At 69.0% G+C, this 113,504-nt stretch carries 109 protein-coding genes (2 of these 109 running past the window's edge); 50 read left to right on the top strand and 59 right to left on the bottom strand.

The annotated features are described in order from the left end of the window. The 3 genes from AB4Z55_RS18860 to AB4Z55_RS18850 form a co-directional block, all read left to right on the top strand. On the top strand, positions 1-487 hold the 3' portion of the coding sequence (locus AB4Z55_RS18860; RefSeq protein ID WP_004021658.1) for a CbtA family protein. 344 nt of this gene lie to the left of the window's left edge; 487 of the gene's 831 nt are visible here — the last part of the coding sequence; its start codon lies beyond the left edge, outside the window; the stop codon is at positions 485-487. 19 nt (positions 488-506) lie between these two features. Beyond that, entirely contained in the window at positions 507-1,001 is a 495-nt protein-coding gene (locus AB4Z55_RS18855) for a histidine phosphatase family protein (protein WP_369520287.1), read from the top strand. 113 nt (positions 1,002-1,114) lie between these two features. After that, on the top strand, positions 1,115-2,341 hold the full coding sequence (locus AB4Z55_RS18850) for an acyl-CoA dehydrogenase family protein (protein ID WP_369520286.1): 1,227 nt from the start codon (positions 1,115-1,117) through the stop codon (positions 2,339-2,341). A gap of 20 nt (positions 2,342-2,361) precedes the next feature. On the opposite strand, the gene AB4Z55_RS18845 is transcribed toward AB4Z55_RS18850, so the two are convergent. From AB4Z55_RS18845 to AB4Z55_RS18815, 7 genes are all read right to left on the bottom strand, one after another. Further along, a complete protein-coding gene (locus tag AB4Z55_RS18845; RefSeq protein ID WP_369520285.1) occupies positions 2,362-3,699 on the bottom strand; it encodes a diacylglycerol kinase family protein in 1,338 nt (445 codons plus the stop codon). Further along, entirely contained in the window at positions 3,696-5,150 is a 1,455-nt protein-coding gene (locus tag AB4Z55_RS18840; RefSeq protein WP_369520284.1) for a hypothetical protein, read from the bottom strand. The genes AB4Z55_RS18845 and AB4Z55_RS18840 overlap by 4 nt, the downstream gene beginning before the upstream one ends. Positions 5,151-5,179: 29 nt before the next feature. Then, a complete protein-coding gene (locus tag AB4Z55_RS18835) occupies positions 5,180-5,608 on the bottom strand; it encodes a hypothetical protein (RefSeq protein WP_248645136.1) in 429 nt (142 codons plus the stop codon). Positions 5,609-5,767: 159 nt separating this feature from the next. Next, the gene (locus AB4Z55_RS18830) at positions 5,768-8,533 is read right to left on the bottom strand and encodes a molybdopterin-dependent oxidoreductase (RefSeq protein ID WP_369520283.1); all 2,766 of its coding nucleotides are present in this window, start codon (positions 8,531-8,533) and stop codon (positions 5,768-5,770) included. Further along, positions 8,530-9,375 (bottom strand): FAD binding domain-containing protein, encoded by an 846-nt coding sequence (locus AB4Z55_RS18825; protein ID WP_248645138.1) that lies wholly within the window; start codon positions 9,373-9,375, stop codon positions 8,530-8,532. The genes AB4Z55_RS18830 and AB4Z55_RS18825 overlap by 4 nt, the downstream gene beginning before the upstream one ends. Positions 9,376-9,557: 182 nt before the next feature. Beyond that, positions 9,558-11,054 (bottom strand): MFS transporter, encoded by a 1,497-nt coding sequence (locus AB4Z55_RS18820; RefSeq protein WP_064571585.1) that lies wholly within the window; start codon positions 11,052-11,054, stop codon positions 9,558-9,560. A 123-nt stretch (positions 11,055-11,177) separates the two neighbouring features. Beyond that, positions 11,178-11,954, bottom strand: a complete 777-nt coding sequence (locus AB4Z55_RS18815; RefSeq protein ID WP_101819260.1) for an SGNH/GDSL hydrolase family protein — start codon at positions 11,952-11,954, stop codon at positions 11,178-11,180. Positions 11,955-12,475: 521 nt separating this feature from the next. On the opposite strand from AB4Z55_RS18815, the gene AB4Z55_RS18810 reads away from it, so the two are divergent. Next, on the top strand, positions 12,476-15,865 hold the full coding sequence (locus AB4Z55_RS18810; RefSeq protein ID WP_248645139.1) for a pyruvate carboxylase: 3,390 nt from the start codon (positions 12,476-12,478) through the stop codon (positions 15,863-15,865). A gap of 34 nt (positions 15,866-15,899) precedes the next feature. Here the strand turns inward: AB4Z55_RS18810 and uraH are convergent, their stop codons facing one another. Together uraH and uraD are read right to left on the bottom strand one after the other, a co-directional pair. Next, positions 15,900-16,226 carry a hydroxyisourate hydrolase gene (gene uraH, locus AB4Z55_RS18805; RefSeq protein ID WP_101819061.1) on the bottom strand — a complete coding sequence of 109 codons (327 nt, stop codon included), beginning with the start codon at positions 16,224-16,226 and terminating at the stop codon, positions 15,900-15,902. Next, entirely contained in the window at positions 16,223-16,726 is a 504-nt protein-coding gene (uraD, locus tag AB4Z55_RS18800; RefSeq protein ID WP_369520282.1) for a 2-oxo-4-hydroxy-4-carboxy-5-ureidoimidazoline decarboxylase, read from the bottom strand. The genes uraH and uraD overlap by 4 nt, the downstream gene beginning before the upstream one ends. 51 nt (positions 16,727-16,777) lie before the next feature. On the opposite strand from uraD, the gene AB4Z55_RS18795 reads away from it, so the two are divergent. Together AB4Z55_RS18795 and AB4Z55_RS18790 are read left to right on the top strand one after the other, a co-directional pair. After that, positions 16,778-17,362, top strand: coding sequence for an NTP transferase domain-containing protein (locus AB4Z55_RS18795; protein WP_004021642.1), 585 nt, complete (start codon positions 16,778-16,780; stop codon positions 17,360-17,362). Positions 17,363-17,492: 130 nt separating this feature from the next. After that, positions 17,493-18,254 (top strand): hypothetical protein, encoded by a 762-nt coding sequence (locus tag AB4Z55_RS18790; RefSeq protein ID WP_369520281.1) that lies wholly within the window; start codon positions 17,493-17,495, stop codon positions 18,252-18,254. An 11-nt stretch (positions 18,255-18,265) separates the two neighbouring features. Here the strand turns inward: AB4Z55_RS18790 and AB4Z55_RS18785 are convergent, their stop codons facing one another. The 3 genes from AB4Z55_RS18785 to AB4Z55_RS18775 are packed head-to-tail and all read right to left on the bottom strand — an operon-like array spanning position 18,266 to position 21,869. Continuing rightward, positions 18,266-20,371 (bottom strand): xanthine dehydrogenase family protein molybdopterin-binding subunit, encoded by a 2,106-nt coding sequence (locus tag AB4Z55_RS18785; protein WP_369520280.1) that lies wholly within the window; start codon positions 20,369-20,371, stop codon positions 18,266-18,268. Further along, on the bottom strand, positions 20,368-21,351 hold the full coding sequence (locus AB4Z55_RS18780) for a xanthine dehydrogenase family protein subunit M (RefSeq protein ID WP_369520279.1): 984 nt from the start codon (positions 21,349-21,351) through the stop codon (positions 20,368-20,370). Before AB4Z55_RS18780 ends, AB4Z55_RS18785 begins: the two co-directional genes overlap by 4 nt. Next, a complete protein-coding gene (locus AB4Z55_RS18775) occupies positions 21,348-21,869 on the bottom strand; it encodes a 2Fe-2S iron-sulfur cluster-binding protein (protein WP_369520278.1) in 522 nt (173 codons plus the stop codon). The genes AB4Z55_RS18780 and AB4Z55_RS18775 overlap by 4 nt, the downstream gene beginning before the upstream one ends. Before the next feature lie 75 nt (positions 21,870-21,944). On the opposite strand from AB4Z55_RS18775, the gene AB4Z55_RS18770 reads away from it, so the two are divergent. Together AB4Z55_RS18770 and AB4Z55_RS18765 are read left to right on the top strand one after the other, a co-directional pair. Further along, positions 21,945-23,255, top strand: a complete 1,311-nt coding sequence (locus tag AB4Z55_RS18770) for an NAD(P)/FAD-dependent oxidoreductase (protein WP_033203577.1) — start codon at positions 21,945-21,947, stop codon at positions 23,253-23,255. A 104-nt stretch (positions 23,256-23,359) separates the two neighbouring features. Further along, on the top strand, positions 23,360-24,487 hold the full coding sequence (locus tag AB4Z55_RS18765; RefSeq protein WP_248645143.1) for a nitronate monooxygenase: 1,128 nt from the start codon (positions 23,360-23,362) through the stop codon (positions 24,485-24,487). A gap of 19 nt (positions 24,488-24,506) precedes the next feature. Here AB4Z55_RS18765 and AB4Z55_RS18760 read toward each other — a convergent pair whose 3' ends face one another. From AB4Z55_RS18760 to AB4Z55_RS18740, 5 genes are read right to left on the bottom strand one after another with little or no spacing between them, the layout of a single operon-like run. Continuing rightward, positions 24,507-24,836, bottom strand: a complete 330-nt coding sequence (locus AB4Z55_RS18760) for a rhodanese-like domain-containing protein (protein ID WP_248645144.1) — start codon at positions 24,834-24,836, stop codon at positions 24,507-24,509. Between the two features lie 46 nt (positions 24,837-24,882). Then, positions 24,883-25,299 carry a MarR family winged helix-turn-helix transcriptional regulator gene (locus tag AB4Z55_RS18755; protein ID WP_354560211.1) on the bottom strand — a complete coding sequence of 139 codons (417 nt, stop codon included), beginning with the start codon at positions 25,297-25,299 and terminating at the stop codon, positions 24,883-24,885. Between the two features lie 48 nt (positions 25,300-25,347). Beyond that, complete coding sequence (locus AB4Z55_RS18750) at positions 25,348-26,742, bottom strand: flavin monoamine oxidase family protein (RefSeq protein ID WP_369520277.1); 1,395 nt, start codon at positions 26,740-26,742, stop codon at positions 25,348-25,350. 36 nt (positions 26,743-26,778) lie between these two features. Further along, entirely contained in the window at positions 26,779-28,233 is a 1,455-nt protein-coding gene (locus AB4Z55_RS18745) for an aldehyde dehydrogenase family protein (protein WP_369520276.1), read from the bottom strand. A 35-nt stretch (positions 28,234-28,268) separates the two neighbouring features. Further along, complete coding sequence (locus AB4Z55_RS18740; RefSeq protein ID WP_369520275.1) at positions 28,269-29,705, bottom strand: APC family permease; 1,437 nt, start codon at positions 29,703-29,705, stop codon at positions 28,269-28,271. A 142-nt stretch (positions 29,706-29,847) separates the two neighbouring features. On the opposite strand from AB4Z55_RS18740, the gene AB4Z55_RS18735 reads away from it, so the two are divergent. After that, positions 29,848-30,432 (top strand): TetR/AcrR family transcriptional regulator, encoded by a 585-nt coding sequence (locus AB4Z55_RS18735; protein ID WP_239400405.1) that lies wholly within the window; start codon positions 29,848-29,850, stop codon positions 30,430-30,432. 3 nt (positions 30,433-30,435) lie between these two features. Here the strand turns inward: AB4Z55_RS18735 and AB4Z55_RS18730 are convergent, their stop codons facing one another. Then, positions 30,436-31,917, bottom strand: a complete 1,482-nt coding sequence (locus AB4Z55_RS18730; RefSeq protein ID WP_239400793.1) for a PAS domain S-box protein — start codon at positions 31,915-31,917, stop codon at positions 30,436-30,438. 174 nt (positions 31,918-32,091) lie between these two features. Here AB4Z55_RS18730 and AB4Z55_RS18725 point away from each other — a divergent pair, with 174 nt between their 5' ends. The 6 genes from AB4Z55_RS18725 (at position 32,092) to AB4Z55_RS18700 (ending at position 37,267) form a co-directional block, all read left to right on the top strand. After that, a complete protein-coding gene (locus AB4Z55_RS18725) occupies positions 32,092-33,267 on the top strand; it encodes an acyl-CoA dehydrogenase family protein (RefSeq protein WP_369520274.1) in 1,176 nt (391 codons plus the stop codon). Positions 33,268-33,314: 47 nt separating this feature from the next. Beyond that, positions 33,315-33,677: a hypothetical protein gene (locus tag AB4Z55_RS18720; protein WP_004572199.1), complete on the top strand. Its 363-nt coding sequence runs from the start codon at positions 33,315-33,317 to the stop codon at positions 33,675-33,677. Between the two features lie 64 nt (positions 33,678-33,741). Next, positions 33,742-35,019: a Rieske 2Fe-2S domain-containing protein gene (locus AB4Z55_RS18715; protein ID WP_004572200.1), complete on the top strand. Its 1,278-nt coding sequence runs from the start codon at positions 33,742-33,744 to the stop codon at positions 35,017-35,019. Beyond that, positions 35,012-35,509, top strand: coding sequence for an aromatic-ring-hydroxylating dioxygenase subunit beta (locus AB4Z55_RS18710; RefSeq protein ID WP_004572201.1), 498 nt, complete (start codon positions 35,012-35,014; stop codon positions 35,507-35,509). The genes AB4Z55_RS18715 and AB4Z55_RS18710 overlap by 8 nt, the downstream gene beginning before the upstream one ends. 14 nt (positions 35,510-35,523) lie before the next feature. Next, positions 35,524-36,276 (top strand): SDR family NAD(P)-dependent oxidoreductase, encoded by a 753-nt coding sequence (locus tag AB4Z55_RS18705; protein WP_239400397.1) that lies wholly within the window; start codon positions 35,524-35,526, stop codon positions 36,274-36,276. A 40-nt stretch (positions 36,277-36,316) separates the two neighbouring features. After that, entirely contained in the window at positions 36,317-37,267 is a 951-nt protein-coding gene (locus AB4Z55_RS18700) for a 2Fe-2S iron-sulfur cluster-binding protein (RefSeq protein ID WP_369520273.1), read from the top strand. Between the two features lie 9 nt (positions 37,268-37,276). On the opposite strand, the gene AB4Z55_RS18695 is transcribed toward AB4Z55_RS18700, so the two are convergent. From AB4Z55_RS18695 to AB4Z55_RS18685, 3 genes are read right to left on the bottom strand one after another with little or no spacing between them, the layout of a single operon-like run. Next, the gene (locus AB4Z55_RS18695; protein WP_101819047.1) at positions 37,277-37,912 is read right to left on the bottom strand and encodes a response regulator transcription factor; all 636 of its coding nucleotides are present in this window, start codon (positions 37,910-37,912) and stop codon (positions 37,277-37,279) included. After that, positions 37,909-38,187 (bottom strand): hypothetical protein, encoded by a 279-nt coding sequence (locus AB4Z55_RS18690; protein ID WP_004572205.1) that lies wholly within the window; start codon positions 38,185-38,187, stop codon positions 37,909-37,911. The genes AB4Z55_RS18695 and AB4Z55_RS18690 overlap by 4 nt, the downstream gene beginning before the upstream one ends. 27 nt (positions 38,188-38,214) lie before the next feature. Then, complete coding sequence (locus AB4Z55_RS18685) at positions 38,215-39,510, bottom strand: amidase (protein WP_369520272.1); 1,296 nt, start codon at positions 39,508-39,510, stop codon at positions 38,215-38,217. 155 nt (positions 39,511-39,665) lie between these two features. Between AB4Z55_RS18685 and AB4Z55_RS18680 the strand changes: the two genes are divergently transcribed. From AB4Z55_RS18680 to AB4Z55_RS18670, 3 genes are read left to right on the top strand one after another with little or no spacing between them, the layout of a single operon-like run. Then, complete coding sequence (locus tag AB4Z55_RS18680) at positions 39,666-41,114, top strand: MFS transporter (RefSeq protein ID WP_369520271.1); 1,449 nt, start codon at positions 39,666-39,668, stop codon at positions 41,112-41,114. A 31-nt stretch (positions 41,115-41,145) separates the two neighbouring features. After that, positions 41,146-42,318, top strand: a complete 1,173-nt coding sequence (locus AB4Z55_RS18675) for a flavin reductase family protein (RefSeq protein ID WP_369520270.1) — start codon at positions 41,146-41,148, stop codon at positions 42,316-42,318. Beyond that, a complete protein-coding gene (locus AB4Z55_RS18670; RefSeq protein ID WP_248645154.1) occupies positions 42,315-42,878 on the top strand; it encodes a nuclear transport factor 2 family protein in 564 nt (187 codons plus the stop codon). Before AB4Z55_RS18675 ends, AB4Z55_RS18670 begins: the two co-directional genes overlap by 4 nt. Here AB4Z55_RS18670 and AB4Z55_RS18665 read toward each other — a convergent pair. Further along, positions 42,814-43,416, bottom strand: a complete 603-nt coding sequence (locus tag AB4Z55_RS18665) for an NAD(P)/FAD-dependent oxidoreductase (RefSeq protein ID WP_369520269.1) — start codon at positions 43,414-43,416, stop codon at positions 42,814-42,816. The genes AB4Z55_RS18670 and AB4Z55_RS18665 overlap by 65 nt on opposite strands. 141 nt (positions 43,417-43,557) lie before the next feature. Between AB4Z55_RS18665 and AB4Z55_RS18660 the strand changes: the two genes are divergently transcribed. Next, the gene (locus AB4Z55_RS18660; RefSeq protein ID WP_369520268.1) at positions 43,558-44,577 is read left to right on the top strand and encodes an IS481 family transposase; all 1,020 of its coding nucleotides are present in this window, start codon (positions 43,558-43,560) and stop codon (positions 44,575-44,577) included. On the opposite strand, the gene AB4Z55_RS18655 is transcribed toward AB4Z55_RS18660, so the two are convergent. The 11 genes from AB4Z55_RS18655 to AB4Z55_RS18605 all read right to left on the bottom strand — a co-directional run bounded on the left by AB4Z55_RS18655 (position 44,533) and on the right by AB4Z55_RS18605 (position 55,224). Continuing rightward, a complete protein-coding gene (locus AB4Z55_RS18655; RefSeq protein ID WP_369520267.1) occupies positions 44,533-45,348 on the bottom strand; it encodes an NAD(P)/FAD-dependent oxidoreductase in 816 nt (271 codons plus the stop codon). The two genes, AB4Z55_RS18660 and AB4Z55_RS18655, sit on opposite strands and share 45 nt — an antisense overlap. Positions 45,349-45,589: 241 nt before the next feature. Continuing rightward, a complete protein-coding gene (locus AB4Z55_RS18650) occupies positions 45,590-47,269 on the bottom strand; it encodes a DUF222 domain-containing protein (RefSeq protein ID WP_369520266.1) in 1,680 nt (559 codons plus the stop codon). 118 nt (positions 47,270-47,387) lie between these two features. Continuing rightward, on the bottom strand, positions 47,388-47,711 hold the full coding sequence (locus AB4Z55_RS18645) for a DUF3349 domain-containing protein (RefSeq protein ID WP_248645157.1): 324 nt from the start codon (positions 47,709-47,711) through the stop codon (positions 47,388-47,390). A 7-nt stretch (positions 47,712-47,718) separates the two neighbouring features. After that, the gene (locus AB4Z55_RS18640; RefSeq protein ID WP_101819038.1) at positions 47,719-48,000 is read right to left on the bottom strand and encodes a hypothetical protein; all 282 of its coding nucleotides are present in this window, start codon (positions 47,998-48,000) and stop codon (positions 47,719-47,721) included. 36 nt (positions 48,001-48,036) lie between these two features. Next, on the bottom strand, positions 48,037-49,248 hold the full coding sequence (locus tag AB4Z55_RS18635; protein WP_180819291.1) for an inorganic phosphate transporter: 1,212 nt from the start codon (positions 49,246-49,248) through the stop codon (positions 48,037-48,039). Positions 49,249-49,399: 151 nt separating this feature from the next. Next, positions 49,400-49,762: a hypothetical protein gene (locus AB4Z55_RS18630; protein ID WP_101819037.1), complete on the bottom strand. Its 363-nt coding sequence runs from the start codon at positions 49,760-49,762 to the stop codon at positions 49,400-49,402. Between the two features lie 22 nt (positions 49,763-49,784). Next, on the bottom strand, positions 49,785-51,587 hold the full coding sequence (locus AB4Z55_RS18625; RefSeq protein WP_239400379.1) for an acetyl/propionyl/methylcrotonyl-CoA carboxylase subunit alpha: 1,803 nt from the start codon (positions 51,585-51,587) through the stop codon (positions 49,785-49,787). Positions 51,588-51,795: 208 nt separating this feature from the next. After that, the gene (locus AB4Z55_RS18620; RefSeq protein WP_369520265.1) at positions 51,796-53,400 is read right to left on the bottom strand and encodes a condensation domain-containing protein; all 1,605 of its coding nucleotides are present in this window, start codon (positions 53,398-53,400) and stop codon (positions 51,796-51,798) included. Beyond that, a complete protein-coding gene (locus AB4Z55_RS18615; protein ID WP_369520264.1) occupies positions 53,397-53,834 on the bottom strand; it encodes a SufE family protein in 438 nt (145 codons plus the stop codon). Before AB4Z55_RS18615 ends, AB4Z55_RS18620 begins: the two co-directional genes overlap by 4 nt. Before the next feature lie 13 nt (positions 53,835-53,847). After that, positions 53,848-54,744: a sulfurtransferase gene (locus AB4Z55_RS18610; RefSeq protein ID WP_239400375.1), complete on the bottom strand. Its 897-nt coding sequence runs from the start codon at positions 54,742-54,744 to the stop codon at positions 53,848-53,850. 138 nt (positions 54,745-54,882) lie between these two features. Continuing rightward, positions 54,883-55,224: a hypothetical protein gene (locus AB4Z55_RS18605; protein ID WP_369520263.1), complete on the bottom strand. Its 342-nt coding sequence runs from the start codon at positions 55,222-55,224 to the stop codon at positions 54,883-54,885. Positions 55,225-55,368: 144 nt separating this feature from the next. Between AB4Z55_RS18605 and AB4Z55_RS18600 the strand changes: the two genes are divergently transcribed. Then, positions 55,369-55,899, top strand: coding sequence for a metalloprotease (locus AB4Z55_RS18600; protein WP_369520262.1), 531 nt, complete (start codon positions 55,369-55,371; stop codon positions 55,897-55,899). A 78-nt stretch (positions 55,900-55,977) separates the two neighbouring features. Here the strand turns inward: AB4Z55_RS18600 and AB4Z55_RS18595 are convergent, their stop codons facing one another. The 3 genes from AB4Z55_RS18595 to AB4Z55_RS18585 are packed head-to-tail and all read right to left on the bottom strand — an operon-like array spanning position 55,978 to position 58,527. Beyond that, the gene (locus AB4Z55_RS18595; protein WP_004572224.1) at positions 55,978-56,646 is read right to left on the bottom strand and encodes a nucleoside triphosphate pyrophosphatase; all 669 of its coding nucleotides are present in this window, start codon (positions 56,644-56,646) and stop codon (positions 55,978-55,980) included. A 1-nt stretch (position 56,647) separates the two neighbouring features. Next, positions 56,648-56,866 (bottom strand): acyl-CoA carboxylase subunit epsilon, encoded by a 219-nt coding sequence (locus AB4Z55_RS18590; protein WP_004572225.1) that lies wholly within the window; start codon positions 56,864-56,866, stop codon positions 56,648-56,650. A 32-nt stretch (positions 56,867-56,898) separates the two neighbouring features. Beyond that, positions 56,899-58,527: an acyl-CoA carboxylase subunit beta gene (locus AB4Z55_RS18585; RefSeq protein ID WP_004572226.1), complete on the bottom strand. Its 1,629-nt coding sequence runs from the start codon at positions 58,525-58,527 to the stop codon at positions 56,899-56,901. A 158-nt stretch (positions 58,528-58,685) separates the two neighbouring features. Here AB4Z55_RS18585 and AB4Z55_RS18580 point away from each other — a divergent pair, with 158 nt between their 5' ends. Then, positions 58,686-59,477: a biotin--[acetyl-CoA-carboxylase] ligase gene (locus tag AB4Z55_RS18580; RefSeq protein ID WP_354560256.1), complete on the top strand. Its 792-nt coding sequence runs from the start codon at positions 58,686-58,688 to the stop codon at positions 59,475-59,477. 38 nt (positions 59,478-59,515) lie between these two features. Here AB4Z55_RS18580 and AB4Z55_RS18575 read toward each other — a convergent pair whose 3' ends face one another. Then, the gene (locus AB4Z55_RS18575; protein ID WP_354560258.1) at positions 59,516-60,124 is read right to left on the bottom strand and encodes a hypothetical protein; all 609 of its coding nucleotides are present in this window, start codon (positions 60,122-60,124) and stop codon (positions 59,516-59,518) included. A 195-nt stretch (positions 60,125-60,319) separates the two neighbouring features. Between AB4Z55_RS18575 and AB4Z55_RS18570 the strand changes: the two genes are divergently transcribed. The 3 genes from AB4Z55_RS18570 to AB4Z55_RS18560 are packed head-to-tail and all read left to right on the top strand — an operon-like array spanning position 60,320 to position 63,003. Further along, positions 60,320-60,925, top strand: a complete 606-nt coding sequence (locus AB4Z55_RS18570; RefSeq protein WP_239400367.1) for a PH domain-containing protein — start codon at positions 60,320-60,322, stop codon at positions 60,923-60,925. After that, positions 60,922-61,599, top strand: coding sequence for a response regulator transcription factor (locus AB4Z55_RS18565; protein WP_369520261.1), 678 nt, complete (start codon positions 60,922-60,924; stop codon positions 61,597-61,599). Before AB4Z55_RS18570 ends, AB4Z55_RS18565 begins: the two co-directional genes overlap by 4 nt. 6 nt (positions 61,600-61,605) lie before the next feature. Continuing rightward, on the top strand, positions 61,606-63,003 hold the full coding sequence (locus AB4Z55_RS18560) for a sensor histidine kinase (protein ID WP_369520260.1): 1,398 nt from the start codon (positions 61,606-61,608) through the stop codon (positions 63,001-63,003). Here AB4Z55_RS18560 and AB4Z55_RS18555 read toward each other — a convergent pair. Further along, positions 62,975-63,535 carry a GtrA family protein gene (locus tag AB4Z55_RS18555; protein WP_033205461.1) on the bottom strand — a complete coding sequence of 187 codons (561 nt, stop codon included), beginning with the start codon at positions 63,533-63,535 and terminating at the stop codon, positions 62,975-62,977. The genes AB4Z55_RS18560 and AB4Z55_RS18555 overlap by 29 nt on opposite strands. 79 nt (positions 63,536-63,614) lie before the next feature. Here AB4Z55_RS18555 and AB4Z55_RS18550 point away from each other — a divergent pair, with 79 nt between their 5' ends. Together AB4Z55_RS18550 and purE are read left to right on the top strand one after the other, a co-directional pair. Next, a complete protein-coding gene (locus AB4Z55_RS18550) occupies positions 63,615-64,916 on the top strand; it encodes a 5-(carboxyamino)imidazole ribonucleotide synthase (RefSeq protein WP_369520259.1) in 1,302 nt (433 codons plus the stop codon). Further along, positions 64,913-65,425, top strand: a complete 513-nt coding sequence (gene purE / locus AB4Z55_RS18545) for a 5-(carboxyamino)imidazole ribonucleotide mutase (protein ID WP_004572234.1) — start codon at positions 64,913-64,915, stop codon at positions 65,423-65,425. The genes AB4Z55_RS18550 and purE overlap by 4 nt, the downstream gene beginning before the upstream one ends. 14 nt (positions 65,426-65,439) lie before the next feature. Here the strand turns inward: purE and AB4Z55_RS18540 are convergent, their stop codons facing one another. The 4 genes from AB4Z55_RS18540 to AB4Z55_RS18525 are packed head-to-tail and all read right to left on the bottom strand — an operon-like array spanning position 65,440 to position 69,495. Next, positions 65,440-66,282, bottom strand: a complete 843-nt coding sequence (locus AB4Z55_RS18540; RefSeq protein ID WP_369520258.1) for a dienelactone hydrolase family protein — start codon at positions 66,280-66,282, stop codon at positions 65,440-65,442. A 4-nt stretch (positions 66,283-66,286) separates the two neighbouring features. After that, positions 66,287-66,661, bottom strand: coding sequence for a nitroreductase family deazaflavin-dependent oxidoreductase (locus AB4Z55_RS18535; RefSeq protein ID WP_101819028.1), 375 nt, complete (start codon positions 66,659-66,661; stop codon positions 66,287-66,289). A 39-nt stretch (positions 66,662-66,700) separates the two neighbouring features. Continuing rightward, entirely contained in the window at positions 66,701-67,420 is a 720-nt protein-coding gene (locus AB4Z55_RS18530; RefSeq protein WP_239400357.1) for a TIGR03089 family protein, read from the bottom strand. After that, on the bottom strand, positions 67,408-69,495 hold the full coding sequence (locus AB4Z55_RS18525) for an LCP family protein (protein ID WP_369520257.1): 2,088 nt from the start codon (positions 69,493-69,495) through the stop codon (positions 67,408-67,410). The genes AB4Z55_RS18530 and AB4Z55_RS18525 overlap by 13 nt, the downstream gene beginning before the upstream one ends. A 228-nt stretch (positions 69,496-69,723) precedes the next feature. On the opposite strand from AB4Z55_RS18525, the gene rfbD reads away from it, so the two are divergent. The 3 genes from rfbD to AB4Z55_RS18510 all read left to right on the top strand — a co-directional run bounded on the left by rfbD (position 69,724) and on the right by AB4Z55_RS18510 (position 72,772). Beyond that, positions 69,724-70,674: a dTDP-4-dehydrorhamnose reductase gene (gene rfbD, locus AB4Z55_RS18520; protein ID WP_033205456.1), complete on the top strand. Its 951-nt coding sequence runs from the start codon at positions 69,724-69,726 to the stop codon at positions 70,672-70,674. Positions 70,675-70,679: 5 nt separating this feature from the next. Beyond that, positions 70,680-71,558: a glycosyltransferase family 2 protein gene (locus AB4Z55_RS18515; protein ID WP_172622050.1), complete on the top strand. Its 879-nt coding sequence runs from the start codon at positions 70,680-70,682 to the stop codon at positions 71,556-71,558. An 80-nt stretch (positions 71,559-71,638) separates the two neighbouring features. Continuing rightward, a complete protein-coding gene (locus AB4Z55_RS18510) occupies positions 71,639-72,772 on the top strand; it encodes a sugar phosphate nucleotidyltransferase (RefSeq protein WP_004020311.1) in 1,134 nt (377 codons plus the stop codon). Between the two features lie 18 nt (positions 72,773-72,790). Here the strand turns inward: AB4Z55_RS18510 and AB4Z55_RS18505 are convergent, their stop codons facing one another. Continuing rightward, the gene (locus AB4Z55_RS18505) at positions 72,791-73,438 is read right to left on the bottom strand and encodes an O-methyltransferase (RefSeq protein ID WP_004020312.1); all 648 of its coding nucleotides are present in this window, start codon (positions 73,436-73,438) and stop codon (positions 72,791-72,793) included. Between the two features lie 290 nt (positions 73,439-73,728). Between AB4Z55_RS18505 and sigE the strand changes: the two genes are divergently transcribed. The 4 genes from sigE (at position 73,729) to tatB (ending at position 77,156) form a co-directional block, all read left to right on the top strand. Further along, positions 73,729-74,340, top strand: a complete 612-nt coding sequence (gene sigE / locus AB4Z55_RS18500; protein WP_004020313.1) for an RNA polymerase sigma factor SigE — start codon at positions 73,729-73,731, stop codon at positions 74,338-74,340. Between the two features lie 251 nt (positions 74,341-74,591). Next, positions 74,592-75,116, top strand: a complete 525-nt coding sequence (locus AB4Z55_RS18495) for a hypothetical protein (protein ID WP_051987056.1) — start codon at positions 74,592-74,594, stop codon at positions 75,114-75,116. After that, positions 75,113-76,645 (top strand): trypsin-like peptidase domain-containing protein, encoded by a 1,533-nt coding sequence (locus AB4Z55_RS18490; protein ID WP_369520256.1) that lies wholly within the window; start codon positions 75,113-75,115, stop codon positions 76,643-76,645. Before AB4Z55_RS18495 ends, AB4Z55_RS18490 begins: the two co-directional genes overlap by 4 nt. Before the next feature lie 31 nt (positions 76,646-76,676). Then, a complete protein-coding gene (gene tatB / locus AB4Z55_RS18485) occupies positions 76,677-77,156 on the top strand; it encodes a Sec-independent protein translocase protein TatB (RefSeq protein ID WP_239403691.1) in 480 nt (159 codons plus the stop codon). Between the two features lie 9 nt (positions 77,157-77,165). Here tatB and AB4Z55_RS18480 read toward each other — a convergent pair whose 3' ends face one another. The 4 genes from AB4Z55_RS18480 to AB4Z55_RS18465 all read right to left on the bottom strand — a co-directional run bounded on the left by AB4Z55_RS18480 (position 77,166) and on the right by AB4Z55_RS18465 (position 81,620). Next, positions 77,166-78,311 (bottom strand): Mrp/NBP35 family ATP-binding protein, encoded by a 1,146-nt coding sequence (locus tag AB4Z55_RS18480; protein WP_004020317.1) that lies wholly within the window; start codon positions 78,309-78,311, stop codon positions 77,166-77,168. A gap of 58 nt (positions 78,312-78,369) precedes the next feature. Next, entirely contained in the window at positions 78,370-79,494 is a 1,125-nt protein-coding gene (locus AB4Z55_RS18475) for a lytic transglycosylase domain-containing protein (RefSeq protein WP_369520255.1), read from the bottom strand. A 303-nt stretch (positions 79,495-79,797) separates the two neighbouring features. Next, on the bottom strand, positions 79,798-80,322 hold the full coding sequence (locus AB4Z55_RS18470) for a DUF1003 domain-containing protein (RefSeq protein ID WP_004020319.1): 525 nt from the start codon (positions 80,320-80,322) through the stop codon (positions 79,798-79,800). Continuing rightward, positions 80,319-81,620, bottom strand: a complete 1,302-nt coding sequence (locus AB4Z55_RS18465) for a CBS domain-containing protein (RefSeq protein WP_101819021.1) — start codon at positions 81,618-81,620, stop codon at positions 80,319-80,321. Before AB4Z55_RS18465 ends, AB4Z55_RS18470 begins: the two co-directional genes overlap by 4 nt. 124 nt (positions 81,621-81,744) lie before the next feature. Here AB4Z55_RS18465 and AB4Z55_RS18460 point away from each other — a divergent pair, with 124 nt between their 5' ends. The 5 genes from AB4Z55_RS18460 (at position 81,745) to AB4Z55_RS18440 (ending at position 87,084) form a co-directional block, all read left to right on the top strand. Further along, the gene (locus AB4Z55_RS18460) at positions 81,745-82,233 is read left to right on the top strand and encodes a general stress protein (protein WP_064571539.1); all 489 of its coding nucleotides are present in this window, start codon (positions 81,745-81,747) and stop codon (positions 82,231-82,233) included. Between the two features lie 204 nt (positions 82,234-82,437). Then, positions 82,438-83,850, top strand: a complete 1,413-nt coding sequence (locus AB4Z55_RS18455; protein ID WP_369520254.1) for an extracellular solute-binding protein — start codon at positions 82,438-82,440, stop codon at positions 83,848-83,850. Then, positions 83,847-85,070, top strand: coding sequence for a carbohydrate ABC transporter permease (locus AB4Z55_RS18450; RefSeq protein ID WP_369520253.1), 1,224 nt, complete (start codon positions 83,847-83,849; stop codon positions 85,068-85,070). The genes AB4Z55_RS18455 and AB4Z55_RS18450 overlap by 4 nt, the downstream gene beginning before the upstream one ends. Positions 85,071-85,074: 4 nt before the next feature. After that, positions 85,075-85,905 carry a carbohydrate ABC transporter permease gene (locus AB4Z55_RS18445; protein ID WP_004020325.1) on the top strand — a complete coding sequence of 277 codons (831 nt, stop codon included), beginning with the start codon at positions 85,075-85,077 and terminating at the stop codon, positions 85,903-85,905. 3 nt (positions 85,906-85,908) lie between these two features. Then, on the top strand, positions 85,909-87,084 hold the full coding sequence (locus tag AB4Z55_RS18440) for an ABC transporter ATP-binding protein (RefSeq protein ID WP_004020327.1): 1,176 nt from the start codon (positions 85,909-85,911) through the stop codon (positions 87,082-87,084). Between the two features lie 22 nt (positions 87,085-87,106). On the opposite strand, the gene AB4Z55_RS18435 is transcribed toward AB4Z55_RS18440, so the two are convergent. After that, positions 87,107-87,964: a hypothetical protein gene (locus AB4Z55_RS18435; RefSeq protein ID WP_064571538.1), complete on the bottom strand. Its 858-nt coding sequence runs from the start codon at positions 87,962-87,964 to the stop codon at positions 87,107-87,109. Next, positions 87,954-88,643 (bottom strand): metallophosphoesterase, encoded by a 690-nt coding sequence (locus AB4Z55_RS18430; RefSeq protein ID WP_004020329.1) that lies wholly within the window; start codon positions 88,641-88,643, stop codon positions 87,954-87,956. Before AB4Z55_RS18430 ends, AB4Z55_RS18435 begins: the two co-directional genes overlap by 11 nt. Positions 88,644-88,701: 58 nt before the next feature. On the opposite strand from AB4Z55_RS18430, the gene AB4Z55_RS18425 reads away from it, so the two are divergent. The 3 genes from AB4Z55_RS18425 (at position 88,702) to AB4Z55_RS18415 (ending at position 90,393) form a co-directional block, all read left to right on the top strand. Next, complete coding sequence (locus tag AB4Z55_RS18425) at positions 88,702-89,295, top strand: suppressor of fused domain protein (protein WP_004020330.1); 594 nt, start codon at positions 88,702-88,704, stop codon at positions 89,293-89,295. Between the two features lie 181 nt (positions 89,296-89,476). After that, entirely contained in the window at positions 89,477-90,193 is a 717-nt protein-coding gene (locus AB4Z55_RS18420; protein WP_248645172.1) for a HemK2/MTQ2 family protein methyltransferase, read from the top strand. Next, positions 90,190-90,393, top strand: coding sequence for a CDGSH iron-sulfur domain-containing protein (locus AB4Z55_RS18415; RefSeq protein ID WP_004020332.1), 204 nt, complete (start codon positions 90,190-90,192; stop codon positions 90,391-90,393). Before AB4Z55_RS18420 ends, AB4Z55_RS18415 begins: the two co-directional genes overlap by 4 nt. A 59-nt stretch (positions 90,394-90,452) precedes the next feature. On the opposite strand, the gene AB4Z55_RS18410 is transcribed toward AB4Z55_RS18415, so the two are convergent. The 3 genes from AB4Z55_RS18410 to AB4Z55_RS18400 all read right to left on the bottom strand — a co-directional run bounded on the left by AB4Z55_RS18410 (position 90,453) and on the right by AB4Z55_RS18400 (position 93,425). Continuing rightward, complete coding sequence (locus tag AB4Z55_RS18410) at positions 90,453-91,475, bottom strand: iron-containing redox enzyme family protein (protein ID WP_369521032.1); 1,023 nt, start codon at positions 91,473-91,475, stop codon at positions 90,453-90,455. Positions 91,476-91,630: 155 nt separating this feature from the next. Continuing rightward, entirely contained in the window at positions 91,631-92,272 is a 642-nt protein-coding gene (locus AB4Z55_RS18405; protein ID WP_248645173.1) for an endonuclease, read from the bottom strand. 67 nt (positions 92,273-92,339) lie between these two features. Further along, on the bottom strand, positions 92,340-93,425 hold the full coding sequence (locus AB4Z55_RS18400; RefSeq protein ID WP_248645174.1) for a magnesium and cobalt transport protein CorA: 1,086 nt from the start codon (positions 93,423-93,425) through the stop codon (positions 92,340-92,342). 64 nt (positions 93,426-93,489) lie between these two features. Here AB4Z55_RS18400 and AB4Z55_RS18395 point away from each other — a divergent pair, with 64 nt between their 5' ends. After that, on the top strand, positions 93,490-94,467 hold the full coding sequence (locus AB4Z55_RS18395; RefSeq protein WP_369520252.1) for a glycine/betaine ABC transporter substrate-binding protein: 978 nt from the start codon (positions 93,490-93,492) through the stop codon (positions 94,465-94,467). Between the two features lie 114 nt (positions 94,468-94,581). Here the strand turns inward: AB4Z55_RS18395 and AB4Z55_RS18390 are convergent, their stop codons facing one another. Further along, positions 94,582-95,412 (bottom strand): SDR family oxidoreductase, encoded by an 831-nt coding sequence (locus tag AB4Z55_RS18390; RefSeq protein ID WP_101819014.1) that lies wholly within the window; start codon positions 95,410-95,412, stop codon positions 94,582-94,584. A gap of 29 nt (positions 95,413-95,441) precedes the next feature. Next, positions 95,442-97,004 (bottom strand): NAD(P)/FAD-dependent oxidoreductase, encoded by a 1,563-nt coding sequence (locus AB4Z55_RS18385; RefSeq protein WP_354560283.1) that lies wholly within the window; start codon positions 97,002-97,004, stop codon positions 95,442-95,444. A 172-nt stretch (positions 97,005-97,176) separates the two neighbouring features. Between AB4Z55_RS18385 and AB4Z55_RS18380 the strand changes: the two genes are divergently transcribed. Further along, the gene (locus tag AB4Z55_RS18380) at positions 97,177-97,761 is read left to right on the top strand and encodes a TetR/AcrR family transcriptional regulator (protein ID WP_231896026.1); all 585 of its coding nucleotides are present in this window, start codon (positions 97,177-97,179) and stop codon (positions 97,759-97,761) included. A 4-nt stretch (positions 97,762-97,765) separates the two neighbouring features. Here AB4Z55_RS18380 and AB4Z55_RS18375 read toward each other — a convergent pair whose 3' ends face one another. From AB4Z55_RS18375 to AB4Z55_RS18365, 3 genes are read right to left on the bottom strand one after another with little or no spacing between them, the layout of a single operon-like run. After that, a complete protein-coding gene (locus AB4Z55_RS18375) occupies positions 97,766-99,175 on the bottom strand; it encodes a condensation domain-containing protein (RefSeq protein WP_369520251.1) in 1,410 nt (469 codons plus the stop codon). Between the two features lie 6 nt (positions 99,176-99,181). Next, entirely contained in the window at positions 99,182-100,678 is a 1,497-nt protein-coding gene (locus AB4Z55_RS18370) for a condensation domain-containing protein (RefSeq protein WP_354560286.1), read from the bottom strand. A gap of 16 nt (positions 100,679-100,694) precedes the next feature. Next, complete coding sequence (locus tag AB4Z55_RS18365) at positions 100,695-102,143, bottom strand: condensation domain-containing protein (protein ID WP_354560288.1); 1,449 nt, start codon at positions 102,141-102,143, stop codon at positions 100,695-100,697. A 567-nt stretch (positions 102,144-102,710) separates the two neighbouring features. Here AB4Z55_RS18365 and AB4Z55_RS18360 point away from each other — a divergent pair. The 3 genes from AB4Z55_RS18360 to AB4Z55_RS18350 are packed head-to-tail and all read left to right on the top strand — an operon-like array spanning position 102,711 to position 105,460. Continuing rightward, positions 102,711-103,712 (top strand): daunorubicin resistance protein DrrA family ABC transporter ATP-binding protein, encoded by a 1,002-nt coding sequence (locus AB4Z55_RS18360; protein WP_004021151.1) that lies wholly within the window; start codon positions 102,711-102,713, stop codon positions 103,710-103,712. Further along, on the top strand, positions 103,709-104,536 hold the full coding sequence (locus AB4Z55_RS18355) for an ABC transporter permease (RefSeq protein WP_004021150.1): 828 nt from the start codon (positions 103,709-103,711) through the stop codon (positions 104,534-104,536). Before AB4Z55_RS18360 ends, AB4Z55_RS18355 begins: the two co-directional genes overlap by 4 nt. A 45-nt stretch (positions 104,537-104,581) precedes the next feature. Next, positions 104,582-105,460 carry a glycosyltransferase family 2 protein gene (locus tag AB4Z55_RS18350; RefSeq protein ID WP_354560290.1) on the top strand — a complete coding sequence of 293 codons (879 nt, stop codon included), beginning with the start codon at positions 104,582-104,584 and terminating at the stop codon, positions 105,458-105,460. A gap of 25 nt (positions 105,461-105,485) precedes the next feature. On the opposite strand, the gene AB4Z55_RS18345 is transcribed toward AB4Z55_RS18350, so the two are convergent. Then, positions 105,486-106,805 carry a glycosyltransferase gene (locus AB4Z55_RS18345; RefSeq protein WP_354560343.1) on the bottom strand — a complete coding sequence of 440 codons (1,320 nt, stop codon included), beginning with the start codon at positions 106,803-106,805 and terminating at the stop codon, positions 105,486-105,488. A gap of 113 nt (positions 106,806-106,918) precedes the next feature. Between AB4Z55_RS18345 and AB4Z55_RS18340 the strand changes: the two genes are divergently transcribed. The 4 genes from AB4Z55_RS18340 to AB4Z55_RS18325 are packed head-to-tail and all read left to right on the top strand — an operon-like array spanning position 106,919 to position 112,480. Next, positions 106,919-108,304, top strand: a complete 1,386-nt coding sequence (locus AB4Z55_RS18340; protein WP_354560291.1) for a glycosyltransferase — start codon at positions 106,919-106,921, stop codon at positions 108,302-108,304. Next, positions 108,301-109,779 carry a hypothetical protein gene (locus AB4Z55_RS18335; protein ID WP_354560293.1) on the top strand — a complete coding sequence of 493 codons (1,479 nt, stop codon included), beginning with the start codon at positions 108,301-108,303 and terminating at the stop codon, positions 109,777-109,779. The genes AB4Z55_RS18340 and AB4Z55_RS18335 overlap by 4 nt, the downstream gene beginning before the upstream one ends. A gap of 32 nt (positions 109,780-109,811) precedes the next feature. Continuing rightward, on the top strand, positions 109,812-111,185 hold the full coding sequence (locus tag AB4Z55_RS18330) for a hypothetical protein (RefSeq protein ID WP_354560294.1): 1,374 nt from the start codon (positions 109,812-109,814) through the stop codon (positions 111,183-111,185). Beyond that, a complete protein-coding gene (locus AB4Z55_RS18325; protein WP_354560295.1) occupies positions 111,182-112,480 on the top strand; it encodes a nucleotide disphospho-sugar-binding domain-containing protein in 1,299 nt (432 codons plus the stop codon). The genes AB4Z55_RS18330 and AB4Z55_RS18325 overlap by 4 nt, the downstream gene beginning before the upstream one ends. A gap of 61 nt (positions 112,481-112,541) precedes the next feature. On the opposite strand, the gene AB4Z55_RS18320 is transcribed toward AB4Z55_RS18325, so the two are convergent. After that, on the bottom strand, positions 112,542-113,504 hold the end of the coding sequence (locus tag AB4Z55_RS18320; protein ID WP_101819003.1) for a multifunctional oxoglutarate decarboxylase/oxoglutarate dehydrogenase thiamine pyrophosphate-binding subunit/dihydrolipoyllysine-residue succinyltransferase subunit. It continues 2,928 nt past the right edge of the window; the window shows 963 of its 3,891 coding nt (coding positions 2,929-3,891); the start codon falls outside the window, past its right edge; the stop codon is at positions 112,542-112,544.

The following is a 113,504-nucleotide window of genomic DNA, read 5'->3' as shown; positions in this document are numbered from 1 at the left end:
CGCGGGTGTGCTCGGCGCGATCGGTTTCGTCGCCGTGTTCGCCGTTCCGTTCTTCGCCTACCCGGCGAATCCGCCCGCCGTCGGCGACGACGACACCATCGGCGAGAGGACCGGAGCCTTCCTCACCATCAGTGTGGCGTCGGTGATCCTGGCCATCGCGGCCGTGGTCCTGGCGTTGTGGCTGCGTCCGCGGATCGGCGGATTCGTCTCGGCCGTCGCCGCTGTCGCCGCCTATCTGGCCGGCGTAGCGATCGTGCTCGCGTTCCTGCCGTCCTTCGCCGAGGTCCCCGAGCCGGTTCGCAACGACGCCGGTCAGATCGTGTTCCCGGGCTTCCCCGGTGACGTGATCGGGGACTTCCGGGTCTACGCCATCGCCAACCAGGTGATCCTGTGGACGGTTCTCACCGTGGTGTTCGCCCTGCTGCTGGGGGCGATGGCGCGCTCGCGTACCGCCGACCGCGCCCCGGCGGTCGCCGCCCAGCACTGAGGCGGCGATCGTTTCGCGCATGCAGATCATCACCGCCGGTCGCACCGGCCCCAATCGGTCGGTGCGATTCGGCGGTGATCCGGTTCTGGACGAGCGGGGCCGTCGGGACGTGCTCCGCCTGGCCGCGGCGTCCACGCCCCCGGTCCACTGTTGCGGTCCGGAGATCGCGTCCCGGGAGACCGCCGAACTCCTGGGTGCCTCCGACGCCCTCGTCGACGACGCCCTGCGGACGCTGGACGTCGGAGCGTGGGCAGGCCGCACTCCGGAGGAGATCGATCCCGTCGAGCTCGGCGCGTGGTTCGCCGATCCCGGTGCCCGGCCACACGGGGGCGAGAGCCTCGTGGATTTCGTCGGCCGCGTCCATCTCTGGCGCGACGGCCGCTCCGGGCTCGCCGACCGTTGGGTGGTGGTGGCGATGCCGGTGGCCCAGGCCCTGCTGTGCCCGGGCGTGGAGCAGTTCTTCGCCCACGAGGTCCGCCCCGCGACCGCGTACACCTGCGCAGATACGCAATAGGAACAGATTCGCGACGGCGTACCTAGACATCGGCAGTGACTCCTGACACAGTTGGGGACGACGAAACTGAAACATGTTCGCCCCCGGGCGGACACCGGTCTGGGAGTGTGACGATGTTCGAGTGGTCCGATGAAGATCTGATGGTTCGGGACGCCTTGCGGGCGTTCATCGACAAGGAGATCCGGCCCCATCTCGACGAACTCGAGTCCGGCGTCCTGCCGCCGTACGACATCACCCGCAAGCTGTTGTCGAGCTTCGGTGTCGATGCCATGGCCAAGGATGCGCTCGAGAAAGAACTCGAGGCAGAAGCCAAGGGGGAGAAGAAGAAGTCCTCCGGCGACGGCGGCGGCATGGGTGGCTCGATGTTCATGATGGTCAACATCGAGCTCGCGGGTGTGTGTCTGGGCCTCGTCGCGTCGCTGGGTGTGAGCATGGGGTTGACCGCCTCGACCATCCGCGGCAAGGGCACGCTGGCGCAGAAGAAGCGGTGGCTGCCCGAGCTGGTGACCATGGAGAAGGTCGGCGCCTGGGCGATCACCGAACCCGACTCCGGGTCGGATGCGCTCGGCGGCATGAAGACCACGGTTCGTCGTGACGGTGACGACTACATCCTCAACGGGCAGAAGACCTTCATCACGAACGGCCCCTACGCCGACACCATCGTCGTGTTCGCCAAGCTCGACGACGGCAGCGGAACGCCGATGCGCGACCGCAAGGTGCTGTCGTTCGTGCTGGACAAGGGTATGCCGGGGCTCACCCAGGGTAAGCCGTTCAAGAAGATGGGCATGATGAGTTCGCCGACCGGTGAGCTCTTCTTCGACAGCGTCCGCGTCGGCAAGGACCGTCTCCTCGGTGAGACCGAGGACACCGGCGCCGATTCGCGTGGATCCGAGGGCGCCAAGGCCGGTTTCACCGCGGAGCGCGTCGGGATCGCCGCCCTGTCGCTGGGGATCATCAACGAGGCGCAACGCCTGTCGCTCGACTATGCGAAGAACCGGAAGCTGTGGGGCCAGGAGATCGCCCAGTTCCAGCTCATCCAGCTCAAGCTGGCCGAGATGGAGATCGCGCGGATCAACGTGCAGAACATGCTTTTCAGCGCCATCGAACGGGGTAAGGCCGGCAAGCCGCTCAGCCTGTCCGAGGCGTCGGCGATGAAGCTGTACTCGTCCAAGGCGGCGACCGACGTCGCCATGGAGGCGGTGCAGCTGTTCGGCGGCAACGGTTACATGGCCGAGTACCGCGTGGAACAGCTTGCGCGCGATGCCAAGTCGCTCATGATCTACGCGGGGAGCAACGAGATCCAGGTGACCCACGTCGCCAAGGGACTGCTGCGCGGCTGAGGTACGCGCTCCAGCTGTGGTCAGGCGGCGCGGTGGGGACGCCACGCCAGATACCACAGCTGGAGCCAGTCCAGTTGCGGTGGCGCGATCCGGGTCTCGGGGCGGTGCCGCGGGACCCGGACGCGCAGCGCACCGGGCGTGATCGTGCATCGCACCGGCGTCGTGAGCTGGAGCGATTCGCCGTCGACCCCGACGGGGATGACCTCGGCGTCGGCGTCGACGGTCACCTCGGTGGCGGTCCGCTGGACGAGCCCCTGATCGTGCGTACGCCGCAGGAGTCCGACGGCCTGCCGGGTGTCGGACACCGAGACGGTGACGACGCCCAGGCGCCCCTCGTCGATGCGGGTGCGACGACCGAGCCCGGCCACGTCGTTGGTGGCGTACGGGCCGTTGCTGACCAGGATCGCCTGGGGGTCGGCGATCGACTCGTTGCCGATGACAGCGCGCAGACCAGACGTCGAGCCTCTGCCCAGCAGGTCGGGGAGCATGCGTAACACCGTGCGCGTCTTGTCATCCCGGTATTGCGGGCTCTGGACGACTTCGGCGTAGATCCCGAACGACGCGTTGTTGACGAAGGGGCGGCCGTTGATGTGACCGAGGTCGACACGGAACTCGACGCCGTCCCGTAGAGCGTCGAGACACCGGGCGGGATTCTGACGGTCGAGTCCGAGATCGAGCGCGAAATGGTTTCGGGTGCCGGCGCTGACGACCAGGAAGGGGACGCCGGATTCGGCGGCCACGCCCGCGACGAGCGCCTGGGTGCCGTCACCGCCCGCGACCCCGAGCAGGTCGGCTCCGCGGGCCACGGCGTCTCGCGCCAGCTGCACCACGTCGATCTCCACCGGCCCGTCGAGCAACGCGACTTCGGCGCCCAGGGACTCGGCCTGACGCTGCAGGTCGAACCGGACGACCTTCCCGCCACCGGAACGTGGATTCATGATGATGAACGGACGGTGGACATCCGGGGCCGCGTGCTCGGGCATCAGCGAGTCGATGCGGGACGGTCGGAGCGCGCGGCGGCCGCACCCCACCGCTGCGGCTGCCAGCAGCGCGGCGACGATCACGACCCACAGCTGTCGCTCGCGGATGAGGAACACCACGAGCAGCGGGACGGGGGCGACGGCGAGAACGGCCGCGACCACCCGTAGGACGCCCCGGCTGATCAGGAACCAGTACAGCGCGACGACGATGACCACGACGCAGCCGACGCAGATGATCAGCAGACCGAGAAGGCCGAGGATTCCCGCGGCGGCCACCGGGAGCAGGATCGCGGCCACGGCCAGGGCCATGGCCGCGCGCGCCCACCACCTGCGAGTGGTGGGCGGCGCGACCTCGGCGGCGACCGACGCCTGGCTCATACGGTCTCGACGACCGGCGCCGCCTCGCCCGGCGGCGTCTCCTCATCCGGCGTCTCCTCATCCGGCGTCGCCACACCCTCGGCCCAGGTCTTCGCCGGCCTGATGACGAGTTCGAGGATCAGCAGGGCGAGGAGGCCGAAGACGGCGATGAGCAGCACCACCAGCCCGGTCGGATAACTCCAGAACACGAGGAGCAGCGCTGCGATACCGATGATCGCGCTGCGCAACGCGATCCGTGCACGGAACAGGCTCTCTTCGAACGCGTTCGGCGGTCGTGACCGCCGCATCCGTTGCACCGAGTCGAGGCCTTGGCCGAACCCGCGTCGCACCGCCGCGGCCGACGCCGACCCGCCCAGCAGGTAGGCACCGACGGCGACCACGAGGCCGAGGACCGCCACGGCACGCAGGGCCAGACGCAACGGGTCGAGCACGGTGTCGATGGCGGCGGATGCGGCGTCGGGGGAGAGGATGTCGGGAGGCATCGCATCGAGGTAGAGCGCTCGCCCGATCAGCAGGCCGATGGCCAGGACGAGCATCGCGAGGACCAGCGAGAGCCCCGCGAGTGACAGAGCCCGCATGCGCCGGCCGCGGGGTGCGACCGCGACCGCGGCGAACGCGAGCGCGATCGTCAGCCACGGCAGGACGTCGGCGGCGGTGTCGAGCGCCGAGACGGCGCGTTGGGCCCGAACGAGTTCGGGCGAGCGGAAGAGGACGAACTGCTTGTCGACAGCGGGTATCTTCTCGGCGAAAGTGAATCCGCGGTCGAGCAGGCGTGCCTTGACGTTGTCGATCACGGTGCCCAGCGAGATGCTCACCGTGCCGGAGTCGTCCACGGTCACCGACGACGGCCCGACATCGCCCGTCACCACCGCGACCAGGGCCGTGTGTGCGGCCCGATTCGCCTGCAACCACAGCGTTTCGAACTGATCGCTGGCGACGAATGACGACACGGTCTGCTGGACGAATCCGCGTGCCTGGCCGGCCAGCACCGGTGCGAGGCCCTCGACCGCACGATCGACGCGCGGTGCGTTCTCGGTGGCCGGAACCGCGTCGGTCAGGGTGGTCAGCGCGGCCGCGGTGAGCGCCTCGACGTCGATGCGACTGAAGATCTCGTCGGTGATCGTGTTCGAGATCTCCGCTTGGACAGCGGGGTCCGAGGCGAGCGGCGCGACGGTGCTGACGTAGCGATCGGTGTCGAGGATCTCGCCGCGGACGAACCGCGAGGTCACCGAGGTGATGGCGAGCACCGCGACGAGCACGCACAGGAGCGCGACCGCGAACCAGCGCCACCGGTGCCGCTGTATCGACGTCGCGGCACCGGACGGAGGCCCGCTCCCGGTCTCCTGGCGTAACTGTGCGACTTCGGCTCTGAGTCGTTCGAGTTCGGCGCGTTCGGCATCGGTGATGCCGACGCTGCGCTCGACGTCGTGCCCGTTGGTGTCCGTGGTCATCTCGACCCCGCCTGGTCGCCCGGGCCCCCCTACCGGTATTCGGCCTTCGGGTGCCAGGTGGACACGGCCCAGATGACCACGATGTCGAGGGCGATGATCAGGATGGACCACCAGGGGTAGTAGGGCAACCACAGGAAGTTGGCGATGATGGACAGGCCGGCCATCACGATCGCGGTGAACCGGGCCCATGTCGCGCCGGTGACGAGTGCGACGCCGACGCCTGCCATGACGACCCCGAGGGCGATGTGAATCCAACCCCACGTGGTGAAGTCGAGCTTGTAGACGTACTCGACGCCGCGGACGAAGACCTCGTCCTCGGCGACCGCAGCGATGCCCTGGAAGAGCTGGATGACACCGAGGACGATGAGGATGATCGCGGCGCCGATGGAAGTCCCCGCGGCAATGCCCTGCTTGACGGATGGACCGTGGTTCTCGTTGGTGGGTGCGGTGTGAGTCATGGCGACGCCCTTCTCTGGACAACTGTGACAAGCAGGAGTTTCCGCCCGAAGTTCCGCCGCCGCAAGCGATAGGCGAGAGTGGGCGCAGATTTGTGACCACCGCGCCGCGGCCCGATGTGGTTGTCGCGCAGAGTGTTACGCGGTGCTAACGAATCGAGTTCACTCCGACCGGGTGAGCCGCCAGATCCGGTCTCGCGACATCGGCGTCTCACAAGGCCTGACGCCCAGCGCCCGTCGGATCGCGTTGGCGAGTGCCGGCGCAACCGGGTTGTACGGTGACTCGCTCATCGACTTGGCGCCGAACGGACCCAGTTCGTCGCTGGTGTCGGCGAAATAGACCTCCGTGACGGGGACGTCGGCCATCTGCGGCACGCGGTAGACCCGGAAGACGTTCGTCAGTGGCCGCCCGTGGTCGTCGATCATGATCTCTTCGTACAGGGCGGTCCCGATTCCCTGTGCGACACCGCCTTCGACCTGTCCCCGGCACTGCTCGGGGTTCATCACGGTGCCGGCGTCGGCCGCATGGACCGATTGCAGGATGCGCACGGTGCCGGTCTCGGTGTCGACCGCGACGCGGAACGCCTGCAGGTTGAACGCGATGGATCTCATCTCACCGCGTTCGGCGCCCCCGGCGACGGCGCGCGGGCCGCCCGGGTGGTCTACCCGGTTCGACGGATCGACGGCACCGATGAGGTCGGCGAACCCGACGACCCGGCCGTCGACGAGTGCGCCGTCGGCGACGAGTCCGATCGCTGTGGGTTCGGAGCCGGTGAGGCGCGCGGCAGCGTCGACGAGGGCGTCGCGCAGCGCGAGACAGGCCGAGTACACGGCCTTTCCGGCGACCGTCGTGCCGGCCGAGGCGAAGGCCCCGGTGTCGTGGGTGACGGCATCGGTGTCGCCGTGCCACAGCGAGACGCGATCCAGCCCGGTCGACAGGGCGGTGGCGACGATCTGGGCGTGCACCGTGGTGGTGCCGTTGCCGAACTCGGCGGTCCCGACCCCCACGTGGTAGGTGCCCGCGGCTTCGACCGCGACGGTGACGTCGGCGAAGTGCCCGCGCGGGGCCATGGTGGCGATCGCGGCGATGGCCATGCCCTCACCCACGCGCCATCGTTCGCCCGGCGGTGCCTCGACCCCGTTGCCGCTGCGCATCGCCCGCTCGGCGAGGTCGAGACACTGGTCCAGTCCGTAGCTGCCGTAGACCAGGTCGACCTCGGGCTCGGCGCGTGCGATGAGGAGTGGGTCGCCGTCGGCGACGGCGTTGCGACGCCGGAACTCGAACGGGTCGATGCCGAGTTCGATCGCGAGTTCGTCCATCGCGCTCTCCACGGCGAAGACCACCTGGCCGAGGCCGTAACCGCGGAACGCGCCCGACGGCGGGTTGTTGGTGTAGACGACCTCGGCGTCGAGCCGCTTGACCGGGCAGTTGTACACCGACACCGATTCGGCGCAGGCGTGGAACATCACGCCGATCGCGTGGTTGCCGTAGGCGCCGGTGTCCGACAACAGGTTCACCCGCAGGCCCGTCAGCCGGCCGTCCTCGTCGGCGCCGACGTCGACGGTGACCCGCATCGGATGCCGGTAGGTGGTTCGGGTCAGCTCGTCGGTGCGCGTCATCTCGTAGGCGCAGGGTTTGCCCGTGCGGAGTACGGCGAGGGCGACGAGGTCCTCGGTCAGCATCTCCTGTTTGCCGCCGAACCCGCCGCCCACGCGGGCGCTGAAGACCCGGATGCGCTCGGGTGGCAGGTCGACGAGGAGCGCGAGCTCGTTGCGGACGAGGAACGGGACCTGCGTACTGGTCCGGATGACGAGGCGTCCGTGCTCGTCGAGCCACCCGATCGAGCCGTGTGTCTCGAGCTGGGCGTGCGAAACCCGTCCGCTGGACCAGGTTCCGTGCACGGTTGCCGACGACGCGGCGAGGGCGTCGTCGATGTCGCCGCCGAAACCCTCGTGGAAGGTGGCGACGACGTTGCGGTCGGCCTCGGCGACCCGGTCGGCGGGCGTGCGATCGGGGTGGAGCAGCGGCGCCCCGGGAGTTCGGGCCTCCTCCGGGTCGAACACCGCCGGGAGCACCTCGTAGGTGACGTCGATGAGCGCCAGCGCCTGGTCGGCGACGGCCGGGGACGACGCCACCACCGCCGCGACCCGTTGGCCGACGAACCGCACGACCGGGTCGAAGACGAGTGTGTCATCCGGGTCCTCGAGGCGATTCTCGTGCCGACCCGTGGAAAACCTGGCGGTCGAGACGTTCTCGTGGGTGAGGATCAGTTCGACGCCCGGGAGCGCGGCCGCGTCGGTGGTGTCGATGGCGGTGATCCGTGCGTGTGCGTGCGGCGACCCGAGCACGTGGATGTGCAACGTCCCGGGCGTCGGGACGTCGAAGGTGTACGGCTCGGTGCCGGTCACCACCCGTCGAGCCGCGATCGGGTTGACCGAACTGCCGACGAGGGGGCGTGGTCCGGTGGCCGGAGGCGCCGCGGTCGGGGCGTCGACGGGCGCGACGGCCGCGGTGATCGCATCCCGGATGGAGCGATAACCGGTGCAGCGGCACAGGTTTCCCTTCATCCGGCGCGGCAGGTCGGGAAGATGGTCGGCGGTGACGGTGGAGGCCGTCACGATCATCCCGGCGGTGCAGAACCCGCACTGGAACCCGAAGTTGTCGACGAACGACTGCTGGACGGGGTGCAGGTCGTCCGGGGTACCGAGGCCGGAGACCGTCGTGACCGACTTCCCGGCGGCGCGATGAGCGGGAAAGATGCAGGAGTGCACGGGTTCTCCGTCGACGAGCACCGAGCACGCCCCGCAGTCCCCCGCGTCGCAACCCTTCTTGACCTCGTAATGGGCGTGCTCGCGCAACAACATTCGCAGGCATTGTCCCGCGGCGGGTTCGGCGTCGAGTTGCTCGCCGTTGACCTCGAACCTCATCCGTCGGCTCCGAATCCCTCGTCGGTCACCGGCGTCCGCCGGGCCAGTTCCGCTCGGATCTCCTCGCCCAGGACGGCCGAGACCCCGCGGCGCCAGTCGGCCGAGCCCAGCGGATCGGTGTAATAGCCGCTGGCCGCGACGATGTCGTCGTGGAGCGCGTCGCGGGTCGGCACCACGGGGTAGCGCAGGACCGTCGGCCATTGGGTGGCTGCGGTGATCCCGAAGGTGGCGGCGCCGTCGTCGTCGACCCGGCCGGTCACCACGGCCCCCGAGCGGCCGAGTTCGGCGAGAGCGATCTTGCGCACCGCGGTCCGCGCACGCAACGCATGACCAGGGAAATCGATGGCGCGCAGTACTTCTCCCGGTCCGAGCAGATTGATCCCGTTCCCGATGACCAGCTCGGCGACGGGCAGGTCGCGGTCGGTGCCGTCGGGTGTCCACACGTGCGCGGTCGCATCGAGTCCGACCGCGAGGGAGACCATCGACGCCGCGGCGAATGACCGGCAGATGTTGCCGCCGACCGTGGCCATGTTCCAGATCTTGAACGACGCCAGCAGTGCGTTCGCGCACTGCGCGAACATGGGTTGGGCCTCGAAGCCGGGGCGCGGCGGGATCGCGGCGAGCTCGGCAATCGTGCAGGTGGCCGCGATCCGGAGGCCGCCTCCGGGCAGGTTTTCGACAGGTGCCCAATCCATCTCGCTCAGGTCGACCAGTCCGGTGGTCGCCGGCTGTGGCTCGGAGAACACCCACGTGCCACCGGCGACGATCTGTTCACCGGGACCGGGGAACGCCTCGTCGCGGACGCGCGCGAACCGGTAGTGGGAGACGGCGGTGAGGTCCATCAGCGTGCCTTGTCGAGGAGGCGGGGTGCAGCGGTGAGTGGCTCCCACCGTACGAGGCCGATGCGCCCGCCGGAGCGGATCGCAGAGATCGACGTCGAAAGAAGCACGGCGTCACGCTACGTGCATCCGGTGCGGTCCGCATCTCGTGGCCGGCGGGCCGGTTCCGAGTCCTCGTCGTCGCGTCAGACCGGGGTTTCGGTGCTGCGTCCGTGCGCAGGAATCGCGAAGGCGACCACCGCGGCGATCACGCTCATCACGAGGGCGATGCCGGAGGCCCACAGATACCCCTCGGCGGTCGGGACCCCGATCGAGGTCCCGTCGGCGACGGGAACCGAGATCATCGACCAGGTGAGCAGCATGCCGACCGCCGCGGCGGCGGTCGAGGTCCCGACGATCCGCATGAGTGCGTTGACACCATTGGACTCACCGGTCTGCTCCACACTGACCGATTGCATGATCAGGGCCGGCATCGCGGAGTAGGCGATGCCGAGGCCCGCGCCGATGCAGCAGGCGATCACGAGCATGTGAATCCACGTCAGATCCCATGGGCCGGCGATCCCGACGATGAAGATCACATAGCCGATGCCGATGATGACCGCGCCCAGGGCGAGCGAGATCCGCGCGCCGAAGACGGCGTTGATGCGGCCGCTGATGTGCGAGAACACGAACATGACCAGTCCGCTGGGCGCGAGGATCAGACTCGCGTGGACCATGTCGTACCCGAAGCCGTCCGGGCTGTTCGTCGGGGCCATCAGCAGCTGGATCGGGATGAGTTGCATGGCGTAGAAGGCGAACCCGGTGGCGATCGAGGCCAGATTCGTCAGCAGCAGGGGGCGCTTGGCCAGGATGCGGAGATCGATCAGCGGACTGGCGCGACGGAGCTCGACGAAAACCCACACGCTCGTGGACACCACGAAGCCGGCGAACAGGCCGAGCGTGAGTGGGTGGGACCAGCCCCACTCGGCGCCCTTCGACAGCGGCAGCAGCAAGCAGACGAGCAGCACGGTCAGGCCGAGTGCGCCGAGGGCGTCGAACCGGCCACCGGAGGGCTTGGCGGTCGAGCGCACCGTGAGGGCCACACCGACACCGGCCAGGGTGGCGGCGCCCGCACACGACCAGAACAGGGCGTGCCAGCTCACGTGTTGGGCGATGAGGGCGGCGACCGGTAGGCCGAGTGCACCGCCGATACCGAGCGAGGCGCTCATGGTTCCCACCGACGAGCCGAGGTGGCGGGGCGGGACGATGTCGCGCATCACGCTGATCCCGAGCGCGACGATGCCGAAGCCGAGACCCTGCAGCCCGCGGCCGATGATGAACAGCGGGAGGGATGTCGCGACGGCACACGCGACGGATCCGACGGCGACGAACCCGAGACTGACCAGGATGGCGAGGCGTTTGCCGTACATGTCGCCGATCCGCCCGCCGATCGGTGTCGCGACCGCCCCGAGCAGCAGGGTGATGGTGATCGCCCACGTGGTGTCGGAGGCGTCGGCGTGCAACAGCGCGGGGAGTTGGGGGATCAGCGGGACGATGATGGTCTGCATCAGCGCCACGACGATCCCGGCGAGGCAGAGCACCGCGACCGCCAGTCGGGGGTGGGGTTTCTCGGCGGCGTGATCGGGGGGCGGGAGATCCGGGGTACTGTCCGTCGTTCCGTCGGCGTCGGTGCGGCTGGTCACGCCGTCATCCCGCTGGTTCCGATCATCGATTGTTCACACCTCCGAACGATCAGGATATCGCGCGGGTCACCGACGCAAACGTTCGCGTCCGCCGGAGCGGGCCGGACCGGCCAGGCGAGCGGACTACCCGAGCTCGGCGGCGCCGACGGGGTGCGGCCATCGCGGGGTGAGTCCGTCCCCCGACGAGACGCCGCGGATACGGCGCATCACCCATGGCCCGAGGAAGGTCCGCGCCCATTCCGCATTCTGGCGTCGTTGCTCCCGCCGGGTCGCGACCGCGGCGGCGGCGAGGGTCGCCGGCGTGAGATCGTGGTCGACCCCGAGCAGGTCGAGGACCCGGCCGGACATGTGTGCGTGTCCGAGCGGCGACATGTGCAGGCGGTCGTTGTCCCACATGCGGTAGTCGTCATACCCCGGCATCCGCCAGAAATCGCAGATCAGTGCGCCGTGATGCTCGGCCACGGCGCGGACGAGTTCGTTGTAGATCGCGACGCGCCCGCGAAGCATCCGGAAGACCGGAGCCCATCCGGTGTCGTAGGCGGTGAAGACGACGACGGTGGCGCCGGTCGCGGCGAGGTCGCCGAGTGCTCGGTCGTAGCGCGCGATCATCGCGTCGACGTCGAGGGACGGACGCATGAGGTCGTTTCCGCCGGCGTAGATGGTGACGAGGTCGGGGTCGAGTTCGATGGCCGGGCCCACCTGTTCGGCGATCACCTGGTCGAGCAGCCGGCCGCGGATGGCGAGGTTGGCGTACGTGAACTCCCCGCCGTCTGCTGATGCGGCGAGCCGTTCGGCGACGCGGTCGGCCCATCCCCGCACACCGTTGGGTCGGGTCGGATCCGGATCGCCGACGCCTTCGGTGAACGAATCGCCCAATGCGACGTAACGGGTGAAGCCCACGAGCGCGCCTTCCTGTCGAGTGGTCGGAACGACGCTAATCCCGACCGCCGGTCGCGGCCAAAGCATGCTCGGGACGGAACGATCGATCGGCATTCCGACGGAGCGCTCGATCGGCATTCCCGAATTACCGCGGCACCGGATCTCTCATTGCCGAACGGCACTGGAGAGTATTTCTCAACACTGTCGCAATGAGTGCCACGTACATTGCGCGGCAATTGTTTTCGCCCCCGGTGACGGGGTCGCCGCGCCCCTGCGTCGGAACGTTTCGGACGATCCGGAATGCGGTGGCGCGCGCCCTTTCCGAAGGCGTCGAAGGCAGTGTGAGGGGGTGGCCGGTAGGCCGGTCTCGGTGAGTAGGATCACGACGTGAACTGCCCGTGGAAAACGGGTCGGCGTCGTCGGGGGCACCTGCGTCGAACCGTGTCCGTCGGGGGGTTTGTTCGCGCGATCTCCACCGCGATTGTGCGAGTCGCTGAGCACGCGCCGGACCGGCGCAGGCGTGAGAGAAAGAGAACACCACGATGTTCGACAAGGTTCTGGTCGCCAACCGCGGCGAGATCGCCATCCGCGCATTCCGCGCCGCCTACGAACTGGGGGCGCGCACAGTCGCGATCTTCCCGTACGAGGATCGCAACTCCGTGCACCGGTTGAAGGCCGACGAGTCCTATCAGATCGGGGTGCCGGGACATCCGGTGCGGGCCTACCTGTCGGTCGACGAGGTCGTCAGCGCAGCGGTTCGCTGTGGTGCCGACGCGATCTACCCCGGTTACGGATTCCTGTCGGAGAACCAGGGTCTGGCCGCGGCGTGCGCGGAGGCGGGCATCACCTTCGTGGGCCCGAGTGCCGACATCCTGGAGATGACCGGCAACAAGGCGACCGCGGTGGCCGCGGCGAAGGCGGCGGGCATCCCCGTTCTCGCGAGCTCGGAGCCGTCGTCGGATCTCGACGAACTGCTCGACGCGGCGCAGGACATGCAGTTCCCGGTGTTCGTGAAGGCGGTCGCGGGTGGCGGCGGGCGCGGGATGCGCCGCGTCGACGAGCGTGCCGATCTCGCCGAGGCCATCGCTGCCGCGTCGCGCGAGGCCGAGGCCGCCTTCGGCGATGCGACGGTGTTCCTCGAGCAGGCGGTGGTCAACCCGCGCCACATCGAGGTCCAGATCCTCGCCGACACCCACGGCAACGTCATCCATCTCTACGAGCGCGACTGCAGCCTCCAGCGCCGGCACCAGAAGGTGATCGAGCTGGCTCCCGCCCCGAATCTCTCCGACGAGTTGCGCGAGAAGATCTGCGCCGATGCCGTCGCCTTCGCGCGCCACATCGGTTACTCCTGTGCGGGCACCGTCGAGTTCCTCCTCGACGAGCAGGGTCGCCACGTGTTCATCGAGATGAACCCGCGCATCCAGGTCGAACACACCGTCACCGAGGAGATCACCGACGTCGACCTCGTGAGTTCGCAGCTGCGGATCGCCGCGGGCGAGTCGCTCGCGGACCTCGGCCTGAGTCAGGACGTGATCCGCATCCGCGGAGCCGCCCTGCAGTGCCGCATCACCACCGAGGACCCGGCGAACGGGTTCCGGCCCGACGTCGGGCGCATCACCGCGTACCGCAGCCCGGGCGGCGCGGGGGTGCGGCTGGACGGCGGCGCCACCCTGGGTGCCGAGGTCAGTGGTCACTTCGACTCGATGCTGGTCAAACTCACCTGTCGCGGTAGGGATTTCCCGACCGCGATGCGTCGGGCGCGGCGCGCGGTCGCCGAGTTCCGCATCCGCGGCGTCGCGACGAACATCCCGTTCCTGCAGGCGGTCCTCGACGACCCGGACTTCCGCGCGGGACGCGTCACCACCTCGTTCATCGACGAGCGTCCCGAGCTGCTGACGTCGCGCTCGTCGGCCGACCGCGGTACCAAGATCCTCTCGTACCTGGCCGACGTCACGGTGAACAAGCCGCACGGCGAGCGGCCCACCACGGTGTACCCGCGCGACAAGCTGCCCACCGTCGAGCGCTCGGTGCTGGCCTCGCCCGCGAACGGCTCGCGGCAGCGACTGCTGGAACTCGGCCCCGAGGGCTTCGCGCGCGACCTGCGGGAGAACCCGCGCCTGGGCATCACCGACACGACGTTCCGCGACGCACACCAATCGCTGCTCGCGACGCGCGTGCGCACCAACGGGCTGCTCAACGTCGCACCGTACGTGGCGGCACTGACCCCCGAACTGCTCTCGGTCGAATGCTGGGGCGGTGCGACCTACGATGTGGCACTTCGCTTCCTGAAGGAAGATCCGTGGGATCGCCTGGCGCAGTTGCGGGAAGCCATCCCCAACATCTGCCTGCAGATGCTGCTCCGCGGGGCCAACACCGTCGGATACACCCCATACCCCACCAAGGTGACGACCGCGTTCGTCTCCGAGGCGACCGACGTCGGCATCGACATCTTCCGCATCTTCGACGCGCTCAACAACATCGACGCCATGCGACCCGCGATCGATGCGGTCCGCGAGACCGGTACGGCGGTCGCCGAAGTCGCGATGAGCTACACCGGCGACCTGTCCGACCCGGCCGAGGACCTGTACACGCTCGACTACTACCTGCGCCTGGCCGAGCAGATCGTGGCGGCGGGCGCCCACGTCCTGGCGATCAAGGACATGGCTGGTCTGCTCCGTGCTCCCGCCGCGACCACCCTGGTGACCGCGCTGCGACGCGAGTTCGACCTGCCGATCCACGTGCACACCCACGACACCCCCGGTGGGCAGCTCGCGACCTACATGGCCGCGTGGCAGGCGGGTGCCGACGCCGTCGACGGTGCGAGTGCCGCGCTGGCCGGGACCACGAGCCAGCCGCCGCTGTCGGCGATCGTCGCCGCGACCGCCCACACCGAGCGGGACAGCGGTCTCGACCTCGCGCGGGTGTGCGATCTCGAGCCGTACTGGGAGGCACTGCGAAAGGTGTACTCGCCGTTCGAGTCCGGCCTCCCGGCGCCGACCGGCCGCGTCTACTCGCACGAGATCCCCGGCGGGCAGCTGTCGAACCTGCGCCAGCAGGCCATCTCACTCGGCCTGGGCAACCGCTTCGAGGCGGTCGAGCAGGCCTATGCCGCAGCCGATTCGATGCTGGGCCGGCTGGTCAAGGTGACCCCGTCGTCGAAGGTCGTCGGCGATCTCGCGCTCGCCCTGGTCGGTCGCGGTATCACCGCATCGGACTTCGCGGCCGACCCGGCGTCGTACGACATCCCGGATTCGGTCATCGGCTTCCTGCGCGGCGAACTGGGTGATCCGCCCGGTGGCTGGCCCGAGCCGCTGCGCACCCTGGCGCTGCAGGGCCGGGCGCCGGCGCCCGAGGTCACCGAACTCTCCGCGGACGACGAGGCCATCCTCGACAAGCCGGGACGCGACCGTCAGGTCCGGCTCAACCACCTGCTGTTCCCCGGCCCCGCACGCGAATTCGAGGAGCACTACGAGGCATACGGCAACACCTCGACGCTGTCGGCCAACCAGTTCTTCTACGGCCTGCGTTACGGCGAGGAACACCGCGTCGAACTCGAACCCGGCGTCGAACTGCTCATCGGACTCGAAGCGATCAGTGAGCCGGACGAGCAGGGCATGCGGACCGTGATGTGCGTCCTGAACGGGCAGTTGCGCCCGATCGCGGTGCGCGATCACGCCATCGACTCGGCGGTCGCGTCGGCGGAGAAGGCGGACCGGTCCGATCCGCACCACGTGGGTGCACCGTTCGCCGGTGTGGTGTCGCTGTCGGTGGACGTCGGCGACGAGGTGGCGGTCGGTGCGACGATCGGCACCATCGAGGCGATGAAGATGGAGGCGGCGATCACCGCACCGGTCGCGGGCAAGGTCGCCCGCCTGGCGATCGGGCAGGTCACCCAGGTCGCGCCGGGGGATCTGCTGATCGAGATCCGCTGAGGCTGCGGCGGCGGGGCGGGTGCCCCGCCGCCGGTCAGCTTCCCCGATAGGTCGAATAGGCGAAGGGGCTCAACAGGATCGGCACGTGATGGTGGCGCCCGGGGTCGTCGATCTCGAAACAGACGTCGATCTCGGGATAGAAACCCTTGATGTCGTTGTCGGCGAACCAGTTACCGGTGTCGAAGACGAGGTGGTAGATCCCCGGGACGAGGGGTTCGGTGTTCACCGTCGTGATGCGACCGTCCGAATCGGTCGTACCCGTGGACAATTGGGTTCCCGACGCGTCCTGGAGCGACACCTCGATGCCGACCGCTGGTGCCCCGGACACCGCGTCGAGGACATGTGTGGACAGACCGGTCATCTCGGGATCCCTTCGTCGGCGGTGCGCTCGGTCGACAGCATACGGAGCAGGCGAGCGCGATTGATCTTCGCCAACTCCTCGCGCAGGACACGCCGTTCGGTGGCGGCGTCGTTGGTCATCCGATGGTGGAGGAGGGCGAGGAGCTCGTCGGCGGGACGACCGTTCGCGAAGACCAGGTACACGTGCCCGAACCGCTCCTCGTAGGCCGCGTTGCCCTTCCTCAGGTCGGCGAGCACCGACGCCGCCGAACTCGCGACGCCGGCCTGCTCTCGCGCCGACGAGGCGTTGTCCGGCCGGTCCCCGATCCGGGGGTGCCCCGCGAGCGCCTCGTCGACGTCGTCCTCGGAGAGCTCCGCCAACGTGCGGTCGGCGGAGTCGAGCAGTGCGGGTACATCGTGAAACGGCCGCGCGCGCATCATGCGCTCGATCCAGGCCGTCGAGGCGCAGCACGACCGCAACGCCGCCCGGACCTCGGCATCGTCCATCTCGTCGAGAATCATGCTGTCCAGCCTAGGAGGCGCGCGCGTGGCCGTCGCGTGGAAGATGGAGCGATGACCGACGCCGCCGCGCCCCGACGAGCTCAGCGATCGCCGGGTCGGGTGCTCGGTGTGGTGCTCGCCGCCGGCGCGGGCACCCGGTACGGGATGCCGAAGATCCTGGCGGACGACGGTCGGTGGCTCGGACACGCGGTCGCGACGCTGCGCGACGGCGGATGCGCGGAGGTGGCGGTCGCCATGGGAGCGGCGGTCGTCGAACCGCCCCCGGGCGCCGGTGCGCTGGTCGTCGAGGACTGGGCCGACGGTGTCGGCGCCTCGGTGGCAGCGGCCCTGCGGTGGGCGATGGCACGACCGGATGCGGCGGGACTGGTGGTGCACGTGGTCGACACCCCGGACAGCGGCCCGGAGATCACCGCCCGGCTGCTCCATGCGGTCGGGGCTGATCGAGCCGCGTTGGCGCGAGCGGTCTTCGAGGGCCGGCCGGGACACCCGGTGTACATCGGTGCCGACCATTTCGGGCCCGCGTTGCGCGACATCGGTGGTGACGTCGGGGCGCAGGTCTACCTCCGCTCCCGGGCGGTCACACCCGTCGAATGTGGGGATCTGTCGACTGGCGAGGACATCGACGAGAGACGCTGACCTGCGGTGAGCGTGCCCATTTCGAGACCTTCTCGTCGCCGTTCCGGTGCACGGGGATCCCGCGTGGGACAAGCGTCCATGTCTAGGGTGCAGACATAGCCGGGTAACGGACCGCACTCTCTCGAAGCGGGTGATCGCCGTGGCGCACGATCGTCGTCGACGCCTCACCGCGATCATCGCCGCGCTGGTCCTGGGAACGGGGCTCGCGGCGTGCGCGGCCGGTCCCGACGTCGCCGACCCGGCGCCCCGGCTCGTCGAGGACGCGCATCTGCCGCCCGGTGTCGACACCACTTTCCGCTGGGCCGCCACCGGCGTCCTCGACCCGCAATCAGCCGAAGGCACCTTCGTCCGAGCCTTCACCGAGTCCTTCGAACTCGCGAATGCCGGCCGGTCCGTGCGGTGGGGTTATCCCGGGTTCGTCGAGGCCGCCCCGTCGAACATCGATCAGATGGTCACGGCCTATCCCACCGATCCGTCGACGGGGCGCGAGGTCGGCACCGCCTTCTACAGCGCGCTGCGCCGGGTCGATGACAACGGATGGGTGCGAATCGTGCTGTGCCGCCACGGATACAGATCCGTGCAGCACGCCGGTGGGTGGACCGTCGGCTTCGACACCCCGCGGCCGGTCGAGATCGACATCCGGCGGGTCGGGGACGATCCCGCGGCCGCGACACGCGGTGGTGAACGGACCCCGGGCGCCGATGTGTTCGGCGGGTGGTTCACCTCCCGCCACGACTTCGCGGCGCTGTATCCGACCCCGACAGCGGATCAGAAGTCCTGCGCGGCACTGACTCCGGCGGGGATGCCGCACTGGCTGCCGACGGCCGCCACCGAACCGTGGCCGTCGCTGTCGCCGTCGCCGGGATGGTCGAGCTACCCGGGCGCAGCCTGATCCCGCACGGTCTACTGGTCCGGCAGCCCGTCGAGCAGGTCGTCGCAGTGCACCGGGAGATCGCGGACCCGCACCCCGGTGGCGTTGTGGATCGCGTTGACCACGGCCGCGGCGCTGCCCACGATGCCGATCTCGCCCGCACCGCGTGAACCCATCGGGGTGGCGTGCTCGTCGCGGTCGTCGAGACAGATCGCGTCGACGTCGGCGATGTCGGCGTGCACCGGGATGTGGTACTCGGCGAGGTCCTGGGTGACCACGTGCCCGAAGCGGTGATCGCGAACGCTCTCCTCGTGCAACGCCATCGAGATGCCGAAGGTCATCCCGCCGATGAGCTGCGAGCGGACGGTGCGGGGATTGATGGCACGCCCGATGGAGAACACCCCGAGCATGCGCGGGATCCGGATCTCGCCGGTGTCCACGTCGACGCGGACCTCGACGAAGTGCGCTCCGAACGAGGCCACCGTGAACTTCTCGAGATCGGGGTTGTCGGCTGCCTCCGCGCTGAGATCGGCGCCCTCGGGCGGATCGTCGCCGAATCGCGCGCGGAACTGATGCGCGGCGGTGACGATCGCCGATCCCCAGGACGAGGTGCCCGACGAGCCGCCGGCGACGGTCGCGCTCGGGAGAGCGCTGTCGCCGATCTCGATGTCGACGACGTCGGTGGGCACCCCGAGCGCGTCGGCGGCGATGAGCAGCAGCGTCGTCCACGCGCCGGTGCCGATGTCGGTGGCGGCGATCCGCACCGAGTAGCGGCCGGACCGGTGGGTTATCGACGCCTCGTTCCCCGGCTGCACCATGTGGGGATAGGTCGACGATGCGACGCCCAGACCGATGAGGTGCCGGCCGTCGCGTCGGGACCCGGGTTCGGTGGAACGCCGGTCCCAGCCGAATCGGTCGGCGCCCTCGCGGAGACAGTCCAGGAGCCGCCTCGACGACCACGGGTTGCCCGTCTCGGGGTCCTCGGGCGGTTCGTTGCGCACGCGCAGCTCGATGGGGTCGATCCCGATCGCGTGTGCGAGTTCGTCCATCGCCACCTCGCCGGCGAACATCCCCGGCGCCTCGCCGGGCGCGCGCATCCAGAAGGGGACCGGAACGTCGAGCGGGACGACGTGGTGGTCGGTCCGGCGGTTCGCGACGGCATACATCGACCGCGAGGTGACCGCGGCCTGCTCGGCGAATTCCTTGACGTGCGCGCTGTGCGTGTGTGCTTCGTGAACCAGGGCGGTGAGGTGGCCGTCGCGGTCGGCGGCGAGTCGCAGCCGCGATCGTGTGGGCGCGCGGTGTCCGACATACGCGAACATGTGCTGCCGGGTCACGGCGAATTTCACCGGTCGCCCGGGCAGGCCCATCGCCGCGAATGCGGCCAGCACGTCGTGAGAATGCGGGGACCCCTTGGAGCCGAATCCGCCGCCCACGTGCGGCGCGACGACTCTCAGCTGATCGGGTTCGAGTCCGAGCACCGGAGCCAGCGCGGACACCACGCCCTGCGTCGACTGGGTCGAGTCGTACAGCGTCAGCGTCGATTCGGCGGGCTGCCACGTCGCCACGACGGTGTGGGGCTCCATCGGGTTGTTGTGCTCTTCCGGCGTCGAGTACCACTCGTCGATCGTGACGACGCCGGACTCGCCACGTCCCCCGGTCGCCTCGTCGAGAACACGATCCGGGTCCCCGTCCAGCGAGGTCGGCTCGAACCCGCCGTTGACCTGCTCGGGCCGGTAGCTGTCGGGGTGGTCCACGCGGAACTCGGTGTCGTGATCGTCGTCGTCGTAGGTCACGATCACGGCCGCCGCGGCCTCCCGGGCAGTCTCGGGGCTCTCCGCGACGACGGCGCCGATGAGCTGGCCGCGGTAGGCGATCTCCGGTGACTGCAGGATCGTCAGGTCGCCGTTCGAGGTGTCTGCCAGCCGGGGTGCGTTCTCATGGGTGAGGACCAGGAGGACGCCGGACGTCGACTCGGCTGCGGCGGTGTCGAATCCGGTCACGCGGCCACGCGCGACGGCGGCGGTGATCGGCCACAGGTACACCGCGTCGGTGAGATGTTCGTACGCGTACGGCGCTGTGCCGCGGACCTTGTCGGCGCCGTCGATCCGGGCGTGTGAGGTGCCGATGGCGGTCATCGGGTGCTCAGTTCCCGCAGGGTGGCGACCAGGGTGCGTCGTGCGAGCGGCACCTTGAATTCGTTTCCGTCCAGACCGCGCGCGTCGCCGAGTTCGGCATCGGCTGCCGCGGCGAAGAGTTCGGTCGACGGACGCTGTCCGCGCACCACGGATTCGGCGCGTTCGGCGCGCCAGGGCTTGTGGGCGACACCGCCGAGTGCGATGCGTGCCTCACCGATCACGTCACCGTCCATGCGCAGCTCGGCGGCGACGGACACGAGCGCGAAGGCGTAGGAGGCGCGGTCACGGACCTTGCGATAGGTCGACGCCGAGTCGGGCGGCGGTGGCGGCACGTCGATGGCCACGATGACGTCGTGCGGTTCGAGGACCGTGTCCCGCTCCGGATGCTCCCCCGGAAGCCGGTACAGATCGAGGATGTCCACGACGCGCTCGCCGTCGGGACCCTGCACCACCACGCGGGCGTCGAGTGCGGTCAGGGCGACGGCCATGTCCGACGGGTGGGTGGCCACGCAGGCGTCGGACGCGCCCAGGATGGCGTGGTACCGGGTGTAGCCGCCGATGGCCGAGCAACCCGAGCCCGGCGTCCGCTTGTTGCACGGCGTCGTGACGTCCTGGAAGTACACGCACCGCGTGCGTTGCAGCAGGTTGCCCGCGTTGGTCGCGAGGTTGCGCAACTGTGGTGACGCCCCCGAGAGGAGCGCGCGCGCCAACACCGGGTAGCGGCGTCGGACCAGGGGGTGGGCGGCGGTGTCGGCGTTGCGCGCGGTGCCGCCCAGACGCAGCGAACCGTCCGGCCGTTCGGTGATGCCGTCGAGCGGGAGGCGCGAGATGTCGAGCAGGGCAGGCGGATCGGCGACACCGAGCTTCATGTGGTCGACGAGGTTGGTGCCGCCGGCGATCAGCTTCGCACCGTCGTGGTCGCGCAGGAATTCGACAGCGCCGGCCACATCGGTCGCACGGTCGTAGGTGAACGGGATCATCGATCGGCCACCTGTCGGATCGCGGCGAGAATGTTGGGGTAGGCCGCGCAGCGGCAGAGGTTGCCGCTCATCCGTTCCCGGATCTCGTCGTCGGCCAGGCCGTTCGCGTCATCGGTGGCCGCGGGGTCGAGGTCCTCGGTGACGTGGCTCGGGTGGCCCTGTTTCGCCTCGTCGAGCATGCCGACCGCCGAGCACAGCTGGCCGGGGGTGCAGTAGCCGCACTGGAAGGCGTCCTCGTCGATGAACGCCTCCTGCATCTCGTGCAGGTCGTCGCCGTCACCGAGCCCCTCGGCGGTCACGATCTCGGTGCCCTCATAGGCCACCGCGAACGACAGGCAGCTGACGATCCGGCGACCGTCGACCAGCACGGTGCACGAGCCGCACTGCCCGTGGTCGCATCCCTTCTTGGGGGAGAAGATGCCCAGGCGGTCGCGGAGGCCGTCGAGCAGGGTCGTGCGCGTGTCCACGACGACGTCGCAGAGGGCACCGTTCACGGACAGCGAGATTCTGGCTTCCACATCGCGGGGCATACCCGACGTCCCGGGCGGTAAACACCCGCCGCAGGCGCGGGAATGTCTGGAACAATCGGCCCGGTGGCCACCCCAAGACCCAGAGTTGTCGTCATCGGCGCCGGATTCGCGGGCATGCACTGTGTCCGCCGGCTCAAGAACGAGCCGGTCGACGTCACCGTCGTCGACCGCGGAACCAGTCACTTGTTCCAACCGCTGCTGTATCAGTGCGCCACCGGGCTGCTGTCGGAAGGCGCGATCTCCAGCCCGGTCCGTCATCTGACACGCAGGCACAAGAACCTCGACGTGGTGCTCGGCGAGGCATCGGACATCGACGTCGACGCCCGCGAGCTGACGGTCGATCGCATCGACGGATCGTCCTTTCGCCTGTCGTACGACCATCTGGTGGTCGCGGCCGGGATGCGCACCGCCTACCGCGGCAACGAGGACTTCGCCGCCCATGCACCGGGAATGAAGACCCTCGACGACGCGCTGTCCATCCGGCGCAAGATCATGGCCGCGTTCGAGATGGCCGAGACGGTCACCGACCCGGAGGAGCAGCGATCCTGGCTCACCTTCGCGGTGGCCGGCGGCGGGCCGACCGGAGTCGAGCTCGCGGGGCAGATCCGGGAGGTCGCGACGCTCGCGCTCGAGCGCGAGTTCGATGCGATCGATCCGGCGCAGGCGCGGGTGCTGCTCCTGCACGGCGGTGATCGGGTGTTGCCGTCGTTCTCCACCAAGCTGTCGGCCAGGGCGCAGCGCACACTCGACGAACTCGGGGTCGAGACCCACCTCGGCGTACACGTGACCGGTGTGGGGGAGGACCACGTCGAGACGACCCGCAAGGCCGACGGCGACAAGCAGACGTACCCCGCGCGGACGACGCTGTGGACGACCGGTGTCGAGGCCGTCCCGTTCGCGACCACGCTCGCCCGGGCGCTGGGGGCCGACCAGGACCGCGGCGGCCGGATACCGGTGGAAGCCGACCTGTCGGTCCCGGGTCACCCCGACGTCTTCGTGTGCGGTGACATGAGCGCTTACCGCGACCTCCCGGGGGTCGCCGAGGTGGCCATGCAGGGCGGCCGGCACGTCGGCGCGGTGATCGCCGAAACCGTTGCGGGACAAACGGACCGGTCCCCGTTCAAGTACCGCGACCTCGGCACGGCGGCCTACATCGCGCGCCGGCACGCGATCGTGCAGTCGGGACCCCTGCAACTGTCGGGCTTCCTGGGCTGGGTCGCGTGGGGTGTCATCCACATCGCGTTCCTGGCGGGTGTGCGCAATCGGATGGGCACCGTGATGACCTGGGGCGCAACGCTGCTCACCGACAGTCGGCGAGAGCGCGCGATCACCTACGGCGACCCGGAGACGGCGCGGCAGCCGTACGGGCAGTGACGGGATCGATTCGGCCCGGGTTCCCGTCGAACGCTTGTCCGTGACCCCCTGGCCTGGTATTCAGAGTAGAACACGTTCTAATTCTGACCGGCGAGGAGTCCTGCATGCACACCCCGATCTGTGATGAGCTCGGTATCGAGTTCCCGATCTTCGCGTTCACCCACTGCCGCGACGTGGTGGTCGCGGTGAGCAAGGCGGGCGGATTCGGGGTGCTCGGCGCGGTCGGGTTCACCCCGGAGGAGCTCGAGATCGAGCTGAACTGGATCGACGAGCACATCGGCGACCGTCCCTACGGCGTCGACATCGTCATCCCGAACAAGTACGAGGGCATGGACTCGAACATGTCGGGTGACGAGCTCACCAAGATGCTGCAGTCGATGGTCCCGGCGGAGACCCTCGACTTCGGACGCAAGCTCCTGCGTGACCACGGTGTGCCGCTCAACGAGGACAGCGACAACTCCCTGCAGCTCCTGGGCTGGACCGAGGCGACGGCCACCCCGCAGGTCGAGATCGCGCTGCAGCATCCCAAGGTCACCCTGATCGCGAACGCGCTCGGGACGCCGCCCGCCGACATGATCGAGAAGATCCAGGCCGCGGGCCGCAAGGTGGCCGCGCTCTGCGGATCGCCGAAGCAGGCGCGCAAGCACGCCGACGCAGGCGTCGACATCATCATCGCCCAGGGTGGCGAAGGCGGCGGTCACTGCGGCGAGGTGGGTTCCATCGTGCTCTGGCCGCAGGTGGTCAAAGAGGTTGCGCCGGTGCCGGTTCTGGCTGCCGGGGGCATCGGCAGCGGTGAGCAGATCGCGGCGGCCCTCGCGCTCGGTGCGCAGGGCGCGTGGAGCGGTTCGCAGTGGCTGATGGTCGAAGAGGCGGAGAACACCCCGGTCCAGCAGCAGACCTACATCGACGCCTCCAGTCGCGACACGGTGCGTAGCCGGTCGTTCACCGGCAAGCCGTGCCGCATGCTCCGCAACGACTGGACCGAGGCCTGGGAGGACCCGAAGAACCCCGAACCGCTCGGAATGCCGTTGCAGTACATGGTCTCCGGCATGGCGGTCGCGGCGACGCACAAGCACCCCGACGAGAGCATCGACGTCGCCTTCAACCCCGTCGGGCAGGTCGTCGGGCAATTCCGCAAGGTCGAGAAGACCTCCGCGGTGATCGAACGATGGGTCACCGAGTACATCGACGCGACGAGCAGTCTGGAGTCGTTCGCCAACGCGAACGCCTGAGCCGTCGACGGTGGCGATCTCACTCGGTGAGGTCGCCACCGGCCGCTCGCCAGCCGATGAGGCCGCCACTCATGTTGACGGCCTCGAAGCCGTTCTCCACGAGCAGGTTTGCCGCACCGGCGGATCGGATCCCGCCGGTGCAGAAGGCAATGAGCAGGGTGTCCTCGGGCAGTTCGAGGCACCGCGTCGGCAGCACCTCCAGCGGCATGTGCACCGCATCCGGGATGTGGACGCGGTTCCATTCGAACTCGCGGCGGACATCGACGACGACGGCGCCCTCGGCGACCAGGCGCAGTGCCTCGGCGGCGGACACGGTCGGGGGTCGACGGAGGTAATGGCGGACCTTCACAACCTTCAGTCTAACTGAAGGTGGCCCCGTACGGCACCGCGGCGGATCAGGACTCCGAGATGGTGCGTCTCATCACGTCGCGCAGTGCCTGGGCGAGTTCGGGATCACGCGAGGTGAACTCGGCGTCGAGCCGGGTGACCGCCTCGGTGGCGCGGGTGAGCGCCTCCTCGCCCGCCGGGGTGATCCGCAACGTCGACGCGGCCCCGGCGTGGGCGGTGGCGTCGTCGACGAGGCCGGCGTCGACGAAGCCCGAGACCGCGGCGTGTGCGCTCTGCACCGTGATGCGCGACCGGCGGGCCAGTTCGCTGAAGGAGATGTCCGGTGTGCCGCGGATGTGGCCGAGCAGACCGAACTTCCGCGTCGTCAGTCCGAGGGGCTTGAGCGCGGAGCCGAGCTCGGCCTCCCACACCCGGCTGAGGGTGAGCAGGGTGACGACCGGGCTGAACGGCGGCGGCTCCGACATGGGGGCAGGCTAACAGCCACCCGGACGGCGGCTCCGGCGTTCGCACGCTCACCGCAGTTTGGCCATCACCCTGCGTGCGGTGGTGATCCCGGATTCGATGGCGCCGTCGACCACCACGCCGTTCCAGCCCTTCGCGAAGTCGGCCCCCGCGAAGTGCAGGCGGGTGGTGGAGTCGTGGAACAGGCTCCAGCCGTTGAAGAACTGACCTGACTTGAGTGTCGCCCAGGTCTGACCGGACCAGGGGTCGGCCACCCAGTCGTGACCCCCGCAGTCGAGCACCGTCAGATCGGTGCGCCACACATCGACGGCCTTCTGTGCCGAGGCGACGTCGTCGAGGTCGATGGCGGTGTGGTCGGAGCCGAAGCCGACGAGGATGGTGGCGTCCTCGGCCTCGAGGAAGTACTCGCTGCGCAGCAGGGAGATCGGGTGCTGTCCGGGCGCTCCGGCGATCACGGAGTGGTGGCCGGCGACCTTGATCCAGATCTTGAACCCCACCGAGTTGGTCCCATCGGCGATGAGTGCGGTCTGCTCGGCCGACAGCGCGGGGCTGAAGTCGATGGTGCGCAGCGCGCCGATGGGTGCGGTGACGATCACCGCGTCGGCCGCGACGACCTCACCGGTCGCCAGTGTCACCCGGGCGCCGTGGGAATCGTGGGCCACCGAGCGAACCGGTGTGCCCAGGGTGATCTCGCCGCGCAGGTCGCCGGCAATCGCCTCGTAGAGGCCCCGCATCCCGTTGGTGAGCTTGAACCGCAGGGTCTGCTCGTCCATGAGAGAGCTGCGGTGATCACTCAGCGAGGCCCAGTGTTTGGCCATCAGCGGGGACGCCGTGGCCGTCGGGCCCTGATAACCGGCCGACCAGTACGAGTCGGCGAGATCGATCTCCTCGCGGGTGAAATCACCGTTGTGCAGGCAGTCGAGGACGCTGCCCTTGTCGGCGGCCAGGAAGCGTTCCCGCAGTTCGGGATCCGTGTCGGGGTCGCGGAGGATGGCGAGCGGGTCGTGCGGATACGGGAAGAACTCGCGCGAGCCGTCGACGATGGTCTCCTGCAGCCGGGAAAGCTTGGTGTCGAGGTCGTGTTCGGTGCCGGAGTGCACGACGCCGTCGCTCACCCAGTACGCCGACTCGATGTCGGGGCTGGGGTAGATGGTCTGCGCGTAGCGGGTGATCACGGTCCAGACGAACGGTTGCATCCAGTGCACCCACGTCGCGCCCATCTCCAGGGCATGGCCGCCCAGGCGTTCGTCGGTCCAGGCACGGCCGCCGATGCGTTCGCGTGCCTCGACGACGCGGACCTCGATGCCGGCGGCCTCGAGCTCGCGGGCCGCGGTGAGTCCGGCGAAGCCGGCGCCGATGACGAGGACAGATGGACGTGGGGATCGCCCGGAACCTGCTGCGTGCGGCGCGGATTCGTCGGCGCCGGGTAGGGGATGAGAGGACATGGCTGCTCCTGAGAACGGTGTGGGGAGGATGGGATGTCAGAGCACGACGGTGACGGTCTTGGACTCGGTGTAGGCGAGGATGCCCTCGTACCCGAGCTCGCGACCGATACCGCTCGCCTTGACCCCACCCCACGGGAGTTGCGGTGCCAGCGGTGACCATCCGTTGATGCCGATGGCCCCCGCATCGATGCGCGCGGCGGCGGTGTGGGCGCGGGTGAGGTCCGTGGTCCAGAGGGTCGCCGACAGTCCGTACTGGTTGTCGTTGGCCAATGCCAGCGCCTCGTCGTCGGTGTCGAACGGGATGACCAGGCCGACGGGTCCGAAGATCTCCTCGCGGGCGACGGTCATGTCGTTGTGCCCGGCCAGGACGGTGGGTGTCACGTAGAACCCGGCGGAGTCCGGCGCCGCACCGCCGCTGACGACCTCGGCGCCCTCGTCGACGCCGGTCTCCAGCAGGGCGAGGACGCGGTCCCGCTGACGGGCGTTGACCAGCGGGCCCATCGTCGTCGACGGGTCGAACGGGTCGCCGAGAACCTGGGCCTGTGCGGCGCCGGTGAGTCCGTCGAGGATCGCGTCGTAGACCTTGCGGTGCGCGATCACCCGGGTGCCCGCCGCACAGACCTCGCCCTGGTTGAAGAACATGCCCATCGCGCACCCCTGGATGGCGGCGTCGAGGTCGGCGTCGTCGAAGACGATCTGCGGTGCCTTGCCGCCCAATTCGAGTGCGGTGCGCCGGAACGTGTCCGCGGAGTCGCGCAGGATGGTCCGACCGGTCTCGGTGGAGCCGGTGAAGGAGATCTTCTTGACCCCGGGGTGGCGGGACAGGGCGGCGCCGGCCACGCGGCCGAGGCCGGTGACCACGTTGACCGTTCCGGCCGGGAAACCGGCCTCGTCGACGAGTTCGGCAAGGCGGAGCACCGACAGCGAGGCGTCCTCGGCGGGCTTGATGACCACCGTGTTGCCGGCTGCCAGGGCGGGAGCCAGCTTCCACCCGAGGATCATCAACGGCGCGTTCCAGGGGATGATGGCCCCGACCACGCCGATCGGTTCGCGCCGGGTGTACGCGTGCGTGGGAACCGGTCCACCCAGGTAGCCGTCGTTCGCGATGAGTTCACCGTTGATCTTGTCCGCCCATCCCGCGTAGTAGCGCAGGGTCGCGATCAGGTTAGGGATCATCAGCGCCGAACTCATGCCGAGCGGACGCCCCATGTCGAGCGACTCGAGCGCGGCGAGTTGTTCGATGTCGCGCTCGACGAGATCGGCGAGCCGGTTCAGCAGCAGGCCCTTGCGCGACGGTGCGAGGGCGCCCCACTCGCCGCGGAAGGCCGAATGCGCGGCCCTGACCGCGGCGTCGACGTCGGCGTCATCGGCCGATGCGAGCTCGGCAAGTGGTTGTGCCGTCGACGGATTGAGGGTCGTGACGGTGGCGTCTGCGCTGCGCCAGGTGCCACCGATGTAGAGGCCGGTGTGCAGGTTCGAGATGTCGATCATGAGAACACGCTTTCTGGGTTGGCTGGGTTGGCTGGTCAGGATGCGGACGTGGCCGGGGTGTCTCGGCGCGCCGGGTGACGCCAGCGGCCGATGCATGCGCCCACGATGAACACGGCGGCGATGACGAGCAGGAACACGATGGCGAGGACCTGTGATCCGCTGATGAGGGTGGTGAAGTTGGCGACCACGAGCGCGGTGATGCCGAGCAACCCGACGGTTCCCAAGGCCGGCGCGATCCTGGTGTGCCACAGGCGGTTGTCGGCGGTGTCCCGCCGGAACCAGACGATGATCGCGACGCTGGTGAGCACCATCAGCACCAGGATGCTGACGATCGCGACACCGGCCATCCAGGTGAACAACTGCAGCACGGGATCGGCGCCGGCCACCGCGAAAGCGCCGACCAGGATGAACGCGGTCGCCGTCTGCACCACCGAGCCGATGTGCGGCGAGCCGTGGCGATTATGCACATCCATGAGCCGACGCGGTGCGTACCCGGTCCGCGACAGCGCGAAGGTGTACCGCGCGATGGCGTTGTGGAAGGCGAGCAGTGCGGCGAACAGGCTCGTCACCAGCATCACCATCATGACGTCGGCGGCGACGCTCCCGAGGAAGGTGGTGGTGGCGATGAAGGTCAGGTTCGCCGGATCGGACTGCGCGGCGGCCTGTACCTGATCCGAGCCGAAGGCGAGCACCACCGCCCAGCTCGCCGCGGCGTAGAGGACACCGATGGTGCCCACGGCGACGTAGGTCGCGATCGGCACGGTCCGCCTCGGATTGCGGGCCTCCTCGCCGTAGATGGCCGTCGCCTCGAAGCCGACGAACGAACCGATGGCGAACATCAGCGCGATACCGGGCGAACCCGAGAGGAAGGCCGACGGCGTGAAGGACACGACGTCGACGCCGTGCGCGCCGCCCTGCGCCAGCACCGCGACCGTCAACGCGACGATCAACGCGATCTCGGCCACGAGGAGGACGCCGAGCACCTTGGCGCCGAGGTCGATGCTGCGATAACCGAGGACGGCCACCATGGCCATGAGCACGAACGCCCACAACCACCACCGCACGTCGGGACCACCGAATCGGATCACGACGTCGCGCATGGTGGATGCCGCCAGGCCGTAGATCGCCGCCTGGATGGTCGTGTAGGCGAGTAGCGCCAGCGCGGCCGAGCCGACGCCGGCGCTGCGGCCGAGCCCCTTGGTGACGTAGGCGTAGAAGGCGCCGGTGTCGGTCACCGAACTGCTCATCGCCGCGTAGCCGACGCTGAACACCAGCAGGACGGCCGCGGCGATGAGGTAGGCCATCGGCGCTCCCGCGCCGTTGCCGATGGCGATCATCACGGGCAGCGAACCCGCCACCGCGGTGAGCGGCGCGGCCGCCGCGATGACCAGGAAGACGATGCCGGCAACACCGATCGAACCCCGGAGGGCCGATCGTGCGGGAGCCGACGTCGGATGGGTGGTGTCGACCATGTCGAGCTCTCCTGTCGGTTATGGTTCAACGAACGTAGAACCAAGAACTGTGATGGAGGCTACATCCGGGGTGCGCCCGCCGGAAGCCGAACGAGGGTCGGTAAAACCTTTACCCGGGGCCGAACCGAGCCAGGGAGATGTGATGCCACGACTGGTCGACCACGATGAGCGCCGCCGGGCCATCGTCGCCGCGGCCTGGCGGCTGCTCGCCACGCGGGGAGTCGACGGGATCAGCATGCGGGATCTCGCCACGGAGGCCGGGTACACGAACGGGGCGCTCAGTCACTACTTTGCGGGTAAGGACGAGATCCTGCGCACCGCATACGAATACGTCATCGAGGCGACGAACGCCCGGATCGCGTCGGCGACCCGACGCCGCAGTGGCAGAGCGGCGCTGCGGGCCCTGTGTCGAGAACTGATGCCGATGACCGACGAGGCCACCCTCGAGGCTCGTATCGCCATGTCGCTGTGGCAGCGAGCGATGACCGACTCCGTGATGGCGGAGGTCAACAACGCGGCGGTCGCGGAGTGGAAGGCGCAGATGACGCATCTGTGGAACGAAGCGGTGGATGCGGGTGAGCTACCGGCCCGCGACATCGGCGTCGGGGTCGAACTGCTGATGACGACCATCTTCGGACTCCAGGTGACGGCCGTGCTGGACCCGGTGACCACGGCGCCCGCCGACCAGATCCGTCTGATGGACGCGATCCTCGACGGCTCGTCCTGACTCCTATCCGGACGAGCCGGTGGCGAGCGGCAGGGTCACGCGGACCGTGGTACCCGACGGTTCGTTGGGCAGGTAGCTGATGGTGCCGCCATGGCGTTCCACGATGTGCTCGGAGATGATCAGCCCGATGCCCGAGCCGTCCTGTTTGGCCGAGAAGGCGCCGGACGCAAGCCGATCGGTGGGTGCGCCCGTCATGCCGCGGCCCTGGTCCCGGATCCACACCGACGCCAGTCCGTCGGCCTCGCCGGTCTGGATCGACAGCTCCTTGACCTCGGTCGTCGGCCGGACGATCTCGTCGAGTGCGTTCACGCAGAGATTGATGATGACCTGACCGATGAGCACGTTCTCGCCCTGGATCGGCAGGTCGCGGTCGGGGATCTCGGCGTAGACGCGCACCCCCTGCTCGGCTGCGCGCAGTCGCACGAAGTACAGGCTCTCCTCGACGGTCTCGTTGAGGTCCATGAGCGTCGTCGTGCTCTCGATGCGTCGGACGTAGCGGCGGACCGACGCCACGATGTCGGCCGCGCGGTGGAGTTGCTTCTCGATCTGGTCGATCCCGTAGGCGAGGCTGCGGGCATCGACCGTCTCGGCGGAGACACGGGCCTTCAGTCCGCTGAGGTAATTGGTCGACGCCGCGAGCGGTTGGCCGAGTTCGTGGGCCAGGATCATCGCCATGTCGCCCATCGCGTGATAGCGGCTCAGGTACTGGAGATTGGCTTCCTGGTAGGCGTTGCGTCGTTCCCATTCGACCCGGTCGGTCACGTCGCGGACGGTCAGGACCCGCGACCGGATGCCGTCGTGGGCGACGATCTCGAGTTCACCTGCCAGCCACACGGTGCTGCCGTCGTCTTTGATGATCTCCTGCTGGATCTCCACCGAACCCGCACCGTCCGCCAGTCGTTCGACGACGGGATCACTGGTGAGTCGGGGTTCGCACCGCCCCAGGTCTTCCAGGTGGACGCCCGACAGTTCCGCGGGGGTGCGGCCGAACAGCTTCGCGGCCAGCGGTGAGATGTCGTCGATGCAGTTGTCGTCGTCGAGGACGACGATGCCGGCCGACGTATGGGTCATGATGCGCTGCAACGACTCCGACACCCAGGTGAGTTCCTCCTGCAACTCGACCTCCTCGGAGATGTTGCGGAACTCGACCATCACGACCGGCCCGTCCTCGCAGCGCACGAGGGTCGCGCGGGCGTCGGTGAGGAACTCGGTGCCGTCCTTCGCGCGATACTTCCACTGTTTGCGGCTCGACCCGTGGACCACCGCCGACTGCAGCCAGGCCACACCGACCTCCCGGCGGTACTGCCGTTCCTGGGCGCTCATGTGGTGCGCCTTGAGGGGCTTCAGCTCCTCGAGGGTGAATCCGAAGATGCGGCAGGCGGCCGGGTTCGCCCACAGGATGTTCTTCGAACTCGCCTCGTGGATGAGGATGCCGGTGCCGGTGTGGAGGATCATCTGCTCGAAGTCCCGGCGAGCGGGGAACATCGCCATCACCTCACCTTCGTCGAGTCCGGCATTCGCCCTCGCCACGATGCCATGCAGGTGACGACACGCAAGTAAGGAATTGCTTACCCGCGGCGCGGGAAATCCCGATACCGCGCCCGGCGCCGCGTCCATAGTGTCGATCTCGAGATCGAGAGTCGATTCCGAACGGAGACAATGATGACCGCGGAGAGCCTGACCGAACGGGTGTGTGCGGAACCGGTGGGGGCGGCGCGCGACGCAGCCTTCGATCATGCGCTCGACGTGCTCCGGGATCGTCGCGACGAGTTCAACTCGCAGCGGTACGTCCCCGCCGACTTCATCGCGCTGCTGAAACGCGCCGGCATGTACCGGGCGTCGACGCCCGCGGTGTTCGGGGGTGAGCCGATGGCCCCGTCGGACTTCATGGCGCTGGTCGAGCGCATCTCCGCCGTCGACCCGGCCACCGGGTGGGTGTCCAGCTTCGGATCGTCGCTGGTGTACTTCGCCGCACTGCCGGCCGAGACACAACGGAAGATCTACGCGCACGGACCCGACATCGCCTATGCGGGCGGTCTGTTCCCGATGCAGGAAGCCCAGAAGGTCGACGGCGGCTATCTGTGCACCGGTGTCTGGCAGTTCGCGAGCGGGTGCCGCGGCGCCGACCTCATCGGCATCGGCCTGGCCGGCGGACCCGAGACCGGTGGCAAACCGCTGACGGCACTGCTCGATCCGGCCGACGTGGAGATCGTCGAGAACTGGGATGTGGCCGGGATGAAGGCCACGGGTTCACATGCCGTGCGCGCCGATCGGGTGTTCGTGCCGGAGGAGATGACCTTCGTGCGCGGCGGCGCGCCGCAGATCGACGAACCGCTGACGCGCTATCCGGCGCTGGCGTACGCCGCGCAGGTGCTCGCCGTGGTGACCCTCGGCGCCGCCCGGGGCGCACTCGACTACGCGATCGAGGTCGGCGCCGCGCGGACCTCGATCACCGGGGGTGCCAGCAAGGGCAACCGGCCGGCGTACAAGAGCGGACTCGCGGTGGCCGAGGCCGAATTGCGCTCGGCGCGGGCGTTCTTCTACGAGAGCGCCGATCGGGTGTGGGCCAAAGCCGTCGCGGGACAGCACATCTCGACCGACGACCAGGCGCTGCTGCGGTTGAGTGCCACGCACGCCGCGCATGTCGGGCGCAGCGTCGTGCTGCAGGTCTTCGATCTCGCGGGGACCGGCGCCATCTACGAGACCCACCCGCTCCAGCGGTTCCTGCAGGATGCCCTGGTGCCCGCCCAGCACGCCATGTTGCAGACCAACACCTACGAGGCCGCCGGAGCCCTTCTCCTCGGCCTCGACGCCGGGATCCCGAGCTTCCCCTGACCCCCACACATCAGCCCCGACATCACGACCCGAGGAGTGCATCGCCCATGACCGACGAACCGTTGCGCACGCTGTTCTGCGTGGGGAACAACCAGAACTTCTTCGACCTGCCCAAAGCCGACATCGGTCCGGTGTGGGAGGCGACGATGGAGTTCCTCACCGGGCTGAAGAACCTCGACGGCGTCGACATCATCGGCACCTTCGACGACGACGCCCACATGGTCGGGCCGTCGGACGGGTGGCCGTGGACGTTCTATGTCCTCGCCGATGTGCGCGACCAGCCCACGGTCAAGGCGGCCTGCAACCTGTTGCGCACCACCATGGTCGGCGAGTACGCGCTCTGGAAGTACTTCAAGGTGGAGGCGCGGATGGGCCGGGCCCTCACCATCCGCGACGACGTCGCCTCCTGACGGCCGCGCACCGACAGCCCCTCCTCGTGCCCCCAGGGCGCGATCGACACACGAAGGAACATCGATGACCACCATCGAGCGGCCGACCCGCGGCTTCGCGGACCTCGCCGAGAAGGACCGCGTCGCCGGTCAGCTCTACACCGATCCCGAGATCTTCGCCGAGGAGATGCGCAAGATCTTCTACCGCACCTGGGTGTGGGTCGCCCACGAGAGCGAGGTCCCCGAGGCCGGATCGTTCAAGACCACCCAGGTCGGTGACCAGCCCGTCATCGTGACCCGGGATCGCAAGGGCAACTTCAACACTCTGCTGAACCGATGCCGGCACCGCGGCGCGACCGTGTGCGATCAGCGCAGCGGCAAGGCCAACGGGTTCACCTGCCCGTACCACAACTGGTCGTACACCCTGGATGGTCGACTCCGCGGCATCCCGTACCCGGACGGGTACGAGGGCGTCGTCGAGAAGAACGATTTCCCGCTGCAGAAGCTGCGCACCGAGAGCTACCTCGGCATGATCTTCGCGACATTCAACACCGAGATCGAGCCGCTCGAGGACCACCTGGGCGACGCCAAGATCTGGATGGACCGATTCCTCAAGCAGTCCAACGGATTTCCGACCAAGGTCCTCGGCAGCCACAAGTTCCGGTTCAAGGGCAACTGGAAGATCCAGTTGGAGAACACGACCGACGGCTACCACTTCCCGATGGTGCACAAATCGTGGATGGCCTCGGTCGACGCCGAGACCGCCAACATGATGTCGTTCATGGACGACCCGGCCGCCGAGACGCACGCACTCGGGAACGGGCACAGCGTCGCCATCATGGCGGCGGCGCATGCCGATCTCGACGTCGACGACGGCAACGAGGAGATCCAGCCGCGATTCCAGCATCTCGTCGACGAACTCACCGAGGCCGGCGAGAGTCCCGAACGCATCCGCCGGTACATGCGCTCCATGCACGGGTGCGGGTTCAACCTCAACATGTTCCCGAACATCGCGATGTCGTCGTCGTTCTTCCGTGTCCTGATCCCGATCAGCGTCGACGTCACCGAGGTCTGGCACATGGCCATCGGCATGGACGGCGGACCGGAGAGCATCAACCGGGAACGCCTGCGTATCCACGAACACTTCCAGGGCCCCTTCGGTTTCGGTAGCCCGGATGACGCGGAGGGGTGGGACCGGGTGCAGATCGGGGCCGGCGGCAATCCGAACATGCCGATCCTGGTCAATCGCGGGGAGAACCGCGAATACACGACCGAGGAAGGCTGGCCCACTTCGCATGTCACCGACGAGACCGGGATGCGGGAGTCCTACGGCATGTGGAAGAGGATGATGAGCGATGACTGAACTGCACACCTTCAACGACCCGCGCGTCCTGCGTGCGATCGCGCTCGTGTGGAAGGAGGCCGAACTCCTCGACGCCAAGGACTATCCGGCGTGGGAGGCCCTCTACACCGACGACGCGCACTACGTCATCCCGATCGACCCCGACACCGAGGACTTCGACTCGTCGCTGAACATGGTGTACGACGACAAGCGGATGCGCCGGTTGCGCGTCGAGCGGATGATGCAGGGATATGCGCCGTCGGCTGTCGCGGCGGCCCGGACGGTCCGGATCGTCTCCCGATTCACGGTGTCCGATGTCAGCGACGACACCGTCATCCTGCGCTCGGCGCAGATCCTCAACGCGTTCAAGCGCGACACCTTCTCGACGATCGGCGCCGAGCTCACCCACACCATCGAGCTCGGACCCGACGGGACCGACCGGATCAGCCTGAAGGTGGCCCGCCTCATCGACAGCGAGGACGCGGTCAGCGCCTCGGGATACCTGGTGTGAGGGCGGTAGTGGACATGAGCTCGACCACCAAGGGGATAGCGGTCGTCACCGGAGCCGCCGGCGGAATGGGTTCGTTCATCGCCCGGCGGTTGCACCGGGACGGTCATCGCGTCCTGCTCACCGACATCGCACTCGACGCGGCGCAGCGGATCGCCGAGGAACTCTCGCCCGACGGGTCGACCGCGCAGGCGGCAGTCCTCGACGTCGCGCACCGCCAGAACTTCGTCGACGCCCTCGCGCACGTGCAGTCGGTGTGGGGCACACCGACGATCGTGGTCAACAACGCCGCACTCACCCAGGCCGCCGATCTGATGACGTTGGACGAGCCGGATTTCAACCGGGTGCTGAACACGAACGTCAACAGCATCTTCTTCGGCTGCCAGGTCTTCGGTGCCGCGATGGCCGAGGAGGGCTACGGCCGCATCGTCAACATGGCCTCGCTGGCCGGTCAGAACGGCGGCACCGCCACCGGCGCCCACTACGCGACGTCGAAGGGTGCGATCCTCACGGTCACCAAGATCTTCGCGAAAGAACTTGCGGCGCGCGGTGTCACGGTCAACGCCATCGCGCCGGGACCCCACGACCTGCCCGTCGTGAAGGCGACCGTGCCGCCGGAGAAACTCGACGCCGTGATCGCCGGGATACCCGTCGGCAAGCTGGGCAGCCCCGACTTCATCGGGGACATGGTCGGCCTGCTGACCGCCGAGAACGCCTTCTTCGTCACCGGCGCGTGCTGGGACGTCAACGGCGGGCTCTTCGTCCGCTGACCGCACCGCCGAACCCACTGTCACCACCAGGAGCACTCCCATGGCCCTCACCGACGTCGTCGTCTCCGCGATCGTCCAGGAGACCCCGAGCATCAAGACCTTCTACCTGTCGAAGCCGGATGGTTCGACGATGGGGGAGTACACGCCGGGTGCGCACATCGACGTCGTCGGGCCGACCGCCATCACCCGGCAGTACTCGCTGTGTAGTCGTCCCGACGGCCGGGAGTCGTTCGCCGTGGCGGTCAAGCGCGAGGACCAGTCCCGCGGTGGGTCGGCGGCTCTGCACGAATTGCGTGTCGGTGACCGGTTGCAGATCAGCGAACCACGCAATCTGCTCGGGATCGACACCACGGCAACGCATCACGTCTTGGTGGCCGCCGGCATCGGGATCACCCCGATGTTGAGCATGGCGCGGTACATGGACGTACACGGCATCAGCTTCGAGCTGCACTACTTCGCCCGTACGGCGGAGGAGGCGGCATTCCTGCCGCTGCTGCGCGAACGCTGCCCGGAGAAGCTGCACGCGCACGTCGGCGTGGGTCGTGAGGCCCACGGACCGATCCTGGCCACCGCGCTGGAATCGGCGCCGCAGCACTCGCACGTCTACGTCTGCGGACCGGACGGTTTCATGACCAAGGTCCGGGAACTGGCCGAGCGTTTCGTCCCGGCGGATGCGGTCCACTTCGAGAACTTCCACGCCACCGATCAGCCGGATGCGTCGGCGAACTCCGCGTTCGACGTCGAGCTCGACGGCGAGACCTATCACGTCCCGGCCGACCGGAGCATCGTCGAGGTCCTCGAGGACAACGGTTGCGATGTCGACACCTCGTGTCAGGAGGGCATCTGCGGCACCTGCATCATGCAGGTCCTGTCCGGTGAGCCCGAGCACCGCGACAACGTCCTGACCAAGGCCGAGCGGGAGTCCGGAGAGGTCATCGCGGTGTGCGTCTCGCGGACCTCCGGCGACAAGCTCGTGCTCGACTACTACTGAGCCGCAGGTCTATGGGCCGGTCGGCACCGCGACGTCGAATCGCAGGATGTCCCGGACGAGCGTGCTGATGCTGTCGGCATCGGTTTTGCTCTTGATGCGAGCCCGATGGACGTCCACCGTCTTGACACTCATGTCGAGCCGGCGGGCGATGTTCTGGCTGGGCAGCCCCTCGACCACGAGTGCGAGGATCTCCCGCTCACGTGGGGTGAGCAGTGCGACCTTCGATTCGACCCATCGCTTCTGCTCGTGGGTGCGGAAACGCTCGACGGCCTTCTCCATGCCCGCCTGGACCGCGTCGAGCAATCGTTGGGGGTCGTAGGGCTTCTCCAGGAAGTCCATCGCGCCGGCCTGCAGCGTGGACACCGACATCCGGATGTCGCCGTGGGCGGAGACGAAGATGATGGCGACATGGGGCGCGAACTCGTTGAGCTTCTCCTGTAGGCGTGGACCGCTCATGGTCGGCATGCGGACATCGAGGACGATGCATGCGGGGCTGTCCCCGGAGTATTGGGCGAGAAAATCGTCGGCACTGTGGCAGATGCGCGGCGAGATCCCGATGCTGCCGAGAAGCCAGTCGACCGATTCACACAGTTCGGGGTCGTCGTCGACGACGTACACCGTTGCGGTCACATCTGCTGCCGTCATACCCACGCCGCGTCTGCCGTCCAGTAGTTCATGCCGACGGCACTGACCTGGTGCCGCCACTCCGAGGTCCGGTTCAGCCAGGGCTCCTCGCGCCGGACCGACTCATCGGCGGCCTCCGGACCGTCGGCTTCGACGGTCCAGTGCACCCAGTTGACCTCCCGGCCGTGCTCGTCGTGCACGAACAGGTCGACGTGATGCCAGCCGTAGTTGAAGGTGTCCTCGTAGCAGGTGAGGAACATCCGGTGATGTGTCTCGGGACGGGGTTTGATCGTCATGGCAGATCTTCTCTCTTCCAACCGGACTCAGGCCGGAACGACCGGATGCGACCGGAGCTCGGTCTCGAGCACCGCGGCGACCTCGAACAGCGCCGACTCTCGGCCGGGCAGCCCGATCACCTGGAGGCCCAGGGGCATCCCGGCGTCGGTGGTGGCACCGGGCACGACGACGACCGGGCACCCGAGGAGCTGCCACGGACGGCTCAGCACGGGCGAACCGGTGGCTGCGAGACCGTGCGGCGCCGGGCCGGGCGCGGCGGGGCCGACGATCACGGTGTGATCGCCGAGCGCCTCGGCGAGGAGATCACGGGAACGGTCACGGCGGATGAGGGCGGCCGCGTGCTCGTCGACGCCGACCGCGCGCCCGGCGTCGACGAGTTCGCGCAGTTGCGGGCTGAGTGCGGTCCCGTGTTCCCGGACGACGCCGTCCAGCGTGCCGGCCGCCTCATGGGACATGACCGTGACGTGGTCGTCGGCCAGGGTGCGTACATGATCGTCGTACTCGAGCGCCCGGGTCTCGACGCCGGCACCGCCGAGCAGCCCCGGCAACCGATTGATCAACTCCGACATCGCGGGGTGGATCGGGTGCAGATCGCTGCCGCCCCACACCACCACGGTCCGGACGGTGGAGCGCCCCGGGACCATCGGCGAGCGACCCGAGAAGGCGGAGTACACGTACTGCAGGTCGGCGATGTCCCGTGTCAGGATGCCCAGCGAATCCAGCGACTCGCTGAGGCCGGTGACCCCGGACAGGTCTGTCGAGCCGTGGGCGAGGACCAGGCCCGCCGCGCCGCAGTATGCGGCCGGACGCGTGAGTGAACCAGCGGTCTGTGTGCCGAGCGCCATCGGGATGACGCCTGCTCCGACGGCGGCCGCCGATCCGCTCGACGACCCGCCCGGGGTGTGCTCGTGCTGGTGCGGGTTCCGTGTCGGCCCGGGCGAGAAGTAGCCGAACTCGGTCGTGACCGTCTTGCCCTGGACCACTGCCCCCAGATCGCGAAACCTGCTGACACAGGGCGCATCCGACGATACGGGAGACGACGAGGTGATGGTCGAACCGGCGCGGGTCGGCAGACCGGAGACGTCGATGAGGTCCTTGACTCCGAGGGAGACACCCCGCAGGGGTCGACGACCCGGCATCGAATCCTGGCGGCGGGCGTCGTCGACGACGGCCGGGGACAGCCCGACCCACGCGCGCAGGTCGGCGTCTGTGCGAACGATCTCCTCACGAACCTGTTGCGCGAGGACCTCCGCCGACACCACCTTCTCGTGGACCGCGGTCGCCTGCTCACTGATGGGCTGTTTCCAGTAGGCCGAGCTCACCGTTCCTCCTTCTTTCTGGCACCAGTCTGCCCTGTCCCGCAGCACGGCGACAGTAAAGATTTCCCTCGTATCGCCGTAGGCGCGCGTGCCCATAACGTCGATGTCAGCCCTCGAAATCCAGGCGTCATCTCAGCCCGACAGCCCAAGGAAACGCAATGACCATCAGAGAATCCGAGGTGACGACGTCGTCGTCATCACCCACCCCCGATCGACGAATCGACTTCAGCCGCATGTCGAGACGGGCGTGGATCATCACCGGCATGCTGGTGCTGTTCCAGATCATCGCCTTCGCCGACAAAGCGGTCCTCGGTCTGGTCTCGGCCGACGCGATGCCCGAACTCGGCCTGACACCAACCGAATTCGGATTCATCGGTAGTGCGTTCTTCTTCCTGTACGCGATCGTCTCGGTCATCACCGGGTTCCTGGCATCGAAGATCTCGGTGAAATGGATCCTGTTCGCGATGGGCGTCACGTGGGCGGTCCTCCAGTTCCCGATGCTGCTCGGCGGCGGTGCCGCCGTCCTCCTCGTGACCCGCATCGTGCTCGGTGGTGCGGAGGGCCCGGCCACCGCCATGTCGCTCACCTCCGCGCACACCTGGTTCTCGCCGACACGACGTGCGCTGCCGTCGAACCTCATCGCCGCCGGGTCAACCCTGGGACCGGTCTTCGCCGCACCGTTGCTCGCCTGGGTCATCGCCGTGTGGGGTTGGCGGTGGGCGTTCGGTGTTCTCGGGATCATCGGTCTGGTGTGGGTGATCGCGTGGTGGGCGATCGGCGCGGACGGTCCCTACCGGCCCAAGAAGACCACATCGCCCGATGAGCCGGCACTCGACGCCGGCGAGACCGGCACGAAGGAGGTCGCGACCTCCGCGGTCGACGAGCAGAAGCCGGTCGTGATCTGGCGGGCGTTGCTCAGCGTGGCCTTCCTGTCCGCCGTGATCGGCGGGGCGTCGAACTTCTGGGTCCAGGGTTTCCTGACGACCTGGCTGCCCCAGTACCTCGGTACCGTCGTCGGGCTCTCGCTCGGTGAGGTGGGCGCGATGACGACCGTGCCGTGGGTGGTCGGAGCGCTCGTGTTGCTCGGCCTGGGTGCGCTCGGGCATCGGATGATGCGGCGCGGGAGTTCGGCCCATCTGGCGATCGCCGTACCGTTCGGCTGCGCCGCGGTGTTGGCGGGCCTGTCCTTCATCGCGATCCAGGCGACGTCGGGGATCACCGCGGTGGCACTCCTGTGCCTCGCCGGCGGATGCAGTCTGGCGTTCCCGATGACCGCCACCGCGATCGGTTACGCGGTCGGCGCCCGGCAGCGGCCCATCCTGATGGCGACCCTCGGCGGTGTGGCGTCGTTCGGCGCGGTGATCTCACCGATCCTCGTCGGATGGCTGATGACCGACGCCGGGTACGTCTCACCGCCGAAGGGTGAGAAGCCCAGCGCGGAGATGGCCGGGAACATGGCCGACGGCGTGCATCAGGCCTTCACCATCACCGGGATCGTCCTGCTCGTCGGTGGCGCACTCTGCATCGCCTTCCTGCGGCCGGAGCGACTCGGTGCCACTTTGCAGAAGCGTTACGTCAAGGAATCGGCCGACTCCCCGGCCGCCTGACTGCCGCGACGAACCGATCCGAGGAGAAGCGATGTCCGACAATGTGATCAGCGCCATCGACCCGAGCATCTTCCGAAATGTGATGGGGCATTATCCCACCGGCGTGGTGGTGGTGACCGGACGCGGCGACGACGGGTCGGTGCTGGCCATGGTCGTCGGGACCTTCAGCTCGGTCTCGATGGACCCGCCGCTGGTCTCCTTCATGCCGATGAAGACCTCGCGCACCTTCGAGAAGATGCGGCGCTGCGAGTCGTTGTGCATCAACATCCTCGGTGGTGAGCAGGAGGACGTAGTGCTCACGGTCGCGCAGCGGTGGGAGAACAAGCTCGAGGGCATCGAGTGGTTCCCGTCGCCGTCCGGGGACCCGGTGCTGGCCGACTCCGTGGCCTGGATCGACACCCGCATCCGCAACGTGGTCGAGGCGGGCGATCACTGGATCGCGCTCTGCGAGGTCCTGGACCTGGCCGTGACGAACCCCGTGTCACCGCTCATCTTCTTCCAGGGTGGCTACGGCAGCTTCGTGTCCACGTCGCTGATGGCCCGGATGGACCACGAGATCCTGCCGACGATCCACGCCGCGCACGCGGCCCGCCCGCAGGTCGAGGCCCTGGCCACGTCCGTTCGATGCGAGGTGTCGGTCCTCACGGCCGTGAGCCGCGATGAGATGGCCGTGGTCCTCTCGGCCACCGCGCCGGGCGTCGACCGGGGAGAGGGTCTGGCATACCGCATTCCGATGGTGCCGCCGATCGGTGACACCTATGTCTTCGATCAGGACGACGAGACCCGCGAGCGGTGGCTGGCGAAACTCCGCGACGCCGACGACGATGTGCGACAACTGCATCGCGACCGGCTCGACTTCGTCCGGCAGCATGGTTATCTGGTGTCCTTCCTGCCCGAGGAGGGCTCGACCGCCTACGAGGAGATGCGGGCGGCGACGAAGTCCTATGAACGGGGCCGGTTGACGCCGTCGCAGGAACGTGAGATCTGCGCGTCCATCGGGAAATCGCCTGTCGACTACCGCATTCGGGACATGCGGTCCGATCAGACGTACGACGTCGGCTCCCTCGTGCTGCCGATCCGGGATGCCCGCGGCGGCTATTCGATGACGCTCCGGCTGTCGCAGCTGCCGCCCGGTGTGAACGGAGCACAGCTCGAGACGTGGATCGAGCAGGCCCGCGCCGTGGCAGAGGTGCTCGGGCGATGACCGATGTGGACACCGACGCCCGGATCGCGGCACTTGTGGCGCGGGTCGACACGCTCGAGGCCGAAGCCGACATCCGCCGGATTCAGGCGCGATACATGTTCCTGTGTGACACTCCGTGTCCCGAACCCGGTCTCGCGGACGACGCGGAGCGCATCGAACGCATCGTCGACCTCTACACCGACGACGCGGTGTGGGAGGGGGTCGGGGAGTACTACGACGGACAGTTCGGCCGTGCCGAGGGCAAGCAGGCGATCCGTGAGCATTTCCGTCGCTTCTGGGGTGAGAAACGGGACCCCGCGCTGTTGCTCAATGCGCACTACCTCACGTCGGAGCAGATCCGGGTCGACGGTGATGACGCGGAGGGGCAGTGGATTCACATGCAGCCGTGGCTGTTCGCCGACGGAACCGCGCTCCTTCGGTCGAGTCGGTTGAACAACGCCTTCCGCAAGGACGACGGTCGCTGGCGGATCACCCGAACCCGCACCGAGAACGTCTTCATCGCACCGCTGCCCACCGGATTCGCCGAGAGCTACCCGTCGTCGTCGGTGTTGATGGGCTGAGTCGTTCGAGGGTGCGGCGTTCGTGTCGGTCGCGTCGCATGCGCTGCGACTGGGTGCGCAGATCGGTCGCGACCGCGCGTGAGGACGCCCGCCGGGCTGCGTTGTAGACCAGTCCCGGCAGCGCAGACAGGGGCAGCATCGCCGCAGGCGGCGTCGTCCGGTTGTAGATGTCCCCGAGTGTCGCGGCGTACCCGGGTCGATCACGGGCCCGGCGATTGACCTCGTACTCGAGCGGCGACGGTGGGGTGCCGGCCGCCAAGAAGTTCGTCCACTGATAGATCTCGACACACTCTTGCTCGCGACGTCTCGCCCAGGCCGCGGTGGCCATGTCGACGGCGTCGGGGTCGGGGTCGCGGTTTCGCAGGATGGGCGCGAGGTCTTCGCCGAGCAGGCGGCCGTACCGGTAGGCATCTCGGATGCCCTGTGCGGTGACGGGATCCTTGAAGTGTCCGGCGTCGCCGGGCAGCGCCCAGCCCGGCCCGCTCGATCGGCGGAAGTAGGACTCGATGCCGGTGCACGAACGGACGCGCGAGGTCATCTCCGCCCCTTCGAGGCGGCGTGCTAGTTGTACTGACCCGGGACGTTAGGTACGGCGTTCGGCGAGTCGGCGTGACATAGGGAAGACCTCCGAGTGAGGTGTGGAGCTGTCTAGGAACCGCTCCTCAACCCGGAGGTCTTCGTGTCTCACCGTAATTCACCGTTGTCCCCGACTGGTCGGTTGCGTCTGGCTCGGTGCGTCGTGGACGACCGGTGGCCACTGCGTCGCGCGGCTGATCGATTCAACGTGTCGGTTACCACGGCCAAACGGTGGGCCGACCGCTACCGCGAGGCAGGGTCAGCCGGAATGGTCGACCGCTCCAGCCGACCCCGGTCGTGTCCGCATCGCACCAGCCGGCGCCGGGAACGCCGGGTCGTCGGGTTACGCGTCTCCCGCCGCTGGGGGCCTGCCAGGATCGCGTTTCACCTGGGGGTGAACGTCTCCACGGTGCACCGCATCCTGACCCGGTACCGATGCCTACGGTTGTCATGGACCGACCCCGCAACAGGGGCGCCCGTACGTGCCCGCAGACGCGAGATTCATCAGTACGAACGCCAAGCGCCCGGAGACTTGATCCACGTTGACATCAAGAAACTCGGCAGAATCCCCGACGGTGGCGGACACCGCATCCACGGACGCGCCCTGGGCGCCCGCAACTCCAGCGCCCACCGCGAGCCCGCACGACCCCGCAAAGTCCACGGCCGCCCCAACCTGGGGTACGCGTTCCTCCACCACGCCGTCGACGACCATTCCCGCTACGCCTACTCAGAGATCCTCGGTGATGAGAAGAAGGAAACCGCGACCGCGTTCATGACCCGGGCAGTGGCGCACTTCGCCTCTATCGGTGTCACCACCGCGCGGGTGATGACCGACAACGGGTCATGTTATCGGTCCCGAATGTTCCGACAGTTGTTGGCCGACAACGGGATCAAGCACAAGTGGACCCGCCCGTACCGGCCGCAAACCAACGGCAAGGTCGAACGCTTCAACCGCACCCTGCAGGAGGAATGGGCCTACGCCCGCCCCTACCTCAGCGAAACCGAACGCGTCGCAGCCTTCCCCGAGTTCCTTCGCACCTACAATCACGAACGCGGCCACACCGCACTGCGAGGCAACTCACCCGTCAGCCGCGTACCCAACCTGGCGGGTCAGTACAGCTAGTCCGGGTAGCGCGGCGACACCTGCCAGGTAGGCGTCGGTCGCCTTCCGGCCGCGGAACTCGCTGTCCATTCCGATCGGCGGCTGAAGGAGGCAGAGCGTCTGGCCGCCGTCGCAGGGGAAGGCGGTGCCGAGGAGGGCGCCGACGCGCCACTGGGAGGCGATGTGGCGCAGCTCGGTTCGGGGGTCCGTCCAGTACGCGAAGTAGCAGGACCGACCGCTCGGTGAAGAGATCAGCGGAATCTCGGCCCTCGCTTCGCGGGCAACCATGCTCTTGCGACCGTCCGCGCCGACCACGATCGGGGCGACGGCACGGTGTTCGCGATCGTCGTCATCGGTGTAGACGACGCCCACGGCGCGGCCGTCCTTCCAGATCAACGACGTTGCGCGACATGGTTGTCGGAAGTCGGCGCCGGCGGCGATCGCGGTTCGTTGGAGGGCGGCGTCGAGGTGCGCGCGACGCAGGCACATCGCGTAGTCGATGCCCGAGACCGGTGAATAAGTGGTGCGCCAGCCGATCTCGTCGAGGACGGCCTCGGCGATCGGGAGACGCGGTGCGCCCGCGTCCTCGACGGCGGGCAGGGCGCCGAGCGCGTGGATCTCGGCCATGGTCGACGGCCAGAGCAGGTGCGTCGAGAGGGTGTCGGACGGAAAGCGGGCCGAATCGATGAGCAGGACACGTGATCCCCTGGTGGCCAGTGCGATTGCCGTTGCCGCGCCGGCGCACCGGGCACCGACGATGACGGCGTCGAAGTGCTCGGTTCGGATGCTCATCGCGAACTCTCCATCCCTCAGCTCGCCACATGGACACATGAGACGATATCCGTGCGGCGTCTCGCCGCGTGGCGGTTTGATCAGCTCCGTCCCGGATAGTGCTGTTGCACCCGGTGGTCGTGGCTTGGCTGTCATCGCGGTCGCGACCATCGGTGGGAGGGTGGCGAGAATCGAGATGGGCGCATGACTTCGAGCACCGTGGCGGAGTTGTTCTGACCGGCGGTGCTCGGGAGCCTGGTGTCTAGAAGGGTGGTGGGTTGGCGTCGTTCCAGCGCTGTTCGGCGCGTTGCTGGCGCCGGAAGTCGCTGTTGCGCAGGTCGTTCAGCCGTGCTCGGGCGGGGTGGTCGGGTGGCCGTCTCGGGGTGAGTTTGTTGAACAGGTCGCGTCCGCTGAAGGCGTTGCCGACGAACATGTGGCCGGTGGGTGTGGTGAACCACGCGGTGAGGAAGTCGTCCTGGTGGTCCTGCCAGCTGGTGAAGGTCTTGATTCGGTGATGAAACCGGCACAGCGGTTTCAGATTCCGCGCATCGGTCGGCCCGCCGCGTCGTGGGTCGGTGTGGTCGAACGGATCGGTGTGATCGAGATCGATCTGCCACACCGGGGCGTTGCAGCCCGGGAAGGTGCAGCACAGTTCACCCGCACGCACCAACGCCTGCAGCTTCTTCGATGGGGTGTATCGCGTCGAAGATCTGTCGGCCTCGGGTGCGACCGGTGCTGGTGCGGTTTCCGGTTCGGCAGGTGTGGGTTGGATGTAGGTGCGGCGGGCTTCGGCGAGCAGCGTTCGGGCGGTGTCGGCGTCGACGATGCCGAGCCGGTCGAGGAAGGCGGGGTCGTCGTCGAGGCCGATCAGCGTCGACAGGTTCACCACGATGTGAAACGTTGCGCGCGGAGCCTGCGACGGCGACGGCGAAACGGTCGGCTCCTGCGGGTCGGCGACAACCGCGTCGATGGCCGGGACGTCGGCGGGGGTGTCGAGGTCGTCGCTGGTCTCATCAAAGTCCTGCACCACCGTGGTGGTGCCGGCTTCGTTTGCGGCAGTGGCGCAGTCGTGGCACAGACAGGCGATTGCGGATTCGCTGCGGGCGAGTGCTTTGAGCGCGTCGGCACGTCGCTCGGGCAGGCTGCGCGGGTCCCCGGGATGTACCGCTGCGGCCATCGAGGAGAGGCGGGCGTCGAATTCGGCGGCATCGACGTCGGGCAACGTGCCGTTGATCCGGGACTGTCCGGGCGTGAACCGATCGGGGGTGACGGTCACCTTGCGGTCTTTGGTCACCCGTTCCTGGCGGCGGCGGATCGCCTCGGGTGCCCATGCCGCGACGATCGCGTCGACCATGGCGGTGAACCGAGCCGTGGACATCGGTGCTCGGGCGAAGATCGCCTCGGCAAGGTGGGCGTCGACGGTCTGCATTTCTTCGTCGTCGGTGATCAGTTCGGTGCGCTTGAGGGCGATCAGGAAGCGGCGCCTGTCGATTCGACCGCACGCGAGTGCGTGTCCGGTGAACGCGAGCCGGTAGCGCAGCGCGTCACCGGCGAAGATGAGTTCTTTCGCTTCGGCCGGGGTGACCGTGAGGGTGGCGCCGACTTCGGCGATGGCCTGTTCGAGGCCGGTCGGGCCGAACTGCTCATACGGGTTCTCCCCGGCGGCGACGCGTGCCGACAGGGCGTCGAAGGCTTCGATGGAGTCGAGTTCGCCGGTGTGCACCTCGGCGCGGCGCTGGGTGTAGTCCATTTCGCGTTCGTCGTGAATGAGACTGGCAACGGTCATCATTCGATGCGCAGACGCGGCCGCCAGGCCGGCGCAATGATTCAGGACCTCGACGAGTTCGGCGGCGGAGAGTTCATTGTCGGGACGAAGGCGCGGTTCGACGGAATGCTGTGATGGGTCCACCGCTGTGGATCCGGCCCCCGCCCCCGATGACATGACTCCACTGTACTCGAATATATGTTCGAGTCAAGGGGTCTGCGGATCTCGGCTCGGTCTGTGCACGTATGTAACCATGACGCACCGACAGGTCCTTGTCGCGAGTGCTATCCGACTCCTAGTGCAACGGTTCGTCGTCGAACGGCCAGCCCGATGCCTCGAGATGCCTTCGGACGCGGGCGATGTCGTCCTCGTGGGGGAGGTCTTGGGTGATCGCGGTGATCTTGACCCCGGCGTCGATCTTCGAGATCGGTTCGGGCGGCGGCGGTGCGTCCCCTCGATCGCGGATGAGGTCGGCGGATACGCTCTCCGCCTCTTCCTCGCTCAGCTGACGACGCAGGAGCGCGAACAACGGGACGTAGTCCTCGCGGGGCACCCCGTCGGGGTAGCCGACCCGCAGCCAATCCACGATCCGCTTCAAAAACTGGCCTCGGTCCGCCACGGTGCCTCTACTTGTAACCGAACGGGAAGATCTTCACGTCGAAGTAGTAGTAGATGGTCTGGCGGGTGATCCACAGCAGCGCGGTGACGATGACGAGTGCGACAACCGCGAAGATCACGTAACCGAGCAGTCGCAGGGAGGCACTGCCGTTCGAGATGGTGCCGTCCGCGCCGACGCCGGGCGCACCTTGGGCATGACAACGCAGGCCCACGGCGAACAGCGCGGGGAGTCCGGCGCCGAAAACCAGGCCCACCAGCAAGACCTTGATGATCGATTCGACGATGTCCATCGGTGTTCGAGTCCTTTCGGGATGCGTCGGTGACCGTCAGGCGATCGTGGTGGGCTTGGCCTGATCAGCCGGAATGATCGAGTCGGTGGTGTCGTCCCATTCGGCGTTGACGTTGTGCGAGTCGATCTTGTTCTGCTGCGCGCGCCAGTACAGGTACCCGGACGCGGCGAGCAGGAGGACGAAGATGGCGATGCCGCCCGCGACGTCGCCCAACAGATTGGCGATGAAGTAGCAGAAGGCACCGACGAGTCCCGCGGCCGGCAGCGTTGTCATCCACGCGACGGCCATACGTCCCGCGACCGACCATCGGACCTGCGCACCCTTCTTGCCTACGCCCGAACCCAGGATCGAACCGGTTGCCACCTGCGTGGTCGACAGGGCCATCCCGGCCGCACTCGAGGTGAGGATGATCGCGGCCGACGAAGCCTCGGCCGCCATGCCCTGGGGTGAGCTGATCTCGACGAGACCCTTGCCCAACGTCCGGATGATGCGCCACCCGCCGAGGTAGGTCCCGATCGCAATGGCTGCGGCACAGGAGAAGACGACCCAGAAGGGCAGGCCGTGGCTCACCGTCGAGGCGTCGAGGTGGCCGGTGACGATGAGTGCCATCGCGATGACCCCCATCGTCTTCTGTGCGTCACCGGTTCCGTGAGCAAGCGACACCAGGGACGCGCTCGCGATCTGGCCGTACCGGAACCCGGCCTCTTTGCGGTTCGCGTCGATACGACGGGTGATCGCGAAGACGAGCCACGTGCCGCAGGCCGCCACGATGCACGCGATGACGGGCGCGAACAGCGCGGGGACGATGATCTTCGAGAGCACACCGTGCCAGTTGATGCCGGAGAGGCCGATCGCCGCGATACCGGAACCGATGAGCCCGCCGAACAGTGCATGGGACGACGAGGACGGTAGGCCGAACAGCCAGGTGAACAGATTCCAGAGAATGCCGCCGATGAGTCCGGCGAAGATGATCAGCAGGGCGGTGGTCGGAGTGAGTCCGGTGACGACGTCGCCCGACGTCTGCTGGATGTTGAGGACGTCCTTGGTGATGGTGGCGGCCACCTCCACGGACAAGAACGCGCCGACGAGGTTGAGGACGGCGGATATCCCCACGGCAACCTTGGGTTTGAGAGCTCCGGTGGCGATCGAGGTGGCCATCGCGTTGCCGGTGTCGTGGAATCCGTTGGTGAAGTCGAAGCCGAGTGCCGTGATCACCAACAGCACGAGGAGGAGCATCTCACCGGTCATTGCCCAATCATGCTGCCGGACCGCCGGTTTCACCTAGAAAGCGAATGCCGGAATTGCCGGTTTCGTCCTGGGGCTTTGCCGGTGCAGCGTCAGGTGTTCACCAAGAATTCACCAAACGGCGTCGACGGGTGGCGGTCGGTGGCTTCGAGGCTCATCCGATCTCGCGCTCGATCGGGGTCTCGACAGCCAGTTGTAGCGCACCCTCGGCGAACCGGGAGACCGGTCCGATCGCGGCATCCAGCGCCTCGTCGTAGCCGTCGCGCGCCTCGCCCCAGAGCCGGCCCGACGAACCGTCTCGCGTCACCCCGATCACGGCGATGAGCTCACCGGTGGTCGGGATGCAGACCGCCCAGACGAACCTCGTCTCCGACTCCCAGCCGTGATGTGCCGCAGTGACATACGCGGTGGGGTCGTCGACCTGGAGACGAGACAACGCCGGGACGTCGGTGATCCGCTCGTCCGCACGAAGCGCACGCAGATACCACGTCCCGGCGTTGATCTCGACTGGCTGCACAGTCGCGAAGCTCCAGTGAGTCTTACTTCAGCTCGAGCAGCACCGTGCCCTGCGTGACGGCGGCGCCGGCCTCGATGGTGAGGCCGGTGACGACGCCGTCCTTGTGGGCGGTGACCGGGTTCTCCATCTTCATGGCCTCGAGCACGACGACCAGATCGCCGGCGGCGACTTCCTGGCCCTCTTCGACGGCGACCTTGACGACGGTGCCCTGCATCGGAGCGGCCACGGCGTCACCGGAAACGGCTGCGCCGCCGCCCTTCTTGCGCGAGCGTGCCTTCGGCTTCTTGCGGACGACGCCGTTGGCCGATCCGCCGCCGCCACCGAGCGCGAGATCGCCGGGCAGCGACACCTCGACGCGACGGCCGCCGACCTCGACGACGACGTTCTGCCGCGGTGCGGCCTCGTCCTCGTCGATCGGCTCGCCGCCGGTGTACGGCTCGATCGGGTTGTCCCAGTCGGTCTCGATCCACTTGGTGTAGATGTCGAACTTCTCGCCGTCGCCGATGAAGGCAGGGTTGGAGACGATGTGCCGGTGGAACGGGATGACCGTCGCCAGGCCTTCGACCTGGAACTCGGCGAGCGCGCGACGCGACCGCTCGAGAGCCTGCTCGCGGGTCTCGCCGGTGACGATCAGCTTCGCCAGCATAGAGTCGAACTGTCCGCCGATGACGTCACCCTCGACGACACCGGAGTCGACGCGCACGCCGGGGCCGGTCGGCTCCTTGTAGACCGAGATCGGCCCGGGGGCGGGCAGGAAGTTGCGACCCGCGTCCTCGCCGTTGATCCGGAACTCGAACGAGTGGCCGCGCGGGGTCGGGTCCTCGGTGAACTCCAGCTTCTCGCCGTTGGCGATCCGGAACTGCTGACGCACGAGGTCGATGCCCGCGGTCTCCTCGGTGACCGGGTGCTCGACCTGCAGGCGCGTGTTGACCTCGAGGAACGAGACCAGGCCGTCGCTGCCGACCAGGAACTCGACGGTGCCGGCACCGTAGTAACCGGCCTCGCGGCAGATGGCCTTCGCGGACTCGTGGATCTTGGACCGCTGCTCGGTGGTGAGGAACGGCGCGGGGGCCTCCTCGACCAGCTTCTGGAAACGACGCTGCAGCGAGCAGTCGCGGGTGCCTGCGACGATGACGTTGCCGTGCTGGTCGGCGATGACCTGGGCCTCGACGTGGCGGGCCTTGTCGAGGTAGCGCTCGACGAAGCACTCGCCGCGACCGAACGCGGCGACGGCCTCGCGGGTGGCCGACTCGAACAGGTGCGGGATCTCCTCGATGGTGTACGCCACCTTCATCCCGCGTCCACCGCCGCCGAACGCCGCCTTGATGGCGACCGGCACGCCGTGCTCCTGGGCGAAGGCCACGACCTCGTCGGCGTCCTTGACCGGGTCCTTGGTGCCGGGGGCCATCGGGGCGTCGGCCTTCAGCGCGATGTGGCGCGCGGTGACCTTGTCGCCGAGGTCGCGGATCGACTGCGGTGACGGACCGATCCAGATGAGTCCGGCGTCGATGACGGCCTGGGCGAAGTCGCCGTTCTCCGACAGGAAGCCGTACCCGGGGTGGATCGCGTCCGCGCCGGACTTCTTCGCCGCGTCGAGGATCTTGTCGAAGACCAGGTATGACTCCGCCGAGGTCTGCCCGCCCAGTGCGAAGGCCTCGTCGGCGAGCTTGACGAACTGCGCGTTCGCGTCGGGCTCGGCGTAGACGGCAACGCTCGCGATGCCTGCATCCCGGGCGGCGCGGATCACGCGGACAGCGATCTCGCCGCGATTGGCGATGAGGACCTTGCTGATTGCGGACGGGGTGTTCGCAGAGGTACTGGGCACTTGTTCTCCTGGGCCTTACTCGTACTCGGGTGCTCACGACGCGGTAGCGCACGCGACACGGTTGTCGGACGTCGGTCAAGTCTGGTGGTACGCCGTCACCGGCCGGGATGGGGACGGCGAGGGCGATGCGACACCTTCGAGGTGCAGGTGTCGCGACCTTCCGGGCAATACCCTAGCCCACCGAGCAATCGTTCGGTGGAGCCCTGGGTCACAACGCCGGAGAGAATGTGCTCGCCTCACCGAGGTCGCGGATCAGTTCGGCGAAACCGTGCAGGTAGGCGTGGACGGGACCGGCGGAGGCATCGATGTCGCGAGCGGAAGCACCCGGACCTCCGCGCTCGGAAAATGTGACGATTCCCTCACGTTGTGCCTCCAGGAGCGTCCCCGACGACGGGCGGGCGGCAGTCCCGCCGCCTGACGGGACGCTCGGTGTCGGGACGTCGGTCGCCGAGGAGGCGACGCCCAGATCGCGCAGCGGGGACTCCCGCGGGAAGCGGGCGGAGTACCGCAGGCCCGACGGCGTGCGATTGATCCAGATGTACACCTCGTCGGGGGAGTAACTGTGACTCCGGATGACTTTCGCGCGCCCGGCGTCGGCCACACCGGCGCCCGGGGCGTAGCGGGTATCGATGAACGAGATCACGAACCTGGGTCCGCCCTCGTGACCGATCAGGTCGGCCACGCGCAGGAACGGCAACGACGCCCCCTGACGACCGCGTTTGAGCGCGGCGGTCGACCGGGCGACGGTCTGGTCGAACGTGGGGGAGTCGGACATGTCCACGCAGAAGGGAGCGACACCGACGAACCAGCCGAGCGACGTCAGCCAGCCGGCATCGTTGCGGGTGTGGCGAGGCAGCACGCAGCGGAACTCCCGGTCGCCGGTCAGTTCGTGATGAACCATTGCGAAGGCCGCGAGCACCCCCGCGGTGAGGGTGCCACCCGCCTCCGAGCAGATCGCGGTGAACCGGTTGGCCGTCTCGTCATCGGCGATGACACCCCACAGTGACTCCTGGGGCTGTGCGGTGTCCGCGGAGCGCTCGTCCGGGGCGGGCTCTGCTGGTCGGGCGGGCTCGGTCGTGAGCAGGCCGGGCATGTCGCCGGCCCCGGCGGCCAGGAACTCCGACCACAGGCAGACGGCCGGGTGGTCGCGGCCGGTCTGGTCGGCGATCCGGCGTTCCTCGGCGCTGAAGTCGACATAGCTGCCCACCTCCGGCAGATTCGCGCCACGATGCTCTCGCGCCGCGCGGTACAGCGAGACCAGTTCCTGCTGCGCCATGATCAGGGAGTATCCGTCCACCAGCGAATGGTCGGCGGCGAAGAGCAGGGTGAACGACCGCTCGCGACCGACCGTCGCGAACCGGTACGCCGGCCAATGCAGCGGCGCGGTGGCGCGATCGAACGAACCGGCCAGCTGCTCGACGAGCGGGCCGGACTCGGCATACCAGCCGATCCGGCCCATCTTCAGTTTCACACTGCCCGGTGCGGTGGTGAGTCGCTGCAGTCCGGAGTCCTTGATCACGACGTGACTCCGCAGGACCTCGTGCCGGTCGATCCACTGGGTCAGCACCGAGCGGATGGCCGGGATCGACAGCGGCTCGTCGAACTCGATGCTCAGCCCGAGCCACGCCTCGCGTCCACCCTCACGACGGTTGCGGATCCGGAACTCGAACGCGTCGCGGAGATGCTGCTCGTGGTTGTGCGAGGTCAACCGGGGGTCGTAATCCCAGGTGCCCAGCCCGCCCGGCACATACGGGGTCCATTCGACGAGGCCGCCGGGCTCGATGGGTTCGTCGCGGATCTGGATGAATTTCATGGCCCGGAGAGGTCGGGCACCTGGTGACGCACCTGGGCCTTGATCCGGCCCAACATTCCCGCCATCCCCCGCAGACGGAGCGGGCTCACCGCGCTCCCGAGTCCGAGGTCGTAGTAGAAATCCGATGGCACGTCGAGGATTTCGCGCGCCGACGCGGTGTCGAGTCCCTGGTGCAGGATCGCGGCGAACCCGCGGGTCGTCGGCGCCTCGCGCGGCGCACTGAAATGCAACCGCACCGACGCCGGGTCGGCGGCGTCCACCAACAGGAACACCGGCGACTGGCACTCGGGTACCGGTTCCATCGCATCCTGCTCGAGATGCGCAGGCAGATCGGGCAATTCGCCGGCGAACTCGAGCAGGAGCGTGATCTTGTCGGAGTCGCCGAGCGCACCGAAGTCGTCGACGATCTCGGCCAGGGCTGGGGGCAGGCTCATCGTGCGGTCGGGCTCACTCGCTGCCGGGTACGGCGCCCGGCTCGTCGCCGACGGCGATCGGAACCCGCACGGCATTGCCCCACTCGGTCCACGAGCCGTCGTAGTTGCGGACCGCGGAGTGACCGAGCAGGTGCGTGAGCACGAACCACGTGTGGCTCGACCGCTCGCCGATACGGCAATAGGCGATGGTGGGTGTCTGCGGATCGAGATCGGCGTAGATCTCGTCGAGCTCGGCGCGGCTGCGGAAACGGCCGTCGGGCGCCGCGGACTTCGCCCAGGGGATGGAGATGGCGGTGGGGATGTGCCCGCCGCGCAGCGCGCCCTCCTCCGGGTAATCCGGCATGTGGGTGCGCTCGCCCGTGTACTCCTGCGGCGAACGGACGTCGACCAGCGGCTCGGTGCCCAGGGCCTCCAGGACCTGCGGTGCGAACGCCCGGATCGCGGTGTCGTCGCGCTCAACGACCGGGTAGTCCGACCGGGGATAGTCGGGAACGTCGAAGGAGGTGTCGCGGTCCTCGGCCATCCAGGCGTCGCGTCCGCCGTCGAGCAACCGGACGTCCTCGTGACCGAACAGGGTGAACACCCACAGCGCGTAGGCAGCCCACCAGTTGCTCTTGTCGCCGTAGATCACGACGGTGTCGTCGCGCTCGATTCCCTTGCTGCGCATCAACTCCGCGAACTGCTCGCCGTTGATGTAATCGCGCGTGACCGGATCGTTGAGATGCAGGTGCCAGTCGATCTTCTGGGCCGTCGGGATGTGGCCGATGTCGTAGAGCAACACATCCTCGTCGGACTCGATGATCTTGAGTCCCTTGGCGCCGAGATGCGCCGAGAGCCACTGGGTCGTCACCAGCCGTTCGGGGTGGGCGTATTCGGCGAAGGCCGGATTCGGGTCGGTGTCAACGCTCACGGTGCTCTCCAGCTCGCTGTTCGGACGTTCCTCGTGGATCACGCGGACCATCTGCGGTCCCGCTGATAAAGGGTAGGGCATCGGCCGGAGCGTGCTTCGATCAGACGACAAACCGCAGGTGAAGCGGGTCATCGCCTGCTAGGTTCGCCGAATGATCGATCGACGTGGCCCCCTCGCGGTGCGGTGGGCGGTCTCCCTGGCCGCGGTGGCGGCGCTGACCGTCGGAAGCGGATGTTCGCTGATCCCGTCCGACGATTCGGGGCGGGCTCCGGGGTCGTCCGCGTCGACGAGCGCCACCCCGAGTCCGACGCCGTCACGCCCGCCGGGTTCCGCGGGTTCGGATTCCTCTCGGCCGTCCGACGCCGACCCGGCCCAGTGCCGCCCCGACGACTGTCCGAAGCTGCCGACGCCGACCGCGGAACTCATGACGAGCGGGGTGACCCCGGCCAACGTCGACACCGCGGTGCCCGAGTACCTCACGACGCTCCTCGACGACCTCGACCAGACGTGGGGCGGATGGTTCGACGAGCTCGGCTGGGGGATCCCGCGCCAGGCCGGGTGCTCATCGGGTCGGGCACCTCGTTCACCACCGAATGCATTGTCGGTGACGAGGATTCGCGCCCCGTGCCGATTCCCTCCGACGAGGCGAACGCGTTCTTCTGCGGCGCGGACACCGAGCCGAACGGGCAGGGCACCCCCACCGAGGGCAGCGTCGTACTGCCGGTCGAGACCTTCGCGGCCATCTGGGACGGCAACGTCTTCGGGGTCCCGTCGCCGATCGTCGGCGACTTCACCGCCGCGATCGTCGTCGCGCACGAATACGGCCACAACGTGGTGTTCCGGATGGCCGAGGCCTTCGACATCCCGGACCGCCGACTCCCGGCCGGCAAGAACAGCGAGCTCATCGCCGATTGCCTGGCCGCGAACTGGGGTGCCACCGCCTACCAGCGGGATGCGCTCGGCGCCAAGGAGATCCTGCAGGTCGCGAGCCTGCTGCCGATCATCGGCGACACCGGGGGCGCCTCCGGACACGGGTCGGCGCGCGAGCGCGCGGTGGCCCTGACGGTCGGCCTCACCGGCCCGCAGTTCAACCGCCAGGGACAGCCCGTGGACTGCATCAAGCGGTACTGGCCGGAGTTCTTCGAGGCGGAGTGATTTCGACAAGCTCAATCAGCGGTGGGGTGCGCTCGATCAGCGGTGGGGTGCGCTCGATCAGCGGTGGGGTGCGCTCGATCAGCGGTGCCAGAAGTCGGTCACCGACAGGCCGACGTCGCGCAGGAGGGTGCGGACCAACGGCAGCCCGATGCCGATGACCGACGACGGATCACCCTCGATGCGCTCGACCAGCCAGCCGCCGAGGCCGTCGAGGGTGAAGGCGCCCGCGACCTGCAACGGTTCGCCGCTGGCGACGTACCGGTGGATGACGTCGTCGTCGGCGTCGGCGAAGTGGATCGTGGTGGAACTCGTGCCGCCGGCGGTGGCGCGCCGGTCCAGCCGGATCAGGTGGTGTCCGGTCAGCAGGTCGGCGCTGCGACCGCGCATGTCCGACCACTGCGCGACAGCGCGCTCGGGCGTGTGCGGTTTACCGAGGAGCTGATCGCCCAGGTGGAGCATCGAGTCACAGCCGATGACGACGACAGGATCGCCGGAGCCGGCCAGTTCGGCGATCTCCGGGAGCGCCGCGACCGCCTCGGCCTTGGCGCGGGCCAGTTCGGCGACGACCACACCGGCCGGCGTGGAGCCGGGAAGCCGCGCGAGGAGCGCATGCTCGTCGACGTCCGACACGCGAACGACAGGTTCGACGCCGGCCGCCCGCAGGATGCGGAGCCGGGCCGGCGAGGCCGAGCCGAGCACGAAGATCGGGCCGGTGGGACCCGGCCCGATCTCGGATGAGCGTGTCACCTCAGTAGCGGAGGTTGGTGAAGCTCCCGGGACCGCCCCACTGCGGGCGCAACCGGTCGATGGGCCGGCCCCAGTCGTTGCGCGTCGCGGGCTCGGAGTCGCCGCCGCCCGAGCCGGCCCCGGCGAGGACGGTCACCAGCACGGCGAGGTCCTCGTCGGTCGGCTGGCCGCCGACGACGGTCAGGAACGGACGCTCGGACTTCGTCGACTCTTCGCTCACGGAATTCTCGCTCTCGGGACGACCGGCTGATGTCACAGGGGGATGTTGCCGTGCTTCTTCGGCGGCAGATTGACCATCTTGCGCTCGAGCAGCTTGAGCGCGGTGGCGATCTGTCCGCGGGTGTGGCTCGGCGGGATGACCGCGTCGACGTATCCGCGTGCAGCGGCCACATACGGGTTGACGAGGGTGTCCTCGTACTCCTCCTGGAGCTGCAGGCGCAGGGCGTCGACGTCCTCGCCCTTGGCGGCGGCGTCCTTGAGCTGACTGCGGTAGACGAACCCGACCGCGCCCGAGGCGCCCATGACCGCGATCTGGGCGGTCGGCCACGCCAGGTTCACGTCGGCACCCATGTGCTTGGAACCCATGACGTCGTAGGCGCCGCCGTAGGCCTTGCGGGTGATGACGGTGATCTTGCCGACCGTCGCCTCGCCGTAGGCGTAGAGCAGCTTGGCGCCGCGGCGGATGATGCCGCGGTACTCCTGGTCGGTGCCGGGCAGAAAGCCGGGGACGTCGACCAGGGTGACGATCGGGATGTTGAAGGCGTCGCAGGTGCGGACGAAGCGCGCGGCCTTTTCCGAGGCGTCGATGTCGAGGCAACCCGCGAACTGGGTGGGCTGATTGGCGACGATGCCGACGCTACGGCCGTCGACGCGTCCGTAGCCGATGATGATGTTGGTCGCGTATTCGGCCTGGACCTCGAGGAACTCGTCGTCGTCGAGGATGCGGCGGATCACCTCGTGCATGTCGTACGGCTGGTTCGGCGAATCCGGGATCAGCGTGTCGAGTTCGAGGTCCTCCTCGGTGAGGGTGTCCTCGATGGAACCGGCGGCCGGCTGCGCGACCGGCAGACGCGGTGCGTCCGCCCGGTTGTTGCTCGGCAGGTAGCCGAGCAGCTCCTTGACGTACTCGAGGGCGTCCTCCTCGTCGGAGGCGACATAGTGGGCGGTGCCCGACTTCGACATGTGCGTGTGCGCACCGCCGAGCTCCTCCATCGTCACCTCTTCGCCGGTGACCGTCTTGATGACGTCGGGGCCGGTGATGAACATCTGGCTGGTCTGGTCGACCATCACCACGAAGTCGGTGAGCGCGGGGGAGTAGACGTGACCGCCGGCCGCGGCGCCCATGATCAGCGAGATCTGCGGGATGACGCCGGAGGCGCGCACGTTGCGGTGGAAGATCTCGCCGTACAGACCGAGCGAGACCACGCCCTCCTGGATACGGGCGCCGGCGCCGTCGTTGATGCCGATCAGCGGACGGCCGGTCTTGATCGCGAGATCCATGACCTTGACGATCTTCTCGCCGTAGACCTCGCCGAGGCTGCCGCCGAAGACGGTGGAGTCCTGCGAGAAGACGCAGACCTCGCGGCCGTCGATGGTGCCGTAACCCGAGACGACGCCGTCGCCGAGCGGACGGCGCTCAGCGAGTCCGAAGTTGGTGCTGCGGTGCCGGGCGAGGGCGTCGAGTTCGACGAACGACCCCTCGTCGAGCAGGTGCGTGATGCGCTCCCGCGCGGTCAGCTTGCCCTTGGCGTGGGTCTTCTCGACGGCGGCCTCACCCACCGGGTGCTTCGTCTCGTCGAGACGATTACGCAGATCGGCGAGCTTTCCCGCCGTGGTGTGGATGTCGGGAGCGGCGGCGTCGTCGCGAGAAGCAGTGGTCATGACTGACGATGCTAACTACCCGGGTGTGAGCCACGTCAACCGGATCAACGTGAGATATCCCTCAGGTTTCCGAGCGATCGGTCGGTGGGATGGGCGCACCTCGTCGAAACAGGCGGTACCCGACCGTCCCACCGCGGCGGACAGTAGGTTCGTTGTCCATGAGCCTCGACGCCGATCTGCTCCGTACCCGACTCGCCGACACCCGGTGGCACCGGATCGAGGTGGTCGAGGCGACCGGCTCCACCAACGCCGACCTCGTGTCCCGTGCCGCCGCCGAACCCGTCGGGGGAACTGTCCGCATCACCACCGACCAGACGGCGGGACGCGGACGTCACGCGCGGACATGGACGGCGCCCGCCGGCACACAGCTGGCCATGTCGGCCGCGATCGACGTCGCCGACCACACCGAGGACCTGGGCTGGCTCTCGCTGCTGGCCGGCCTCGCCGCGGTCCAGGGCGTCGACGACGCGATGGGTGTGCGCCCGACGCTCAAATGGCCGAACGATGTGCTGATCGACGGCAAGAAGGTCGCGGGGATCCTCTCGGAGTACACCCGCTCCGAGCACGGCCCGACCGGGCCGGGAGGAGTGGCGGTGATCGGCACCGGACTCAACACCACGATGGCGGCGGGCCAGCTGCCGGTCCCGACCGCGACCTCGCTCGGGCTCGCGACCGGCCGCGACGTGCCGCTGACCGACCTGGCCGCGTCGTACCTACGGGCGCTCTCGGACCTGCTCGACCTCTGGCCGCACGACCTGGACGGGCTGGCGGCGCGATACCGCGACAGCAGCGACACCATCGGCCGCCGCGTTCGTCTGGTCCTACCCGGCGATCGCGAGGTCGTCGGCACCGCGACCGGGGTCGACCATTCCGGCCGGATCGTCGTCGACGCCGATGGTCAGCAGGTGGTGGCCGCGGCGGGCGACGTGACCCATCTGCGGCCGGAGTGACTTCGACTCGGCTCGGCCAGCGGGGGCGGCCGGAGTGACTAGCGCTGCAGGCTCTTGCCGGCCATGGCCGGGATGATCGTCAGGGAGGGCAGGCCGATCACGAGGTGCACGATCGCGGTCTCGATGCCCACCGAGATCTGGTTGTAGGTCAGGATCGGGATGAGCACGGCCGCCACGAGCAGCAGGCCGACGATCCAGCGGTAGAACTGGTCGGGCGATGGGGTGACCATGTGCAGGACGTACCAGAGGGCGCCGGCGGCGAGGGCGCACAGGAAACCGACGACCCCGAACCAGAGCTCGCTGGCGGCGACCGGGTTCCACACGCCGAGCTTGCCCGATTCGTTCACCTTCTCGACGAACGCGGAGATGATCCAGGCCACCAGCCAGGCGGCCAGGCCGGTGACCACACCGGTCATCACCACACCGCCGGCGAACGTGACGGGATTGATGTCCGGGCCGCGACGGGGTTTCGGCGGCCGGCCCTGCCCATAGCCGCCCTGGGGATAACCGCCCTGGCCGGCGTACGGATCTGCCGCGTAGGGATCTCGCGCATACGGGTCGTTCTGGCTGCTGTACGCGCGTGACTCAGGGGTGTAGCCGGACTCGTAGCGCGCGGTCCGCGGGTCACGGGGATCCTGGTAGCTCATGGCATTCTCCTCGCCGACCGGTCGCGAAGCCGATGGTCGGATCTGGTGTCGGGGCCCTGACATGCTCACTGCTCTCCGACGGCGGTGGCCTGTGGTTGGCAGTCTACTCAGGCCGTCCCGCGATCCGGCGGTGTCCGAGCGGCGCGTTCACGCGGGTTGGCCCCGGTCGGGCCGGTGCCGTTTATGCTGGGCCGCATGGCCTATCCGCGGGAGAACCTGGCACCGGGAGAGCGTGTCGTCCTCCATCGACATCCGCACTGGAAGTGCCTGCTGGGTCCGTTCCTGCTGTTCGCGATCGTGACGGCGGCCGCGGGCGTGTTGGTCGGGGTCATCACCGCATCGTCGCTGCGGTCCACACCGCAGACCGTTCTGCTCCTCGTGGTCGCGGTGGTATGGGCTGCGAGCTTCTGCTGGTACTTCATTCGCCCGCTCTTGGCATGGAAGACAACACATTTCGTGCTCACCGATCGGCGGGTGATGTTCCGCAACGGGATCATCACCCGGTCGGGCATCGACATCCCGATCCGCCGGATCAACACGGTCGAGTTCCGGCACGGCCTCGTCGACCGCATGCTGCGCACCGGCACGCTGGTCATCGAATCGGCGTCGGACGAGCCGCTGTCCTTCGACGACATCCCGCAGGTGGAGCGGGTACATGCGCTGCTGTACCACGAGGTACTCGACGTCCACGACGACGAGGATCATCCGTTGGAAGGACGCCGGCGCGACTCCTATGACCAGCCCGCCGCGGGTATCGGTCACCACGGGGACCACTCCGACCGAGCGGCCCGAGACCGATGACCACCGTGCTGCTCGCCGAGGACGACGCCGCGATCGCCGAACCGCTCGCGCGGGCGCTGTCGCGCGAGGGCTACGGCTGCGAGGTCGTCTCGACCGGCGCCGACGCCCTGGAGAAGGCACTCGACACCCGCTATGAGTTGCTCATCCTCGACCTCGGGCTGCCGGTGCTCGACGGACTCGAGGTGTGCCGGCGGGTGCGTGCCCAGCGTCCGGCGCTCGCGGTGCTGATGCTGACCGCGCGCACCGATGAGGTGGACTTCGTGGTCGGACTCGACGCCGGCGCCGACGACTACGTCGGCAAACCGTTCCGCCTGGCCGAGCTGTTGGCCCGCGTGCGTGCGCTGTTACGGCGCCGCCAGCCCGGCGACGTCGTGCTCGAGGGCGGTGCCATCCGACTGGATGCGCGTGCGCGTCGCGTACTGGTGAACGGACATGACCTGACTCTCGCGAACCGCGAGTTCGACCTCCTGCGGTTCCTCATGGAACGTGCAGGCGAGGTGGTGACCCGCGAGGAGATCCTCACCGAGGTGTGGGGCTCGGCCGATCTGCGGTCCTCCAAGACCCTCGACATGCACATCTCCTGGTTGCGCCGGAAGATCGGCGACGACCGCCACGACCGTCCCCGCCACATCGTGACCGTGCGCGGCGTCGGTTTCCGGTTCGACCCCTCGTAGCAAGCCATGCGACGTCGCCTGCTCACGACCATGATCGCCGTCCTGCTGGCGGTCGGTGGTCTGCTGGGCATCCCGCTGAGCGTCGTCGCGTGGTGGTGGGTGGCCGACAACGCGCATCAGGACCTCGACAACCGGCTCAAGGTCATCGCCGATCAACTGATCCGGCAGGAGGGGGCCGATGGCCGGATCCCGCCGGAGTCCCTCGATCGCGAGGCCTTCCAGCTGCTCTTGCCGCCGAACGGCCGCCTGACCGTCACCTTCCCCGATCTGTCGGGGACCCCGCAGCGCACGGTCGTGGGTGCCGAGATCGGCGGTTCCCGACTCTCGGAATCGATCGCGCTGGGTGCCGCGGGAACGCTGACCCTGTCGATCCCGCTGGACGAGGTGCGCAACGACCAGTTCACCGCGGCCTCGATCGTCGCCGTCATCGTCGTCGCGTCCGTGATCGGCGGCACGCTGGTCGCCGCGGTCACCGCGGGGCGGATCGTCGATCCGCTCACCGATCTCGCGAACCGCGCGGCGACCATGGGCCGGGGAGATTTCCGGACCCAGTGGAAGATGTACGGGATCACCGAACTCGACCGGGTGTCGCGCGCGCTGGCCGACGCGAACACCGAGCTCGCCCTGCGCCTCGAGCGCGAGCGGGAGGTCGCCGGGGACGCGTCGCACCAGCTGCGCAGCCGGCTCACCGCCATCCAGCTGCGTCTGGAGGAACTGACCCTCCACGACGACCCCGCGGTGATCACCGAGGCCGAAGCCGCGCTCGACCAGGTGGAACGGCTGTCCACCGAACTCGACGAGCTGGTCGAGGCGTCACGCGCCGACGAGCCCGCCCCGGAGTTCGTCGACATGTCCGAGATGCTGACGACCCTGGTCGGGGACTTCCGGCACGCCTTCGAGGCACGGGGCCGGGAGCTGGTCGTGACCTTCGACGGGGTGCCGCATGCACTGACCTCGAATCCGGGCCGGCTGCGCGAGGCGGTCAGCGTGCTCGTCGACAATGCGCTGCAGCACGGCCGCGGGACATGCCGGATCCATGTGGGGACCCTGCCCGCGGGCGATCTGGTGCGCATCACCGTCGCGGATGAGGGCGACGGGGTGGCCGACGAGATCGCCGTCCACATCTTCCGACGGGGATTCTCGGCCGGACACCGACCCGGTGCCGGCCGGAGCGGGGTCGGGCTGTCCCTGGCCCGGGCCCTCATCGAATCCGACGGGGGACGGCTCGAACTCACCGTCCGTCGGCCACCGGTGTTCGCGATCGTCGTGCCCGCCCGGCTGGTCACCGGACGCGAGCACGTCGGGACCGACCGCGGTGATTCCGATCTCGCCGAGGACATCGACGAGAAGACCGGCCGGGCCGCGGAACCACGCGTCAGGCGTGACCGAGTTCCTCATCGTTGAGCTCGGCGAGGGAGGGATGCAGATCGGTCGATCCGGCGTCGCCACCCCGCAGCTGCTCCTCGGGGAAAGCGAACTTCCGCAGCGCCCAGAACCGGAACGCCATCTGCAGGAGGTTGCCGATGATGAAGCCGAGCACGAAGTCGACGACCACGACCTCCGACACGGTGAGGTTCGAGCGCATGTCGAAGACGTTGTTGGCGACGAACAGCGGGGCGGCCTGCAGGATCACGCCGACGCCGCTGATGGCGAAGAACAGCATGGCCTCGTGGTGACGCTCGCGTCCGCCACGGTTCTTGAAGGCCCACTCGCGGTTGAGGATGTAACTGAGGATCGTGGCCAGGACCCCGGAGATGACCTTGGCGATGACCGGTTTCTGTTCGAGCACGGTGAGGCTCAGGCTGTAGAAGATCGCCATGTCGAAGACGAACGTGGTACCGCCGACCATCGCGAACTTGATCAGTTCGTGGTGCCGCATGACGAGCCGACGGACCGGCGCGGGAAGGCGGGCGATCATCTCGTCGATCAATGGCACAAGATCCGAGTGTACGAAACGACAACCGCCGGGCGCTTCCTGGGCGGGGGCGTGCGAATGACGCCGCGCCCATGCCACGATGGTTCGCGTGAATTCACGCGAGCAGGCCGACGGCGCCGTGTCCCCGTCGTCCCAGGTGCCGCCGGTGCCGGACGCCGAACGTACGAACGGCCGGTCGTCGGGGATGCCGACCGTCACCATGATCGGCGGTGGCCAGCTCGCACGGATGACCCACCAGGCGGCCATCGCCCTGGGCCAGTGCCTCCGGGTGCTCGCCGCCTCGGAGTCGGATCCGGCGGCCCAGGTCAGCGCCGACATCGTTCTGGGGTCGCACGACGAACTCGATGATCTGCGCCGGGCCGCGGCCGGGTCCGTCGCCCTGACCTTCGACCACGAGGGCGTCCCCCTGGCGCATCTACGCGCGCTCGAGGCCGAGGGCGTGGCCGTGCTCCCGCCGTCGAAGGCACTGCACTTCGCGCAGGACAAGCTGGCGATGCGTGTCCGGCTGACCGAACTCGGCCTGCCGGTGCCCGACTTCGCCGACCTGTCCGGCGATCGCGCCGCCGCCCGCGCGCGTCTGGTCGAGTTCGGCGAGGCCAACGACTGGGCCATCGTCGTGAAGGCAGTGCGCGGCGGTTACGACGGCCGCGGCGTCTGGCTCGTCGACGGTGCGCAGGACGCACTCGCCGTCTTCGACGACTACCCGGACGACGCGCCGGCGCTGCTCGCCGAACAGAAGGTGCCGATGCGGCGAGAGCTGTCGGCGATGATCGCGCGGTCCCCGTTCGGGCAGGGCGGGGCGTGGCCGGTGGTCGAGACCATCCAGCGCAACGGTCAGTGCGCCGTCGTTCTGGCGCCGGCGCCCGGGCTCGACGGCGAGGTGGCCGCGCGCGCCCAGCAGATGGCGCTGCGACTGGCCGACGAGCTCGGCGTGGTCGGTGTGATGGCGATGGAGCTCTTCGAGACCGTCGACGGCGAACTGGTCGTCAACGAGCTGGCGATGCGGCCGCACAACAGCGGGCACTGGACGATGGACGGGGCGGTGACCTCGCAGTTCGAGCAGCATCTCCGCGCCGTCCTCGACTATCCGCTCGGCAGCACCGCACCGAGCGCCCCGCTGACGGTGATGGCCAACATCCTCGGTGCCCAGGAGGCGCCGGCGATGTCGATGGACGAGCGGATGCACCATCTGATGGCCCGGATGCCCGAGGCCAAGGTGCACCTCTACGGCAAGGGTGAGCGACCCGACCGGAAGATCGGGCACGTGAACATCGTGGGGCGCGAAGGGGATTCGCCCGAGTCGGTACGCGAGCGTGCCGAACGGGCGGCCCAATGGATGTCGCAGGCGACGTGGACCGACGGATGGGATGAACATTCATGAGTGAGACACACGGCCCGCGGGTCGGCCTGATCATGGGCAGCGACTCGGACTGGCCGACGATGAAGGCCGCGGCCGAGGCGCTCGCCGAGTTCGACGTGCCGTTCCAGGTCGGGGTCGTCTCGGCGCACCGCACCCCGCAGCGCATGCTCGACTATGCGGCCGGTGCCGCCGGTCACGGCATCGAGGTGATCATCGCGGGAGCCGGTGGCGCCGCACACCTTCCGGGCATGGTCGCCTCCGCGACCCCGTTGCCCGTGATCGGCGTGCCCGTCCCGCTCCGACACCTCGACGGACTCGATTCGCTGCTGTCGATCGTGCAGATGCCCGCCGGTGTCCCGGTGGCGACCGTCTCGGTCGGCGGGGCCCGCAATGCCGGTCTGCTCGCGGTGCGGATACTGGCGTCGTCGGATGCCGGCCTCCGGGAACGCATGGTCGAATTCCAGAAGGGTCTCGAGCAGATGGTGCTCGACAAGGACGCCGCGTTGCAGCAGGAGCTGTTGGGCGAGTAGGTCTCTCGTGTCGGTTAGGCCGGTGGTCTTGTCGCAGCCTGTAGTCCGAGCTTCTCCGTGAAGAAGTCGATGACCCGGTCGTAGGCCTCGCGGGTGGGCTGTCCCGGTTCGTCGATCAGGTCCTCGGTCAGCACCGAATGTGGCTGTGGCAGCATCGAATCCGGGTTCGCGGACTCGTCGGGTAGTTCGACGCCGATGAAGGCGTCGCCGAGAAGCTCACGAAGGTGGGCGAATCGGGCCTCCGGCACGAGCCGGTCCCCGCGGAACCGCAGACCCATGACCTCCAGGCCCCGCGCGCACCGGGCTTGCACCAGAGCCAGATCCGACTCACTCACGTCGATGGCACGGGCCCGTCCCGGCAACACCGCGAACGGCAGCGAGGGTTGGGACAGGACCGGGGCGAGCATGCGATCGTCGGTGGCCATCGCCAGAGCGAACCCGCCGGTGAAACACATCCCGACCGCGCCGACGCCGGGGCCGCCGCACCGGTCGTGCTCACGGGCGGCCAGCGCGCGCAACCAGGACGCGACCGGGGAGGTCTTCCCGGTCGCCAGGATCGTGAACTCACGGGTGATGCAGGCCCGGGCGACGGTGCCGAGCATGTTCGTCGCCGAACCGACGGCACCGAGGTTCTCCGGACGCGGGTCCCGGCCGTCGACACCGAACAGCGATGGGAGGACGGCTGTGGCACCGGCGCCGGCGATCCGGCGCGCCACGTTCGCCACCTTGGGGCTGATCCCCGGCATCTCGGCGATGACGATGACCGCCGGGCCGCTGCCGAGCCGGTGGACTCGGCGGGTGGTCCCGCACAGGGTCACGTCCTCGGTATCGAAGTCCGTGAGCGCATCGTCGGCCATCCGATCACGCCCGGTGCAGGGTGCCGAGGAGCGCGGACTCGAACAGTCGCGCCGGGATGCGCGCCCCACGCGCGATGTCGGGCGAGTCCGACGGCACCACCCGTGGGCCGGTCACCCGGTAGTGCCGGTTCTTCCGGATGAGTCCGAAGCTGCCCGCGGCCTGCACGTTGCGGACCCAGTCGGTGTGCCGCCCATAGGTGAGGATGATCGTGAGCCGGTCGCCGTCGACCCACGCGAGCACCGGGATGGAGTAGTGCTTGCCGGATTTGCGGCCGACGTGTTCGACCATCGCGTAGGGGGCCAGCCGGGGCGCCCACTGTCGCTGGATGGGGTTCGTCACGCGCTTGTTGAGGCGGGCCACCGCGCGGGGGATTCGCATGTCCCCACTGTGCCCGATCGGCGGCGTGCCCGCCGGAATTCAGGACAGGACCAGCGTGGCCTTCTCCATCTCGGCGATCGCCGAGACCCGTTCCGGCGAGGCCCCCGTGACGTGAACGAGGCTGCCGCCCACCAGCAATGGTGTCAGGAGATGCGCGATCACCAGATCGCCCGTATGCCACGGCCGGGTGGACACCACGCGCGAGCCCGGTCCGATGCCGTCGCGTTCCGCGACGGCCCGAGCGTCGTCGAGCGCCTCGCCGATCAGGGCGCCCTCGACGGTGGCCGAGGCCGGATGGCGGGACGAGTACTGATCGCCGTGGACGCGGACGACGCTGCCGTAGTCGCCGACACCGGGCGGCAGGTCGCGCAGCGGCAACGCGAACGGATCGAGCGAGGCGACCACGACCTCGTCCGCGTCCGGGTGATCGTCGAGACGGTCACGGCTGGTGAACAGGACCTCCGCGCCGTCGTGGGAGTCGAGACGCACCTCGGCGCCCGCCCAGAGCGCGCCCAGCAGGATCCCCGCTGTCTGCCAGTGTTCCGGGAGGTCGACGGCGACGACACCGCCCGCCATGATCCCGATCTCGTCGACCAGGTAGTTCGCCGTCTTCGCCGCCCAGTTGCCCAGCGTGGCGCCGGACAGTTCGGTGCGCTCCCCGGTCGAGTCGTCGTAGTAGGTCAGCAGTGGCCGCGAATGGTCGGCGACCGCGGCGAAGACGGCGTCGGTGATGGTGTTCGGGTTGTTCAGTTGACGCACATCGGCCCCTCGTTGCCCGCGGTGATGGGCGGGCGCTTGTTGCCGACGCGCTCGCTCGCCGGTGTGTTGTCGGTCTGGTCGCCGGTATCGCTGATGGAGCCGGGACCGGCGTAGGTGTTGGTCAGCACGACCTTGAGCTGGTCGTCGCCCAGGGCGGGATCCGCCACGACCCGGGCGCCGCCCAGATCTTTCGCGAGGAGGCGTGCGGCGTCGCTCTCGTCTTTGGCGTACACGATCGAGTCCTTCGTGTCGGCCTTGCCGCTCGAGGTCGCCCCGACCCGGAAACCCTTGTTGGTCAGGATGTTCGCCACATTCGACGCGAGGCCGTCGATGGTGCCTGCGTTGACCACGTCGACCGTGTAGTCGCCGCGCTGGATGCCCTGCGACTCCTTCGGTGCCAGCAGGTCGCCGGTGAAGTCCTGCACCTCGCGCGGGTCCACCTCGACCACGCTCTGCTGTCCGTCCTCACTCCAGCCCTGCTCGGTCACGATCGGGATGGTCGCGAACTTCACCCGACCGCCGCTGAGATCCTTGAGCTGCTCGGCGAATCGGATGATGTCCCAGTCGTCGTCGATGACCACCGAGCGCGAGACCGCGTTCTGCAGCTCCGACAACTTGCCCGGGTCGGTCAGTGTGTTCGCGGAGATGATCTTCTGCGTGAGCGACGCCATGAACGCCTGCTGTCGCGTGATGCGGTCCAGATCGCCTCGGGGGAGCCCGTGACGCTGGCGTACGAAGCTCAGGGCCTTCGGGCCGTCGAGGGTTTGACGACCGGCGCGGAACCGCGCGCCGGTGAAGGGATCGCGGACCGCCTGGTTCAGGCAGACGTCGATGCCGCCGGCGGCGTTCGTCAGCAGCACGAAGCCCAGCAGGCCGACCTCCGCGTAATGGTCCACCTGCACGCCGGTCAGATTGGCGACCGTGTCCACCAACGCTTTCCGGCCCGCGAGCGTGCCCTCGGACTCGGCCTCACCCTCGGACTTGCCCTCGCCGACCGCCCGCGCCCGGACGCTCTCGCGAGTCGTGCCGTAGGCGGCGTTGATCTTGCTCATGCCGATTCCGGGTACGTCGACGTAGGAGTCGCGGGGGATCGAGATCGCTGTCGCCGACGAGCCGTCGTCGGGGATGCGGATGAGCAGGATGGTGTCGGTGTTGGTCGCGACCTCGTCCCCGGAGCGCAGGAGCTTGAGCTCCTCCGGGGAGAGTGGGTTGCCCTTGGCGTCGGTTCGCGAGTCGGTGCCCACCAGGAGGATGTCGACGGCCCCGTCGGCGGCGCCGCCGAGGTCGAGTCCGCCGAGTTGAGTGATCCGGGTCTGCAGGTCCGACATGGTGTTCCAGGCGTAGCCGGTGCACAACAGGACCGCGACCGATGCGACGGCGATGAGCGCGCGACCCCACCCGGCGCCGGCAGCCCAGCCGCCGGTTCGGGGTCGGCGGCCCGGCGGGGTGGTCGGCGGGGTGGTCGCTGCTGCCGACTTGGCCGAGGTCGCTGCCTTCGCCGGCGTCGTCTTTGTGGCGGATGTCGCTGCCTTGGGCGATGTCGCCGGCTTGTCCCGCGTGCGGCGGCGGCCGGCCTTCGGTTCGGCCGCCTCCGTGCGGGGTGTCTGTTCACGCTTCTTCTTCGCACCCGGAGCCGGGCGGGTGTGGATCTCGCCGGAGGTCCGTCGGACGGGCCGCGGCTCACCGGGACGACGCGGTCGGTTCGGTACGGGTTCCACCGACTCGGGTGCCGCCCGGCGGTCGCCGGACGTCCGGCGACCGGTGGTTCGCGGATCGGCGGCCGCCCGGCGCCCCGGGTCGCGGGGGTCGGCGGCGCGACGCCGCGGGTCCGGCGGTGGCTGCCGGCGCGCGCGGGGCGGGGGAGTGCCGGGTGCACCGGGACGCTGGTCGGAGCCGCGGGGGACCCCGCGGCCGTCGGGTCCACCGTCGTGCGGGGGCCGCACCGGGCGTCGCCGGGCACCGGGCTGCTCCGGGCCGCGCCGATCGCCGGGCATCGGCTGACGCCCATCCGGACCCGGCCCCGCCGGACGGCGCGTCTGCGAACGCCGGCGCGGGCCGTCGGGTGGTGAATCCACTGGTGAACGGTCCCTTTCGAGGTCGACACATCGCGACGGGACGTCGACGCGACAGGGGTCACGCCTGAGGATGCCGATGCTGATGTGCAGGACGAGTCAGGTGTTGTGTGCTCTCGTCAGGCTACTGAAGTGATTCCGGAATTCGAGAACGCAACGCCGGGCGGGCGAGTAGCCGTCGTCACGTACGCGATCCGGGCCGGGTGGAGGACGTTCCCCGGGTCCGGCACGATGGGGCCCATGCGTGTCACGCCGAGCAACCCCACCGTGTACATCGTCGGCGCCGGCGGACAACTCGGAACGGCCCTGCAGGATCGCTCGGCGGGGGTTCCCGACACCGTCGTGCGACCGCTCACCTCGGCCGACATCGACATCGCCGACCCGACCTCGGTTGCCGCCGCGCTCGGCGACCTCGCCCCCGACGACGTGGTGGTGAACTGCGCGGCCTACACCGACGTCGACGGCGCCGAGTCCGACACCGAGGGCGCGCGCCGCGTCAACACCGCCGGGCCCGAGGTCCTCGCCGCCCGGACTGCCGATGCCGGCGCGTGGCTGATCCACGTCTCCACCGACTACGTGTTCCCCGGAACCACCGACGAGGGAGGCCGGCCGTCGGCGGGCGACGGATACGAACCCGACGACGTCTCCGGCACCCCGGCCACCGTGTACGGCCGCACCAAACTGGACGGCGAGCGCGCCGCTCTGTCCGCGGATCCGCGGACCACCGTCGTGCGGACGGCGTGGGTCTACACCGGCGGACCCGACAGCCGCGACTTCGTCGGCACGATGCGACGGCTCGAACAGTCGCGGGAGACGGTCTCGGTCGTCGACGACCAGCTCGGGTCACCCACCTACTCGCACGACCTCGCCGACGGACTCTGGGAACTCGTCGCCGGCGGGGCGCGGCCCGAGGTCGCCGGCGCCGTCCTGCATGCGACGAATTCGGGCAGCGCCACCTGGTTCGCCGTCGCACGCGGGGTGTTCGAGGAGATCGGAGCGGGGCCCGACCGGGTCCGGCCCACGACGACTGCCGAGTTCCCGCGCCCGGCGCCGCGCCCGGCCTACTCGGTGCTGTCCGGACGGTCCTGGACGGCTGCCGGACTCACCGCGCTCCGTCCGTGGCGACACGCGCTGCACGCGGCGATCGCCGCGTCGGACGCCGGCACCGGTTCGTTACCCTGAGCGGCGTGTCTGTTCAGCCAGCCGTGGTGACGGTGACCTATTTCTCCGGCGATCACCTCGTGACCTTCCTGCGTAGTCTCGCCGCGGTCACCGACGTCATGCCGCAGGTCGTCATCGCCGACAACGGTTCGGAGGACGGCGCGCCGGAACGGGCCGAGCAGGAGTACGACACGGTCACCCTCGTCCGGACCGGCGGCAACATCGGATACGGCGGCGCGATGAACCGCGGTGTCGCCGAGATCGACCCCGATGTCGAGTTCATCCTCATCTCCAACCCCGATGTCGAGTGGAAGCCGGGTGCCATCGAGGAGCTGATGGCCGCGGCGCAACGGTGGCCGCGCGCGGGCTCGCTCGGTCCGCTGATCCGCGAACCCGACGGGTCGATCTACCCGTCGGCCCGCCGGGTCCCCGACCTCGTGTCGGGCACCGGACACGCGATCCTCGGCACGGTCTGGAAGTCCAATCCGTGGACCGCGGCCTACCGTGCCGACGACGAGACCCCGTCGGAGCGTGCGGTGGGGTGGCTGTCGGGTTCGTGTCTGCTCGTTCGGCGCGAGGCGTTCGACGCCATCGGTGGCTTCGACGCCCGCTACTTCATGTACATGGAGGACGTCGACCTCGGCGACCGGCTCGGCAAGGCGGGCTGGCAGAACGTGTACGTGCCCACCGCGGAGGTCGTACACACCAAGGGGCACAGCGCAGGTCGGCATCCGGAGAAGATGCTGCCCGCGCACCATCGAAGTGCCTACCGGTTCCAGGCGGACCGCAACCCGGGGCCCTGGCGCGCGCCGCTGCGACTGGCCCTGCGGATCGGGTTGGGCGTGCGATCCCGGCTGGCCGTTCGTGCGGCGCGCCGCGCGTCGGCGAGCGAAAACGACGGCTGAGTGTTGAAGTGAACACCGAACGTCAGTGAACACCGAAGGCCGGAGTGGCCTCCGGTCACCTCGAGGAAGGAACCGATCCAGTGGACAACTACACCGTGCGTGAGTCGGTGGAAAGACAGTCCGTGGGGGGATCGGACGACATCAGGGAGGACGTCGAGGCCGTCATCCTCGTGGGCGGCAAGGGAACCCGTCTGCGTCCGCTCACCTTGTCGGCGCCCAAGCCGATGCTGCCGACGGCCGGACTGCCCTTCCTCACCCACCTGCTGTCGCGTATCCGCGCGGCGGGGATCCGCGACATCGTGCTCAGCACCTCGTTCAAGGCCGAGGTCTTCAGCGAGTACTACGGCGACGGTTCGAAACTGGGCCTGCGCATGCGTTACGTCACCGAGGACGAGCCGCTGGGCACCGGCGGCGGCATCCGCAACGTGCTCGACGAGCTGACCGCGAGCACGATCGTGGTGTTCAACGGCGACGTCCTCGGTGGCACCGATGTCGGTGACGTCATCGACAGTCATCGTGCCGCCGACGCCGACGTCACCATCCATCTCGTGCGCGTCAGCGACCCGCGCGCGTTCGGCTGCGTGCCCACCGACGGCGACGGTCGCGTCACCGCGTTCCTGGAGAAGACGCAGGACCCGCCGACCGACCAGATCAACGCCGGCACATACGTGTTCAAGCGTGAGGTGATCGAGTCCATCCCGTCCGGGCTGCCGGTCTCGGTCGAACGTGAGGTGTTCCCCCGACTGCTCGCCGAGGGCGCGCACGTCCATGCGCATGTCGACCACGCCTACTGGCGGGACATGGGTACGCCCGAGGACTTCGTCCGCGGCTCGGCCGACCTCGTCCGCGGGATCGCGCCGTCACCGGCCCTGGGTGACCGTCGCGGCGAATCCCTCGTCCACGAGGGTGCGGGCGTCGGCCCGGGCGCTCTGCTCATCGGCGGAACCGTGGTCGGTCGGGGCGCCGAGATCGGCCCGCGTGCCCGTCTCGACGGCGCGGTCATCTTCGACGGCGCGGTGATCGAGGCCGGCGCGGTCGTGGAACGGTCGATCATCGGCTTCGGTGCCCGCATCGGGCCGCGCGCGCTGGTCCGGGACACGGTCATCGGCGACGGCGCCGACATCGGCGCGCGCTGCGAGTTGTTGCGCGGTGCGCGGGTGTGGCCGGGTATCGAGATCCCCGACAACGGGGTCCGGTTCTCGACGGACGTCTAGTCCGGCCGATGAGTCCGCCTAGCGGATCTTCGCGGCGGCGAGCACTCCGGGCCCCAACGGGATGACCACCGGCAACAGTTGCTCGTCGTCGGCGATCAGCAGTGCAGCCTCGCGGGCGGCCGCCGTCGGTGGCTCGGTACGGGCGGGATCGCCGACCGTGCCGTCGGCGGTGGCGTTGTGGACGACCACCACCCCACCCGGGCGGAGCATCCGGACCGCCTCACGGACGAATCGGGGCAGGTCGAGCAGGGGCCCGTCGACGAAGACCAGATCATAGGACGCATCGGACAACCGCGGCAGGACCTCGACGGGGGTGCCGTTGATGAGCCGGGTACGACCGGGGGCGATGTCGGCGCCGGCGAAGGACGCCCGTGCGGCCCGGTGGTGTTCGGGTTCGGGATCGATGGTGGTCAGCACGCCCTCGGTCGACATGCCGTTGAGCAACCAGAGGCCGCTCACCCCGGTGCCGGTCCCGATCTCCACGACGGCATGTGCGTCGGCTGTCCGGGCGAGCAGGGCGAGCAAGGCGCCGACCGCCGGGGAGACCGGCGTCGCGCCCAGTTCCTCGGCGCGGGCGCGGGCGGCGATGACGGCGTCGTCCTCGACGATGGCCGACTCGGCGTAGGCGATCAGGTCGGGGCGCGCGGACGGCGTTGACTCGGTCACGCGTCGAGGTTAGTCCGAGCCCGCGGCCGAACCGGACGCGGCACGCCAGACCTGCACGAATCCGCTCGCAACCGGACGGCCGACGCATCCTCAGGCAACACTCAGGCGCCTCATACGGCGGCCACACTCGGATAGGAGAGGGTGAGAGCTGTTCCGGTTGGGACAGTTCCCGGGAGGTCGGTGTGAACGCCCGGCAGTTCGGGAATACCCAACCGGAGTCACCTGTTCGACTTCGGTGAGTGCTTGGGTCACCGGGTGCGTGTTCACGAGAGAGGAACCGACCACCGACCATGATCGATCCCCGCGAATCCGCCGATGCCGTGCCCGCGGGCACCGCAGGTTTCGACGCCACCGGCGATGAACTGCTCATGCCGTCCTGGGACGACCTGGTACGCGAACACGCCGACCGCGTCTACCGTCTGGCCTATCGCCTGTCGGGCAATCAGCACGACGCCGAGGACCTCACGCAGGAGACCTTCATCCGGGTCTTCCGCTCGCTGTCGAACTACCGTCCCGGCACCTTCGAGGGCTGGTTGCACCGCATCACCACCAACCTGTTCCTCGACATGGTCCGCCGCCGCAGCAAGATCCGCATGGAGGCGTTGCCCGAGGAGTACGACCGCGTGCCGGCCGACACCCCCGATCCGCAGCAGATCTTCGACGCGACGAACCTCGACCCCGACCTGCAGCGCGCCCTGGACACGCTGGCGCCCGACTTCCGCGCCGCCGTGGTCCTGTGTGACATCGAAGGGCTGTCCTACGAGGAGATCTCGGCGACGCTCGGCGTCAAGCTGGGTACCGTGCGCAGCCGCATCCACCGCGGCCGGCAGAGCATCCGCGACGCCCTCGCGGCACAGGGCCACACGAGCAGCCGGTCGGTCGCGATCGGCTCGCATTCCTGAGTTCGGTGTCGCGCCGCCGCGCGTCCCGGGAACCCTGCTCCGCCGAGCTTCGTTGTGAGTCTCGGATAAGCTGAGATGTTGCCTGTGCCGCTGCGCACAATGCCGACGACGTCCCCGGTCCGCCGAGGACTGCGCGTTCGGCGGACGGCATCGGATGCCGCCGGTCGGTACCGTGGCAGAAGAGCAGCAGGCCCAGTGGCAACACAGGATTCATCGTGCGGCGGTTTCGTCGTGGAGAGGGGTGAACGACGATGATGGACGGCGATCGCGGGCGTCCGACCGGGAGTGGCGGTGTCGAACCACCTACCCCCAACCTCCGTCGTCGGCGGTCTTCCTGGACGCCCAGCAGGTGGAACACCTGGAGTCCGGCTCCCTCGTCATTCCTGCCCAATCGGGGCTACCGTGCGCCGGGAACGGCCGGCGGGCGCGGCTTCGCACCCACCGAGCACCTGGCCCCCGAGGCGGTCGCGGCCTTCGTCGACGGTGAACTCGGCATGTCCGCGCACGCGCGCGCCGCCCACCACCTCGCGCTGTGCCACGAGTGCGTGGCGGCCGTGGAGGCGCAGTCCCTGGCCCGCACCCGTCTGCGCGAGTCCGGCCGCGTGTCGATCCCGGACTCCCTGCTCGGTCAGCTCTCCCAGATCCCCACCCGCGAGATCGACATGACCTCCGGACGACCCCGCCCGACGGAGTTCGGGCCGACGGTGTCGCCCGACGCGCCGACCGACGGCATCCCCGCGGCCCGTGGCCGCGCCTTCCGCCGCCGGGGCCGGTGAACGTGGCCCCCAACGCCGATTCTCCCGACGCCGATTCTCGCGATCCCGGTGACGCGCAGTTCGCGCGTCGGGCCGAACCGCCCGAGTCGCAACGGCTGACGCCGTCGAGGCCGCGGCACGCACCCGTCTCGCCGTCGACCGCGCAGGTGTTCGGCCGGCCGTCGGGTGTGCGTGGTTCGTTCGCCACCTCAACGGACGGTCGGTCGCCCGAGCCCCAGGTCGCGGCCCCGGACCCGGTCCTCGCCGAGGCCTTCGGTCGGCCGGCGGGGTCGACCGAGACCCTGCAGCGGGATCCGCTCGCGACCTACGGTCAGACCGAACAGCCCCGGACGCCGGACGACCCGTGGCGCGACCCGGAGAGTCCGGCCCGGCTCGACGCACCTGCGCTGGCCACCGGGGCACCGGAGACCCCCACCGACGCCGGTCCGAAACTCGGCGTGCGCGACATCCTGCTCGGCAAGCGCCTCAGCTGGGTGGCCCTGGCGACGCTCGCGGTGATCGCCTTGCTCATCGGACTCGTCGGCGGCCTGATGGGCCGGTACACCGCAGAAGTGGCCGCGCCGCTCACCAGCGACACGGTCGAGCTGTCCACCGACGACACCGGCGGCGACGCCGGGCCGCGGTCGTCGGTTGCCGAGGTGGCCCGCGCCGTGGAGAAGTCGGTCGTCGCGATCGACGTCCGCGCCGCCGGTGCCTATGCGACCGGGTCGGGATTCGTCATCGACAAAGAGGGTTACATCCTCACCAACAATCACGTGATCTCGATGGCCGCGAACGACAAGAGCGCCAAACTCGAGGTCGTCTTCTTCGATCGCCAGCGCGTCCCGGCGCGGATCGTCGGACGCGATCCCAAGACGGACCTGGCGGTGCTGAAGGTCGACAATGTCGAGAACCCGACGGTGTCGGTCCTCGGCAGTTCCGGCGACCTCCAGATCGGTGAAGAGGTCGTCGCCTTCGGATCGCCGCTCGGACTCAACCGAACCGTGACCAGCGGCATCGTCAGCGCGACCGATCGTGCTGTGGCGCTGACCCCCGATGCGGAGTCCGACACCGACGCGGTGATCGACGCCATCCAGACCGACGCCGCGATCAACCCGGGCAACTCCGGAGGCCCCCTGGTCAACGCCGAGGCCCAGGTGGTCGGGATCAACACCGCGGGACGCCTCGGCGCAGGCGGCGGCAACATCGGGCTCGGTTTCGCGATCCCGATCGACGAGGCCAAGCCCATCGCGGAAGCGCTGATCCGTGACGGCCGCGTCAACCATCCGCAGATCGGGGTCAACGCGAGTTCGGTCCGCAACGAACGGGTCCTCGGAGCGCAGGTCCGCAACGTCGTGGCCGGCAGTCCTGCCGAACGGGCGGGGGTCCGCGAGAACGACGTGATCACCTCGTTCAACAACCGCCCCATCGAGAGCGCCGACGAGTTGAACGTCGCGATCCGGACCGCGAACATCGGTGAATCCGTCCCGTTCCAGTACTGGCGGGCGGGTCGGACGTTCAGCGGTACCATCACACCGGCGAGCGACTAACCACACCAGCGCACAAGTCAGGACGAGGCACATGTTCAGCAGCATCGGATGGGGCGAGATCGCGATCCTGGTGGTCGCGGCGCTGGTCATCCTCGGCCCCGAACGCCTCCCCGGTGCCGTCTCGTGGACGATGCAGTCGCTCAAGAAGGTCCGCGAATACGCGACCGGTGCGAGCGCTCAGCTCAAGGACGAGCTCGGTCCCGAGTTCGACGATCTGCGCAAACCGCTGGCCGATCTGAACGAGCTCCGGGGTATGACGCCGCGTTCCATCGTCACGAAACATCTTCTCGACGGCGACGATTCGCTGTTCCGTCTGAACGAGAGCGCGACGACGGTCAATCGGAACACCACCCCGGCGGCGCCGGAGATCAAACCGGTCTCGGCGCCGCTGTCGTTCGAGAAGCAGGATTCCGCCGACAGGTCCGACTCCGCGACGGGCAACCGCGCCGCCCCGGACCGCACGCCGCGCACGGGGTCGCGTCCCGCCGCAGCGGACTGGGACGCGACCTAGGCGAACCGGTCAGGCGTTCCGGATGGTGTCGAGTCCCAGACTCATCCCGGCCAGACCGCGCTTGCGCGCCGCCAGCTTGCCGGCGATCGCGCGCAGTGCGGACCCCGAGGCCGATTCCGGCGCCGACAGCACGACCGGGACCCCGGCATCGCCACCTTCGCGCAGGGCGGTCTCGAGCGGCACCTGACCGAGCAGGTCGACCTGAGCGCCCACGGCACGCGTGAGGCGTTGTGCCACCTGCTCACCGCCGCCGGACCCGAACGGTTCCATGCGGCTGCCATCGGGCAGTTCCAGCCACGACATGTTCTCCACGACACCGAGGATCTTCTGCCGCGTCTGCAGGGCGATGGCCCCGGCGCGCTCGGCGACCTCGGCCGCGGCCTGCTGCGGGGTCGTCACGACCAGGATCTCCGCTCCAGGGATGAGCTGGGCGATGGAGATGGCGACGTCGCCGGTGCCCGGCGGCAGGTCGAGGAGCAACACGTCGAGGTCGCCCCAGTACACATCCGCGAGGAACTGCTGGAGAGCGCGATGGAGCATCGGGCCACGCCACGTCACCGGGGTGTTCCCGTCGGTGAACTGTCCGATGGAGATGAAGCGGACCCCGTGGTTGATCGGCGGCATGATCATGCGCTCCACCTGGGTGGGCTTGGCGTCGCTGCCGAGCATGCGGGGAACCGAGTGACCGTAGATGTCGGCATCGAGGACGCCGACGCTGAGCCCGCGCTCGGCGAGTGCTGTCGCGAGGTTGACGGTGACACTCGACTTGCCGACGCCGCCCTTGCCCGACGCCACCGCATAGACGCGGGTGAGCGAGCCGGGTTGGGCGAACGGGATGACCGGTTCGGCCTTGTCCCCCCGGAGCTTCTTGCGTAGTTCGGTGCGCTGCTCGTCGTCCATCACGTCGAGTTCGACGCGGATCGCGCCGACGCCCGGGACGTCGGCCACGGCTGTCTCCACGCGCTGCGAGATCTCGGTGCGCATCGGACAGCCCGACGTCGTGAGGTATACGCCGACGTCGACACTCGCGTCGTCGTTGACGGTGACCGACTTGACCATCCCGATGTCGGTGATCGGCTTGCCGATCTCGGGATCCTTGACCTTGCCCAGAGCGGCGCGAACTGCCGATTCCGTGGGCGCGACTCCTGTTGTCATCTGGTCCAGACTACCGGCGGCACCGACGACGCCCTGCGGAGGTCCTTCGATCGCGGTGTCAGCGAACCGGAACCGGCGCGCCGGAAGCGCCCGGCCGGTTCGGTCCGGCGTTGCCCGCCGGGGCCTGCTTGGTGGCCGGAGCGTCCTTCTTGGTCGGCGGGGGTGCGGGCTGGCCCGGGAACAGCGGCGGGATCGACGGCAGGCAGACGATGATGCACGGCTGCGGCGGCGGGCTCGGCCGGCGCGAGGAGGACGACGAGGACGACTCGGACCCGGGTGTGCTCGGCGTGCTCGGCTTGCTGGACTTGCTCGAACTGCTCGACGGCTTGCGCTTCATCTCCGGGATGGGGTTCGTCGGCATCACGCCCGTCGCATACGCCCCGGCCCAGCCGAGCACGTTCGCGACGTACTCCATCGAGCGGTTGTAGCGCAGCACCGCCGAGACCCGGGTGCGCTCGTTCATGATGTCGGTGACACCGGCGCACAGGTACCGGCCGGCCGAGTAGGTGGCGTCGAAGATGTTGTTCGGGTCGGGTTTCCCGTCCCCGTTGGCGTCGGAGCCCCACGCGGCCCATGTGCTCGGGATGAACTGCATCGGGCCCATGGCGCGGTCGTGTCCGGCGTCGCCGTCGATGCGCCCGCCGTCGGTGTCCTTGATGACGGCGTTGCCGGCCAGGGAGCCGTCGAGGACCGGGCCGGCGATCGGATTGATGGTCGTACCGTACTGATCGACCGAGCCGTTGCTCGCGTGATTGGACTCGATCCGGCCGATGCCGGCGAGCAGGAACCACGGGAGCTTGCACTGGGGGCTCTCGGCCGCGACGCGGTTCGCGGCCAGCTTGTAGGCTTGGAGGACCACGCCGGGGATTCCCAGCGGACCCGACGGGAGATCGGCGGCGAGCCGGAACTGTGGTGCCGGCAGGGCGGTCGCGGGCTTCTCCGGCGGAGGTGCGAAGCCGAGCAGGGCGACCGGTGAGCCGGCGACGACCTCCGCCAGCACCACGGGGGCAGCCGGTTCGGAGACGGGTGCGGCGACGGTGCCACCGGAGGCGCTCGATGTCGCGGTGCCCAGCACCAGCGCACCGACCAGGCCACCACCCACGGCGAGAGTCGCGGCGCGGCGGGGGAAAGAGGACGGACGACGCGGTCCGCGGCGGCGGCGGACGATGTCGAGGGGCCTCATCGACGGCTCCCGTCGCCCGACACGGCCCCGGGACGCTGCCCGGTCATGTCCACTCCGTTGTCAACACACACATCTGCCCCCGAGAACGCGGCGATCACCACCCGCGGCCCGGTTCGAGAGCCGCTCGCATGGATGCACCGGACGAATCCGTCGTGTCGTGGTCGACACCGGGATCCGGTCCGAACTGTGACCCACCATACATATGGGTCTGACGTCCCAGACACGAACTCCACTTTTGGTGTCAGTGAACCCATCGCGCCGACGGGCTCCGGGTGTTACGTCGGGGCCGGTGCACTCCGGAGATCAGCGCGAGCGGTCGCGCGGACCCGTACCGGCGGGCGGCTCGTCGTCGGACGTGGCGCCGAGTCGTTCGGTGAGTTCGTCGAGCAGGTCGTCGAGTTCCTTGCGCAGGTAGTCGCGCGTCACGGTGTCACCGACCGCGAGCCGGACGGCGGCGAGCTCACGTGCGAGGAACTCGGTGTCCGCCTTCGTCTGGGCGGACCGCAGCCGGTCCTCCTCGAGCGAGACTCGGTCACGGTTCTCCTGCCGGTTCTGGGCCAGGAGGATCAGCGGGGCCGCGTACGCCGCCTGGGTGGAGAACGCGAGGTTGAGCAGGATGAACGGGTACGGGTCCCATCTGATCGACACCGCGACCAGGTTGAGCGCGATCCACACGATCACGACGACCGTCTGGATCGCCAGATAGCGCCCGGTGCCCAGGAACCTGGCGACCCGCTCGCTGTACATCCCGACGACGTCGGAGTCGAGATTGAACGAGATCGTGCGACGGGTGCTGGGGGTGTCGAGTTTGCGTCCCGGTTCGCTCATCGGATGACGTCTCCGACGGGCTCGACAGCGTCCTCGGGCTCGGTCTCGCGCCAGTCGCGCGGCAGGATCTCGTCGAGGAGATCGTCGACACTCACCGCGCCGAGCAGGTGCCCGGCCTCGTCCACGACGGGTCCGCAGACCAGGTTGTAGGTCGCGAAGTATCTCGTCATCGTCTCCAGGGAGTCCTCGGGGTGGAGTTGGACGAGGTCGGTGTCCAGGATGCCGCCGACGAGATGGGCGGGGGGCTCCCGGAGCAGGGCCTGCAGGTGTACGCACCCGAGGTACTTCCCGGTCGGCGTCGCCGTCGGCGGGCGGACGACGAACACCAGGCTCGCCGCGGCGGGCGTGAGGTCGGGATTGCGGACGCGGGCGAGCGCCTCGGCGATGGTGGTCGACGGGGTCACCACGATGGGCTCGGAGGTCATCACACCGCCGGCGGTGTCGGGGGAGTGCAGGAGCAGGCGCCGGAGCGGTTCGGACTCGACGGGGTCCATCTCCTCCAGGAACGCCTCGGCCTCGGTGTCGGGCAGTTCGCCGAGCAGATCGGCCGCGTCGTCGGGGTCCATCGCCTCGAGGATGTCGACGGCGCGGTCGCGACCGAGCGCGGCGAGCACCTCTTTCTGGTCGTCGGGCGGTAATTCCTGCAGCACGTCGGCGAGCCGTTCGTCATCCAGGGCCGAGGCGATCTCGTCGCGCCGTTTCGCGGGCAGTTCGCGCAGGGCGTTGGCGACGTCGGCCGGCCGCATGCCCTCGAACTGCAACAACGCCTGTGCCACTCCCTGTCCCGGGAGGTTCAATGCGCTCTGGGTGATGCCCTGCACGCTGGACCACTCCACGACCTGGGTCTCGTGGCGGCGTCGGAGACCGCGGCGGCCTGCGCGGATCGCGACGCGGGAGACGACCCAGTCGCGGGTCCGGGTCTTCTCGATGCCGAGGTCGATCACCGTCACGTCGGCGTCGGCGAGTTCGGGTAGGTCCGGATCGACGACCCGGACGTGGGTGTCGAGAACCTGCCCGATCGCCAGCGCCTCGCCGGGCCGCAGATGGAGCCGGCGGAGGCTGACGGTGCCGGTGTTGAGGGCAACGGCCTGCGGCTCGATCGCCGTCACGCGCAGCATGGGAACGAAAATCCTACGCCGGGTGGTCAATTCGACCGCCAGACCGAGGACGCGCGGTTGTTGTCCGGACATGCGGATCGAGATCACCACGTCGCGGACGCGACCGATCGATTCACCGTCGGGACCAAGGACGGCCAACCCGACTAATCTGGCCACGAACACCTTGCTCACCGACGACATGGGAGTAAGGGTAGTGCCATCGGTTCCGTGGAGGCCGACGGCAGACACCGAACGCCCACCGGTGGGAGACGAGTCTCACGGTCGAGTCCCACCGCAGCAGTCGCACAACAGGGAAGGCCCCGACATGACCAACCCCATGCGCCCGAGCCGCGAGACGCCGGGCCTGCCCACCCCGCCGAAGGGCTGGCCGATCGGTTCCTACGGAACCTACGCCGAGGCCCAACGCGCGGTGGATTTCCTCTCCGACGAGAACTTCACCGTGCAGGACGTCACCATCGTGGGCGTCGATCTCATGCAGGTCGAACGAGTCATCGGCCGGTTGACATGGGGCAAGGTGATCGGCGGCGGGCTGGTGTCCGGTGCCTGGCTCGGCTTCTTCTTCGGCTGCCTGGTGGCGCTCGTGTTCACCGGTTCGCCCATCGCGCCCATCCTCGTGGGCATCGTCGGCGGCATGGTCTTCGGTGTGATCTCCGCGACCATTCCGTACGCGGCCACGCGCGGCCAGCGTGATTTCGCCTCGACGATGCAACTCGTCGCGGGACGCTATGACGTGCTGTGCGACCCGAAAAGCGCAGAGAGGGCACGCGACATGCTCACCCGTCTGACCTTCTGAGCCGACGTCTCCCGCTCGGACACGGTGGGATCACAATCGCTCGCGGAGTGGCACGCCCATGCCGAATGTGTTGCATGTCACGAATCCTCACGTATAGCGTTGCACTTCGGACGCTCACGGCGGAGCACCTGGTGCGCCCGCCGCGTACGACATCGAGGAGGCTGCGTGCGGAGCAGGGTCAGGACTGACGGATCTACCAGACGCGTGAGACGGAAGGTCCTCGCCGCGGCGGTGGCAGCGGCGGCCATGCTGCCCGTGCTGTCCGCATGCGGCTCGGGATATGAAGCGGGCGTACTCAATTTCTATCCGCCGGCCGACGGCGCGGACACCTTCGCCGAGATCGGCGACAAGTGCTCGGCCGATTCCGGCGGGGCGTACAAGGTCGTGACGACTCCGCTGCCCAAGGGTGCCGACGATCAGCGTCTGCAGCTCGCACGGCGCCTCGCGGGCAACGACAGCGGTCTGGACCTGATGGGTATGGACGTCGTGTGGACCGCCGAATTCGCCGACGCGGGCTGGATGGTGCCGGTGCCCGACGACATGGCGGCGGAGATCTCGGCACGCACCCTGGGCGGCCCGCTCGACACCGCGGTGTGGAAGACCGACGACGACGAGCGTGAACGGCTCTACGCCATCCCGTTCTCCACCAACACCCAATTGCTGTGGTACCGGCCGGATGTCCTCGCCGAGGACGTCGACCGACGCCGCCCGGCGTCGACGTGGAACGGCATGCTCGAGGACGCGCTCGTCAGCGGACGCAACGGCGGCCCGACCTACATCATGGTGCAGGGCAGGCAATACGAGGGCCTGATGGTGTGGTTCAACTCGGTGCTCGCGAGTGCCGGCGGCCAGATCGTCGATCCGCAGGACCCCGACAAGGTCACCCTGAACGACACCCCTGAACACCGCGCCGCCACGGTGCGCGCCCTGGAGACCCTCAAGCGCGTGGCGACCGCACCGGGGGCCGATCCCTCGTTGACCAACTCCGACGAGGGCGCCGCGCGACTCGGGATGGAGAGCGGAGAGGCTCTGTATCAGGTCAACTGGCCGTTCGTCTTCGCCGGCATGCGCGAGAACGCCGTCGCCGGAAGCGTCGCCTTCCTCGACCTCACCCAGTACGCGAACCTCTACGCCGACACCGCTAACCCGCCGACGGCGGCGCAGGTCGTCCCGCTGAACCGGGAGATGCGGCGGGTCTTCGACTTCGCGCCCTACCCGGGCTTCGAGGGACTCCCCACGAAGACGACCCTGGGCGGCATCAACATCGCCGTCGCCAGCACCTCGAAGCAGCAGGATCTCGCCTTCCAGGCCGCGAAGTGCATCACCAGCGAGGCGGGGCAGAAGGCGTTCTCGTTCAGCGCCGGACCGCCGCCGGTCATCGAATCCATCTACGACGACGCCGATTTCCGGCTCGCCTACCCGATGGCCGACGAGATCAAGCGGCAGCTCGAACCCGAACACGCCGCGCTGCGCCCGAAGTCGCCCGATTACCAGGCGATCTCGACGCTGCTGCAGGCCAAGTTGAGTCCGGTCGGCGCCTGGGAGCCGGAGGCTCTCGTCGACGAACTCGCCGAAGCGGTCCAGAAGGCCATCGACGGGGAAGGGCTGATCCCGTGAGCGACAACACGACACCCGGAGACGACCGACAGGCCGGCGGCGACCAGCCGGGTCGTGATGTTTCGGGCGAGGACGCACGGTTCCGCGCCGGACGTCATGCCCTGCCGGACGACGCCCCGCCGCAGACCGGCCCGATCCCGATCGTCGGTGACACGCCGCCGGTGCAATCCGACCAGGTGTGGACCCCGCCGCCGGGCGGACGGCACGACGCCGCGCCGGTGAGCGGTCCGGCGGCCGCACCCGCTCCGGCCGCCGGTCCGGCTGCTGCCACCGCAGCCGGCACGACGGCGGTCGCCGAGCGTCCGCGAGCCGACGACGCACCGGCCGCACCGCGCAGGCGCAGCGAGGGCAAGGCCGCCGAGCGCCGACTGGCCTTCTGGCTCGTCGCGCCGGCCGCGCTCATGATGATCCTGGTCACCGGTTACCCGATCGTGTACGCGGTCTGGTTGTCGCTGAACAAGATGAGCCTCTCGGCGCCCGGCGAACGCGAGTTCGTGTGGTTCGCCAACTACGCGACCGTCCTCACCGACAACTACTGGTGGACCGCCTTCGGTGTCACGGTCGGCATCACGGTCGTCTCGGTGATCATCGAACTCGTGCTCGGCATGGCCATCGCGCTCGTGATGCACCGAACGATCTTCGGACGCGGCACGATTCGTACCGTCGTCCTCATCCCGTACGGCATCGTGACGGTGGCAGCGGCGTTCTCGTGGTACTACGCCTGGACACCCGGCACCGGATATCTCGCGAATCTGCTGCCCGACGGCAGTGCTCCCTTGACCGAGCAATGGCCCTCGCTGGCGATCATCGTCCTGGCCGAGGTCTGGAAGACGACCCCGTTCATGGCCCTGCTGCTGCTGGCCGGACTCGCGCTCGTGCCGGACGATCTGCTCAAGGCGGCCCAGGTGGACGGTGCCGGAGCGTGGACGAGGCTGTGGCGCATCATCCTCCCGCTGATGAAGCCGGCGATCCTGGTGGCGCTGCTGTTCCGCACACTCGACGCGTTCCGCGTGTTCGACAACATCTATGTCCTCACCAGCGGGTCCAACAACACCTACTCGGTGTCAATGCTGGGTTACGACAATCTGTTCGGCGCCTTCAATCTCGGCGTCGGTTCGGCGATCTCGATCCTGATCTTCATCTGCGTCGCGATCATCGCGTTCGTGTTCATCAAGGGGTTCGGCACCGCCGCACCGGGTTCCGACGACGAGGGGAGGTAAGCCGTTGAATACGAGCGGAAAGTCCAAGGCCTGGTGGTCGATCGCCAACATCCTGGTGATCCTGTACGCGCTCATCCCACTGCTGTGGATCATCAGTCTGTCGTTCAAACCGGCAGGCAGCGTGACCGACGGGCGATTCTGGCCCAGTGAGTTCACACTCGACAACTACAAGAACATCTTCGAGACGAGCGCATTCACCTCGGCGCTCATCAACTCGATCGGTGTCGGACTCATCACGACGGTCATCGCGGTGATCCTCGGGACGATGGCGGCCTATGCGGTGGCGCGCCTGGACTTCCCGGGCAAGAAGCTCCTGATCGGCGCCGCTCTGCTGATCGCGATGTTCCCCCAGATCTCGCTGGTGACCCCGTTGTTCAACATCGAGCGACGACTCGGCTTGTTCGACACCTGGCCCGGCCTGATCCTGCCCTACATCACGTTCGCGCTGCCGCTGGCGATCTACACCCTGTCCGCGTTCTTCCGCGAGATCCCGTGGGAGCTGGAGAAGGCCGCCAAGATGGACGGCGCCACGCCGTGGCAGGCCTTCCGCAAGGTCATCGCACCCCTCGCGGCCCCCGGCGTCGTGACCGCGGCGATCCTGGTGTTCATCTTCGCCTGGAACGACCTGCTCCTGGCGTTGTCCCTGACGTCGACCGAACGGGCGATCACCGCACCGGTGGCGATCGCGAACTTCACCGGCAGTTCGCAATTCGAGGAACCGACCGGGTCGATCTCGGCCGCCGCGGTGGTCATCACCATCCCCATCATCATCTTCGTGCTCTTCTTCCAACGTCGAATCGTGGCCGGCCTGACCTCCGGCGCCGTGAAGGGATAACCCATGGCAGACATCGTTCTGGACAACGTCTCCAAGCAGTATCCCGACGGCTCGACGGCCGTACACGGGGTCGACATCGAGATCGCCGACGGCGAATTCGTGATCCTGGTGGGCCCGTCGGGCTGTGGCAAGTCGACGACGCTCAACATGATCGCGGGCCTCGAGGACATCTCGGGGGGTGAACTGCGGATCGGCGGCGAGCGCGTCAACGAGCGCGCGCCGAAGGACCGCGACATCGCGATGGTGTTCCAGAGTTACGCGCTGTACCCCCACATGTCGGTCCGCGAGAACATCGCCTTCCCGCTGACCCTCGCGAAGATGCCGAAGGATCAGGTGGCCGCGAAGGTCGACGAGGCCGCGCGCATCCTCGACCTCGGGCAGTACCTCGACCGCAAGCCCGCCAACCTCTCCGGTGGTCAGCGGCAGCGCGTCGCGATGGGACGGGCGATCGTGCGGTCGCCCAAGGCGTTCCTGATGGACGAGCCACTGTCGAACCTCGATGCGAAGCTGCGCGTGCAGATGCGCACCGAGATCTCGCAGCTGCAGCAGCGTCTGGGCACCACCACGGTCTACGTGACCCACGACCAGACCGAGGCCATGACCCTCGGCGACCGCGTGGTCGTCCTGCGCGGCGGGTACGTGCAGCAGATCGGCACACCGCAAGAGCTGTACAACAATCCGACCAACGTGTTCGTGGCCGGCTTCATCGGTTCGCCCGCGATGAACTTCCTGTCCGGTCGCCTCGGCTCCGACGGCATCGAGACCGCGATCGGCACGATCTCGCTCGACGACCACCGTGCGGTGGTGTCGCGTGCCGGCGACGTCGGCAGCGGCGGGGACGTGCTGATCGGCATCCGCCCGGAGCATCTCGAGGACGCGTCGCTCGTCGATTCGACGACCCGCGGTCAGGGGGCGACGTTCACCGCGAACATCGATGTCCTCGAGTCGATGGGGTCGGACATCTACGCCTACTTCAGCGTTGGCTCGAGCCGGGCGTCGAGCGATGCCCTCGCGGAGCTGTCCGCCGACTCCGGAACGGATCTCGGCGGCAATCAGCTCATCGCACGACTGTCCCCGGACTCGAAGGTCACCCGCGGCAGTTCGGCCGAACTGTTCTACGACGCCTCGAAGATCGCGGTGTTCGATCAGAGCTCGGGAGCATCGCTGCGGGTTCGCTGAGCCGCGTCCTCCCGGCGGTGGGTCACCGCTTGCGCCGCCGGGAGTGGTCGAGCAGCTCGTCGAAGACGTGCTCGTCCCAGATGTGCCTGCGCACGAGGCGATAACGCTCGCAGGCGACCCACATGTACAGCTCGGCGTCGCTCTCGAGGTCGGGTCGGATACCCGCGCGCCGGGCCATCCGCACGACCGGCAGGAACTCCTCACCGAACCAGCGCCGGGCGGTCTCGGCGCGGCTGAGGAACTCGCCGATCTCCTGGCTCAGACGGAATCCCCAGGCCTCGACGTTCTCGGCGAGTTCGGCGTAGTCGAACGGGAAGCTGAGCCGGATGGCGTCGGCCTGGGCGCCCTCGAGCGGTACGCGCGACAAGAACAGCCGACGATGGTCCTTGAGGACCAGATCGGATGTCCCGGTGATGCCCTCGGGAGAGATGCGCGTGTGGATGAGGGTGACGTACGCGTCGATCGTGGCCCAGTTCCGCGCGATCGCGATGGACACGCGGTGATGGCCGTCGATGACGAAGTGCATGGACCCGATCCGGTAGAGCTGCACCGGTGGCACCGACTCGCCGCGTCGTTGCGCTGCGGCCAGGCGCTGCCAGCGTTCACGCCCACGCGACGAGGTGGGCCGGAAGTAACGGTCGAAGTCCTTCGTCCGGTCGACGCTGCCGACGATCGAGGACACCTCGACCACCTGGAGCCCGAGTGAGGTCTCGCCGGTTCGGCCGAGCGCGGCGACCACTTCGTCGAACGGCAGGATGGTGTTCACGTCGGCCGGCTGACGCATGAACCACTGCGCGAGACGTGCTCGTTCGGCCTGGCGCCGCAGCCGGGCGAAATCGTTCTCGGCGTCGGCGTCGGGAAAACCGGTGTCACGCGCCATATCTGCGCCTCACGATCTCGACGTCCCGGGTCACGGGATCGATGTCGAACTGACAGAACCCGACGACGTTCATCGACGTCGTCGACGACCCGATGGGCAGATCCGCCGGCCGTTCGCCGTAGGGATGGACATGCCCGTGGATCAGCAGCGCGGGCTGCAGGGACCGCACCAGGGGGTGGAAACAGTCGAAACCCCGGTGGGGGAGATCGTCCCGGTCGCCGACGCCGCGCGCCGGGCTGTGGGTGAGCAGGATGTCGGCGCCCCGTGGCGGCGACAGGGCGGCGGTGCACCGCAGGCGGAGCGAGCGCAGCCGCTGCTGGGTGTCGGTGTACTGGTTGGTGCCCCCGTTGTAGCGCCGGCTGCCGCCCAGACCGCTGATGCGGAGCCCGGCGACCGAGACGGTCCGACCATCGGCGTTGACCGCACCGCAGGGGCCGGGGTCCTCGACCGGGAGGCCTGCGCGGGTCCAGCCGGTCCGGCCGCGCCGGTACCCGCGTAGGTCGCGGTCGTGGTTGCCGGGGACGAACACGCACGGCGAGTCGCACAGCGACGACAGGATCTCGAGGTATTCGAACGGCAGGTCGCCGGCGCCGAGGATGAGGTCGGGACGGGATTCGATCCCCACGCCGAAGGTGAGGGAATCCACCACCTCGTCGGCGACCGCCAGAACCCGGACCATTGCTCCAGGCTAGAGGAGCGTCCCGGACCCGCGCGCCGGAGTCGGTAGCCTGTCGGGTGTGAGCGAAGCCGTGACAGAGGTCGTCGGACGATTCCTGGAAGACCGGCTGGGGGAGACGCCGCAGCGGGCGTCGGTGACGTTCCTGGGCGTCGAGCCGATCGACGTCCTGCGGTTCGCGGCCGCCGATACCGGTGATCGCCCCACGGTGGTCTACGTGACGTCGGGGTGTGCGCGGCATCCGATGTCCGATCCCACCGACCTGCACGCGGATCCGGTCCGCGGACCCCGTGCCGAGCTCGTCGTGCGCATGTCGTCGGGGACACCGCTGCCGGGCCTGCACAAACGGATGGCGACGCTGGCGGCCGCGCCGGCCGTCGAGGGCCTGATCATCGCCGCCGACGCACTCGTCGATCTCGGCGAACCCCTCTGGGACGGTTCCCCGTTCACCGCGGTACTGCTCGAGGCCGACGAACTCGGCATCGTCGAACTTCCCGAACCGATGGACCCGGTCACCATGCTCCGGGCCATCCCGATCACCGCCAACGAGGCCGCCTGGGTGCGGCTGAAGGGGGCCGACGCGCTGCGGGAGGCGTGGCGCGAGGCGGGTATCGACGTGACCAGGCCCGACCGGGCGTCGGCAACTCCGGCCTGAGACGTCTCGAGGAGTTCCGGCCTCCTCGCGAATCGCGGGCGAACACATCCGTTCCGAGGTTTCGGAACGTATGACAGAGGGAACGTCTGAGCATCGAGAGCACGGCTGGTCTGAGAAGGTGAGGGCGCATGGAGTCACGGGGAGCAGAGACCATCGGCACGACAGTCGGGCGGTGCCACGCGTGACCCTCACATCATCGTCGCTGCCCACGACGACCGCCCCCCGGCCCGAGCTCGATGTCTATCTGCCGCAGCAGGACACCCAGTTGCTGATCGACACCCTGCGCTCCCGCGGCGTGGCGGGAGCCCGCGTCCTCGACCTGTGCACCGGCAGCGGCGCCATCGCCATCGCGGCGGCCCGGGCGGGTGCGACCGAGGTGACCGCGGTGGACGCGTCCGCCGAGGCGGTTGCGTATGCGCGACAGGCGGCGGCCGAGGCCGGGGTGCGCATCGAGGTGGCCCACGGCGACCTCCGCCGTCATCGGGGCCGGTACGACGTCGTCACCTGTAACCCGCCGTACGTACCGACCCCGCCGGAATCCGAGGCGGCCCTGCATCCGGCCGGACCTTCGCACGCATGGGACGCCGGCCTCGACGGCCGGGCCGTCCTCGACCCGCTGTGCGCGCACGTTCCGGACCTGCTGGTGCCCGGCGGCACCTTCGTGCTCGTTCATTCGGAATTCGCCGACGAGGAGGCCTCGCTGCGTGCCCTCCGTGCCGGTGGCCTGACCGCCGAGGTGGTGGCCGAACGGGTCATCCCGTTCGGCCCGGTTCTCTCGGCGCGCGCGGGCTGGATGGAGGAGATCGGGATGCTCGAGCGCAACCGCCGCATCGAGCGACTGGTCGCGATCGTCGCGGTCGCGCCCGGCGAATCCGGTTCGGCGGGTGGGTCGGCGTGAGCGGCGACGCCAAGCGCAACGCGGTGCGGGTGATCCGCGGTGGTCCGGTGCTGGTCTCCGGACCCGTCGACATCGAACTCCCGGATGGCGCGAAGGTCGAATCGGACCGGTTCATGGTCGCCGTGTGCGCATGCGGGCGCAGCAAGACCTACCCGCTGTGTGACACCAGCCACCGCAAGAAGCGTCGCCGGACGGACTGACGCCCCGGACGAGCGGGCGTCCCCGGATCGCGGCGTCTCACCGCGCGCGGTGTCGGGTGTCAGATGCCGGGGAAGGCGCTCTCGCCGCGCTCCCAGGAGGACAGGACATGACGGTCGAGCGCGTCCTCGACGAACAAGAAGGCGCGGATCCCGAAGATCACGTCGGCCTCGGTGTCCGGTTCGCTGCGGATGAGATCACCCACGACGTCGGTGCGCAGGATCTGCTCGTGAACCGCGTCGGCCTCGACGTGTTCGCGGTAGAAACGTCGGCAGGCCTCCGGCGCATCGAGCTGCTCCAGGCCGGCGAGCAGGCGCTGGGATCCGGGGGGCGAGGTGATCTCGGTGGCCGCCAGATGGCCGACCGCGGCACCTCGGTACCGGCGATGGAGTCCGAACAGTGACATCAGGTTGACCGGCGTCAGCGCGACGCCGGGCACGGTGTCGAGGTACCCGAGGTAATCGGCGCGGAGATCCGAGGCCCGCAGCAGGTCGGCGAAGAGTTCCTGATGGACGGCGTCGCCGCGGCCACCGCCGAACTCGTCGAACTCGACCGCGACGAAGGCGGCTTTCGCGTGGCCCCGGAGACGCGGGATCGCCCACGCGTGCGGGTCGGCCTCTTTCAGGTGATAGAGCGAGCGCATCGCGAACAGCTGGCGGTACTGCTCCCACGTGCCGGCGTCGCGGAGTCGGTACGAGGCACCGTCGCCGTCGGGGTTCTCGATGCAGAGCTCGTCCATCTCGTGGTCGGCGGAGTCCTCGGCGGCCGCCGCCGGCACGTCGCGGTGCAGGGCAGCGAGGAACGACCGCTCCAGCGCCGCCCGGATCGTGAGCAGCGCGGGATGCCATTCCCACTCGGTGTCGGCATCGACGAAGCCCACGTAGTGCATCTCGTAGCAGAGGTAGAGGGCGAGCTGCAGGTCATCGCCGTACGGGTCGGCGTCGTCGACCGGCAACTCGGGGATCGACGCTGATGCGGGGTCACCCCGGAGGAGATCGATGACGGTGGCCGACAGAGGTCCGCGCGCACCCGGCAACAGCGGTCGCCGGAAGGTCGTGTCGTGCTCCGTCGAAACGTCGACCATCGGGTCAGCTGACACCTGTGCGTCCTCCTGTCGTCTCCGGGCGTCCGGCACGGCCGAGCGCGGACTCTCCCGGATAACCGATTCGGGCACGGGACAAACCTCGGCGCTGGCGAGACGGTCGTGATCGTCGTCCCAGCATAGGCCCCGCGATCGGATCAGCTGATATCCGCGCGCAGCGACTTGTCCAGCGAGACGCGGACCAGCGCGGCCGCCAGGGCCTCCGGACGTCCGTCCGCGAGGTCGGCGAGCCGTCCCGGATCGTCGGGTAGCCCGAGGTCGCGGGCCGCGGCCAGTGCGCGTGTGTCGAAATACGGTGTCGCCCACTCCCACACCGACTGGACCTCGCGCAGGAAGATGTCGGCCCCGACCGGGCCGATACCGGTGAACCCCTGGAGCAGTTCTGCCGCGCGGCCGGGGTCGGACCCGGCGTCGTCGGCGAGACGACGCAGATCACCGTGATACTCGTCGAGGACCCGCTGAGCTGCCTCGCCGAGGCGGGTGGCCGTGCTCTCGTCGTACCGGACGTAGTGGCCCCGACCCAGGGCGTCGACGAGGCTCTGCCACTCGGCTCGGGCCATCTTCTCCGGCGTGCGATAACCGGCCGCGAACAGTTCGCGTGCGGCCGCGACGGCGATGTCCGCGGAGATCCTGGTGCTGAGAAGCAGGGCGAGGACCAGCAGCTCGAACAGCGGGGATGGGGTGTTCTTCAGTGTGATGCCTGCGTCGTCGGCATAGGTACGGCCGGCCCGGTCGAGCAGGACGCGCGCCGTGTCGCGGGCGTGGTTCGTGCGGGTCATCGCGAACGACTACCCGTCGTGTCGGCTGGGCAATCCTCCGGTCGGGCGTCTGGTCACGCGGGGGTGATCACAACCAGTGACTGCGACGGAAGACCACGAACAGGCCGGCGCAGAGCGCGACCAGGCAGCCGAGTACCACGGGATAACCCCATTCCTGGTGGAGCTCGGGCATGTGGTCGAAGTTCATGCCGTAGATGCCGGCGACCATGGTGGGTACCGCCGCGATCGCGACCCAGGCCGAGATCTTGCGCATGTCGGTCGACTGCTGGATGCCGACCTTGGCGGCCGCGGCCTGCAGGAGCGAGGTCAGCAGTTCGTCGTACTCGAGAACGCGATCGATGACGGTGGTGAGATGGTCGCTGACATCCCGGAACTGCCGTCGGATCTCTTTGGGCACCAATGGGTTACCGCTCGCTGTCAAACTCTGCAGCGGTGTCGCGAGCGGTGTCACCGCGCGCCGTAGTTCGAGCACTTCGCGACGCAGGAGATAGACCGGGTCGATGTCGAGCGAGTGACCCTGTCGGCCGAAGACGACCTCCTCGATGGCCGCGACGTCGACGTCCATCCGCTCGGTGACCGCAAGGTAGCTGTCGACCACCTTGTCGGCGACAGCGTGCAGGACCGCGGTCGGGCCGAGGGCGAGGCGATCGGGATGGGTTTCCATGCGGCGGCGCAGCTCCGACAGTTCGGTGTGCTCGCCGTGCCGCACGGTCAGGACGAAATCCGGTCCGGCGAAGACCATGATCTCGCCGGTCTCGACGACCTCGCTTGCCTTGGCCATCGTCTCGTGCTCGACGTACTGCACGGTCCGCAACACCAGGAACTGGGTGTCGTCGTACACCTCGAGTTTCGGTCGTTGATGTGCGTGTACCGCGTCCTCGACCACGAGCTCGTGAAGCCCGAACGTGGCACCGACATCGGCCATCTGCGCGTCGTCGGGGGCATGGAGACCGACCCACACGAAGCCCTCGCCTGCAGCGCGCACCCGAGCAAGACCCTCGGTGTAGCTGACGCGCCCCGGCTGCCGGTGACCGTCGATGTAGACGGCGCAGTCCACGATCGCACGCGCCACCGGGACGCGGATCTGCGGGAGCGGTCGGCGGTCGCGGCGCGGTGACAACCCGCGCGGACCGGGCCGGGGGAGCGAGGGCACGGCTGCCGATCTTACCCGGGCGCCTCGTTCGATCCCCAGGCTCCGCTGCAGATACGGTGGCGGGGTGCCTGAACGTCTTGTCCGCAAACGTCTCGTCACGGTGGCCGGCCTCCTCGTCGTCCTGGCGGTGGTGCTCGCCGGCTGCGCCGACGATCCGTCGACCCCGCCGCGCGGGCTGGTGATCGGATCGTCGGACGAACCGGCGATGCGGGTGATGGCCGAGGTGTACGCGGGGGCGCTGCGCAACGCGGGCTCGGTGGTGTCCGACGACCAACTCCGCGGGGACATGCCGACGCTGCTGGACGAGATGGATCGAGCCGAACTCGATCTCTTCCCGGGCTTCACCGGGGAATTGCTGACGATGCTCTCCCCGTCGTCGTCCGCGATCGGCGCCGAAGACGTCTACCGCGACCTCAATCGCTCACTGCCGCAGGGAGTGTCGGTGGGGGACGAGACTCCGGTGTCGGCGGCCCCACAGATCTTCGTGTCGACGACCCTCGCCGGGGACGTCGGCGCCACCGGTCTCGCCGACTGTGCCCGGCTGCCCGCGGGCCTGCCGGTCGCCGCTCTCGGTCAACCGGACGCGGCCACCATGCGGGCCTTCGCCGATGCGGGGTGCGCGTTCGGTCCGGTCGAACTCGTCGCTTCCTCCGAGGACGTGCTCCGCCGCGCGGCAGGCGGCACGGCGGTCGGCCTGCTGACGCCGCTCGAGATCGCCGGGGAAGACGCCGACGGCACGTCATCGGAGGTGCAGGCGCTCCGGACGTCGCAGGGGGGCGGCGACACCGCGGACAGCCCCGGCACCCCGGCCACCGACGCCCGGCCCGCGGGCGCCGAGCAGGCCGATCAGACCGGTCCGCGGGCGGAAGTACTCGTACCGGTGTTCCGGTCCGCGGCGCTGAACCGCGACCAGGTCAAGGCGATGAACAAGGTGGCAGGTGAGATCACCACCGCCGACCTCGCCACCATGTCCGCAGAGGTCGACGGCGGGTCGGACCCACGCGAGGTCGCCCTCGCCTGGCTGGGCGAACACGGCCTGTAGACACGACAGCGCCGGGACGCCAACACGCCCCGACCGCGTGTTGGTGCCCCGGCGTCGCCGTGATTCTTCGGCCCGCTCGCTCCGCTCCCGGCGCCGCCGTGCGCCCGGCTGGTGTCAGCCGGCCTTCGACAGCGCCCAGCCGGTCAGCTTCGCCGACACCCACTGGTACTTCGACGCGACGAGGCGCACTGCGAGATCGAGGACCTTGGCGTCGGTGCCGACCAGGATGCGCGCCTTGTTCTTGCGCACGCCCTCGATGATCACGTCCGCGGCGTCCTCGCTCGTCATACGGGCGAGGTAGCGATCGAACAGTGCGGCCGTGGCCTTCTGGTCGTGGTCGCCGGACACGGTCGCGTTGCGGGCGATCGCGGTCTTGATGCCGCCGGGGTGCACACAGGACACCTGCACCGGATGCTTGGCGACGATCATCTCCTGGCGCAGCGCCTCGGTGAACCCACGCACCGCGAACTTCGCGGAGTTGTAGGCGGCCTGCCCCGGTTCGGCGAGCAATCCGAACAGCGACGACGTGTTCACGACGTGCCCGTCGCCGGAGGCGATCAGGTGCGGCAGAAACGCTTTGGTGCCGTTGACGACTCCCCAGTAGTCGACGTCCATCACCCGTTCGATGTCCTTGAACTCGGTGCGCTCGATCTCGCCGTGGTGAGCGATACCCGCGTTGTTGAACACGACGTTGACCACGCCGAAGTGCTCGGCAACGGTGTCGGCGTAGGTGAGCACGGCTTCGCGCTCGGCGACGTTGAGCAGCTGCGAGTGGACCTCTGCGCCCGCCTCCTTCACCAGCTTCTCGGTGACGGCCAGACCGTCGGGGGTGACATCGGAGATGGCCAGCCGCGCACCGCGACGTGCCAGCTTGACCGCGATGTCACGGCCCATTCCCGAACCGGCCCCGGTGATCACGACGACCTTGCCGCGAAAGTCCTTCATGTCTTGTCTCCTGTGGTGGGTTCGGTCGGTCAGGCGTTGGCGGTGGCGGGCGCGGCGACGTCCTCGCCCGCGGCGGAACCGGCCGGTGCCGCAGGTGCGACGGGGCGCCGGGCGCCGCGGGTCACATCGTAGGCGGCGACGTCGAAGGACCGGGTCGTCTGCCGGAAGGCGAAGGTGAAGCCGGGCCACAGCGTCGTGATGTTGCCATTGGCGTCCTGGTACCAGGAGGCACATCCGCCGTTCACCCACACGCTGTTGCGCAACTTGTGCTGGATGCCGGCGTTGAACTCCTGCTGAGCGGAGAGTTTCACCTCGGTCCGGGTGATCCCCTGGGCACGAGAGGTTTTCAGGTAGTCGACGAGGTAGTTGAGCTGCGACTCGATCATGTACACCATCGAGGTGTGGCCCAGTCCGGTCGACGGACCGACCATCAGCATCATGTTCGGGAAGCCGTGGACGAACGAACCCTTGTAGCCCTGCATGCCGATCTCGTTCCACACCTGCGCGAGGCTGCGGCCGTCCTTGCCGATGATCTTCTCGAACACCGGGGAGTCGGTGACGTGGAATCCGGTGGCGACGACGATCACGTCGACCTCGCGCACGGTGCCGTCCCGCGACACGATCCCGGTCGGCGTGATCCGGTCGATGCCGTCGGTCACGAGGTCGACGTTGGGTCGGGCGAGGGCCGGGTACCAGTCGTTGGAGCGCAGGATTCGCTTGCAGCCCACCTGGAACGTCGGGGTGGCCTTGCGGCGCAGTTCGGCGTCGCGGCCGATACCGCGCAGGATGTTGGCGCGGCAGAGCAACTCGACGGGCTTGAGCGCCTTGGGCGAGTAGGTGAGGCCGAATGCGACGACCTCGTTGGCGGCGTAGATCCCGCCGCGGACCGCGGACTGGTAACCCGGGACGTTCTTGTAGGCCCAGTGTTCGACCGAGCTGTACGCCCGCTCGGTGCGCGGGACGATCCACGGTGCGGTGCGCTGGTAGACGTCCAGCCGGCCGGCGACCTTGGCGACCTCGGGGACCAGCTGGATGGCCGATGCGCCGGTGCCGATCACCGCGACGCGCTGGCCGCCGAAGTCGTGGTCGTTGTCCCAGCGGGCGGAGTGCACGATCTTGCCCTCGAAGGACTCGATGCCCTCGATGTCCGGGAGGTTGGGCTCACACAGCGGGCCGACACCGCCGACGAGGACCCGCGCACGCACCTGGTCGGTCTTCCCGTCCTGCAGCGTGTCGATGATCCACCGGCCCTCGTCCTCGTTCCACTCGGTCCGGGTCACCTCGGTGCCGAAGCGGGCCTTGGCGGCGATGCCGAACCTGTCGGCGACCCCGTTGATGTAGTCGTGGATCTCGGGCTGGTGCGAGTACGACCGCGACCAGGTGGGGTTCTTCGCGAACGAGAAGGAGTAGAGCTGCGAGGGCACGTCGCACGCAGCGCCGGGGTAGGTGTTGTCACGCCAGGTCCCGCCGAAGTCGCGGCCGCGATCGAGGAGGACGAAGTCGTCGAAGCCGTTCTGCTTGAGGCGGACCGCGGCGCCCAGACCCGAGAAGCCGGCACCGATGATGGCGATCTCTACATCGTTCGTTGTCATGGTGTCACCATAGGGTGGTACTGAACACGTGTCAATAGCTATTGAACAAGACTCAATAGGAGTAGTCTGGTCCGGTGGCAACAGGACGAGGAAGTGCACAGTGTCGGTGATCAACGACAAGTCGATCGACGCACAGGGCGGTGACCGGCGCACCCCGCACAAGCGCACGCGGATGAGCCCCGAGGCGCGACGCGACCAGCTGATCGAGTACGGCCTCGCCATGGTCGGGGACCGGCCGCTCGAGGAGATCACCATCGACGCGATCGCCGACGCCGCCGGGGTGTCCCGGGCGCTGCTGTTCCACTACTTCGCCTCGAAGCAGGAGTTCCACGTCGCGATCGCGCAGGCGCAGGCGGACCGGATGCTCGCCCGCACCGAGCCCGATGCGTCCCTGGGCGATCCGATAGCGATCCTCTCGGCCTCGATGGCCGCGTTCGTCGACTACGTGAGCGAGAACCGCACCGCCTACACCGCGTTGATCCGTGGTGCCTCCAGCTCCGACGCGGCGATGCGGGAGGTCTTCGACCGGACCCGAGAGGTGATGGTCGCCCGGGTGCTCGACCACGCGCCGGTTTTCGGGGTCGAGGTGACCCCGGTCGTGGTGATGAGCGTGCACGGCTGGATCGCCTTCGTCGAGGAGACGACGATCCGCTGGCTCACCGCCGAGACGCCCGATGCCGGGACGATCACCCGGGACGAACTGCTCGCCCTGATCACCGCCGCGCTGCCGGCCCTCGCGGCGGCGACCATCGGGTAGGGGTTCAGAGGCCGACGACCCGCGCGGTGTCGGACCCGCCGCCGGGTTCGGCGCCGTCGGCGTCCGCGAGGTCGACGCCGGTGCGCAAGGTCCGGATCAGTTCGTCGGTGAACGCGCGGATGGTGCGGTGGGCGGTCAGCGTGTCGGGGTGCCGGGCGCGCAGCGCCAGCCCGTCGCCGGTGCGCGAGATCCAGAACTGCGCATCGTCGGCGGTGGTCGCGTTCGAGATGTGGTGGGCGTCGATGACCCGATGGCGGTCCGCGCCGGGGAGCAGCCGGTAGTCGACGTAGGACACCATGAAGATGTCCGACCGGGTGCGGCGCAGTCCGCCCATCGCCTCGATGACCTGCGGAACGGGTACTTCGCCGAGCGTCACGGCCCGGCGCAGCTCGGGCCCGGTGCGCCGGATCGTCTCGATCAGGTCACCGGTGCTCACGACCCGTAGTGGCGCATTGGTGGTGAACCACCCGATGGCAGTGCGCCACTTCTCTTCCCGACGTGTGTGCATCGGGAACAGCAGCGGCAGTTCGGGTCCGCCGCCGCAGCGTCGTACCGCGTCGGCCATCGCGGCCAGGGTTCCGCCGAACACGCTGGCGCCGTTGCGTCGGCACAGCTCGGCGAACAGCTCCGTCGCCGCCGGCCCGAGCAGCGTGCGCACCTCGGTGGCCTGTGCCGCGACGGCGCCGGGTTCGACCCCGAGGTCCAGGGGAAAGGTGGGCAGGGCGCCGTCCCGGTCGTCGAAGAAGCGGAGCCAGGCGCGCATCCGGGGATCGGTCGGTGCGACCGTGGACGCCTGTGACTCGGCGGCGCAGAAGTCGACGAAGCTCCCGCTCATCGCGGTCTCCGCGGGATCGAAAGATGCTCCGTGGCAGCGATATCCCTCATACAGGCGATGCAGGTCGTCGATCACGATGGAGATCGAGTAGGCATCCACGTGGCAGTGGTCGAAGCCGCAGATGATCGTCGACGCGTCGGCGCGGTCGATCGCGGCGAACAGGTACGCGGGATGGCCGAAGGGGTGACACGCACGATCGAGCGTGTCGCGAAGCCGTTCGCGCAGAACGGTGTCGGAGGTCGTGTGGATCACGGTGTCGGCGCGGAGTACGAGGTCGTCCGGGTCGTGGGAATGCCGCCGGACCCCCTCCGGACCGGCCGAGAACGACGACCGCAGGGTGCCGTGTCGCGCGACGAGAGCGTGGTAGGCGGACCCGAGCGCCGCGCGGTCCACCCGGCCGCGGACGGTGAACGCGGCGGCCAGCCAGGTGCTCGACTCACCGGCCGAGGCCAGGTGCACGGTCTGGTTGAACGACGGTGGGACATCGGAGATCTCGGACCGGGCGGTCGAGGTGTCCACGGACCAGGACAACAACTCGCCCGCAGGCGGGCAGTAGCGATCGATGGTGGTGACGTGCACTCGTCCTCACGCTCCTCTGCGCAGGGCCGCGGCCGCGGCCGGGTCGGATGGCCCTGATGTCGCCGCCGGCCCACGGATCTGCCGGTCGCCGGCGCGCGCGATGTCGGCGATGACCGCGCGCAGATGGTCGTAGTAGGGGCGCGCCACGGACTCCGCGAACGGGGTGCCCGGGATCTGGCTGCCCAGGTAGAGCTCGTCATGGTCGCGGTTGATCCACGCCGACGCGTTGGCCGTCCGGCCCTCCCCGGTGAACAGCGCACCGCGCCGGAAGGCCTCCCGCGACGCACCGGGGAACCATCGGAAATCGATGTAGGAGAGCAGGTTCGGGGCGGTGATGATCGCATCCGGGGTGGCGCCCGCGGCGGCGATGGCGGCGAGCGCGGCCGCCACCGGCACCGTCGCGAGGTCGCGCGCGTGCCTGCGGGCCGTGTGGGCCGCCGGGATCAGCTCGGCGAAGGTCGACGCTCCGGCCAGGGCGAACGCCACCGGCGCGAAGGTGCAGAACCACCCCTGCGACGTGGCATACCCGTCGAGAGCGGCGCGGGTGTTGAACACCGTCATGCCGTAGTACTCGTCGGCGCCGGCCAGCTCTCGGTCGGTGATCGCGATGGCCGCGTAGATGCCGTCGATGAAACGGCCGCCCGCTGCTCGGCACGCGGCGTCGAAGGCGGTGATCCCGGCGCCGTCGAGGAGCGAGACCTCGACACCGGTCACCTGTGCGGTGTCGCCCGGAGCCAGGCCCAGGTCGAGGGGGAACCGCGGCATCTGCAGGTCGTGCCTGCGGAAGATGTCCTGCCAGGCCCGGGTCTGGGGGGAACCCGCCAGATGCTGCGCGGTCGACTCCGCCTCGGCCGCGGCGTAGGTGAAGTAACCCCCGGCGGCCGGAGCAGGCTCGGCGGGCACCGCATGATCGGGCTCGTCGCCTCCGACCAGTTCCGCATAGATCTGCGCGATCTCGTCGAGCGCCAGGGCCTGTGACGCGCCGTCGGAGAGGGCGTGATCGCACGCCAGGAAGAGGGCGAAACCGCCGGGCCGGCTGATGGCTCCGAAGGCGAATCCGGGAAAGGCGTCGCTGGAGGTCTCGCGGTCGAACCGGTCGATGAGGTACGGGTGCACATCGTCGGCCGTCTCCAGTCGGCGGTCGACCTGCCCCTCGAATTCGACGGCGGCGGGATCGACGAGGTGGGCGGTGACGTCCCCGTCGTGGCATTCGAACCAGGTGCGCAGCACCTCGTGACGCTGTACGAAGCGAGTCAGGGCGGTGCCCAGTGCCGCGGTGTCGAGGTCGCCGTCGATCTCGGTGCCCGATCCCAGGTATCCGCGATGCGTGCGCCCCGCGGCCCGGGCGACCGCTGCACCGCGCACGTGGTTCTCGGCCAGGAAGGTGACGGGTGTCGCGTGGACGACCGCGCTCGCGGCGGCTTCGCGGCAGACCTCGGTCGGATCGAAGCGCACGGCTGTTCCCGGTTGCGGCCGCCAGTTGCCCATCGCCGTGATTCTCATCGGGTTTCCTCCTCGATCATGCGGGTCGGGCGTCGTCCATCGCGGCGGGGCCGGCGAAGGGCGCGCAGGTGTAGGAGGACAGGGGCAGGGCGGTGCCCTCGGTCGCGAGCGCCTGCAGGATCGACGAGTAGGTCGTGATGAGGTCACGGATGCTCGCGTCCGCCGGATCGTGGCCGGGGTGTCGTGCGGACACCGTGATCCCGCCGGGCACCCGTGCGATCCAGAGGTAGACCTCCCGGTCCGATCGCGACCCGCCGCGCAGGATCTGCGCCCTGGCCGCATCCCACTCGTCCGCCCCGGCGACGTGACGGATGTCCAGATACGACACGACGAACTCCGGTTCTCCTCCGACGCCCAGCAATTCGACGACGCGCTGGTAGGGGAACGACGGCAGGTGCCGGACCGCGTCGATCGCGGACGCCGTGGCGGCCAGGGCGTCGTCGAAGGTGCCCGCGCCGGAGAGGTCGATCTCGAGCGGAGCCAGCCCGACATACCAGCCCACCGATCCCGCGTACCGGGCCTCCGATCGTGTGTGCATCGGCATGGTCAGTCGTAGCGTGTCGCGGCCGGTGAGGGTGCGCAGGGCGACCGCGAGGGCGGCGAACACGGCCGTCTGCGTTCCGTGTCCGCCTGCTCGGGCCGCGGAGCTCACGAAAGTCGCCAGGCGGTCGGTTGCCACGTATTCGGAGATTCCGCGCTGCCGCGGTGTGCGCGCCAGGTCCCGCGTCTGCAGGTGTGGGCGGACCAGCGGGAGGCCGATTCCCGGGGCGTTCGCGGAGTCGTCCAGGAATGTGCGCCATCGCGTGACGGCCGGATGCTCGGCGGTCATGCCGAGCCCCACCGCCCGGTCGTGGACGCTGAAGTCGAGATGACTTCCGACAGCGGTCATCTCGGTAAAGGTGCCCATCCGGGACGAGGTGTACAGGCGACGGATTTCGGTCATGCTCAACAGGATCGAGTACGCATCCATGATCACGTGGTCGGCGGCGAAGGCGACGGTGACGCCGCGCGACGACTCGATGGTGGCCACGAGGCAGTGCGGCCAGCGTGTCGGCGCGAGTCCGGCGTCGAAGGTCTCGATGAGGAACTCGCGGACATCGTCCCCCGAGTCGAAGTCACCGGCGACCTCGGCATCGACGCCGAGATGGGCGCCGCGGTAGGTGCGACGCGCATCGGCGCTCGTCGGGTCGGACGTCGAGTGAAGCGCTTCGTGGCGCGTGAGCCACCGGCGCAGGCAGGTGTCGAAGCGTTCGACGTCCAGATCGTTCTCGATCTCGAAAATCGCTCCCAGCCAGGAGTGTTCGTCCGAGGCGCCGTTGGCCGATCGCTGTATCGACGCCGACTGATCGTAGGTGAACGGGCGTGGATCCGGTTGCCAGCCCGAGGGATCCGTATGTGTGGTCGGCGTCCAGATCGTCACCGTCCCGGCAGGTACGGGGTAGTCGGACAGCTCGGTGAACTTCATGCGCGGTGGTCCATTGCGTCGGTCATCCGTTCCCGGGCCGCGACACCATGCCATGCCGTTCTCGGCATGGCCCCCCGGCCCATGAGTTCTGATCTGTGACAACAGGAATCGCGCATACCACGATGCATGCGCGCGGCCCCGGACGACGCCTTCCGGAGGAACTCTCCGGGACCGAGCGCCGTGTCGACACCGCCTGTGTCTGTAGCGAGCCTAAGTGCATGCGACGGGCGCGTGCAGTGGCACGGGCGCGTGACGTTCATCACCGAGGGGGAGTGTCGGCGTCGACGAGCCGGGCCGAAGAATCAGGGAAGTTGATTGTGTGGCTGCATGTTTCGCTGAACGACCATTGCTCCATGAGGTCGGCGCCGAGTCTGATTGCGTTCATGTAAAGAACTGATGACAAGCCGCCGCCGCGCTCGGGTCGCTGCACCCCGGAATGCGTAGTCAGACGGCATGTCGACGAAAAACGTTGTCGGGCAGCGCCGGATATCGTGATCGGTGCCGTTGCGGCACCCGGAACGCTCACCTACCGTGGGGCCGAAGTCGACCACACGCATCGGGGGTGCCATGTCCACGACCGTCCCGGCCATCGAGGCCCGCGGTCTGACCAAGGAATTCGGCGGCGCACGGGCCGTCGACGCGGTCGATCTCGTTGTACCCGCCGGCGGCGTCTTCGCGCTGCTGGGAACCAACGGCGCGGGTAAGACCACCACCGTGCGCATGCTGGCGACGCTGCTGCGCCCGGACTCCGGCGACGCCCGCATCTTCGGGCACGATGTCGTCGCGGAGGCGACGGCGGTCCGGTCGCTCATCGGGGTCACCGGCCAATACGCCTCCGTCGACGAGGATCTCACCGCCCGCGAGAACCTGATGATCTTCGGCCGACTGATCGGCTCGTCGCGCCGCCGGGCACGCATCCGGGCCGACGAACTGCTGGACGAGTTCGGTCTCGGCACGGTCGCGACCCGGCGCGTGGGGCACTTCTCCGGCGGTATGCGCCGTCGCCTCGACCTCGCGGCGTCGCTGATCACACGTCCGCGCCTGCTCTTCCTCGACGAGCCCACCACCGGGCTCGACCCCCGCACGCGGGCACAGATGTGGCAGACGGTGCGCGACATGGTGGCGCGCGGATCGACCGTCCTGCTCACCACCCAATATCTCGACGAGGCCGATGAACTCGCCGATCACATCGCGGTCATGGACCGTGGCCGGGTGGTCGCCGACGGGACGGCGGACGACCTGAAGGCCGGCGTCGGCGACATGAGTGTGCGACTCGAGCTCGCCGACGCCGACGATCTGACGGCGGCGGCCCAGGTGTGCGCGCCGTTCACCTCGAGCGGGGAGCCGACGATCGCTCGCCGCGAGGGGGTCCTCGTGCTGCCGATGGCCGACATCGACCCGCTCGCCGACATCCTCGGTGCTCTCCGCGCCCGTGGGCTCGCACTCACGTCGGTCAACGTGGTCCGGCCGACCCTCGACGAGGTGTTCTTCGCGCTGACCGACGGAGGCGACCCCACCCGAACCGCACCGGCTGCAGCGGAGATCGATTCGACGGGAGTGCGGGCATGAGCACCGGTTCGCTGCACACGAACTCGCTTGCCGCCGAGCCCGCGCCCGAGCCCCCCGACCGGGTCCGGCCGACCGCGGCGGTGATGCAGTCCCTCACGATGACGCACCGGGGTCTGCTGAAGATCAAACACAATCCGCAGCAGCTGTTCGACGTCATCGTCCTGCCCATCGTGTTCACGGTCATGTTCTCTTCGATCTTCGGCGGGGCGATCGCCGGGAACGTCGTGGGATATCTCCCGCTGCTGATCCCCGGGGTACTGGTCCAGGTGTGTGTCGCGGCGTCGGTGGTCACCGGCGTCCAGTTGCGCGAGGACCTCGATCGCGGGGTCTTCGACCGGTTCAAGTCGCTGCCGATCGCGCGCATCGCACCACTGGCCGGCGCGCTGATGGCGAACACCCTGCGCTACGTGGTCGCCTCGGCCATCACGGTGTGCGTCGGGGTGATCATGGGATACCGGCCGGCGAGCCCTGTGGGTGTCGCGGTCGCGTGCGTCCTGATCGTGGTGGTGGCTTTCTCGTTGAGCTGGATCTTCGCGCTTCTCGGCGTGCTGCTCGACAAGGCGTCGACCGTCCAGGGTGTCTCGATGCTCGTGCTGATGCCGATCACCTTCGTCTCCAACGCGCTCGTCCCGGTCGACACCATGCCCGGGTGGATGCAGGCCTGTGCGTCGGCGAACCCGGTCTCACATCTCGTGACGGCGGCGCGCGGACTGGCCGCCGGCGAGAACGTGGGGACCGACATCGTCTACACGCTTCTCGGCGCGGCGGCTGTCCTCGCCGTGGTGGTGCCGGTGACCCTGCGGACCTACATGCGGCGGACCTGAGTGTCCGCGCCGATGACCGATCGATCAGCGCGAGGAGCAGACACCATGAGCACGCCGATCACCTTCTCGGTGGTGGTACCGGTCTACAACGAGGAGGACACGATCGGCGAGTGTCTCGCCCGGTTGGCGGCACAGTCCGACCGGATCACCGAGATCGTGGTGGTGGACAACAATTCGACCGACGGCAGCCGTGCGGTGATCGACGCCTGGCGTTCGACTCACCCGTGGATCCGCGTGATCGACGAGGCCCGACAGGGGCTGGTGTACGCGCGGAACTCCGGACTCGATGCCGCGACGGGAGATCTCGTCGCCCGCATCGACGCCGACACCCGGGTGCCTCCGGACTGGGCGAGCACGATCGTGGAGTTCTTCGCCGCCGACGTCGGGGAGGACTGGGCGGCACTGTGCGGGCGAGGGGAGGCCTACGACGTGCCCCTGGCCGGACGATTCGACCGGTGGAAGACCCGCCTGCACCCGCTGAACCGGTTGCGGCGCGAGAAGCCCGTGACCGAAGTGCCGGTGCTCTACGGCTCGAACATGGTGCTGCGGCGCACGACCTGGGCGGCGATCCGGGACCGGGTCAGCATGCGCCGGAACATCTTCGAAGACGTGGACATGGGGCTCTGCGTGGGTGACGCGGGCGGGCGCAACGCCTTTCTCCGCTCGCTGACCGTCGGGGTGTCGCCGCGTCGGATGGAGACCGGCATGGTGCCGTTCGTCCACTACATGAGCTTCCTCCCGCGAACGTTCCTGCTGCATCGGCGCTTCGGGCTGGCAGCCGGCGCGGCGGCGGTCTATGTGCCCGCGATCGCGGTCGCGCACGCGATGCGTCTCGTCGTGCTGCGGTCCTATGACTCCCGGACGGGTCGGATCGATCCGCGAAACCTGCTGCGGGGCGGTGGTTCCGATCGTGTCCTGCCGTGATCGCGGGAGTCCGCCCGCCCCGGGATCAGCCGGCGCGCCGACGCGTGGCCGGCGTCGAGACCGTCTGTTCGACGATGTCGGCCGCCGACCGTATGGCCTCGGCAGGGGGTATGAGCCGGTCGCGGAGATGGTCGGATCGCCCACGCGTGTCCGCGTCCAGGATTCGGTCGAGTGTCCGAGTCAGCGACTCCGCGGTCACTCGCGCCATCGGCAACGTGGCGCCCACCCGCGCGCTGCTCAGGGCCCGTCCCCAGATCGGCTGATCGGCTCCGACCCAGGTGACCAGGGTGGGCAGTCCGGCGCGCAGGCCCGCCGCCACCGACCCGGCGCCGCCGTGATGGACCGCGGCACGGCACCGCGGCAGTACGGCGTCGTGATCGACGTGCCCGACCACGCGCACGGCGTCCCCGGATGTCGATGCGTCCGAGACGGATTCGCTCGACATGAAACCGCTCCAACCGCCCGACACCAGCAACCTGATCCCGAGCCGCCGCGCCGCGGTTCGGAATGCGTCGGCCAGGCCGTCGGGGTCGGCCGGCAACATGCTGCCGAAGCCGACGTACACCGGGGCGTCGCCGGCGTCGAGCCAGTCGGCGAGGCTTCCCGGTCCCGACTCGTCATCGAGTCCGGCATCACCCACCCCGGCTCGTTGCGGTGCGGCGAGAGTGAAGAATCCGACCAGCGGCCGACGCCGGCCCCACTGCGTCGTGAGGCTCTCGAAGAGGGCCGGATCATAGGCCTGGATCTCGGGAACCCCGGTGCGGGAGATGAGTTCGGCGTAGGGGCGGGTCAGGGGGGACAACCCCAGGTCGGATCGCAGGGTGTTCTCGGCCGAGCGGGTGGCGAGCCAGAGGGCTCGCTCGGCGACCCGCCAGCTCAGGTCATTGATCGCCGCCGGCGCATCGATGCCGAGGTGGGCGAGCAGGGACACCGAGCCGTTGCGTCGAATGGGGCAGTAGTGCAGCGGGATGTGGGGGATCCCGAGGACCGCCGAGACATTGTGGGCGCGTTCCTGACCCGCGCTGCTCGCGACGAGCGCATCCGCCCCGTCGGCGAGTTCGAGCAGGCGTTGCTGCATCACTCGGCCGCCGCGCACCGACATGGCCGACACCGCGCGCAACCGGGTGCGCGGGTTCTTGGACCGCATGTCCTCGCGTACCAGATCCGAGGCCAGCAGGTCGCGCGTGCTCGCACCGTAGGCCTCGGTGGGAATGCCTGCGCCGCTGCCGAATCCGACCAGATCGGGTGGCGCGGCGAGGGTCACCCCGTGGCCGCGTCCCAGGAGTTCGGCGGCGAGGGCGACGGCCGGCTGGACATCGCCGCGGCTGCCGTTGACCGCGATCACGAACCTCAACGTCGAACCCCTCGCGTGTCGGTGTGGTCGGATGGGCGACCGATTCTAAACACGACCGGTCGCCGCGGCGCGCGGCCCGAGACGCGGATCACCGGGACGGTGTCATGAGGATCTCGTTCGTCATCAACGGAACCCGCGGGGACGTCCAACCGGCATCGGTGCTGGCGAGGGCGCTCGCACTCCGTGGCCACGATGTGCGTCTCGCGGTGCCGCCCAACATGGTCCGGTCCGCCCGGACCTGGGCGGACGGCGCCGTGCGGCCGGAGGTCGTGCCGCTCGGCCAGGACACGCGTGCCCACCTCGAGATGGTGGCACGGGCCCGCGCTCAGGCTGGGCGTCACCCGCTGCGACGTCTGCGCGTCCTGCTGTCGCTGCGAAACGCCGGATGGGACCACCTCGTCACCGACATGGCAGCGGTCGTCGACGGAGCGGACGTCATCGTGACCGGGTTGATCACCGAGCAGCCCGCGCTCGCCTTCGCCGAATCGGCCGGTGTCCCGTTGGTATCGATCCACCACGCCCCCGTACGCCGCAACCACCGGGTCGGCCCTGTTCCCGGCCGGCTTCCGGGCGGCCCCCGTGCCGTCCGTGCGCAATGGGTCGCCTACGACGCCGTTTTCGGGCTGCTCACCAGGCGACGGGAGCGTCGCCTCCGCGCCGCACTGGGTTCGACCGGGACGTCAGAGCCCTACTCCGCTCGACTGCGGGCGGCGGCGGGTCGGGAGTTGCAGGCCTACGACCCGTTGTTCGGAGTGCCCGACGACCGGTCCGGACCGCACGATCGGTTGTGGGTCGCCGACTCGACGGCTCGCCCGCGACCGACGGTGGGGTTTCTCGGGTTGCCCGGGGACTGTCCGGTCACCGGCTCCGACGCACTCGCGTCCTGGCTCGACGCCGGCGACGCCCCGGTCTACGTGGGTTTCGGCAGCATGCCGTTGCGGGGAGAGGAGAGCATCCTGCGCGCCGTCGCAGAGCTCGGCCGCCGGCTCGGTCGTCGGATTCTGGTCTGTGCCGGCTGGACCGAACTGAGCGCCGAGGTGCGCAGCGGTGTGGAGTCCGACGCGGTGCGGGTCGAGACCCAGGTCGACCACCGCACGGTCTTCGGCCGGTGCGCGGTCGTGGTCCACCACGGGGGCGCCGGGACCACCGCGGCCGTGCTGCACGCCGGCCGGCCGTCGGTGATCTGCTGGTACGGCGCGGATCAGCCGTTCTGGGGTGCCGAACTCGAACGGCTGGGTGTCGGCGTGTCGATGCCGATGGCCCGTGTGGGACGTGACCTGGACGTGGATCGGCTGTGCGATGCCGTCGCGGCGATGCTCGACCCCGCGGTCGCCGATCGGGCCGCGCGACTGACGACGGTCCTGGTGAGCGAGGACGCGGCGCTGGTGGACGCCGTGCACGCGGTCGAGAGTTCGGTGACAAGCTCATGCACGAGGGAACCGTGTTCGCGGGGACCGCAGACGCGTAGCGGAACGAAGGTGGACGTATGACGACGATGCAGTCGCACGCGGGAGGACGACCCGAGGGCGAGCGGGCGGCCGGGGCAGAGCGGGGCGTGCGTGGCCTCGCGACACGCGTACGCGCCGAGGGGTCGGCGATCCGTGGCGACCGGCTGACGTCGGAAGACGCCCCGTTCTGGTTCGTCACACCGGCACTCGGCTGGTCGGTCGTGCTCCAGCTGGTCTGGGTGTTCGACGAGGAGGTCTCGATCGAGGCACTCACCGCGATGAACGCGGCACTGGCGCGCGGTCGGCTGAACCGCATGCTCGTCGTGCCGGATGTCCGCGGGGCGCGTCCGCGCTGGGTCGAGGCGCCCGACGCACCCGGACTGGCAGCCGACAGCGAGCCGGTGTCGGAGACGGAGATCGACGAGTGGGCGACCGCCGAGATGTCCGCTGTTCCTCTCGATGCCGAAGGTGGGCGGTGCTGGCGATTGCGGTCGGTCCCCACCGCGGACGGCGGCACCGTGGTCTCCCTGTGCGCCCTGCACGTGGTCACCGACGGTCGTGGCATGCTCGCGGCCGCAACCGAGGCCGCCGAGGCCTCAGCGGTGCCGCTGGACCCCGCGTCCGGTCCCGGGGCCGCGGCGGCCGACGAGCCGACCCTCCCGTCGGTCTCGTGGCGTCGCCGGCGGGCCGGCGATGTCGTGGATGCCGGGTCGCAGGTCGTGGCGGTCGTCGCCGGACTCGCCCGGGCGGCACTCGAACAGCGCAAGGCCGGCGGCCCCGAACCCGACCCGCGCCCGGCCCGGCCCCCGATCGCCGAACGGTCGCCCGCCGCCGAGTTCACCTGGGCCACCGCAACCGTGCCGGCGGCGGACTTCGACCGGGTCGCCGCCGAACACGACGGCACCGCCAACACCCTCTTCATCGCCGTGGTCAGCGGCCTGTTGCGCTCGAGTGGCCATGCACCGCTGCCGAATCCGATCAAGGTCGGGGTTCCGGTGGACCGCCGCGAGAGCGAGGCGGACACCAGGTCCAATCCGATCGCGGGCGTGTCGGTGTACCTGACCGACGAGCCGGTCGCCGGCGGCGACCTCGGCGGCATCAGGTCCGCGTGCAAGGCGGCCTTCGTCCGCCTGTCCGAGGGCCGGCGGGCCCCGCACATCCATCTGCGACCACTGGCCTGGTTCCTCCCGCCGGCCGTGATCGTCAAGATCGTCAGCGCCGGCAACGGGATTCCCGACGCGGTGATCTCCAACCTCGGTGACGTGCCGCCCGCGGCGACGGTGCTGGGCGGCAGGCCGGCGCGCAAGATCGCCTTCCGGGGAATGGCGCAGGGCGTCGACGCCTCGGCGGGACAGCGATTCGGCGACGGGGTCCAGTCGTGGCTCGTCCGCACGCGGGACCAGGTGACGTTCACCGTGCTCGGTTGCGACGAGTCGAGTTTCTCCTCCGACGCCGTCGTCGCGGACCTGCTCGACCGTGAACTGACGGCGTGGGGGCTGCCCCACGAGATCTGGTGACCCATTGAACCCGGTGATACCGAGGAGAACACATGACTGCAACGGTGACCGACATCCCACCCGCCCAGGTGCTTCGCGTGACGGGCCCCGACGAGTCCTATCTGCTCGTGGCGGAACTGTTCGGGATGGGTGCCCCGATCCAGATCACGTGGGTCTTCGACGACGATCCGGGGGATGAGGCGATCGACTCGCTGCGGGCCGGCCTCGCGGCCGGACCGCTGCACCGTGCCGTGTCCCGCCGTCGGGTCCCGTTCGCCCGCCACCGCTGGGTTCGGTCGCCGCATCCGGCGCAGGCCGGGCGGGTGGAGGTCGTCGACGCCGACAGGGTCGGGGAATGGGCCGATTCGGTGCTCCGCGCGAGTCGTCTCGATCCCGTGCACGGGTCCGGATGGCAGCTCGACTCGGCGCGGATCACCGGCGGCGGCCGTGCGGTGTCGTTGCTCGCCTCCCACATGATCACCGACGGCCACGGTCTGTACCGGCTGGTGGCCGACGCGGCGGCAGGGCGGACCGCGAGCCTTCCCACGACCGGCAGCGGACGCTCCTGGGACGCCGTGCGCGCCGATGCCGCCGACGCCGCGCTGTCGATACGGGCCGCCGCGCGATCCGTGGGGATTCTGCTCCGCGAGGCCCGGGCGGCGCGGTCTGCCCGCTCCGGCGACGACCAGGCCGATCCGCGGTCCGCACGAACAACCCCGAGGCGGGTCCCACCAGGGTCCGACCCGGACACGACGCTGGCGACGGTCGACGTCTCGGCGACCGATTGGGCCGCGCGCGCCGCGGAACACGGCGGCACCGGAAACTCGTTGTTCACTGCGCTCCTGGCCGGGATCGTGCACCGTTCGGGTCGTCCGCTCGACGGCCCGATGACGGTGTGCATCGCGGTCAGCACGAGAGACGGCGACGACGACCACCGCGCCAACGCATCGGGCGGGGTGTGGGTCCGGATCGCCGATCCCGTCGAACCGGGCTCCGACCTCACCACCATCCGGTCGTCGAGCAAGCGGGCCTTCGTCGAGTACGCCGAGTCCGGTGGCGATCAGGCAGCCGACAACCTCCAGCCGATCGTTCGCATGTTGCCGCGGCGACTCATCGGCCGGCTGATGCGCGCGATCCCGGGACCCGACACGACCGTGTCGAACCTGGGGACGACCCCGGAGTCGGCGTTGCGCATCGGCGGCCGCACCGCGTCCCGGTTCGCCATCCGAGCGGTCATGCAGGGCATGCCCGCGCAGGAGCGGCGGGTACGCGGTCCGGCGATCGCCGCCTGGGCGGTCACCTACGGCGACACGGTCACCCTCACCTTCTTCGGCATCGACCCCGACCACTTCGGCGACGCCGGGCGGTTGCGCACCCTGATCGCCGACGAGCTGACCGCCTGGCGGGTCGGGCACCGGTTCTGGTGACGGCGCACCACATCTCGATCGTCCTGTACGGCAGTCGGGGCGACATCCAGCCGGGGGTCTGTCTGGCCCTCGAACTGCAGGCGCGCGGCCATCGCGTCAGCGTCCTCGTCCCGCCGAACCTCTCCGGCCTCGCGCGGGCCACCGGGGTCGGGGACGTCCACGAGATCGGCCTCGACTCCGATGCGGCATGGTCGTCGCATGGCGCGCGGTCGGCGCGCTCGAGTCGTAACCCGCTGGCGCGGATCGCATTCGCGCTGCGCACCGTCCGAGGCGGATTCGACGCCCTCGACGCCGACCTCGAGCGTCTGTTCGTCCCGGAGTCGGCGCCGCTGCACGGCACCGGTCTCCTCGTCGCCGCGCCACTGTGCCAGGACCGCGTGATCGCGGTGGCCGAACACCTGGGCGTCCCGCTGACCGTGCTGCGATACGGCCCGATGTCGGAGAACGGACTCATCGGTGCCGTGCCCGGCCTCACCGAACGATGGTCACCGGCCGCCAAGCGCCGGTCCTGGCGCGTCGCCGACCGGCTGACCTGGGCCGCGACCGGCTGGAACGAGAACCGCTTCCGGCGCCGGATCGGACTCCGCCCGAGCCGCGGGCCGCTGCCGCGGCGTCTGGTCGCCGACCGAACCCCGCAGATCCAGGCCTACGACGCGGAGATGGTGCCGGGTCTCGCCGCCGAGTGGGACGACCGCAGACCCCTTGTCGGCTTCTTCGACCTCCCGGCGTCGAGCCGGCCCGGCATCACCGAGATCGGCGCGGACACAACCGAACTCGCCGAGTGGCTGGACGCCGGCGAGCCGCCGCTGTTCCTCACCTTCGGCAGCATGCCGATCCTCGACCCGCACACGCTGGTCGCACGCTGGCGTACCGCTGCGCGTGCGCACGGGGTGCGGTGCCTCATCGCCATGGGAGAAGCGACCGGCATCGACCCCGACGACCCCGATGTCTTCCACACCGCCGGCGTCGACCACGCGTCGGTGCTACCGCGGTGTGTCGCCGCGGTCCATCACGGCGGCGCCGGGACCACCGCGGCCGGCCTGCGGGCCGGACTCCCGACCCTCGTCTGCGCGGTCACCGCCGATCAGCCCTTCTGGGGCGAGCGGGTCCGGGCGCTCGGTGTGGGGGCGACCGTCCGGCTGTCGACGTTCACCGACGAGGATGCACACGCGGGCCTGCGAACCGTGCTCGCCGCCGAGACCCGTTCGGCGGCCGCTGCATTCGCGCGAAGGATGACGTCCCCTGGCAAGTCCGTCGCCGCCGCGGCGGACATCTGCGAATCCCGGCTGAGATGACGACATCGACGACCGCGGCCACCAACCCCGAAGGGCTGGTGGCCGCGGTGCGACGGTCGTCCTACTCGCCGAACGCCTCGTCGAGGATCTCCTGCTGCTCGACCGCGTGGACCTTGCTCGATCCCGAGGACGGCGCGGACATCGCACGGCGCGACACCCGGCGCAGTCCGCCGAGCACGTCCGGCAGCACCTCGGGCAACCAGAGGCCGAGGAACGGCCACGGGCCCTGGTTGGCGGGTTCTTCCTGTACCCAACGGAATTCGCTCGCGTTACCGTACTGCTCGAGCGTCTTGCGGAGCCGGCGGTGCGGAACCGGGTAGAGCTGCTCGATGCGCACGACGGCGATGTCCTCGCGCTTCTCCTTGTCGCGGCGGGCGGCCAGCTCGTAGTAGAGCTTGCCGCTCACCAGCAGGACGCGCTTGACCTTGCTGCGGTCGGCGCTCGAGTCATTCGACCCGCTCGCTCCGCTCCCGGCGTCGGCCTTCTCGAAGTGCGGGTCGTCGATCACCGAGCGGAACTTGTCGTCGGTGAAGTCCTCGACCGGGCTCACCGCGGCCTTGTTGCGCAGCATCGACTTCGGGGTGAAGACGATCAGCGGGCGGCTGATGCCGTCGAGGACGTGGCGGCGCAACAGGTGGAAGTAGCTCGCCGGCGTCGACGGCAGGGCCACCGTCATCGAACCCTCGGCACACAGCTGCAGGAAGCGCTCGATGCGGCCCGAGGTGTGGTCGGGTCCCTGCCCCTCGTGACCGTGCGGCAGCAGCAGCACGACGTCGGAGAGCTGGCCCCACTTGGCCTCACCCGACGAGATGAACTCGTCGATGATGGACTGCGCGCCGTTGACGAAGTCGCCGAACTGCGCTTCCCAGACCACGAGCGCGTCCGGGTTGCCGACCGAGTAGCCGTATTCGAAGCCGACGACCGCGAACTCCGAGAGCGGGGAGTCGTAGACCATGAACCGGCCGCCGTTGCTCTCCTCGTCGGCGGGCTGCAGATGGTTGAGCGGGGTGTACTCCGAGCCGGA

The organism is Gordonia sp. ABKF26, assembly GCF_041103195.1.
Classification (GTDB): Bacteria; Actinomycetota; Actinomycetes; order Mycobacteriales; family Mycobacteriaceae; genus Gordonia; species Gordonia terrae.
Note: the sequence above shows the minus strand (reverse complement) of the source record. Positions and strands in the feature narration are given on the sequence as shown.

Bases quoted from the DNA above. Each gene is read 5' to 3' on its own strand.
- AB4Z55_RS18855 (WP_369520287.1), top strand. From the start codon at position 507: ATGCAGATCATCACCGCCGGTCGCACCGGCCCCAATCGGTCGGTGCGA.
- AB4Z55_RS18850 (WP_369520286.1), top strand. From the start codon at position 1,115: ATGTTCGAGTGGTCCGATGAAGATCTGATGGTTCGGGACGCCTTGCGG.
- AB4Z55_RS18845 (WP_369520285.1), bottom strand. From the start codon at position 3,699: ATGAGCCAGGCGTCGGTCGCCGCCGAGGTCGCGCCGCCCACCACTCGC.
- AB4Z55_RS18840 (WP_369520284.1), bottom strand. From the start codon at position 5,150: ATGACCACGGACACCAACGGGCACGACGTCGAGCGCAGCGTCGGCATC.
- AB4Z55_RS18835 (WP_248645136.1), bottom strand. From the start codon at position 5,608: ATGACTCACACCGCACCCACCAACGAGAACCACGGTCCATCCGTCAAG.
- AB4Z55_RS18830 (WP_369520283.1), bottom strand. From the start codon at position 8,533: ATGAGGTTCGAGGTCAACGGCGAGCAACTCGACGCCGAACCCGCCGCG.
- AB4Z55_RS18825 (WP_248645138.1), bottom strand. From the start codon at position 9,375: ATGGACCTCACCGCCGTCTCCCACTACCGGTTCGCGCGCGTCCGCGAC.
- AB4Z55_RS18810 (WP_248645139.1), top strand. From the start codon at position 12,476: ATGTTCGACAAGGTTCTGGTCGCCAACCGCGGCGAGATCGCCATCCGC.
- uraH (WP_101819061.1), bottom strand. From the start codon at position 16,226: ATGACCGGTCTGTCCACACATGTCCTCGACGCGGTGTCCGGGGCACCA.
- uraD (WP_369520282.1), bottom strand. From the start codon at position 16,726: ATGATTCTCGACGAGATGGACGATGCCGAGGTCCGGGCGGCGTTGCGG.
- AB4Z55_RS18795 (WP_004021642.1), top strand. From the start codon at position 16,778: ATGACCGACGCCGCCGCGCCCCGACGAGCTCAGCGATCGCCGGGTCGG.
- AB4Z55_RS18785 (WP_369520280.1), bottom strand. From the start codon at position 20,371: ATGACCGCCATCGGCACCTCACACGCCCGGATCGACGGCGCCGACAAG.
- AB4Z55_RS18780 (WP_369520279.1), bottom strand. From the start codon at position 21,351: ATGATCCCGTTCACCTACGACCGTGCGACCGATGTGGCCGGCGCTGTC.
- AB4Z55_RS18765 (WP_248645143.1), top strand. From the start codon at position 23,360: ATGCACACCCCGATCTGTGATGAGCTCGGTATCGAGTTCCCGATCTTC.
- AB4Z55_RS18755 (WP_354560211.1), bottom strand. From the start codon at position 25,299: ATGTCGGAGCCGCCGCCGTTCAGCCCGGTCGTCACCCTGCTCACCCTC.
- AB4Z55_RS18750 (WP_369520277.1), bottom strand. From the start codon at position 26,742: ATGTCCTCTCATCCCCTACCCGGCGCCGACGAATCCGCGCCGCACGCA.
- AB4Z55_RS18745 (WP_369520276.1), bottom strand. From the start codon at position 28,233: ATGATCGACATCTCGAACCTGCACACCGGCCTCTACATCGGTGGCACC.
- AB4Z55_RS18740 (WP_369520275.1), bottom strand. From the start codon at position 29,705: ATGGTCGACACCACCCATCCGACGTCGGCTCCCGCACGATCGGCCCTC.
- AB4Z55_RS18735 (WP_239400405.1), top strand. From the start codon at position 29,848: ATGCCACGACTGGTCGACCACGATGAGCGCCGCCGGGCCATCGTCGCC.
- AB4Z55_RS18730 (WP_239400793.1), bottom strand. From the start codon at position 31,917: ATGTTCCCCGCTCGCCGGGACTTCGAGCAGATGATCCTCCACACCGGC.
- AB4Z55_RS18725 (WP_369520274.1), top strand. From the start codon at position 32,092: ATGATGACCGCGGAGAGCCTGACCGAACGGGTGTGTGCGGAACCGGTG.
- AB4Z55_RS18720 (WP_004572199.1), top strand. From the start codon at position 33,315: ATGACCGACGAACCGTTGCGCACGCTGTTCTGCGTGGGGAACAACCAG.
- AB4Z55_RS18715 (WP_004572200.1), top strand. From the start codon at position 33,742: ATGACCACCATCGAGCGGCCGACCCGCGGCTTCGCGGACCTCGCCGAG.
- AB4Z55_RS18710 (WP_004572201.1), top strand. From the start codon at position 35,012: ATGACTGAACTGCACACCTTCAACGACCCGCGCGTCCTGCGTGCGATC.
- AB4Z55_RS18705 (WP_239400397.1), top strand. From the start codon at position 35,524: ATGAGCTCGACCACCAAGGGGATAGCGGTCGTCACCGGAGCCGCCGGC.
- AB4Z55_RS18700 (WP_369520273.1), top strand. From the start codon at position 36,317: ATGGCCCTCACCGACGTCGTCGTCTCCGCGATCGTCCAGGAGACCCCG.
- AB4Z55_RS18695 (WP_101819047.1), bottom strand. From the start codon at position 37,912: ATGACGGCAGCAGATGTGACCGCAACGGTGTACGTCGTCGACGACGAC.
- AB4Z55_RS18690 (WP_004572205.1), bottom strand. From the start codon at position 38,187: ATGACGATCAAACCCCGTCCCGAGACACATCACCGGATGTTCCTCACC.
- AB4Z55_RS18680 (WP_369520271.1), top strand. From the start codon at position 39,666: ATGACCATCAGAGAATCCGAGGTGACGACGTCGTCGTCATCACCCACC.
- AB4Z55_RS18675 (WP_369520270.1), top strand. From the start codon at position 41,146: ATGTCCGACAATGTGATCAGCGCCATCGACCCGAGCATCTTCCGAAAT.
- AB4Z55_RS18670 (WP_248645154.1), top strand. From the start codon at position 42,315: ATGACCGATGTGGACACCGACGCCCGGATCGCGGCACTTGTGGCGCGG.
- AB4Z55_RS18665 (WP_369520269.1), bottom strand. From the start codon at position 43,416: ATGACCTCGCGCGTCCGTTCGTGCACCGGCATCGAGTCCTACTTCCGC.
- AB4Z55_RS18655 (WP_369520267.1), bottom strand. From the start codon at position 45,348: ATGAGCATCCGAACCGAGCACTTCGACGCCGTCATCGTCGGTGCCCGG.
- AB4Z55_RS18650 (WP_369520266.1), bottom strand. From the start codon at position 47,269: ATGTCATCGGGGGCGGGGGCCGGATCCACAGCGGTGGACCCATCACAG.
- AB4Z55_RS18640 (WP_101819038.1), bottom strand. From the start codon at position 48,000: ATGGACATCGTCGAATCGATCATCAAGGTCTTGCTGGTGGGCCTGGTT.
- AB4Z55_RS18635 (WP_180819291.1), bottom strand. From the start codon at position 49,248: ATGACCGGTGAGATGCTCCTCCTCGTGCTGTTGGTGATCACGGCACTC.
- AB4Z55_RS18620 (WP_369520265.1), bottom strand. From the start codon at position 53,400: ATGAAATTCATCCAGATCCGCGACGAACCCATCGAGCCCGGCGGCCTC.
- AB4Z55_RS18615 (WP_369520264.1), bottom strand. From the start codon at position 53,834: ATGAGCCTGCCCCCAGCCCTGGCCGAGATCGTCGACGACTTCGGTGCG.
- AB4Z55_RS18585 (WP_004572226.1), bottom strand. From the start codon at position 58,527: ATGACCACTGCTTCTCGCGACGACGCCGCCGCTCCCGACATCCACACC.
- AB4Z55_RS18580 (WP_354560256.1), top strand. From the start codon at position 58,686: ATGAGCCTCGACGCCGATCTGCTCCGTACCCGACTCGCCGACACCCGG.
- AB4Z55_RS18575 (WP_354560258.1), bottom strand. From the start codon at position 60,124: ATGAGCTACCAGGATCCCCGTGACCCGCGGACCGCGCGCTACGAGTCC.
- AB4Z55_RS18570 (WP_239400367.1), top strand. From the start codon at position 60,320: ATGGCCTATCCGCGGGAGAACCTGGCACCGGGAGAGCGTGTCGTCCTC.
- AB4Z55_RS18565 (WP_369520261.1), top strand. From the start codon at position 60,922: ATGACCACCGTGCTGCTCGCCGAGGACGACGCCGCGATCGCCGAACCG.
- AB4Z55_RS18560 (WP_369520260.1), top strand. From the start codon at position 61,606: ATGCGACGTCGCCTGCTCACGACCATGATCGCCGTCCTGCTGGCGGTC.
- AB4Z55_RS18550 (WP_369520259.1), top strand. From the start codon at position 63,615: ATGGTTCGCGTGAATTCACGCGAGCAGGCCGACGGCGCCGTGTCCCCG.
- purE (WP_004572234.1), top strand. From the start codon at position 64,913: ATGAGTGAGACACACGGCCCGCGGGTCGGCCTGATCATGGGCAGCGAC.
- AB4Z55_RS18540 (WP_369520258.1), bottom strand. From the start codon at position 66,282: ATGGCCGACGATGCGCTCACGGACTTCGATACCGAGGACGTGACCCTG.
- AB4Z55_RS18535 (WP_101819028.1), bottom strand. From the start codon at position 66,661: ATGCGAATCCCCCGCGCGGTGGCCCGCCTCAACAAGCGCGTGACGAAC.
- rfbD (WP_033205456.1), top strand. From the start codon at position 69,724: ATGGGGCCCATGCGTGTCACGCCGAGCAACCCCACCGTGTACATCGTC.
- sigE (WP_004020313.1), top strand. From the start codon at position 73,729: ATGATCGATCCCCGCGAATCCGCCGATGCCGTGCCCGCGGGCACCGCA.
- AB4Z55_RS18495 (WP_051987056.1), top strand. From the start codon at position 74,592: ATGATGGACGGCGATCGCGGGCGTCCGACCGGGAGTGGCGGTGTCGAA.
- tatB (WP_239403691.1), top strand. From the start codon at position 76,677: ATGTTCAGCAGCATCGGATGGGGCGAGATCGCGATCCTGGTGGTCGCG.
- AB4Z55_RS18480 (WP_004020317.1), bottom strand. From the start codon at position 78,311: ATGACAACAGGAGTCGCGCCCACGGAATCGGCAGTTCGCGCCGCTCTG.
- AB4Z55_RS18475 (WP_369520255.1), bottom strand. From the start codon at position 79,494: ATGAGGCCCCTCGACATCGTCCGCCGCCGCCGCGGACCGCGTCGTCCG.
- AB4Z55_RS18470 (WP_004020319.1), bottom strand. From the start codon at position 80,322: ATGAGCGAACCGGGACGCAAACTCGACACCCCCAGCACCCGTCGCACG.
- AB4Z55_RS18465 (WP_101819021.1), bottom strand. From the start codon at position 81,620: ATGTCGTCGGTGAGCAAGGTGTTCGTGGCCAGATTAGTCGGGTTGGCC.
- AB4Z55_RS18460 (WP_064571539.1), top strand. From the start codon at position 81,745: ATGACCAACCCCATGCGCCCGAGCCGCGAGACGCCGGGCCTGCCCACC.
- AB4Z55_RS18440 (WP_004020327.1), top strand. From the start codon at position 85,909: ATGGCAGACATCGTTCTGGACAACGTCTCCAAGCAGTATCCCGACGGC.
- AB4Z55_RS18435 (WP_064571538.1), bottom strand. From the start codon at position 87,964: ATGGCGCGTGACACCGGTTTTCCCGACGCCGACGCCGAGAACGATTTC.
- AB4Z55_RS18430 (WP_004020329.1), bottom strand. From the start codon at position 88,643: ATGGTCCGGGTTCTGGCGGTCGCCGACGAGGTGGTGGATTCCCTCACC.
- AB4Z55_RS18410 (WP_369521032.1), bottom strand. From the start codon at position 91,475: ATGGTCGACGTTTCGACGGAGCACGACACGACCTTCCGGCGACCGCTG.
- AB4Z55_RS18405 (WP_248645173.1), bottom strand. From the start codon at position 92,272: ATGACCCGCACGAACCACGCCCGCGACACGGCGCGCGTCCTGCTCGAC.
- AB4Z55_RS18390 (WP_101819014.1), bottom strand. From the start codon at position 95,412: ATGAAGGACTTTCGCGGCAAGGTCGTCGTGATCACCGGGGCCGGTTCG.
- AB4Z55_RS18385 (WP_354560283.1), bottom strand. From the start codon at position 97,004: ATGACAACGAACGATGTAGAGATCGCCATCATCGGTGCCGGCTTCTCG.
- AB4Z55_RS18380 (WP_231896026.1), top strand. From the start codon at position 97,177: ATGAGCCCCGAGGCGCGACGCGACCAGCTGATCGAGTACGGCCTCGCC.
- AB4Z55_RS18370 (WP_354560286.1), bottom strand. From the start codon at position 100,678: ATGAGAATCACGGCGATGGGCAACTGGCGGCCGCAACCGGGAACAGCC.
- AB4Z55_RS18365 (WP_354560288.1), bottom strand. From the start codon at position 102,143: ATGAAGTTCACCGAGCTGTCCGACTACCCCGTACCTGCCGGGACGGTG.
- AB4Z55_RS18360 (WP_004021151.1), top strand. From the start codon at position 102,711: ATGTCCACGACCGTCCCGGCCATCGAGGCCCGCGGTCTGACCAAGGAA.
- AB4Z55_RS18355 (WP_004021150.1), top strand. From the start codon at position 103,709: ATGAGCACCGGTTCGCTGCACACGAACTCGCTTGCCGCCGAGCCCGCG.
- AB4Z55_RS18350 (WP_354560290.1), top strand. From the start codon at position 104,582: ATGAGCACGCCGATCACCTTCTCGGTGGTGGTACCGGTCTACAACGAG.
- AB4Z55_RS18340 (WP_354560291.1), top strand. From the start codon at position 106,919: ATGAGGATCTCGTTCGTCATCAACGGAACCCGCGGGGACGTCCAACCG.
- AB4Z55_RS18335 (WP_354560293.1), top strand. From the start codon at position 108,301: ATGACGACGATGCAGTCGCACGCGGGAGGACGACCCGAGGGCGAGCGG.
- AB4Z55_RS18330 (WP_354560294.1), top strand. From the start codon at position 109,812: ATGACTGCAACGGTGACCGACATCCCACCCGCCCAGGTGCTTCGCGTG.